At 58.8% G+C, this 86,254-nt stretch carries 69 protein-coding genes, 2 tRNA genes, 1 other RNA gene and 2 pseudogenes (1 of these 74 running past the window's edge); 29 read left to right on the forward strand and 45 right to left on the reverse strand.

Going from position 1 to position 86,254, the window contains the following annotated elements; all coding sequences use genetic code 11:
- From nusA to rlmE, 10 genes are all read right to left on the reverse strand, one after another.
- On the reverse strand, window positions 1-24 hold the beginning of the coding sequence (gene nusA, locus HB680_RS23675) for a transcription termination factor NusA (protein WP_008024459.1). It extends 1,458 nt beyond the left edge of the window; 24 of the gene's 1,482 nt are visible here — the first part of the coding sequence; it begins with the start codon at window positions 22-24; its stop codon lies beyond the left edge, outside the window.
- Window positions 25-71: 47 nt separating this feature from the next.
- Window positions 72-530 (reverse strand): ribosome maturation factor RimP, encoded by a 459-nt coding sequence (rimP, locus tag HB680_RS23680; RefSeq protein WP_149088505.1) that lies wholly within the window; start codon window positions 528-530, stop codon window positions 72-74.
- Window positions 531-668: 138 nt separating this feature from the next.
- A tRNA-Met gene (locus HB680_RS23685) sits at window positions 669-745 on the reverse strand.
- A gap of 96 nt (window positions 746-841) precedes the next feature.
- Window positions 842-927 (reverse strand) — tRNA-Leu (locus tag HB680_RS23690).
- A gap of 22 nt (window positions 928-949) precedes the next feature.
- Entirely contained in the window at window positions 950-1,333 is a 384-nt protein-coding gene (gene secG, locus HB680_RS23695; RefSeq protein ID WP_017336473.1) for a preprotein translocase subunit SecG, read from the reverse strand.
- 4 nt (window positions 1,334-1,337) lie between these two features.
- Window positions 1,338-2,093, reverse strand: a complete 756-nt coding sequence (gene tpiA, locus HB680_RS23700) for a triose-phosphate isomerase (protein WP_213940887.1) — start codon at window positions 2,091-2,093, stop codon at window positions 1,338-1,340.
- A gap of 66 nt (window positions 2,094-2,159) precedes the next feature.
- Window positions 2,160-3,497 (reverse strand): phosphoglucosamine mutase, encoded by a 1,338-nt coding sequence (glmM, locus tag HB680_RS23705; RefSeq protein WP_213940888.1) that lies wholly within the window; start codon window positions 3,495-3,497, stop codon window positions 2,160-2,162.
- Between the two features lie 16 nt (window positions 3,498-3,513).
- Window positions 3,514-4,365, reverse strand: a complete 852-nt coding sequence (gene folP, locus HB680_RS23710) for a dihydropteroate synthase (protein ID WP_213940889.1) — start codon at window positions 4,363-4,365, stop codon at window positions 3,514-3,516.
- A gap of 8 nt (window positions 4,366-4,373) precedes the next feature.
- A complete protein-coding gene (gene ftsH, locus HB680_RS23715) occupies window positions 4,374-6,287 on the reverse strand; it encodes an ATP-dependent zinc metalloprotease FtsH (RefSeq protein ID WP_213940890.1) in 1,914 nt (637 codons plus the stop codon).
- 202 nt (window positions 6,288-6,489) lie between these two features.
- Window positions 6,490-7,119: a 23S rRNA (uridine(2552)-2'-O)-methyltransferase RlmE gene (gene rlmE / locus HB680_RS23720; protein WP_213940891.1), complete on the reverse strand. Its 630-nt coding sequence runs from the start codon at window positions 7,117-7,119 to the stop codon at window positions 6,490-6,492.
- A gap of 105 nt (window positions 7,120-7,224) precedes the next feature.
- On the opposite strand from rlmE, the gene HB680_RS23725 reads away from it, so the two are divergent.
- Entirely contained in the window at window positions 7,225-7,533 is a 309-nt protein-coding gene (locus HB680_RS23725; RefSeq protein ID WP_054050049.1) for a YhbY family RNA-binding protein, read from the forward strand.
- A 9-nt stretch (window positions 7,534-7,542) separates the two neighbouring features.
- Here the strand turns inward: HB680_RS23725 and HB680_RS23730 are convergent, their stop codons facing one another.
- The 8 genes from HB680_RS23730 to grpE all read right to left on the reverse strand — a co-directional run bounded on the left by HB680_RS23730 (window position 7,543) and on the right by grpE (window position 18,007).
- Window positions 7,543-7,947: an MFS transporter gene (locus tag HB680_RS23730; protein WP_213940892.1), complete on the reverse strand. Its 405-nt coding sequence runs from the start codon at window positions 7,945-7,947 to the stop codon at window positions 7,543-7,545.
- A 28-nt stretch (window positions 7,948-7,975) separates the two neighbouring features.
- Entirely contained in the window at window positions 7,976-8,452 is a 477-nt protein-coding gene (gene greA, locus HB680_RS23735; protein WP_054050053.1) for a transcription elongation factor GreA, read from the reverse strand.
- Window positions 8,449-11,670 (reverse strand): carbamoyl-phosphate synthase large subunit, encoded by a 3,222-nt coding sequence (gene carB, locus HB680_RS23740; protein ID WP_213940893.1) that lies wholly within the window; start codon window positions 11,668-11,670, stop codon window positions 8,449-8,451. The genes greA and carB overlap by 4 nt, the downstream gene beginning before the upstream one ends.
- Window positions 11,671-11,788: 118 nt before the next feature.
- Window positions 11,789-12,925: a glutamine-hydrolyzing carbamoyl-phosphate synthase small subunit gene (gene carA / locus HB680_RS23745; protein ID WP_213940894.1), complete on the reverse strand. Its 1,137-nt coding sequence runs from the start codon at window positions 12,923-12,925 to the stop codon at window positions 11,789-11,791.
- Window positions 12,926-13,184: 259 nt separating this feature from the next.
- Complete coding sequence (gene dapB, locus HB680_RS23750; RefSeq protein WP_213940895.1) at window positions 13,185-13,991, reverse strand: 4-hydroxy-tetrahydrodipicolinate reductase; 807 nt, start codon at window positions 13,989-13,991, stop codon at window positions 13,185-13,187.
- A 9-nt stretch (window positions 13,992-14,000) separates the two neighbouring features.
- Window positions 14,001-15,125 carry a molecular chaperone DnaJ gene (gene dnaJ, locus HB680_RS23755; protein WP_007933514.1) on the reverse strand — a complete coding sequence of 375 codons (1,125 nt, stop codon included), beginning with the start codon at window positions 15,123-15,125 and terminating at the stop codon, window positions 14,001-14,003.
- A gap of 296 nt (window positions 15,126-15,421) precedes the next feature.
- Window positions 15,422-17,338: a molecular chaperone DnaK gene (gene dnaK / locus HB680_RS23760; protein ID WP_054050062.1), complete on the reverse strand. Its 1,917-nt coding sequence runs from the start codon at window positions 17,336-17,338 to the stop codon at window positions 15,422-15,424.
- 102 nt (window positions 17,339-17,440) lie between these two features.
- A complete protein-coding gene (grpE, locus tag HB680_RS23765; RefSeq protein ID WP_123516483.1) occupies window positions 17,441-18,007 on the reverse strand; it encodes a nucleotide exchange factor GrpE in 567 nt (188 codons plus the stop codon).
- 241 nt (window positions 18,008-18,248) lie between these two features.
- On the opposite strand from grpE, the gene recN reads away from it, so the two are divergent.
- Complete coding sequence (gene recN, locus HB680_RS23770; protein ID WP_213940896.1) at window positions 18,249-19,922, forward strand: DNA repair protein RecN; 1,674 nt, start codon at window positions 18,249-18,251, stop codon at window positions 19,920-19,922.
- Between the two features lie 75 nt (window positions 19,923-19,997).
- Here the strand turns inward: recN and fur are convergent, their stop codons facing one another.
- Window positions 19,998-20,402: a ferric iron uptake transcriptional regulator gene (gene fur, locus HB680_RS23775; protein ID WP_003197684.1), complete on the reverse strand. Its 405-nt coding sequence runs from the start codon at window positions 20,400-20,402 to the stop codon at window positions 19,998-20,000.
- A gap of 97 nt (window positions 20,403-20,499) precedes the next feature.
- Here fur and HB680_RS23780 point away from each other — a divergent pair, with 97 nt between their 5' ends.
- Entirely contained in the window at window positions 20,500-21,027 is a 528-nt protein-coding gene (locus HB680_RS23780; RefSeq protein WP_054050068.1) for an outer membrane protein assembly factor BamE, read from the forward strand.
- Window positions 21,028-21,088: 61 nt separating this feature from the next.
- Here the strand turns inward: HB680_RS23780 and HB680_RS23785 are convergent, their stop codons facing one another.
- The 3 genes from HB680_RS23785 to HB680_RS23795 are packed head-to-tail and all read right to left on the reverse strand — an operon-like array spanning window position 21,089 to window position 23,241.
- Window positions 21,089-21,403, reverse strand: coding sequence for an RnfH family protein (locus HB680_RS23785; protein ID WP_213940897.1), 315 nt, complete (start codon window positions 21,401-21,403; stop codon window positions 21,089-21,091).
- A complete protein-coding gene (locus tag HB680_RS23790) occupies window positions 21,396-21,830 on the reverse strand; it encodes a type II toxin-antitoxin system RatA family toxin (protein WP_054050071.1) in 435 nt (144 codons plus the stop codon). The genes HB680_RS23785 and HB680_RS23790 overlap by 8 nt, the downstream gene beginning before the upstream one ends.
- Window positions 21,831-21,837: 7 nt before the next feature.
- Window positions 21,838-23,241, reverse strand: coding sequence for a sodium-dependent transporter (locus HB680_RS23795; protein WP_213940898.1), 1,404 nt, complete (start codon window positions 23,239-23,241; stop codon window positions 21,838-21,840).
- A 118-nt stretch (window positions 23,242-23,359) separates the two neighbouring features.
- Here HB680_RS23795 and smpB point away from each other — a divergent pair, with 118 nt between their 5' ends.
- Window positions 23,360-23,842: an SsrA-binding protein SmpB gene (gene smpB, locus HB680_RS23800; RefSeq protein ID WP_008149046.1), complete on the forward strand. Its 483-nt coding sequence runs from the start codon at window positions 23,360-23,362 to the stop codon at window positions 23,840-23,842.
- Window positions 23,843-23,972: 130 nt separating this feature from the next.
- Here the strand turns inward: smpB and HB680_RS23805 are convergent, their stop codons facing one another.
- The gene (locus tag HB680_RS23805; protein ID WP_123516493.1) at window positions 23,973-24,740 is read right to left on the reverse strand and encodes an FCD domain-containing protein; all 768 of its coding nucleotides are present in this window, start codon (window positions 24,738-24,740) and stop codon (window positions 23,973-23,975) included.
- A 261-nt stretch (window positions 24,741-25,001) separates the two neighbouring features.
- On the opposite strand from HB680_RS23805, the gene HB680_RS23810 reads away from it, so the two are divergent.
- From HB680_RS23810 to HB680_RS23855, 10 genes are all read left to right on the forward strand, one after another.
- Window positions 25,002-26,696, forward strand: coding sequence for a lactate permease LctP family transporter (locus tag HB680_RS23810; RefSeq protein ID WP_213940899.1), 1,695 nt, complete (start codon window positions 25,002-25,004; stop codon window positions 26,694-26,696).
- 150 nt (window positions 26,697-26,846) lie between these two features.
- Window positions 26,847-27,671, forward strand: a complete 825-nt coding sequence (locus HB680_RS23815; protein WP_213940900.1) for a (Fe-S)-binding protein — start codon at window positions 26,847-26,849, stop codon at window positions 27,669-27,671.
- Window positions 27,668-29,122 (forward strand): LutB/LldF family L-lactate oxidation iron-sulfur protein, encoded by a 1,455-nt coding sequence (locus HB680_RS23820; RefSeq protein ID WP_213940901.1) that lies wholly within the window; start codon window positions 27,668-27,670, stop codon window positions 29,120-29,122. Before HB680_RS23815 ends, HB680_RS23820 begins: the two co-directional genes overlap by 4 nt.
- Window positions 29,122-29,793: a lactate utilization protein C gene (locus tag HB680_RS23825; protein WP_213940902.1), complete on the forward strand. Its 672-nt coding sequence runs from the start codon at window positions 29,122-29,124 to the stop codon at window positions 29,791-29,793. Before HB680_RS23820 ends, HB680_RS23825 begins: the two co-directional genes overlap by 1 nt.
- Window positions 29,790-32,609 (forward strand): FAD-binding and (Fe-S)-binding domain-containing protein, encoded by a 2,820-nt coding sequence (locus HB680_RS23830; RefSeq protein ID WP_213940903.1) that lies wholly within the window; start codon window positions 29,790-29,792, stop codon window positions 32,607-32,609. Before HB680_RS23825 ends, HB680_RS23830 begins: the two co-directional genes overlap by 4 nt.
- Before the next feature lie 119 nt (window positions 32,610-32,728).
- Window positions 32,729-33,004, forward strand: coding sequence for a hypothetical protein (locus HB680_RS23835; protein ID WP_213940904.1), 276 nt, complete (start codon window positions 32,729-32,731; stop codon window positions 33,002-33,004).
- A gap of 243 nt (window positions 33,005-33,247) precedes the next feature.
- The gene (locus HB680_RS23840) at window positions 33,248-33,499 is read left to right on the forward strand and encodes a hypothetical protein (RefSeq protein WP_123516507.1); all 252 of its coding nucleotides are present in this window, start codon (window positions 33,248-33,250) and stop codon (window positions 33,497-33,499) included.
- Window positions 33,500-33,609: 110 nt separating this feature from the next.
- Window positions 33,610-34,007, forward strand: a transfer-messenger RNA (tmRNA) gene (gene ssrA / locus HB680_RS23845).
- Window positions 34,008-34,139: 132 nt separating this feature from the next.
- Entirely contained in the window at window positions 34,140-34,601 is a 462-nt protein-coding gene (locus tag HB680_RS23850) for an isochorismatase family protein (protein WP_213940905.1), read from the forward strand.
- 155 nt (window positions 34,602-34,756) lie between these two features.
- The gene (locus HB680_RS23855) at window positions 34,757-35,131 is read left to right on the forward strand and encodes a hypothetical protein (protein ID WP_213940906.1); all 375 of its coding nucleotides are present in this window, start codon (window positions 34,757-34,759) and stop codon (window positions 35,129-35,131) included.
- A gap of 66 nt (window positions 35,132-35,197) precedes the next feature.
- On the opposite strand, the pseudogene HB680_RS33135 reads toward HB680_RS23855, so the two are convergent.
- Together HB680_RS33135 and HB680_RS23860 are read right to left on the reverse strand one after the other, a co-directional pair.
- Window positions 35,198-35,459 (reverse strand): annotated as a pseudogene (locus HB680_RS33135) (type II toxin-antitoxin system HipA family toxin); the annotation flags it as partial.
- A 72-nt stretch (window positions 35,460-35,531) separates the two neighbouring features.
- Window positions 35,532-35,636, reverse strand: a pseudogene (locus tag HB680_RS23860) (transcriptional regulator); the annotation flags it as partial.
- A gap of 152 nt (window positions 35,637-35,788) precedes the next feature.
- On the opposite strand from HB680_RS23860, the gene HB680_RS23865 reads away from it, so the two are divergent.
- A complete protein-coding gene (locus HB680_RS23865) occupies window positions 35,789-37,195 on the forward strand; it encodes a DUF2252 domain-containing protein (protein ID WP_213940907.1) in 1,407 nt (468 codons plus the stop codon).
- A 144-nt stretch (window positions 37,196-37,339) separates the two neighbouring features.
- Here the strand turns inward: HB680_RS23865 and HB680_RS23870 are convergent, their stop codons facing one another.
- Entirely contained in the window at window positions 37,340-37,870 is a 531-nt protein-coding gene (locus HB680_RS23870) for a GNAT family N-acetyltransferase (protein WP_213940908.1), read from the reverse strand.
- 173 nt (window positions 37,871-38,043) lie between these two features.
- Between HB680_RS23870 and rimJ the strand changes: the two genes are divergently transcribed.
- Both rimJ and HB680_RS23880 read left to right on the forward strand, forming a co-directional pair.
- Window positions 38,044-38,631, forward strand: a complete 588-nt coding sequence (rimJ, locus tag HB680_RS23875; protein WP_213940909.1) for a ribosomal protein S5-alanine N-acetyltransferase — start codon at window positions 38,044-38,046, stop codon at window positions 38,629-38,631.
- Window positions 38,632-38,715: 84 nt separating this feature from the next.
- The gene (locus tag HB680_RS23880) at window positions 38,716-40,155 is read left to right on the forward strand and encodes a glycosyltransferase family 39 protein (protein WP_213940910.1); all 1,440 of its coding nucleotides are present in this window, start codon (window positions 38,716-38,718) and stop codon (window positions 40,153-40,155) included.
- Window positions 40,156-40,364: 209 nt separating this feature from the next.
- On the opposite strand, the gene HB680_RS23885 is transcribed toward HB680_RS23880, so the two are convergent.
- Both HB680_RS23885 and HB680_RS23890 read right to left on the reverse strand, forming a co-directional pair.
- Complete coding sequence (locus tag HB680_RS23885) at window positions 40,365-41,198, reverse strand: phosphatase PAP2 family protein (RefSeq protein ID WP_213940911.1); 834 nt, start codon at window positions 41,196-41,198, stop codon at window positions 40,365-40,367.
- Between the two features lie 37 nt (window positions 41,199-41,235).
- Window positions 41,236-41,907, reverse strand: a complete 672-nt coding sequence (locus HB680_RS23890) for a histidine phosphatase family protein (RefSeq protein ID WP_213940912.1) — start codon at window positions 41,905-41,907, stop codon at window positions 41,236-41,238.
- 263 nt (window positions 41,908-42,170) lie between these two features.
- On the opposite strand from HB680_RS23890, the gene HB680_RS23895 reads away from it, so the two are divergent.
- From HB680_RS23895 to HB680_RS23915, 5 genes are all read left to right on the forward strand, one after another.
- Window positions 42,171-44,090, forward strand: a complete 1,920-nt coding sequence (locus tag HB680_RS23895) for a methyl-accepting chemotaxis protein (protein ID WP_213940913.1) — start codon at window positions 42,171-42,173, stop codon at window positions 44,088-44,090.
- 207 nt (window positions 44,091-44,297) lie between these two features.
- A complete protein-coding gene (locus HB680_RS23900; RefSeq protein WP_213940914.1) occupies window positions 44,298-47,579 on the forward strand; it encodes a Tc toxin subunit A in 3,282 nt (1,093 codons plus the stop codon).
- A 27-nt stretch (window positions 47,580-47,606) separates the two neighbouring features.
- On the forward strand, window positions 47,607-51,533 hold the full coding sequence (locus tag HB680_RS23905) for a neuraminidase-like domain-containing protein (RefSeq protein WP_213940915.1): 3,927 nt from the start codon (window positions 47,607-47,609) through the stop codon (window positions 51,531-51,533).
- Complete coding sequence (locus tag HB680_RS23910) at window positions 51,530-56,089, forward strand: SpvB/TcaC N-terminal domain-containing protein (RefSeq protein ID WP_213940916.1); 4,560 nt, start codon at window positions 51,530-51,532, stop codon at window positions 56,087-56,089. Before HB680_RS23905 ends, HB680_RS23910 begins: the two co-directional genes overlap by 4 nt.
- Entirely contained in the window at window positions 56,086-58,878 is a 2,793-nt protein-coding gene (locus HB680_RS23915; RefSeq protein ID WP_213940917.1) for an RHS repeat-associated core domain-containing protein, read from the forward strand. Before HB680_RS23910 ends, HB680_RS23915 begins: the two co-directional genes overlap by 4 nt.
- Window positions 58,879-58,908: 30 nt before the next feature.
- On the opposite strand, the gene HB680_RS23920 is transcribed toward HB680_RS23915, so the two are convergent.
- The 4 genes from HB680_RS23920 to HB680_RS23935 form a co-directional block, all read right to left on the reverse strand.
- Window positions 58,909-59,277, reverse strand: a complete 369-nt coding sequence (locus tag HB680_RS23920; RefSeq protein WP_213940918.1) for a glyoxalase superfamily protein — start codon at window positions 59,275-59,277, stop codon at window positions 58,909-58,911.
- A 117-nt stretch (window positions 59,278-59,394) separates the two neighbouring features.
- Window positions 59,395-60,852 carry a D-aminoacylase gene (locus HB680_RS23925; protein ID WP_213940919.1) on the reverse strand — a complete coding sequence of 486 codons (1,458 nt, stop codon included), beginning with the start codon at window positions 60,850-60,852 and terminating at the stop codon, window positions 59,395-59,397.
- A gap of 1 nt (window position 60,853) precedes the next feature.
- Window positions 60,854-61,714 (reverse strand): MurR/RpiR family transcriptional regulator, encoded by an 861-nt coding sequence (locus tag HB680_RS23930; RefSeq protein ID WP_213940920.1) that lies wholly within the window; start codon window positions 61,712-61,714, stop codon window positions 60,854-60,856.
- Window positions 61,715-61,729: 15 nt separating this feature from the next.
- Entirely contained in the window at window positions 61,730-63,079 is a 1,350-nt protein-coding gene (locus HB680_RS23935) for a gluconate:H+ symporter (protein WP_213940921.1), read from the reverse strand.
- Window positions 63,080-63,318: 239 nt separating this feature from the next.
- Between HB680_RS23935 and HB680_RS23940 the strand changes: the two genes are divergently transcribed.
- Window positions 63,319-63,480 carry a hypothetical protein gene (locus tag HB680_RS23940; protein WP_213940922.1) on the forward strand — a complete coding sequence of 54 codons (162 nt, stop codon included), beginning with the start codon at window positions 63,319-63,321 and terminating at the stop codon, window positions 63,478-63,480.
- A gap of 22 nt (window positions 63,481-63,502) precedes the next feature.
- Here HB680_RS23940 and HB680_RS23945 read toward each other — a convergent pair whose 3' ends face one another.
- The 4 genes from HB680_RS23945 to HB680_RS23960 form a co-directional block, all read right to left on the reverse strand.
- Window positions 63,503-64,120 carry a Fic family protein gene (locus HB680_RS23945; RefSeq protein WP_213940923.1) on the reverse strand — a complete coding sequence of 206 codons (618 nt, stop codon included), beginning with the start codon at window positions 64,118-64,120 and terminating at the stop codon, window positions 63,503-63,505.
- Window positions 64,121-64,267: 147 nt separating this feature from the next.
- Window positions 64,268-65,161 (reverse strand): NAD-dependent epimerase/dehydratase family protein, encoded by an 894-nt coding sequence (locus HB680_RS23950; protein WP_213940924.1) that lies wholly within the window; start codon window positions 65,159-65,161, stop codon window positions 64,268-64,270.
- A 103-nt stretch (window positions 65,162-65,264) separates the two neighbouring features.
- Window positions 65,265-66,176, reverse strand: coding sequence for a LysR substrate-binding domain-containing protein (locus tag HB680_RS23955; RefSeq protein ID WP_213940925.1), 912 nt, complete (start codon window positions 66,174-66,176; stop codon window positions 65,265-65,267).
- Window positions 66,177-66,341: 165 nt separating this feature from the next.
- Window positions 66,342-66,932, reverse strand: coding sequence for an NAD(P)H-dependent oxidoreductase (locus HB680_RS23960; protein ID WP_213940926.1), 591 nt, complete (start codon window positions 66,930-66,932; stop codon window positions 66,342-66,344).
- A gap of 161 nt (window positions 66,933-67,093) precedes the next feature.
- Between HB680_RS23960 and HB680_RS23965 the strand changes: the two genes are divergently transcribed.
- Window positions 67,094-67,408: a putative quinol monooxygenase gene (locus HB680_RS23965; RefSeq protein WP_213940927.1), complete on the forward strand. Its 315-nt coding sequence runs from the start codon at window positions 67,094-67,096 to the stop codon at window positions 67,406-67,408.
- On the opposite strand, the gene HB680_RS23970 is transcribed toward HB680_RS23965, so the two are convergent.
- A complete protein-coding gene (locus tag HB680_RS23970; protein WP_213940928.1) occupies window positions 67,398-68,162 on the reverse strand; it encodes a sulfite exporter TauE/SafE family protein in 765 nt (254 codons plus the stop codon). The two genes, HB680_RS23965 and HB680_RS23970, sit on opposite strands and share 11 nt — an antisense overlap.
- Before the next feature lie 208 nt (window positions 68,163-68,370).
- On the opposite strand from HB680_RS23970, the gene HB680_RS23975 reads away from it, so the two are divergent.
- From HB680_RS23975 to HB680_RS23990, 4 genes are all read left to right on the forward strand, one after another.
- Window positions 68,371-69,249, forward strand: a complete 879-nt coding sequence (locus tag HB680_RS23975) for a LysR substrate-binding domain-containing protein (protein WP_213940929.1) — start codon at window positions 68,371-68,373, stop codon at window positions 69,247-69,249.
- A gap of 45 nt (window positions 69,250-69,294) precedes the next feature.
- Window positions 69,295-69,870, forward strand: a complete 576-nt coding sequence (locus HB680_RS23980) for an NAD(P)H-dependent oxidoreductase (RefSeq protein WP_213940930.1) — start codon at window positions 69,295-69,297, stop codon at window positions 69,868-69,870.
- Window positions 69,871-69,918: 48 nt separating this feature from the next.
- Window positions 69,919-70,308 carry a MerR family transcriptional regulator gene (locus HB680_RS23985; protein WP_213940931.1) on the forward strand — a complete coding sequence of 130 codons (390 nt, stop codon included), beginning with the start codon at window positions 69,919-69,921 and terminating at the stop codon, window positions 70,306-70,308.
- A gap of 91 nt (window positions 70,309-70,399) precedes the next feature.
- Window positions 70,400-70,744: a cupin domain-containing protein gene (locus HB680_RS23990; protein ID WP_007946320.1), complete on the forward strand. Its 345-nt coding sequence runs from the start codon at window positions 70,400-70,402 to the stop codon at window positions 70,742-70,744.
- Window positions 70,745-70,903: 159 nt separating this feature from the next.
- Here the strand turns inward: HB680_RS23990 and mmsB are convergent, their stop codons facing one another.
- Together mmsB and HB680_RS24000 are read right to left on the reverse strand one after the other, a co-directional pair.
- On the reverse strand, window positions 70,904-71,791 hold the full coding sequence (gene mmsB, locus HB680_RS23995; protein WP_213940932.1) for a 3-hydroxyisobutyrate dehydrogenase: 888 nt from the start codon (window positions 71,789-71,791) through the stop codon (window positions 70,904-70,906).
- A gap of 10 nt (window positions 71,792-71,801) precedes the next feature.
- Window positions 71,802-73,328 (reverse strand): CoA-acylating methylmalonate-semialdehyde dehydrogenase, encoded by a 1,527-nt coding sequence (locus tag HB680_RS24000; RefSeq protein WP_213940933.1) that lies wholly within the window; start codon window positions 73,326-73,328, stop codon window positions 71,802-71,804.
- Between the two features lie 161 nt (window positions 73,329-73,489).
- On the opposite strand from HB680_RS24000, the gene HB680_RS24005 reads away from it, so the two are divergent.
- Window positions 73,490-74,437: a LysR family transcriptional regulator gene (locus HB680_RS24005; RefSeq protein WP_213940934.1), complete on the forward strand. Its 948-nt coding sequence runs from the start codon at window positions 73,490-73,492 to the stop codon at window positions 74,435-74,437.
- Here HB680_RS24005 and HB680_RS24010 read toward each other — a convergent pair.
- From HB680_RS24010 to recC, 6 genes are all read right to left on the reverse strand, one after another.
- Complete coding sequence (locus HB680_RS24010) at window positions 74,434-74,886, reverse strand: OmpA family protein (protein ID WP_213940942.1); 453 nt, start codon at window positions 74,884-74,886, stop codon at window positions 74,434-74,436. The two genes, HB680_RS24005 and HB680_RS24010, sit on opposite strands and share 4 nt — an antisense overlap.
- A 56-nt stretch (window positions 74,887-74,942) precedes the next feature.
- Complete coding sequence (locus HB680_RS24015) at window positions 74,943-76,211, reverse strand: diguanylate cyclase (RefSeq protein WP_213940935.1); 1,269 nt, start codon at window positions 76,209-76,211, stop codon at window positions 74,943-74,945.
- Window positions 76,208-76,783 (reverse strand): YfiR family protein, encoded by a 576-nt coding sequence (locus tag HB680_RS24020; RefSeq protein WP_213940936.1) that lies wholly within the window; start codon window positions 76,781-76,783, stop codon window positions 76,208-76,210. Before HB680_RS24020 ends, HB680_RS24015 begins: the two co-directional genes overlap by 4 nt.
- Window positions 76,784-76,903: 120 nt before the next feature.
- Window positions 76,904-79,012 (reverse strand): exodeoxyribonuclease V subunit alpha, encoded by a 2,109-nt coding sequence (gene recD, locus HB680_RS24025; RefSeq protein ID WP_213940937.1) that lies wholly within the window; start codon window positions 79,010-79,012, stop codon window positions 76,904-76,906.
- On the reverse strand, window positions 79,009-82,698 hold the full coding sequence (gene recB / locus HB680_RS24030) for an exodeoxyribonuclease V subunit beta (RefSeq protein WP_213940938.1): 3,690 nt from the start codon (window positions 82,696-82,698) through the stop codon (window positions 79,009-79,011). The genes recD and recB overlap by 4 nt, the downstream gene beginning before the upstream one ends.
- Window positions 82,695-86,147 (reverse strand): exodeoxyribonuclease V subunit gamma, encoded by a 3,453-nt coding sequence (gene recC / locus HB680_RS24035; protein ID WP_213940939.1) that lies wholly within the window; start codon window positions 86,145-86,147, stop codon window positions 82,695-82,697. Before recC ends, recB begins: the two co-directional genes overlap by 4 nt.
- Between the last annotated feature and the right edge of the window lie 107 nt (window positions 86,148-86,254).

Raw genomic sequence — 86,254 nt, forward strand, 5'->3', positions numbered from 1 at the left:
AACCAGCAGTACTTCTTTGCTCATCGTACGCCTCGCCTTTCGCAAGCCATTGGATCCGCGGGATCCGCGTCTCAGTCAAAACTGGGAATAATGTTGGCCTTGTCGATCATATCGATCGGCAACAGGAACTCATGGTCTTCTACCTGCACCACGACGTCCTGCTCTTCTACACCGCGCAGAAGGCCCTGAAAGTTGCGTCGGCCTTCGAAAGGCGAGCGCAGCTTGATCTTCACTTGTTCACCGGCAAATTTTGCAAACTGCTCAATAGTGAACAGTGGGCGTTCCATGCCAGGCGAGGAAACTTCAAGGGTGTACTCAACAGTGATCGGATCTTCAACATCCAGGACACCGCTGATCTGGCGGCTGACGATGGCACAATCGTCCACCAACACGCCGCCTTCTTTATCGATATAAACGCGCAACATTGAGTGGCGACCTTGAGCCGAAAACTCAATACCCCAGCATTCATAGCCTAGGGCCACGACCACCGGGGCCAGCAAGGCCTGCAACTCTTCTAGCTTGCTCGACACCTGAACCCCCTCGTGCATGTATGTGCATGCTATGCAAAATAAAAAAATGGGCGAAACGCCCATCCTTGAAACGCCGTCGAACAGCGGCGTTGAAAGTGTCCAGCTAACAAAAAGCCCCTTAAAAGGGGCTCCTTAAACTGGTTGCGGGGGCCGGATTTGAACCGACGACCTTCGGGTTATGAGCCCGACGAGCTACCAGACTGCTCCACCCCGCGACAAAGCTGGGGCGGAAGTATACGACCGATCCCTAACAGGGTCAATGTAACCTTCCACCTACAAGAAAGCCCGCAACAGCGGGCTCTCCTGATAATTGGTACCGAGAAGGGGACTCGAACCCCTACACCCTATGGGCACAACCACCTCAAGGTTGCGTGTCTACCAATTCCACCACCTCGGCAATACTACGTTTGAAACCCTTCTTACTTTTGCTCTTGAGCTGGAGGCACGTCAGTCGCTGGAGTAGCCGACTTTTGCTCTTGAAGCACCGGTACATCATCAGAAGCCGGTTGTTGCTTTGGAACTTCCAACACTGCTGGATTTGGCAAACCTACTTGAGTCAGCTGATGAGCTTTCTCTTTAGCAAAGTAACCTAACCCTAAGCTGGTTATGAAGAAACCTGCGGCAAGTATAGCAGTAAACTTACTAAGAAAGGTAGAGGAACCTTGGCTTCCGAAGACAGTATTTGAAGCACCTGCTCCGAAAGACGCGCCAGCATCCGCACCTTTACCCTGCTGCAGCAATACCAGAGCAACTACGCCCAATGCACCCAGCAGATGAAAAACGACTACGACTGTTTCCAGCATTTTTTCAGTTTCCCGCGGCGCGACAAATCGCACCGAACTCATCTGCATTCAGGGAAGCTCCACCAATGAGCCCCCCATCGATATCCGGCATGCCGAACAGTTCGACCGCATTGGCCGCCTTCACGCTGCCGCCGTATAGAAGCCGCACACCTTGTGCGACCTCAGAATTCTCTGCCGCCAACTGAGCGCGAATGGCTGCGTGCACATCCTGCGCCTGTTGCGGCGAAGCAGTCAGCCCGGTGCCAATGGCCCAGACCGGCTCGTAAGCGATTACTGCCTTTGCAAACACACCAACACCCAGCGCCTCAATGATGCTGCCCAGCTGATGCCCGACAACCTCAAGAGTTTTACCGGCTTCGCGCTGCTCAAGGGTTTCCCCTATGCATAACACCGGAGTTAAGCCACATGCCTGTGCCGCTGCGAACTTGCGAATGAGTGTTTCATCATTCTCGCCGATGAGCTGGCGGCGTTCGGAATGTCCGACGAGCACCAGGGAACAACCCTCATCAGCCAATTGACTCGGTGCAACTTCACCGGTCAATGCACCTTGTTTGGATTCCACCGCAGCGTTCTGCGCGCCGACCTTGATCGACTTGCCTTCCAGACCGTCAATCACTTGACTGACATGCAAGAAGGACGGGAATACCGCCACATCAACACCGCTCGGCAAGGCCAGATTACGCAAGCCCTTGATCAGCTCAGCGACGCTGGCGCGGGTACCGTGCATCTTCCAGTTACCAGCTACCATAGGGCGACGCATGCTGTACCTCGTCGGTCAAAGTGGGCGCAGATGTTACCCAACACAATCATGGCTGGCAAGCCGAATTCAGGCAGAAACTTCAGTAACCAGTTTTGCCAGCTCTTCGGCATAACCCTGAACTTGCGTTTCGTCCTCGCCTTCGACCATGACCCGCACCAGCGGCTCCGTCCCGGACTTGCGCAACAGCACGCGGCCACGACCGGCCATGGCCTGGGTGACACGCTCGCTGGCCTCCTTGACGGCCGGATGATCGAGAGGACTCGCACCACCACCGAAACGGACATTGATCAGCACCTGCGGGCATTTTCGCAGCGCCTGACGGGCCTGAGCCAACCCTTCCGAGCGAGTCTTCAACGCCATCAATACCTGCAACGCGGCAATAATCGCATCACCGGTGGTGGTATGGTTGAAGCAGACGATATGCCCGGAGTTCTCGCCACCGACCAGCCAGTTGCGCTCCAACAAGTCGGCAATCACATAACGGTCACCGACATTGGCGCGCACAAAAGGAATCGCCAGATCCGCCAAGGCCAGCTCCAACCCCAGGTTACTCATCAACGTACCGACAACACCGCCCTGCAACTTGCCGCGCTCATGCAGATCGCGAGCAATGATGAACAGCAACTCGTCACCATCGACAATAGCGCCCGTGTGATCAACCATCAGAACCCGATCGCCATCACCGTCGAAGGCAATGCCCAGGTCGGCATGCTCGGCCAATACGGCGGCTTGCAGTTGGCCCATATGGGTCGAACCGCAATTGTCGTTGATGTTCAGGCCATTCGGCTGAGCCGACAGCACGACAACATCGGCGCCCAACTCACGGAACACGCTAGGCGCCACTTTGTAGACCGCACCATGCGCGCAGTCGATCACGATCTTCAGGCCGGCGAAACTGGTGCCGGTCGGGACGCTGCTTTTGCAGAATTCAATGTAACGACCCGAGGCGTCGTTGATGCGCGACACTTTGCCGATCTTGCTCGACTCAACCACGGTCATCGGGGTATCGAGCAATTCTTCGATCATCAGCTCGACTTCGTCCGGTAGCTTTGTGCCCTTTCCGGAAAAAAACTTGATGCCATTGTCATCGTGAGGATTGTGCGAAGCGCTGATCACGATGCCGGCCTCGGCATGGAACGTCCGAGTCAGATAGGCAATGGCAGGCGTCGGCATCGGCCCCAACAGCATCACATCAGCGCCTGCGGACGTAAGCCCGGCTTCAAGCGCCGATTCGAACATGTATCCGGAGATACGCGTGTCCTTGCCTACCAGCACTTTGCAGGCACCCATTTTGCGGAATGCCATGCCAGCCGCCCAGCCAAGCTTAAGCATGAAGTCCGGAGTGATCGGATATTCGCCGACCCGACCACGAATGCCGTCGGTACCAAAATACTTTTTAGTCATAAGTGCTCCATCATTCTTATTCGGCTGATTCTACTGCGGCGATCATCCGCACCACATCGACTGTTTCGGCCACATCATGGACGCGCAATATACGCGCACCCTTGACCGAGGCCAGCGCTGCGAGCGCCAGACCGCCATACAGACGCTCTCCAACCGGACGACTCAGCGCCTGCCCGATCATGCTCTTTCGCGAAACCCCAACCAACAGGGGCCGCCCCAAGGCATGCAAGGCTTCCATATGTTTAAACAAGCTTAGATTGTGCTGCAGGGTTTTCGCGAAGCCGAAACCCGGATCAAGGATAATCCGCTCAGCCGGGATTCCCACTGACGCACATTGCGCCATGCGCTCGGCGAGAAACTCGCCGACCTCTTTCGTCACGTCGTGATACTGCGGATTGTCCTGCATGTCTCCTGGCTCGCCAAGCATGTGCATCAGGCAAACCGGAAGCCCAGTGGCCGCCGCCGCATCCAGGGCGCCGTCACGCCGCAATGAGCGCACATCATTGATCAGCCCTGCCCCCAGTCGCGCTGTTTCGCGCATGACGGCCGGCGTAGAGGTATCAACAGAAATAATCACATCCAGCTCGCGATTGATGCGCTCGACAATCGGCGCAACACGCTCAAGCTCTTCAAGCGGCGAAACCGCCCTGGCGCCGGGCCGGGTTGATTCACCACCGACATCAATCAGCGTCGCCCCCGCCGCTACCATCGCTTCGGCATGGCGCAAGGCCGCATCGAGCTGGCTGTATCGGCCGCCATCGGAAAAGGAGTCGGGAGTGACATTGAGAATGCCCATGACATGCGTATGGGCCAAATCAAGAACCCGGTTGCCGCAAGGCAACCGGGTCAGGGACTGAACAGAAGTCATTTCAAACCTTAAACGTCAGCAGCCGGACCGCCGATCGGTGTTTCCGGACGCGGATCCTGCGCCACCGGAGGTGTTCCGGAAGTACCGGTACCGCCGCCTGACCAGTCGCGAGGCTCGCGAGGCGTACGACCCGCCATGATGTCATCGATCTGATCGGCATCGATCGTCTCGTACTTCATCAGGGCATCAGCCATGGCGTCGAGCTTGTCGCGGTTGTCGGTAAGAATCTGCTTGGCCGTGCCGTAGCACTGGTCAATGATGCTGCGCACTTCCGAATCGATCAACTTGGCAGTCTCACCAGAGAAGCTTGCACTCTGACCACCACCGCCGCGACCGAGGAATACTTCACCCTCTTCTTCGGCATACATCAACGGACCGAGTTTTTCCGACAAGCCCCACTTGGTCACCATGTTCCGTGCAATCTGGCTGGCACGCATGATGTCGTTCGACGCACCGGTGGTGACGCCGTCGAAGCCAAGGGTCATCTCTTCAGCAATACGGCCGCCATACAACGAGCATATCTGGCTGATCAACGCACGCTTGGACAGGCTGTAGCGATCTTCTTCCGGCAGGAACATGGTCACGCCTAGCGCACGACCGCGGGGAATGATCGACACTTTGTAGACCGGATCATGCTCAGGCACGACACGACCGACGATAGCGTGACCAGCCTCGTGGTAAGCGGTGTTCTGCTTCTCTTTCTCGGACATGACCATCGATTTGCGCTCGGCGCCCATCATGATCTTGTCTTTGGCCAGTTCAAATTCCTTCATTTCGACGATGCGCTTGCCGGTACGGGCAGCGAACAGCGACGCTTCGTTCACCAGGTTGGCGAGGTCGGCACCGGAGAAACCTGGGGTACCACGGGCAATCACGGCCGGAGCGACATCGTCACCCATTGGCACTTTTCGCATGTGGACCTTGAGAATCTGCTCGCGACCACGGATGTCCGGCAGACCGACCACGACCTGACGGTCGAAACGGCCCGGACGCAGCAACGCAGGGTCCAGCACGTCCGGACGGTTGGTCGCGGCGATGACGATAATGCCGTCATTCATTTCAAAGCCGTCCATCTCTACCAGCAACTGGTTGAGAGTCTGCTCACGCTCATCGTGACCGCCGCCCATGCCAGCGCCACGATGGCGACCAACGGCGTCGATTTCATCGATGAAGATGATGCATGGCGCATGTTTCTTGGCTTGTTCGAACATGTCGCGAACACGGCTGGCGCCGACACCCACGAACATCTCGACGAAATCGGAACCGGAGATGGTGAAGAACGGCACCTTGGCTTCACCGGCAATCGCCTTGGCCAGCAAGGTTTTACCGGTACCCGGAGGGCCGACCATCAGCACGCCGCGAGGAATGCGACCGCCCAGGCGCTGGAACTTGCCCGGATCACGCAGGAACTCGACCAGCTCACCCACTTCTTCCTTGGCTTCGTCGCAACCGGCAACATCACCCAGGGTGGTTTTCACCTGATCTTCGGAGAGCAGGCGTGCCTTGCTCTTGCCGAAGCTCATCGGTCCGCCCTTGCCACCGGCACCGCCCTGCATCTGCCGCATGAAGAACATGAAGACGGCGATGATCACCAGGATCGGGAAGCTCGCGACCAGGAGTTGAGTCCAGATGCTTTGCTGCTCAGGCTGCTTGCCTTCGACTACGACGTGGTTATCCACCAGGTCGCCGATCAGACCGTTGTCCTGGATTGCCGGACGGATGGTCTTGAAGCTGTCGCCATCGTTGCGCTTGCCGGTAATCACATAGCCATCTACGGCTACGCGCTCGACCTTGCCATCCTTGACCTGCTGGATGAAGTCGGAATAGTTGAGGGTCTGCGGCTCGTTAGGGCTGGAGAAGTTGTTCATCACTGTCACGAGGACAGCCGCGATGATCAACCACAGGATCAGATTCTTTGCCATATCGTTCAATTAACTACCCTCTGAAGCAAGCTCCGCTGTTGGCGCGCGCTTCGCATGATATTCACCGGCCTAACTTACTACATTACCTGCGGCTCTGGCAGGCGCCGTCTGTAACCCTTTGTGAAACACTTTCTACACATTATTCGCTAATGCTCACGGGGCGAAATACGAAAAACCTATCGACCCGCTGAAAAACCTCGATTTACTCGCTACGGCCGCGGTAGCCCCAAGCCAGCATGTATTGCTCGCGGGAACTGCCACGGGAAGAGTCCGGCTTGATCATCTGGACCTTGTCGAATTTCTGACGAACGTCCTTCACGTAAGCATCAAACCCTTCGCCCTGAAACACCTTGATCACGAAATTACCGCCTGGCTTGAGTATGCGGCCTGCCAGATCAAGAGCCAGCTCACATAGAAACATGGCTTTTGGCATATCCACCTCAGGCGTACCACTCATATTGGGGGCCATATCGGAAATCACAAGGTCCACTTGCGAATTACCGACGGCTTCAAGGATCTGAGCGAGCACTTTGTCCTCGGTGAAGTCACCCTGGATGAAAGTCACGTCCGGAATGCTGTCCATTTCCAGGATGTCCGAGGCGATCAGACGCCCTTGACCACCGATCAGCCGACTAGTGACCTGCGACCAGCCGCCGGGTGCCGCCCCCAGGTCGACAACGCTCATCCCCGGACGGATCAGTTTGTATTTCTCCTGGACCTCCAGAAGCTTGTAACTCGCACGCGAGCGGTAACCATCCTTCTGCGCCTGCTTCACATACGGATCATTGACATGTCTTTGCAGCCACTTAAGGCTTGTCTTGGAACGGGCCACGGGCCACCTCTAAAATAAAACGGGTCGTGATTAACTGGGCGGTCCCGGACTCGCTCGGGTAAACTGGCCGCCGCTTTTTACAAGATCAGACGCAGGGGTCAGATTATGCCGCTCAAACCAGAGCAGAAGAAACAATACAAATCCATTGGCCACCATCTGAAACCAGTTTTGACTGTGGCTGACAACGGTTTGACTGAAGGTGTGTTAGCCGAACTTGAACGCGCGCTGGCGGATCACGAGCTGATTAAAATCAAGCTCAACATCCTCGATCGTGAATCCCGCCTGGCGACCGTTGCAGAAATTTGCAAGGCCGGCAAAGCGGACCTGGTTCAGGTCATCGGCAAGATGGCATTGATTTATCGCAAGAACTTCAGCGTCAACAAGCAGCTGTCGAACGTCCATCGCTTCGCGTGATGACAAGGGTCAAGGGTGTGCTTCGCGCACCCTGCCGCTCCACCCAGGCACCGGTTGCAAGACCAGCACCAGCCCGGAAAACGCCAACACCAGATAGCTGAATGTTTCCCAGCGCACCGCCTGTGGCCAACCAAAGCGCACGATGAAAAACATCGCGCACGCATACAGCGCCATCAACAGCAGTTGCCCGCGAATATCCCGCCATAGACTGGCAAGGCCCTCGGCCTGAACCAGCACCAAAGCCTGAAAAATCACACACGCTGTGGCGAACCCCACCATCAGCGCATTCAACATGCCTTCAACTTCATCGATCAGCAGCGGCGCCAGGCCAATCCTGCCCAGCACCGGCAGCAGACCGATATGCAACAACCACAGGCCGCCCACCCACAACATCTGAGTCAGTTGCCAAAGCATGGCGCCCGCACGGAGCGGGCGCCTTCTTTCAGATGTGGCGGACTTCGACAATCTCGTACTCGATAACGCCGCTAGGCGTTTTGACCGCGACCACATCACCCTCTTCCTTGGCGATCAATGCGCGAGCCAGTGGCGAACCCACCGAAATCTTGCCCAGTTTGAAGTCAGCCTCGTCCTCACCCACGATGTGGTAAGTGACGGTTTCGTCGGTTTCGACGTTGGCGATTTCAACGGTGGTGCCGAAAATCACTTTACCGGTGTGAGGAATGGTCGTGACATCGATGATCACCGCGTTCTGCATGCGGCCTTCGATATCACGGATCCGCGCCTCGACCATACCCTGCTGCTCGCGAGCAGCGTGGTATTCGGCGTTTTCCTTCAGGTCACCCAACTCGCGGGCCGTGCCGATGTCCTGGCTGAGCTTCGGACGGACGACCTTGGTCAGGTGAGCGTGTTCTTCTTCCAGGGCTTTGGCGCCCTGGACGGTCATTGGGTATTTGATCATGCCTTCAATCCTGCGTGTAGGTCCTGCAAGCGGCGCACGGTCTTCTCGGGACCGAACTTCAGCGCTTCGCAGATAGCTTCGCCAGCAGCAATGGTGGTGGTGCAGTAGATCTTGTGCTGCAAGGCATTACGACGAATGGAGTAGGAATCAGCGATCGACTGACGACCTTCGGTGGTGTTGATGATCAGGGTAACTTCGTCATTCTTGATCATGTCGACCACGTGCGGACGACCTTCGGTCACCTTGTTCACACGACGCACTTTCAGGCCTGCGGCCTCGATCAGCTTGGCAGTACCGGCAGTGGCAACCACTTCGAAGCCCAAGTTGATCAGATCACGGGCCACGCCTGCAACCAGTGGCTTGTCATCATCACGTACACTGATAAACGCAGTACCGCCGGTCGGCAGCACTTCGCTGGCACCCATCTGGGCTTTCGCGAAGGCTTCGCCGAAGGTGTCGCCCACGCCCATCACTTCACCGGTGGACTTCATTTCCGGGCCCAGGATCGGGTCCACGCCAGGGAATTTGGCGAATGGGAACACCGCCTCTTTCACGCTGTAGAAGTTCGGAATGATTTCCTTGGTGAAGCCGATTTCTTTCAAGGTTTTACCGGCCATCACGCGAGCCGCGATCATGGCCAGGGAAACGCCGATGCACTTGGACACGAACGGTACGGTCCGGGAAGCGCGCGGGTTGACTTCGATGACGTAGATGTCTTCGCCTTGCAGCGCCAACTGCACGTTCATCAGGCCGACAACGCCCAGTTCCAGGGCCATTTTCTTGACCTGTTCGCGCATCTCGTCCTGGATGTGGCCAGGCAGCGAGTACGGTGGCAGGGAGCACGCGGAGTCACCGGAGTGAACGCCGGCCTGCTCGATGTGTTGCATGATCGCGCCGATCACCACGTCGGTGCCGTCGCAAACTGCATCCACATCCATTTCAATGGCGCAGTTGAGGAAGTGGTCAAGCAGCACCGGGCTGTCGTTGGACACTTTCACCGCGTCACGCAGGTAGCGCTTGAGCTCTTCTTCTTCGTAAACGATTTCCATCGCGCGGCCGCCCAGTACGTAGGACGGACGAACCACCAGCGGGTAACCGATCTTGGCAGCGGCACGAATTGCTTCGTCTTCGCTGCGCACGGTGGCGTTTGGCGGCTGACGCAGGTTCAGGCGCTCAACCATCTGCTGGAAGCGCTCGCGGTCTTCGGCGCGGTCGATAGCGTCAGGGCTGGTGCCGATGATCGGCACGCCGGCTTCTTCCAGGGCACGCGCCAGTTTCAGCGGGGTTTGGCCGCCGTACTGGACGATCACGCCTTTTGGCTTCTCGACGCGGACGATTTCCAGTACGTCTTCCAGGGTCACTGGTTCGAAGTACAGGCGATCAGAGGTGTCGTAGTCAGTGGACACGGTTTCCGGGTTGCAGTTGACCATGATGGTCTCGTAACCGTCGGCGCGCAGTGCCAGTGCCGCGTGTACGCAGCAGTAGTCGAACTCGATGCCTTGGCCGATACGGTTTGGACCGCCGCCGAGGATCATGATCTTGTCACGGCCCGACGGCGCGGCTTCGCACTCTTCCTCGTACGTCGAGTAGAGGTAAGCGGTGTCGGTGGCGAACTCGGCCGCGCAGGTGTCAACGCGCTTGTAGACCGGGAACACTTCGAGCTTGTGACGATGGCGACGCAGGTTTTTCTCGGTCACACCCAGCAGCTTGGCCAGACGCATGTCAGAGAAGCCTTTGCGCTTGAGGCGGAACATCACGTCGCGGTCGATGCTGGCCAGACCCAGGGTCTTGACCTTCTCTTCTTCCTTGATCAGATCTTCGATCTGAACCAGGAACCACGGGTCGATCATGTTCATGCCGAAGATGTCTTCGACCGACAGGCCGGCGCGGAAAGCGTCAGCCACGTACCAGATACGCTCGGCGCCCGGCACGGTCAGTTCGCGCTTGAGCACGCTCATGCTTTCCGGGTTGCTCAGGTCGAGCTTCTCGTCCAGACCGCAAACGCCCACTTCCAGGCCACGAAGGGCTTTCTGCAGGGATTCCTGGAAGGTCCGGCCGATGGCCATGACTTCGCCGACCGACTTCATTTGCGTGGTCAGGCGTGCGTCGGCTTTCGGGAATTTCTCGAAGGCGAAACGTGGCAGCTTGGTGACGACGTAGTCGATGGACGGCTCGAAGGACGCGGGCGTAGCGCCGCCGGTGATTTCGTTCTGCAACTCGTCCAGGGTGTAGCCGATCGCCAACTTGGCAGCGATGCGCGCGATCGGGAAACCAGTGGCTTTCGAGGCCAGTGCCGAAGAGCGGGATACACGCGGGTTCATCTCGATCACGACCATACGGCCAGTGTCCGGGCAGATGCCGAACTGGACGTTGGAGCCGCCGGTTTCCACGCCGATCTCACGCAGTACCGCCAGGGAGGCGTTACGCATGATCTGGTATTCCTTGTCCGTCAGGGTCTGCGCTGGCGCAACAGTGATCGAGTCACCGGTATGCACGCCCATCGGGTCAAAGTTTTCGATGGAGCAGACGATGATGCAGTTGTCCTTCTTATCGCGGACAACCTCCATCTCGTATTCTTTCCAGCCGATCAGGGATTCGTCGATCAGCAGCTCTTTGGTCGGCGACAGGTCGAGACCACGAGCGCAGATTTCTTCGAACTCTTCACGGTTGTAAGCGATACCGCCGCCGGTGCCGCCCATGGTGAAGGACGGACGGATGATGCACGGGAAGCCAAGCTTCTCGAGCACTGCATTGGCCTCTTCCATGCTGTGGGCGATACCCGAGCGCGGGCAGTCCAGGCCGATGGACTTCATCGCCTTGTCGAAGCGCGAACGGTCTTCAGCCTTGTCGATGGTGTCAGCGTTGGCGCCGATCATCTCTACACCAAACTTCTCCAGAACGCCTTCGCGCTCAAGATCCAGTGCGCAGTTCAGAGCGGTCTGACCGCCCATGGTCGGCAGCAGCGCGTCCGGACGCTCTTTCTCGATGATCTTGGCGACGGTCTGCCACTTGATCGGCTCGATGTAGGTGGCGTCGGCCATGTCCGGGTCAGTCATGATGGTCGCTGGGTTAGAGTTCACCAGGATGACGCGATAACCCTCCTCACGCAGGGCTTTACAGGCCTGGGCGCCGGAGTAGTCGAATTCGCAGGCCTGGCCGATCACGATCGGGCCAGCGCCGAGAATCAGGATGCTTTTTATGTCTGTACGTTTTGGCATGGGTTTGTCACTCAAATCCGCAGGTCAGTCGGCAAGCCGTCTTGTTCAATCTGTGAAGCCTTGAGGGGGCCACCGGTGTCGGGACCACCCCCAAGCTTTGCTGCATCAAGGCGAGCGATCAGCGTCGCTTGGCCATTTCATTGATGAAGCGATCGAACAGAGGCGCTACGTCGTTCGGGCCAGGGCTGGCTTCAGGGTGACCCTGGAAGCTGAAGGCGCTCTTATCGGTACGCTCGATCCCTTGCAGGGTGCCGTCGAACAGCGATTTGTGGATCGCTCGGACGTTGGCTGGCAGGGTCGCGTCGTCTACCGCAAAACCGTGGTTCTGGCTGGTGATCATCACAACGCCGGTGTCCAGATCCTGGACCGGGTGGTTCGCACCGTGGTGGCCGTGACCCATTTTCAGGGTCTTGGCGCCGGAGGCCAGGGCCAGCAGTTGGTGACCAAGGCAGATGCCGAATACCGGAATTTCGGTTTCGAGCACGTCCTTGATCGCCTGGATCGCGTAGTCGCAAGGCTCCGGATCGCCCGGGCCGTTGGACAGGAACACGCCGTCCGGCTTAAGCGCCAGGACGTCGGTCGCTGGCGTCTGTGCCGGCACCACGGTCACGCGGCAACCGCGCGCGACCAACATGCGCAGGATGTTCAGCTTGACGCCGTAGTCGTAGGCCACCACGTGGTACGGCAGCTCGGAGGCGTCGATGGTCGCGTGGCTGTCGGTCTTCAAGTCCCAGACAGTCGAGCGCCACTCGTACTTCTCTTTGGTGCTGACGACTTTCGCCAGGTCCATGCCTTTCAGGCCTGGGAAACCCTGGGCGGCGGCGATGGCGGCGGCTTCGGAAATGTTGTCGCCGGCCATGATGCAGCCATTCTGCGCGCCTTTCTCACGCAGGATGCGTGTCAGGCGGCGAGTGTCGATACCGGCGATCGCCACAACGTTGTTGGCTTTCAGGTAATCGGACAGGGACATCGTGTTACGCCAGTTGCTCGCAACCAGTGGCAGGTCACGAATGACCAGGCCGGCGGACCAGACGCGGTCAGACTCGGCATCTTCCGGTGTCGTACCGGTGTTGCCGATGTGCGGGTAAGTCAGGGTAACGATCTGTTGGGCGTAGGAAGGATCGGTAAGGATTTCCTGATAGCCGGTCATGGCGGTGTTGAACACCACCTCTCCAACGGTCTGACCGTCGGCTCCAATGGCTTCGCCGCGAAAAATGCTGCCATCAGCAAGGGCGAGTATGGCTGGCTTAGTCAAGAAGACCTCCCGTAAATAAAGCCTGAAAGGGCGATCGCAGGTTGTAAAAAAGCGGAGTGACGTATGGACACGTCACCCCGCTTCTTCACCGAATTATTCTGCGCGCTTTTAGTGGACACACTAAAGCTGTAGCTTACAGAAAAAGGCATTTTTGGTCTACCGCCAATGAGCCTGAAAGGCTATGGAATGCGACAGGGCGTCGCTTGGCGGAGTAAAACCGGGCTCAAACGCTGGGTTTGAACCCGATTTCGGGCGCATCTTAACGCAGGTCGAGCACGTCTTGCATGTCGTAGAGGCCAGGCTCGCGCCCATCCAGCCACAATGCAGCACGCACCGCGCCCTTGGCGAAGGTCATGCGGCTGGACGCCTTGTGCGTGATCTCCAGTCGCTCACCCTCGCAGGCGAACAGCACGGTGTGATCACCGACCACATCACCACCGCGAACAGTCGCAAAGCCGATGGTTTCGCGTTCGCGAGCTCCGGTATGGCCTTCACGGCCGTAGACCGCCACTTTTTGCAGATCACGATCCAGCGCACTGGCGATCACTTCACCCATGCGCAGCGCCGTGCCTGAAGGCGCGTCGATCTTGTGCCGATGATGCGCCTCGATGATTTCGATATCCGCCTCATCGCCCAACACGCGAGCCGCCATGTCGAGCAGTTTCAATGAAAGGTTTACACCCACGCTGAAATTGGCCGCGAACACGATCGGAATATCCTTGCCCGCCTCGGCCAGCAATTGCTTCTGTGCAGCGTCCAGCCCGGTCGTGCCAATCACCATGGCTTTGCCCGCCTTACGACAGAACACCAGGTTCTTCAGCATCACTTCCGGTAACGTGAAGTCGATCAACACATCGAACTCTTCCGCCACCGCTTCCACATGACCGGACAGCGGAACGCCGATCCGCCCGAGCGAAGCCAGCTCACCGGCATCCACGCCAATCAGCGTGCTGCCAGGGCGCACGATGGCCGCCGTCAGACCGGTGAGCGGCGCGCGTTGCTGCACCGCCTCAACCAGGATCTTGCCCATGCGCCCGGCAGCGCCCATCACCGCAATACGTCGCATGTTCACTCCTTACAAATCGCCGAAGAAGCGCTTCACGCCTTCGAACCAACCAGTGGTTTTTGGCGAATGGCTGTTGTCGTCCGCCAAGGAACTGCGGAACTCTTCGAGCAATTCACGCTGACGACGACCCAGGTTGACCGGGGTTTCCACCGCCACACGACACATCAAGTCGCCAGCACCGCCACCACGCACCGGCGCAACGCCTTTTCCACGAACACGGAACTGCTTGCCGGTCTGAGTCCCTTCCGGGATTTTCAGTTTGACCCGACCATCGAGGGTTGGAATCTCCAGCTCGCCACCCAGCGCCGCGTCGACGAAACTGATCGGCACTTCGCAGAACAGATGCTTGCCGTCGCGCTGGAAGATCGCGTGCTCGCGCACGTTGATCACCACGTACAGGTCGCCGGTAGGCCCACCCTGGGCGCCCGCCTCGCCTTCGCCGGACAGGCGAATGCGGTCACCGGTATCAACACCGGCCGGCACTTTGACGGAAAGGGTTTTGTACTCTTCGACACGACCTTCGCCGTGGCAGGAATCGCACGGGTCGGAAATGATCTTGCCCTGACCATGGCAGCGCGGGCAGGTTTGCTGCACCGAGAAGAAGCCTTGCTGCATGCGAACCTGACCGATACCACCGCACGTTGGGCAGGTGATCGGCGAGGAGCCTTTCTTGGCGCCCGAACCGTCGCATGGCTTACAGTTGACCAGTGTCGGAACACGGATATTCACGGTCGTGCCGCGCACCGCTTCTTCCAGATTCAGCTCCAGGGTGTAACGCAGATCGCTGCCGCGCTGAGCGCCGCCACGAGAACCGCCGCGACCGCCACCGAAGAAGTCACTGAAGACATCACCAAAGATGTCGGAGAAGTTCTGACCGCCAAACCCGGCACCGCCACCACCCATGCTTGGGTCGACACCGGCATGACCATACTGGTCGTACGCCGCGCGCTTGCTCGAATCGGACAGCACTTCGTAGGCCTCGTTGGCCTCCTTGAACATCTCTTCCGACGCTTTGTCGTCTGGATTACGGTCCGGGTGGTGCTTCATCGCCAGGCGACGGTAGGCCTTTTTCAGGTCCGCTTCGCTTGAGCCGCGCTCAACACCCAATACTTCGTAATAGTCACGCTTTGCCATAAGTCTTTGCACTCTTAAGGACGTTCGGCAAATCCCTCCTGAGCTTCGCCAAACTCGTTGAGCCCCAATACAGGCCCGGACCCAACTCACGTCAATTCAACGATCCTGGTCTTTGTTCATTGCGGTACTTGCGGCTCGAAAAGCAGGAGCATTCCCGGCCATACCACCAACATCCGAACGTTGTCGCATGCTGTAAAAATTCGTTAACTCCAGACACGCCAACGCGGGAGCAAGCCCCCGCGCGGCGACATCCTACCAGTCACTGCCCAAAGGCAGTCAACCGGCCGACCAACAACTTACTTGTGGTCTTTGACTTCTTCGAACTCAGCATCAACAACGTCGTCAGCCTTTTCAGCCGATTCGCCTTGCGGTGCAGCACCTTCAGCGGGCTGAGCCTGCTCGGCGTACATTTTCTGAGCCACTGGCGCGGAGACTTTCGACAGCTCTTCAACCTTGGCGTCGATCGCAGCCTTGTCGTCGCCTTTGACAGCGGCTTCCAGGGCAACGACAGCGGCTTCGATTGCAGTCTTCTCTTCAGCACTCACTTTATCGCCAGCATCAGCGACCATTTTGCGCGTCGAGTGAACCAGTGCATCGCCTTGGTTGCGAGCAGCGGCCAGCTCTTCGAACTGACGATCTGCGTCGACGTTGGCTTCAGCATCGCGAATCATCTGCTGAATTTCTTCCTCGGACAGACCGGAGTTGGCCTTGATCACGATCGACTGAGTCTTGCCGGTAGCCTTGTCTTTGGCGCCTACGTGCAGGATGCCGTTGGCGTCGATGTCGAAGGTCACTTCAATTTGTGGCACGCCACGTGGTGCTGGTGGAATCTCGGCCAGGTCGAACTTGCCCAGGGACTTGTTCTGGGCCGCTTGCTTACGCTCACCTTGCAGCACGTGAATGGTCACAGCGCCCTGGTTGTCGTCGGCAGTCGAGAACACTTGCGATTTCTTGGTAGGAATCGTGGTGTTTTTCTCGATCAGCGCAGTCATCACGCCGCCCATGGTTTCGATACCCAGGGTCAGCGGGCTAACGTCGAGCAGCAGAACGTCTTTCACGTCGCCGGCCAATACTGCGCCCTGGATAGCAGCACCCATGGCAACGGCTTCGTCCGGGTTCACGTCTTTGCGCGCTTCTTTACCGAAGAACTCGGTAACCAGCTTCTGAACCAGTGGCATACGGGTCTGACCGCCCACCAGAATCACGTCGTTGATTGCGCCGACGTCGATACCGGAGTCTTTCAGAGCGATGCGGCAAGGTTCGATGGTGCGTTGAACCAGGTCCTCGACCAGCGCTTCGAGCTTGGCGCGGGAAATTTTCACGTTCAAGTGCTTAGGACCGGTCGCGTCTGCAGTGATGTACGGCAGGTTCACGTCGGTCGAATTGCTCGAAGACAGTTCGATCTTGGCTTTTTCAGCGGCTTCTTTCAGGCGCTGCATGGCCAGCGGGTCACCCTTAAGGTTCATGCCGCTTTCTTTCTTGAATTCGTCAACGAGGTAGTCGATCAGACGAATGTCGAAGTCTTCACCGCCCAGGAACGTGTCACCGTTGGTGGCCAACACTTCGAACTGGTGCTCGCCATCGACTTCAGCGATTTCGATCACGGAAACGTCGAAAGTACCGCCACCCAAGTCGTAAACGATCACGGTGTGATCGCCTTTCGCCTTGTCCATACCGTAAGCCAGAGCAGCTGCGGTTGGTTCGTTGATGATACGTTTAACGTCCAGGCCCGCGATGCGGCCGGCGTCTTTGGTTGCCTGGCGCTGGCTGTCGTTGAAGTAGGCCGGAACGGTGATCACCGCTTCGGTCACTGGCTCGCCGAGGTAGTCTTCGGCGGTCTTCTTCATTTTCTTCAGGATTTCAGCCGAGATCTGTGGCGGCGACATTTTTTGGCCGTTCACTTCAACCCACGCGTCGCCGTTGTCAGCCTTGGCGATTTTGTACGGGACCATCTTGATGTCTTTCTGTACGACTTCCTCGTCGAACTTACGACCGATCAAACGCTTCACCGCGTACAGGGTGTTGTGCGGATTGGTCACAGCCTGACGCTTGGCCGACTGGCCAACGAGGATTTCGCCATCGTTGGCATACGCGATGATCGACGGCGTGGTACGCGCGCCTTCAGCGTTTTCAATCACTTTGGCTACGCCGTTTTCCAGCACGGAGACGCAGGAGTTGGTAGTCCCCAGGTCGATACCGATAATTTTGCCCATGTTAACTCTCCCGAAACTTTGGATTTGGTTGCCGCAGCAGTGGTGGCTAACTGCGGTAGCACTTAAACGCTTGACTTCTAAATGGGGGCCTTACGGCTAATTTCAAGCCTGCTCGTCAATCGAAGGCGAAACCGGCGAAGGTGCCTTGCTGACCACAACCATGGCCGGGCGCAGCAAGCGACCGTTGAGCTGGTAACCCTTCTGGAACACCTTGAGCACGCTGTTCGGCTCGACATCGGCGCTTTCTTGCATGGCCATCGCCTGGTGATGAACGGCGTTGAACGGTTCGCCATGCGGATCGATCGCTTCCAGCTGATAACGCTTCAGGGTGTCCTGGAACATTTTCAGGGTCAGCTCGATGCCTTCGCGCATTGGGCGGATGCTTTCGTCGTCCGGGTTGGACAACTCCAGGCCACGCTCCAGGCTGTCGATGATCGGCAGCAGGTCGCCGGCGAATTTTTCCAGCGCAAACTTGTGAGCCTTTTCGACATCCTGCTCGGCGCGACGGCGGACGTTCTGCAGATCAGCCGCTACACGCAAAGCCTGATCATGAGCACCAGCCAATTGCTCTTCGAGCACTTGTACACGAGCCGCCAGCTCATCACCCGAAACCTGGGCAGCCTGATCGGCGTCGAGATTTTGCGTATCCACTGTCTGTTCGTCAGCCATAGAATTTCTCCTTTCAATATCGTCCGCGAGCTCAACTCGCGCTTCTGCCCAGCTATATGGGGCCGCAAAATTCAGCTTCAAGGGGCGCGAAGGGATTAACCCTACAAAAAGAGCAGCATTGTCATTCCTGGATGCGCTAACGATTTCGTCGGATCAAGCAAATCGAGCTAAGGCAGGGCATTGTCAGCCAGAAACAAAACACTGTATAAATAACCAGACCTAAAGCCTGGGAGCGGCCTTTATGCTGGTGCACCTGTCCGTACATAACTACGCCATCGTTGAACATCTCGATCTTGAACTCGATCGCGGGATGAGCGTGATCACAGGGGAAACCGGCGCAGGCAAGTCGATCATGCTCGACGCCCTGGGCCTGACCCTGGGTGATCGCGCCGACAGCGGCGTGGTCCGTCCCGGCGCTGACAAGGCTGATATTCTGGCCACCTTCGACCTGATCGATATCCCCGAAGCCAGTGCCTGGCTGGCCGAGCGCGACCTGGAAAGCGACGGCCCGTGCATCCTGCGCCGGGTGATTACCGCCGAAGGTCGTTCACGGGGCTATATCAACGGCACGCCCTGCCCGCTTGGCGACCTCAAGGCCTTGGGCGAGTTGCTGATCGATATTCACAGCCAGCACGAACACCAATCCCTGCTCAAGACCGATACCCATCGCCGCCTGCTCGACGAATATGCCGGCGCCACGGATCTCGCCCGCCAGGTGCAACTGGCCGCCCAGCGCTGGCGCCAGACTCGCCAGGAGCTGGAACGCCTGTCCAATTCCGGTGACGAACAACGCGCACGCCATCAGCTGCTGAGCTATCAACTCGAAGAGCTGGAAAACCTCGGCCTCGGCGAAAACGAGCTGGAGCAACTGGAGCAGGAACACAAAAACCTGACCAACGCCGAAACCCTGCTCGGCATCTGTCGACAAGTGGTCGAGCAATGCAGCGAAAGTGATTCCGGCAATGTGCTGAACGCCCTGACCGCGAGCCTCAATCGCTTGTCGAGCGTGAATAACTCGATCGGCGCCCTGGGCGAAGCCAGCAGCCTGCTGACTAGTGCGCAGATTCAAGTTGAAGAAGCCGTCGGCGAACTCAACCGATTCCTTGATAATTTCGACGCCGACCCGGCGCGCCTTCAATACCTGGAGGAACGCCTCGATGCGATCTATACCCTGGCGCGCAAACACCGCATCCAGCCCACCGAAGTCGCCGAGATGCAGCAGAAACTGCTGGATGAAATCGAAACCCTGAATGCCAATGACGAATCCATCGAACGCTTGAGCGATGAGCTCGCATCCTATGCCCGTCATTACCAAGAGAAGGCGCGCGACCTGAGCGACCTGCGCCATCAGGCTTCGGGCAGCCTGGCCAGCGCCGTAGAGCAGGAAATCCAGCGCCTGGGCATGCCTGGAGGGCGTTTCACCATTGAATTGCGCCCTAACGCCAGCAATGAACTGCTGCCCAACGGTCTTGAGCAGGTAGAACTGCTGGTCAGCGCCAACCCCGGGCAACCGATGAAAGCCCTGGCAAAAGTGGCGTCGGGCGGCGAGCTGTCACGGATCAGCCTGGCGATCCAGGTCATCACTGCACAGACTTCCCGGGTTCCAACCCTGGTGTTCGACGAAGTGGACGTGGGCATTGGCGGCCCGACTGCCGAGATTGTCGGCCAGTTACTGCGCCGGCTCGGGGAGCGCGGACAAGTGCTGACGGTCACTCACCTGCCGCAAGTGGCAGCCCAGGGTCACCAGCATCTGTTTGTTCACAAGGTGCGGGGCGAGGATGCAACCCACACGGCGGTGTCCAAGCTGAGCAAGAATGATCGTGTCGAAGAAGTTGCGCGCATGCTCGGGGGTATCGATCTCACGAAGGAATCCCTGGCTCACGCGAAGAAAATGGTCATCACCGCCAAAATTTAAGCTCGGCAGAAAGCACGAAGGCGACCCTTGGGTCGCCTTCGCTCGTTTCACGAACATCCTGTTCGTGCGACTTGCTTACTTTTTCTTGCGTACATACAGCACGAGATTGTGATCCACCATCTCGAAACCATACTTATCGACGATCGCCTTCTGAAGACGCTCGATTTCTTCGTCGAAGAACTCGATCACTTCACTGGTTTCGACGTTGACCATGTGGTCGTGATGCTTGCCGTCGTCCAGTTCGAAGACGGCGTGACCGCCGTCGAAGTTGTGTCGCACCACAAGCCCAGCTGCCTCGAACTGAGTCAGTACACGGTAAACCGTGGCCAGACCGACGTCCTCGCCAGCCTCCATCAGCGCCTTGTAAACATCCTCGGCACTCATGTGGCGTTGCTCGGCGGAATCGAGCATTTGAAGAATTTTGACCCGTGGCAGGGTCACTTTGAGGCCGGCTTTGCGTAGTTCGCTATTTTCAACCATGGTCAGCTTTCTCGCGATGCTGCTTCGCAGCTTCTCTTAATGCGGGTATGATCGGCGTTTACGTTGTCCCAGCCAAGATAGTGGAAGTCGCCCACCGATGCAAAACACCAAGCTCTTGCTAACCAGTTTCACCTTCGTGGGACTGCTCGCACTCGCCGGTTGTTCATTCCCCGGGGTTTACAAAATCGACATCCAGCAGGGCAATGTCGTCACGCAGGACATGATAGACCAGTTACGCCCGGGAATGACCCGTCGGCAAGTACGGTTTATCATGGGTAACCCTCTGCTGACCGACACGTTCCATGCCGATCGCTGGGATTACCTGTATAGCCTGCAACCGGGTGGTGGTGAACGCCAACAGGAACGCATAAGCGTAATCTTCAACCCTAATGACCAGCTTGTCAGCCTGTCGGGCGATTTTATGCCTGGCGTGAGCCGCGACGAAGCCATTCTCGGCAAGGAACCCGGCACTACCGTGACCGCTCCGGCAGAAAACACCGAGAAGCCAAAACCCGAAAAACCGGTGAAGCCAGGTTCACTGCTGGACCAGATCCAGAAGGACGTAGACGGTGTAGAAACCGTTCCAGTCCCGAGTCCGGAACCACTGGACACCACGCCGCAATAATTTGCGACGCAATAAAAAACCCGGCATGTCCGGGTTTTTTATTGTCTGGCGGTTGATCAGGTCACTGATTGCGCGCCTTGGCTTCGGCAGCCTTGGCGGCACGCAAGCGGCGAACCTCTTTGGGATCAGCAAGCAGCGGCCGGTAAATCTCGATGCGATCACCCGCCTGAACCACGCGAGTGTCGGGGTCAACAATCACCTTGCCGAAGATCCCGACCGGACAACTGGTCAGATCCAGTTCAGGAAACTCTACCCCTACGCCAGATTCGAGCAACGCCGCCCGAACCGTAGCGCCCGCCGGCACCGCCACTGTCAGCAACACCTGACGATCCACGGCGGCATACACCACCTCAACCTCGATCACCGACTCAGCCATGCATCTGTTTGGCGCGCTGGCAGAACGCATCCACCAGGGTGTTCGCCGCCTGATTGAACAACGGCCCCAGCGTCGCGCGCACGATCGGCCCGGCGTAGTCGAACGACAGGTCCAGGCTGATCTTGCAGGCCTTCTCGCCCAATGGCTTGAACACCCACACGCCATGCAACTGGTTGAATGGGCCTTCTTCGAGATTCATCTCGATCGAATGCCCGGGCACCAACGTGTTACGCGTCACGAAATGCTGGCTCAGTCCGCCCTTGGCCACGCCGACACTGGCACGCATGTGCTCAGGGGAGCTTTCCAGCACTTCGGCAGCGGAGCACCACGGCAGAAACTCCGGGTAACGCGCCACATCGTTGACCAGATCATAGAGGGCTTGCGCCGGGTACGGCAGCAGGGCCGAGCGTTGAATATGTGTCGTCATGTCAGCGTCACTTCCACAGCTGGGCGGCAAACACTACAAGAATGCCGATGGGCGCCACGTAGCGCATCAAGAACAGGGACAGGCCGAACAACATCGGGCTGCGGATCGACAATTCATCGCGAACCGCTTCACGCCCCATGATCCAGCCTGCAAACACCACGAAACACAAACCACCGAGTGGCAGCATGATCCGTGAGGTGAAGAAGTCGATCACACCAAAGAAGTCCAGGCCGCCGGCCGCCCCCCATTGGTAGAGATGGAACATCCCGCCTTCGTTCACGAAAAACTTGGCTTCCTTCCAGATATTGAAGGAAAACACCGTGCCCAAACCGACGAACCAGCAGATAAATGCCAGCCAGAAAGTCACCCAGGCGCGGCTGATTTTGGTGCGCTCAACCAGGTACGCCACCATTGGTTCGAGCAATGAAATCGCCGAACTCCATGCAGCAACCGCCACCAGTACGAAGAACACTACGCCCATCAACTGGCCGAAGGCTACGTTGCCAAAGGCAAAGGGCAGACTGACAAACATCAGGCCAGGGCCTTCGCTCGGGTTCAGGCCCGCGGCGAACACAATCGGAAACAATGCCAGGCCGGCCACCAGCGAAACGAAGGTATCGAGCAGCGCCACGCCGACCACGGTGCCGGAAATCGACGAGTTCTTCGGCATATAAGCGCCGTAGATCATGATCGAACCTACGCCCACGCTCAGGGAGAAGAACGCGTGGCCCATGGCGGGCAGCAAGCCGTCGAGGACTTTTTCGGGGTGGAAGTCGAACATGAAATGCACGCCTTCCATGAAATGGCCGGTCGTCATGCTGTAACCCAGCAGCACAATTACCATCACGAACAGCAGCGGCATCATGATCCGCAGGCTGCGCTCAAGTCCGGCGACCACGCCTTTGGCGATCACCACGGCGGACAACAGCATAAAAATCGTGTGCCAAAGTGTCAGGCGCCAAGGATCGGCGATCACATTGCCGAAATAAGCACCGACCTGATCCGCCGTCACACCCTGGAAGTCGCCACGCCCCATGTCGATGATGTAATCCAGCGACCAACCGCCGACCACACTATAGAAAGACAGGATCAGCAACGCCGTGATCATCCCGGCGAATGCGCCCCAGGACCACTTCCCTGAATGCCCCGCCTCCACTGCCAACACCTTCAAGGCGTTGGCCGGACTTTGACGGGCGCGGCGGCCGATCAGGGTTTCCGCCAGCATGACCGGCACACCGATCAGCGCGATGCAGGCCAAAAACATCAGCACGAACGCACCGCCGCCATAGACGCCGACCATGTACGGGAATTTCCAGATGCTACCCAGCCCCACGGCCGAACCGGTCGCGGCGAGTATGAAGACCCAGCGGCTAGCCCAACTGCCGTGGACAGAAACCTTGTCTGTCGACATCGTTATCACGCCCAAGCGTTCAAAAAAGAGGCCGCATTGTCCGGGATTCAATCAACCTGCTCAAGCACGTAGCGATACCGTAGCCGACTTGCTTGCAACTCCCTATAATGCCGCCCCTATGGCTAAACAGAAGAAACACCCAACAGGGACCATCGCGCAAAATAAAAAGGCGCGACACGATTACTTCATCGAACATAAGTTCGAGGCTGGTCTGGTCCTGGCCGGCTGGGAAGTAAAAAGTCTGCGGGCAAGCAAGCTACAGCTTGTTGACAGTTATGTGCTGCTCAAGGATGGCGAAGCCTGGCTGCTCGGCAGTCACATTACGCCGCTGATGACCGCCAGCACCCACGTCATTGCTGACCCGACCCGCACCCGTAAATTGCTGCTCAACCGCCGCGAGCTGGAAAAGCTGGCAACTGCGGTGCAGCAAAAAGGTTACGCCTGCGTGTGCCTGTCCTGGTATTGGAGCAAGCACATGGTCAAGTGCGAGATCGCTCTGGGCAAGGGCAAGAAGGAATACGACAAGCGTGATACCGAACGCGAACGCGACGCCGGTCGCGAGTTGCAGCGTGCGGTGCGGAACAAGGGCAAGGAAGATTAATTCTCTTTTAGCCTGAGGCCGCCTTCGCGAGCAAGCCCGCTCCCACATTGGATTTGTGACCGACACAAAACAAATGTGGGAGCGGGCTTGCTCGCGAAGGCGATCGTACATTCACCATAGAACTGAATGACTACATCCCCTTGCGCCGCTCCGCCCGAGCCATGCGCTGCACTTCCTGACGCACCTCTTCCAGCACTTCCTGCACATACAAAATGTGTCGACTGGAGACTTCCCGCGCCTGCTCCGCCCGCCCTTCGATAATCGCCAGATACAATTCCCGGTGCTGACTGATCAGCATGTCCCGCGTCTCGGTGCGTTGCTTGTACATCCCGCCAATGTTGGTCACCACGTTGCGCTTGAGCAAATCGAACAGCCCACGAATGGTGTGCAGCAACACGGCGTTATGGCTGGCCTCGGCGATCGCCAGGTGGAATTTCGCATCCGCCGCGCCCTCTTCCACTCGACTCACTTCATCGTGGCGCGTGTAGCAATCCTGCAATTCGTCGAACGCCGCCGTCAGCCGTTCACGATCTACATCAGTGGCGCGCAACGCCGCGTAATAGGCGCAGGACGCTTCCAGGGTATGGCGGAATTCCAGCAGATCACGCTGGGCCTCGGGGTTGCTTTCCAGCAAATGCAGCAGCGGATCACTGAACGTCGAGCCCAGGGAGTCCACCACGTAATTGCCGCCGCCCTGACGACTGACCAGCAAGCCTTTGGCCGCCAACTTCTGAATAGCTTCGCGCAACGAGGGGCGTGACACGCCGAACTGCTCCGCCAACGCGCGCTCGGCCGGCAGACGCTCACCGGACTTCAGCGTGCCCTCGAGAATCATCCCCTCGAGCCGCTCGACAATATCGTCAGACAAACGGCGCTGACGAATCTGATCAAACCCCATAACTCAATTCTCCACGATCCCGGCAGCTCGCCGGGCTCTCTATTCTGGCCTATCGGCGCTATGGCAGCACCTACCAGACGACGCTTGCTCGAACAGATCAGATGCGTTCTGCACCGCTTATTCGACAAAAGTTTTAGGGCGGCAAATTGACACACCGCCTACAAGGCTTTTACCCTAGCCAACAGCGATTGTAAATTGGTATTACCAATTAACCAAGAACGCTGACAGTGCCTGACCAACAACAATTAGGGGCCACCCCATATGCAAACCTGGCAACAGCTCTACAGCCCGCTCGGCAGTCTCGGCGTGTCCGCACTCGCGGCCGTCATCCCCATCGTATTTTTCTTCCTGGCTTTGGCCGTGTTCCGTCTCAAAGGCCACGTGGCCGGCAGCATCACCCTGGCCTTGTCGATTGCCGTAGCGATCTTCGCATTCCAGATGCCCGTGGATATGGCAATCGCCGCGGCCGGGTATGGCTTCGCCTACGGTCTGTGGCCGATTGCCTGGATCATCGTCGCGGCGGTGTTCCTCTACAAACTGACCGTCAAGAGCGGCCAGTTCGAAGTGATCCGCAGCTCCGTGCTGTCGATCACCGATGACCAACGCCTGCAAGTGCTGCTGATCGGCTTCTGCTTCGGCGCGTTCCTGGAAGGTGCCGCCGGTTTCGGTGCGCCGGTAGCGATTACCGCCGCACTGCTTGTAGGACTTGGCTTCAACCCGCTGTACGCCGCTGGCCTGTGCCTGATCGCCAACACCGCGCCCGTCGCGTTCGGCGCCCTGGGGATTCCGATCATCGTTGCCGGGCAAGTCACCGGTATCGACGCGTTCAAGATCGGCGCCATGACCGGCCGCCAACTGCCACTGCTGTCGCTGTTCGTGCCGTTCTGGCTGGTGTTCATGATGGACGGCATGCGCGGTGTTCGGGAAACCTGGCCAGCCGCACTGGTGGCGGGTTTGAGCTTTGCCATCACCCAATACTTCACCTCTAACTTCATCGGCCCTGAGCTGCCAGATATCACCTCAGCACTGGCCAGCCTGATTTCCCTGACCCTGTTCCTGAAAGTCTGGCAGCCAAAACGCGCCGCCGGCCAACACATCGCCGGCGCTGTCTCGGCTTCGGTCGTGACTGCCAGCGTCGGAGGTTTCGGCCAGAAACGCACAACCGTGGCTTCGCCTTACAGCCTGCTGGAAATTTTCAAGGCCTGGTCGCCGTTCCTGATCCTCACCGTACTGGTCACTATCTGGACCCTGAAACCGTTCAAGGCGATGTTTGCCGCTGGCGGCTCGATGTACAGCTGGGTATTCAACTTCGCCATCCCGCACCTGGATCAAATGGTGATCAAGGTCGCGCCGATTGTGACGGTTCCGACCGCGATTCCGGCGGTGTTCAAACTTGATCCGATTTCCGCGACCGGCACGGCGATTTTCTTCTCCGCGCTGATCTCGATGCTGGTGCTGAAGATCAATTTCAAAATTGGTCTTACCACCTTAAAAGAAACCTTCTACGAACTGCGCTGGCCGATTCTGTCCATCGGCATGGTGTTGGCGTTTGCGTTCGTCACCAATTACTCGGGCATGTCATCGACCATGGCTTTGGTGTTGGCGGCAACCGGCGCGGCGTTCCCGTTCTTCTCGCCATTCCTCGGCTGGCTGGGCGTGTTCCTGACCGGTTCCGATACCTCGTCGAACGCACTGTTCAGTTCGCTGCAAGCCACCACTGCGCACCAGATTGGTGTCAGCGATGTGTTGCTGGTGGCGGCAAACACCAGCGGTGGCGTGACCGGCAAGATGATCTCGCCGCAGTCGATCGCCGTGGCCTGCGCCGCGACCGGGCTGGTAGGCAAGGAGTCGGATCTGTTCCGCTTCACCCTCAAGCACAGCCTGTTCTTCGCCACGATTGTCGGGATCATCACCTACGTCCAAGCCTATTGGCTCACCGGCATGTTGGTGCACTAAACCTACGAACAACACGGAAAAAACCGACGCCGGACCACGATTCCGGCGTCAGCTATTCACTACCCGGTCTGTAAGGCTGCTGAAAGCTTGTCGCTCTATATTCAGCAGCCTCAACGGACGGATAACCGGGACCACCCGGAGACACGCCTGATGAGCGAGCTTTTTTACAACGCCGTGCCGAACGCAACCCGCGTCGCCCCGCCACTGCCCCTGCCTCGGCAATACCCCAGCGAAAAACCGTCGAGGGTGTACCTGTTCGGGACCTGCGTGGTGGATTTGTTCTACCCCGAGGCCGGGATGGACGCGATTCACCTGCTGGAACGCGAAGGCATCCGTGTCGACTACCCACAAGGGCAAAGCTGCTGCGGGCAACCGGCCTACACCTCGGGTTACACCGAACAGGCCCGGACCGTGGCGCGCTCGCAACTGGCGCTGTTTGCCGGGGATTATCCGGTGGTGGTGCCGTCGGGTTCTTGCGCGGGGATGTTGCGCGAACACTACGCCGACTTGTTCAAGGACGAGCCGGACACCTTGAAACAGGTGCAAGCCCTCGCAACCCGGACCTACGAGTTGGCGGAGTTCTTGCTGTTTGTTTGCAAGGTGCAACTCAAGGACTGCGGTGAACCGGTGAAAGTGGCGCTGCACACGTCGTGCTCGGCACGCCGTGAGATGAACACTCACCTGCACGGCCGCGAGTTGTTGGCGCAGTTGGGCAACGTGGAACGGGTCGAGCACAGCCACGAAAGTGAATGCTGTGGCTTTGGTGGGACTTTCAGCGTCCGTATGCCAGACATTTCCGGCGCGATGGTGGCTGACAAGACCCGCTCGTTGAAGCAATCCGGCGCGCATCAGGTCTTGAGTGCCGATTGCGGTTGCCTGATGAACATCAACGGCTCGCTGGAAAAACAGAAGGAAGCGTTGCGCGGCCAACACCTGGCCAGTTTCCTTTGGCAGCGTACCGGGGGTGTTCGATGAACGCTTCCGCGATTATTCCTACGGTTACCGTGGAAGAAGACTTTCGGACCCGGGCTCACGAGGCTTTGGCTGACAAGCAACTGCGAAACAACTTTCGCACTGCGATGGATTCACTGATGACAAAACGGGCAGCGTCTTTCAGCGATGCCCATGAAAGAGAACATTTGCGAGCGCTGGGCAATGCTGTCCGCGCCCGTGCGTTATCCAAGTTGCCCGACCTGCTCGAACAACTTGAACAGAACCTGACCCGCAACGGTGTGACAGTGCACTGGGCGGAAACGGTGGACGAGGCCAATGGCATCGTCCTCTCGATCATCCGCGCTCACGAGGGGCGGCAAGTGATCAAGGGCAAATCGATGGTCAGCGAAGAAATGGAGATGAATCATTTCCTCGCTGAACAGGGCATTGAATGCCTGGAATCGGACATGGGCGAGTACATCGTCCAGCTCGACCACGAGAAGCCTTCACACATTATTATGCCGGCGATCCACAAGAATGCCGGTCAGGTCGCGTCCTTGTTCCACGACAAACTTGGCGTGGAGTACACCAAGGACGTTGACCAACTCATTCAGATCGGTCGCAAAGTCTTGCGACAGAAATTCTTCGAAGCGGACATCGGCGTCTCCGGCGTCAACTTCGCCGTGGCCGAAACCGGCACCCTGCTGCTGGTGGAAAACGAAGGCAACGGGCGCATGACCACCACCGTGCCGCCGGTGCACATCGCCGTCACCGGCATCGAAAAAGTCGTCGAAAACCTGCGGGACGTCGTACCGCTGGTGTCGCTGCTGACTCGCTCCGCGTTGGGCCAGCCGATCACCACCTACGTCAACATGATCTCCGGCCCGCGCAAGGAACATGAACTCGACGGCCCCCGGGAGGTGCACCTGGTATTGCTCGACAACGGTCGCAGCCAGGCCTTTGCTGACAGCGAATTGCGCCAGACCCTGAACTGCATTCGCTGCGGCGCCTGTATGAATCATTGCCCGGTCTACACTCGAATCGGCGGTCACGCCTATGGGGAGGTTTACCCTGGGCCTATCGGGAAAATCATCACCCCGCACATGGTCGGCCTGGCGAAAGTCCCGGATCACCCGAGCGCCTCGTCGCTGTGCGGTGCCTGCGGCGAAGTCTGCCCGGTAAAAATTCCGATCCCCGCATTACTGCGACGCCTGCGCGAAGAGAACGTCAAAGCCCCGGACAGCCCGCATCAAGTCATGCGCGGCCAGGGCAGCAAGTACTCGCGCAAGGAACGTTTTATCTGGAACGCCTGGGCGAAACTCAACAGCTCGCCGACGCTCTATCGTTTGTTCGGCTTCTTCGCCACGCGCCTGCGTGCCCTTGCGCCAAGCAATGTCGGCCCATGGACGCAAAACCACAGCGCGCCAAAACCCGCTGCCCGCTCGCTGCATGACATGGCCCGCGAGCATCTGGCCAAACAGGGAGACCGTTGATGAGCGCCAAGCAAAATATCCTCGCCAAACTGCGCAATAGTCTGACCGGAACTACACCGGTGCCTGACGAGTTCGATGTCGAACTGCTGACCAAGCCCTACACCTACGCGGCCGAACAACGCATTCCGCAACTGCGCAAACTGATGGAAGCGGTACACACTGAAATCCACCTCACCTCGGGCGAAGATTGGCCCGGGTTGTTAGCTCAATTGTTGAAGGATCGTCAGTTGCCGAGCTTGTTGATCGCGCCGACGACGCCCCATGGTCAACGTGTCACACAGCACTGGTCGAAAAATCCCGACCTGCCAGCGCTCAAGTCCTACGACCGCCCGGTAGAAGAATGGAAAGCCGAATTGTTTAACGACACCCCGGCCAGCCTGACCACCACACTCGGCGCAATCGCCGCGACGGGCAGTCTGATTCTCTGGCCGACACGGGAAGAACCACGACTGATGAGCCTGGTGCCGCCGGTGCATTTCGCCCTGCTCAAGGCCAGTGAAATCCGCGACAACTTCTATCAGGTGCAGCAGGAATTCGAATGGGCCCAAGGCATGCCGACCAACGCGCTGCTGGTGTCCGGCCCGTCGAAGACCGCCGACATCGAGCAAGTGCTGGCCTACGGCGCCCACGGTCCGAAAGACCTGGTGGTGTTGATCCTGGAGGACCAATGACATTACCTGCGGCTTTCCTGCGTGATGCGCAGCAACTGATTCCTCAGGACCGACGTTTCGACGACCCGCTGTCGACCCTGGCCTTCGGCACCGACGCCAGTTTCTACCGGTTGATTCCGCAACTGGTGATCCGCGTCGAATCGGAGGACGAAGTGGTCGCCCTGCTGAAACTGGCGCAACGGGATCAGGTCCCGGTGACGTTTCGCGCGGCCGGCACCAGTCTTTCCGGGCAAGCCATCAGCGATTCGGTATTGATCGTACTCGGGGACAACTGGAACGGTCGCGAGATTCGCGGCCAAGGCACACAAATCCGCCTGCAACCGGGCGTGATCGGTGCCCAGGCCAACGCGTGGCTGGCACCTTTCGGGCGCAAGATCGGTCCGGACCCGGCTTCGATCAATGCCTGCAAAATCGGCGGCATCGTCGCCAACAATGCCAGCGGCATGTGCTGCGGCACGGCGCAAAACACTTATCACACCCTGGCCGGGATTCGGCTGGTGCTGGCCGATGGCAGTCGCCTCGATACCGAAGATGCGACCAGCGTCGCGGCGTTTCGCCAAAGCCATTGCGAACTGCTGGAGCGCCTGGCGACGTTGGGCCGCGAGACCCGCGCCAATTCCGAATTAGCCGCAAGAATTCGCCACAAATACCGTCTGAAAAATACCACCGGCCTGTCGCTCAATGCCCTGGTGGATTTCGACGAGCCTGTGGATATCTTGAGCCACTTGTTGGTTGGCTCTGAAGGTACGCTCGGGTTCATCAGCGCGGTGACGTACGACACGGTGATTGACCACCCGAACAAGGCCTCGGCGCTGATGGTCTTCCCGGATGTGGAAACCTGCTGTAACGCCGTCACCGTACTGAAAAGCCAACCGGTGTCGGCTGTGGAATTGCTGGACCGTCGCAGCCTGCGCTCGGTACAGGACAAACCCGGCATGCCCGCTTTCGTACAGCAACTGTCGAATAATGCCTGCGCCTTGCTCATCGAATCCCGCGCCGCCTCGCCCACTTTACTGCGCGAACAACTGGCGCAGATCATGACGTCCCTGGCGTCGTTCCCGGTGGATAAGCAAGTCGACTTCACCGAAGATCCGGTGGAAAACGCCCGACTGTGGGCGATCCGCAAGGACACCTTCCCTGCGGTTGGCGCCGTGCGTAAAACCGGCACCACCGTGATCATCGAAGACGTGACTTTCCCGGTGGAACAATTGGCCATCGGCGTGAACCGCTTGATCGAGTTGTTCGACAAACATCACTACGACGAGGCGATCCTTTTCGGCCACGCACTGGAAGGTAATCTGCACTTCGTCTTCACCCAAGGCTTCAATAATCCGGAAGAAGTCGCACGCTACCAGGCGTTCATGGACGACGTGGCGCAGCTCGTGGCCGTGGAATTCGGCGGCTCACTGAAGGCGGAGCACGGCACCGGTCGCAACATGGCGCCCTTCGTCGAGTTGGAGTGGGGTAGCGATGCCTATCAATTGATGTGGCAACTCAAACGCCTGCTCGACCCGAACGGCATTCTTAATCCGGACGTGGTGCTCAGCGACGATCCGCAGATTCACCTCAAGCACCTGAAACCGCTGCCGGCCGCCGACGAGATTGTGGATAAGTGCATCGAGTGCGGTTTCTGCGAGCCGGTTTGTCCGTCGAAAGGCCTGACCCTGAGTCCGCGCCAGCGCATCGTGATCTGGCGTGACATTCAGGCGAAAAAACGCGCCGGCGTCGATACCTCCGAACTCGAAGCCGCTTACGACTATCAAGGCATCGACACCTGCGCCGCCACCGGGCTATGCGCACAACGTTGCCCTGTAGGAATCAACACCGGTGAGCTGGTGAAAAAGCTCCGCAGCCGTAAGGCGACGCACACGAAAACCGCCAATTGGCTGGAAGGAAATTTCGCCACTGCACTGCAAGGTGCGCGCTTCACCCTGCACGTCGCCAATGGTGCGCGGATGCTGTTGGGGGCGCCGCGCCTGGCGAAGTTGTCGGCGACGTTGACGCGGTTGTCCAAAGGCCAGGTCCCGCAATGGACCAACGCCATGCCGCAGCCGGAAAAAGCCATTCGCTTCAGTCCGGTCGTGTCGGACGAACGCCCTCGGGTGGTGTATCTGGCAGCCTGCGTCTCGCGGGCAATGGGCCCGGCGGCGGGGGATAAAGAGCAGATGTCGCTGTACGACAAAACCCGTGGGTTGCTGGAAAAGGCCGGTTACCAAGTCGTGTTTCCGGAGAATCAGGACAACCTCTGCTGCGGTCAGCCGTTCGCCTCCAAGGGCTATGCCGAACAGGCCGAACACAAGCGCCAGGAACTGATTGGCGCGTTGCTGCACGCCAGCCGTGGTGGGCTCGATCCGATCTACTGCGACACCAGCCCTTGTACGTTACGGCTGGTTCAGGACCTCGGCGAAGTGCGCCTCGACCTGTACGACCCGGTGCGTTTTATCCGTACGCATTTGATGGATCGGCTGGATTTCACACCGCAGGAAGCGCCGATCGCCGTGCACGTCACCTGCAGCACTCAGCACTTGGGGGAAAGCCAGGCGTTGATCGATCTGGCGCGCAAATGCAGCAACAACGTGGTCATTCCTGAAGGCATTCACTGCTGTGGATTTGCGGGTGACAAGGGCTTCACCACGCCGGAGTTGAACGCCCACTCGCTGCGCTCGCTCAAGGATGCGGTGCAGCATTGCAGTGAGGGCATTTCCACCAGCCGTACGTGCGAGATCGGCCTGACGCAACACGGTGGAATTGACTACCACGGGCTGGTCTATCTGGTGGATCGGGTGACACGAGCGAGGGCCCAGCAAGAAAAATAGAACCCTGACGAGCCGCCGTAGTCCACAGATTAAGCCCGGCAAATGCAGGGCCTTACCCAAACTCGGCAGCCCGTCCTGATGGCCAGCGATGCCTGGACCCTCAGTTCAAGGAGATACACATGAAACGTTCTGTACTGTTAGGTCTGTTCGTTACTGCCTCGCTGATGGCGTCCACCTCGTTTGCCGCCGAAGACCTCTGTGCGGTCAACTTGAAAACCATCGAAAACGCCAAGGCACAGATCTCTCCGGAGATGACTGAGCAGGTTCAGGCCTCCGTTGAAAAAGCCAAAGCCGATCACGCAATGGGCACCAAAAAAGGCACTGAAGATTGCATCGCCGAAACGACCCAGACGATTCAGGACATTCAGAAGTCCAGTGATGGCGGCAAGCAATAGCACCCGGCAAGGCCAACCTTTGGGATGGCCTGCTTCGCAGACGCTGATGTAACACACAGGCTTGTTGCTCATTTCGATTCACAGAGCAACAGGCCTGTCGTCGTTCCCGATTTTCAAAAACCGAATTACTTCGCCGTGCCGTGGTCTTTTGACTAGGCCCCATGCTTCGTGGCCTGCTTTCAACCTCGGCCGAGCCGCCCGCTCATACGGCAGCACCGAGACCATCAGTACTAGGAGATATCCATGAAACGTACCGCACTCGCTGGTCTGTTCATGTCTGCTGCAATGTTGGCCTCTCCCGTATTCGCTGCGGACAACAACCTGTGTACGAGCAAACTGCAAGAGCTCGAAGCCAAAGTGAACTCGCTGCCAGCGACCTCTCCCAACGCTCCGGAGATCAAAAGATTGCTGGCCAGCGCCAAAGCGTCACAGGCTTCCAAAGATGACAAAAAATGCGCCACCGAGGCCAGCCAGGCATTGTCGATGGCAAACTGAGCAGCGAACCCATGATCACCCGCGGCCAACCTTCGGGTTGGCCTTCTGACGCGTGTTGGCGTACACTGCACACGTCTGTTGCTCACTTTGATACACCGAGCAACAGGCACGGGGCCGTTTAGGATTCGACGCCGGTCGCGAAACTTTAGGTGCATGCCGAGTTGGTAACAGAACTCGTAAATCCACTGTTGCAACTACTTATAGTTGCCAATGACGAAACCTACGGCCAGGAATTCTCTCTCGCTGCGTAAGCAGCTTTAGATCCTGAGCTTCTGGTACCTTCGGGTCCAGCAATCACCAGGGGATGTCTGTAAACCCAAAGTGATTGTCATATAGAACAGAATCGCCGTGCAGTACGTTGTGGACGAAGCGGCTAAAACTTACACAACTCGCCCAAAGCACCCTGCCCTTCGGGTCGCTGAGGGTTAACTTAATAGAAACGGCTACGCATGTAGTACCGACAGCGGAGTACTGGCGGACGGGGGTTCAAATCCCCCCGGCTCCACCAAATACGAAGCAAGACAAAACCCGCCAAGTGCGGGTTTTGTTGCATCTGGGGGATGACGAATCATTCCCCGCCGTGGGAAGCGGGTTTTCCCGCGAGAGGCGCGCCAACCGACATGAATACCCGGAGAAGCCCATGCACCAAGCCCTCCTCATCATCGACGTCCAACCCAGCTTTGCCCCACCGCAATGGCTGGTCGACGGTATTCAGAAATTGATCGGCACGTTCCCCAGCGTCGCCACCGTCGAACGTCACGACGAATCCAAAACCCCCTTCCAGAAACAACTCGGCTGGCACCCGGCGCCGGACGACGACAGCCTGATCCCGGCTGATCGCATCTTCATCAAGCATGGTTATGCGCCATCGCCGGAAACCATCGCGTATCTGAAAAGCCTGAAGGTGGATCGTGTGCTGGTCTGCGGATTACAGACCGAGACTTGCTGCCTGGCGGCGGGGTTTGCGTTGTTTGATGCGGGGCTGCAGCCGACGTTGATTACGGATTTGACGGTGGGGTCATCGCTGGATCGGACGGGTGAGTTAGGGGCACGGCTTTGGGAGCATCATTTCAAGCATACGGTGAGGTCGGCTGAGTTGTAGGCACCACGTCCTAGGACATTTCCCTCAAGTTGTGTCGAACTCCGTGAAGTATCGGGTGACCGTCCGAGCAGATAACCTCCGATTTGTGTTGCAGCCCGGCGAACGGTTTTGACAGGCCGTAAAGCGTGGGACCCCCAACCTTCCGGAGTTCTTCCATGAAAAAACCCCGCCTGACCTTGATCAAAAACCCTAACTTCTCAGGATCGGACGCCCTCGATCTGAAGCAACTTACCGCAGTCGCCGACCACTATCGCAATGCTTGGCTAAGTGACCCGAGACGATCTGACCCAACGCGCACTATCTTCGCCGTTAACCCGGATATCGACGCGCCAACCCTGCTCGCTCATGCGAGCCAAAACCTGGCCTCGCTGAAGTCCGTATCTGCCGACTTCATTGCCCAGCTCGACGGCCCGCAGCGCAGCAAAGCATGGGCGATTCAGCGGTTAATTGTTTTTGCAGAGTTGTTGGTCAATCAAGCGCGGGAAAATATCGGATCACCCGGATCAAAAAATGAGCCAGTGCACCACTGACCGGATGTTGACCGGAAAACCAATGGGAGACCTCATTGAGGTCACCCTTTTTATGGCTGTCGCTGGCTACCCAAAAGTCAAAGCAAAGGGGGCAACTGACTGTTGAATGGCACTCACCACGTCGGGCGCCGGTTCCCTATGTTGGGGATAACGTTCAAGCACCCGCTCAAGCGAAGTAAGCAACCGTTGAATACGTTCCTGGGGGCGTTCAACCTCACAGGTCTGTGCAAACTCCAGCAGCCCTTGGCGCGAGGCAACCATTGATTTGTTACCCGCCAGATCCAGTGCCAGAACATCCTCGGGGATGCATCGTCGAGATAACGGAAAAGGAAATCGTCGCCGCTGGTAAGAATGCTGCCGCTGTTGCCCTCAGGGGTGCTGACTTTGAGAGACGGCATTTTCATTCGAACAAATCCCCAAGCTCTCCAAGCGTCGGCATTGCGGCAGGAATAACGGCAAGCTCACAATCCAGGGCACCGAGAACCCGCGCATAGGCGATCATGCCATCAATCCGCCCCCTTCGATTACTTTCGCGAATCGCGGACCGCGGCAACACACCTACCGCCCAGAACAGTTTTGTCATATTGCACATCACTGAAGTCCCGCCGCCCTTCTACACTCATCACGCCCAGCCCCAAAAACAACAAACGAGCCCCCATGACTACCCTCAAAGACCGTCTCAAACAAGGCAAGGGCGCTCGCAAAACCTGCCCCCGCACCACTCAGTCGGCCTTGGGCAACATCGACCGCGATCCACTGCCGCTGATCAAGGCGTCCAGCGAGGGCCGTATAAAGTCGCTGGTCGAATTGCGCTACGGCCGCATGCTGGTTTCACCGCTCTCCTTCTATCGCGGTAACGCCCTGCTCCAGGCCCACGACTTGGCCGGCACCTCCAGCATGGGCCTGATTTCGCCGATCTGTGGCGACAGTCACCTGATGAACTTCGGCGGTTTCGCCACGCCTGAGCGCAACCTGCTGTTCAGCGTCAACGACTTCGACGAAGCGCATCCGGGGCCGTGGGAATGGGACCTTAAAAGATTGGTGGCGAGTTTTGTGATTGCCGCCCGGGATCTGCGCCACGGGGAAACGATCGAGGAAGAGGTGTGCCGCCAAGTGGTCGCGGCGTATCAGAAAACCATGACCGAATGCGCCGAACAAAGCGCGCTGGAAACCTGGTACGAGTCCATCAGTTACGACGATTTGCTGGAGCAAGCGAGCAAAGCCACTCTGGAACACGTGGAGCGGGCCATCGAGAAAGCCGAGCGTCGCACCCATGCCGAGTTGCTGCCAAAAATCTGCGAGCGTGACGCGAATGGTCGTCTGACGATTCGCGATGACTTGCCGGAAATTTTCCACCTGCACACCACCACGACACTGCTGGATGCCGATGATGACTGGCTGCGTCTCTCGGACTGGAAGCCGCTTTACGACACGTTCATGGGTGATTATCGAGCCACGTTGCAAGCGGATCGTCGTGAGTTGTTGTCGCGGTTCCATGCTCACGATATGGCGTTCAAAGTCGTGGGCGTGGGCAGTGTCGGCACGCGTTGCCTGGTGGCGCTGTTGACCGACGAACAGGAGAACCCGCTGTTCCTGCAGTTCAAGGAAGCGCGACGCTCGGTGCTCGCCGGCTACGTGAAGACCAAGTCGCGGGTGCAGCATAACGGTCAGCGCGTGGTGAACGGCCAACGGCTGATGCAATCGGCCAGCGACCTGTTCCTCGGCTGGACCACCGGGCCCAGTGGTCGCCACTTTTATGTGCGCCAATTGCGCGACATGAAAGTCTCTGCGGAGATAGAGACGTTCGATGCAGAAACCTTCGCCGCCTACGGACGAACCTGTGGCCGTGCACTGGCCCGGGCCCACGCCAAATCCTCAGGACACGCCGCGCAGATCAGCGGCTACATCGGTACAAGCGACGCACTGGCCGATGCACTCTTCAAGTACGCCAAAGGCTACACCCAACAGAACGAGCAAGATTTCGAGCGCTTTCAACAGGCCTGTCGCAAGGGCCGTCTGCGGGCGCGTTCGGAGGCGGATTTTGCGGCGGATCATATGCCGTAAGCAGCGCACGGGCCGGGCGAGCGAAGCAGATGAATTTTTCTTCACCCTATCGCCCCGCGCCAACCGGTACATTGCCCTCGCTCATTCAAGAAACTACGGTTTGCCCGCCCTCCCGCGGGCTTTTTTTTGCCTGGTGAATAGCGCCTACGGGTGTTTCAAGCGATACAGATAAGTGGCCTGAACACCGTGCCGTTCTGTCTGCCGCGCTTGCGCGAACACTCTGATCAACTGGAACCCCGCCGCCACGGCTAAGCGCTGACTGGACACGTTGGCCGAGGATGTCGTCAGATAAAACGTCTGGCCCGACGAGCTTTTGATCAGAGCCTCCAGCGCCCGGCGCATATGCCCTTTGCCCGAATACTCGGTGTTGGCCCAATAGCCCACCACATAACGGTTACGCCCGCGCGGCTTCAGGCCGATACATCCGATGATGACCTGGCCCTCATCGGCAACGATAAAAAACCGCCGCTCACCGATTTCGGTTTCGAACTCCTCGACCGATCGCCACATGAAAGCCCGCGCTTCATCTTCACTGGTATAAGGTTTGGCCCAGGGCAGAAACTCGGCGTGCTGGGTAAAACTGGCGTTCAACGCATGCTGCAACGCGGTGCATAAACCGGGATCGGGCGCCCTCAAGTTCATCAAAGGCAGCTCAGTGGGTAATGAAAACGCCATGTCTTATCCTTAAAACGAGTTTCATTTTGAATAGTTGTGTGGCCATTCAAGGGATCTTATAGAACGACAGGATGGCCTGGGCAGCACCTTTATCGTGACATTGCCGCTGGTGGTTTGAGTTTTTCCGCTGGCCACGCAATGCTTGCGCATCGACCCCGTGACCCGGAGCGCCCATGCCGCTGCTGACCCTGCCCTGTAAACGCCTGACATTGGCCGTACTCGCCCCAGAAGAGGCGGCGCTGGAAAGCGACTTCTATCAGCGCAACCAGCGGCACCTGGCCCGCTGGTCACCGATTCGCCCTGCCGACTACCACAGCCCTGAACGCATCCGCCCGCGTCTCGAAATTCAAGCAAGCGCTTTTAGCGCCGGTCTGGCGGTGCACTTCGCGCTGCTCGCCCCGGACAATGGCCGGATGATCGGCGCGTGCAACTTCAGCGGCATCACCCGCGGGGCGTTCCAGGCCTGTTATCTCGGTTACCACATCGACGAAGCCCATCAAGGCCAAGGCTTGATGCAGGAAGCACTGGAAGCGGGCATCGGCTACATGTTCGACGAGCAGAAACTGCACCGGATCATGGCCAATTACATTCCCGGCAATGAACGCAGCGCGCGGCTGCTGGAACGCCTGGGATTTGAACGTGAAGGCTACGCCAAGGCCTACCTGAGCATCGCCGGGCGCTGGCAGGATCATGTGCTGACGGCATTGATCAATGATCGCTTTGAAACACCGGAACAGCGCTGGTCCAGACCGCTCGCGTAATACTTCGTGTGCCGTTCACAATTTGTTAAGTATTCACCCCGTATGCTCGGGCTTCCCGTTCCCTTGTCCGGTAGCCAGAAGCCTATGTCCCGTGCCGCCCCTTCACTGTTTCTGCTTGCCGCGCTGCTGTTTTTCTTCGCCTTGGGCAATCATCAATTGCAAGGTTCCACCGAAGCCCGGGTCGCCGGGATCGCCATGGAAATGCACCTGGATGACGACTGGGTGACACCGCGTCTGTTCGGCGAACCCTTTCTGGAGAAACCGCCCCTGAGCCTGTGGATTGATGCTGGGGCGATCCGCGCATTTGGCGGGATACCGTGGGCGGTGCGGTTGGCGTCGGCCTTTGCCGGGTTGTTCAGTGTGATGGTGTTGTACGGGATGTTGCGGCGGTTCGGCCGGCCCAAGGCCATTGCCTGGACTGCCGGGATCTTGCTGGCAACCATGGCCAGTTACTGGAGCAATGTGCGCGGCGTCGGAGAAGACGCCTTGCTCGCCCTCGGCGTGACCATGGCACTGTTGGCCTTTTTTCAGGGGCAACGGCATTCCACGGTCGGCAACGGCTTGCTGTTCGTCGTCGGGATTGCCATCGCGACCCTGAGCAAAGGTGTGTTGGGCCTGGCCATGCCAGGCGTGGTGATCTTCGCGTTTCTGTTGGCCGAGAGCCTGATGGACAAACGCCTGAACATCGCCGACTGGCTGCGTCCAGGCCTGCTGACGCTGGTGGGGCTGATCCCGCTGCTGATCTGGCTCGTCGTGCTGTATCAACGCGGCGGAGCGCATGCCGTGGGCGAAGTCCTGCTGACCAACAGCGTTGGTCGTTTCAGCGGTTCCTTCGTCGAAGCCGGGCATTACGAGCCGTTCTACTACTACCTGGCCAAACTGCCGGAAGCCTTCCTGCCCTGGAACATTCTGGTGTACCTGGGGTTGTGGCACTTTCGCAAAAGCCTCATGGCCAATCGTTACTTGCTGTTTTTCAGCCTGTGGATTCTCGCGCAGTTCGTCATGCTGACCCTGGCATCGAGCAAGCGCACGGTGTACCTGATGTCGATGACGCCGGCCGCGGCAGTGATTGCGGCGGAGTATGCGAGCGTTCTGTTCCAGAGGCTGAAGGCCCGTGAAGGTGCCCCGAGCCTGATCGGCCATATCGCCCGGCACCGACAAGGTTTGGCCGCCGGGTTGCTCACGGTTGTGATCGCCAGCTACCTGGCCGCCGCGCAATGGGCTATGCCCCGGGCCGACATCAAGCTGTCCTTCCTGCCGCTGACCGAGCAGATTCAGACGCTGCAGGCCAATGGGCAACAGGTCGCGCTGTTTCAGGCCAATGAACGGGTCGGCGGTGCCAGCGTGTTCTACACCCAGCGCATATTGAAGGGGCTGGACACCGAGGCGCAGTTGCATGCGTTTTTGCGGGCCTCGCCGACCAATGTGGCGGTCATGCTTGGCGACAGCGAACCGGCGGCGCCCTTGAAGGTGCTCAAGACCATGATGGTGGGGCGGCAGGCGTATTACTTCGTGGGGGAGTGAGGACGTGCGGCGTTGATCCGTTACACCGCGTTATCGTTCTTCGCGGGCAAGCCCGCTCCCACATTGATTGTGTGAACACCACATTTCCCCTGTGGGAGCGGGCTTGCTCGCGAAGGCAATCTCCCAGCCGCCACAAGCCCCAAACCAGACAACAAAAAACCCGCCACCCTCAATCAGAGGCTGGCGGGTTTTGTCATTCAGGACAGTACTCAGACGACAGTCTGTGGCTCAACCATCCGACCAATCCGCTCATGCCGCTGCAACACCGGCACCTCCAACCGCGCCCGCCCGTAAAACGCCAGCGCCGTCAGCAAACACGCCAGCCAGACGAAGATCCCGGCCCAGAACGTGTGGGACATGTAGTGCCAACCCTGCAGAACCCGCGTCGTGCCATAAATAAAACCAAGCAACAACGCCCCCCACATCACGGCTTTGGAAAAGCGCCAGCGATAACGGCGTGCCACGAAGTACAACGCAAGCATGGTGAAACCGCCCGAGGCATGCCCACCCGGCCAGCAGCGACCGGCGCCGGCTTCCTTGAACAACTGGAAGTTGTTGTACCACTCCATATGGGCCATTTTCCCGCCATAGAGGGTCGTTTCAATCGGGCAATAGACGCTGGTGTGGGACTTGAGGAAATGGATCACACCGGTGCAAATGGCAAACGCAACCACCACAAACAGAAAATCCCGCTGATGGTCGTTGGCAAACCGCAGCACCGGCGCCGCTTTAGTGCGCTCCAGAAAACCACCGAGCCGCGGGTGTTTTGGCGGGTTGATCAGCGGCCAGACAAACGACAGCATCGCGCCGATCACGGCGATTTCACCGGTCCAGTTCGGAATGATCCGCGCCCACTTGTGGGTGAGTTTTTCAAAGAAGTGGACCTGGTCCAGCGGGAAGCTGTGGCTGACCGGATCAAACAGCAGATTGCTGAATGCGATGTCGATAGTGGTCATGTCGAACATCAGGAATACCGCCGCCGCGCAGGCCAGTGGAATACCGAAGTTCACCCAGTAAAAGCGGTAAGCGGAAGCCGTCTGCATTGTCAGTCCTGAACCAAAGAAATTTGAGCCAAAGAAATTATCGGGTGGTCACCGAGCGCCAGTCAGAGGCTTCGATGTAACCGAGCATGGAAGGCGCTTGCGGGGTTTCGGTGGACACGAACAGCGAGGCGCCATAGCCGAGAGTGTCTGTCGAAACGTTCATGCTTTTTTCCAGCTCCGTCATGCACTCGCTGTGGGTCACCAGAATCAGATTCCTGCCCGGCACTTTGTGCGCCAAAGCGTCGCGCAGCATGCTGCCCTTGCAACTGATCAACCAGTCTTCGCCCACACCCACCGAATTGAACATGTAGCCGGCGGTCTGTGCCGTGCGCATCACCGGGCTGTTGTAGATGTCGGCCTTGGCCAGGCCCAGGTGTTCGAAGTGGGAACCGACGGCCACCGCGACGCCACGGGAGCGATCGGTGATGCCGTCGTTGCCGCTCAGGCAGGCAGCCTTGGAGTGATCACAACGCTCGACGTGGCGCACCAGCACAATCACGTCGCCCTTGGCCCAGCCCGACATCAACGCCCTGGCGCCGGCCACATTGCCATGGGCCAAATCCGGCACGGCGGCGGGCGCCAGCAGCCAGAAGGTCAGTGGAATGACCAACAGCGTCGAGGCGAGCACGACCAATGCGTTGCGATAACGGGCGAAACGGCTCAGATCAATCGAGCGTTTTATCCCGAACAGACTCAGTCTCAATTCCACAAAAAGCCGCCCCGCCGGCATGTCGCACCTGTCATTAGATGCCGCGAGGGTAGAGAGGCGGGCGTCGCCAGCAGGTGAAACCCATGTGAAAAAAAGCTTAAGACTGTGCCACAAACCTTGTTACAGGATCCGTCCGACAAAAAACTTTCAGCTCTCGGGATCGCTGCCGATACAGGTCTGCAACACACCTTGCTGGCACCTAAAAACAACAATCTTCCAGCCAACTGAAGATAAAGAAACACAACGTTCCTGGAGGAATTGTGATGAATAGCTGGTTCGGTAATATCAGCGTGAACCTGAAACTGGGCCTGGGATTCGGCCTGGTCCTGGCACTGACCTGCGTCCTGGCCCTGACCGGCTGGACGAGCCTGGGCGGGTTGATTGACCGCAGCAACTGGATGAGCGATATCACCCAGCTCAACGCCGGCCTGACCAAGCTGCGCGTAGTTCGCCTGCAATACATGCTGACCAACGGCGACGAAACCGCCGCGCAAAACGTACAGACCACCCTCGACAGTTTTGTGGCTCAGCAAACCGCGTTGCTGGGCAGCTTCAAAAACCCTGAAAACGTCAAAATGCTCAAAGAGCAGGCCGCGACCATCGCCGCTTATCAGACGTCCCTGAACAAAATGCGCAGCGCCTACCGCACCGGTAACAGCGCCCGCGACGCCATGGGTGCGAACGCCGAGATCGCCAGCACGCTGATCAACACGATCAACACCCGCGTGCAGGAAATGCCCCTGAGCGACCAGCGTTTCGAACAATTCCAGGCCATCACCGCGGCCAAGGAAGCGTTCATGCTCGCGCGCTACGAAGTGCGCGGCTACACCGCCAGCACCAACGCCGAGACCGAGCAAAAAGCCATCGGCCAACTGGACGCGGCCATCGCCAGCCTGAAGCCGCTGAACGTGCATTTTGCCGATACCCAGCAAGACGCCCTGCGTCAGCTGGACACCGCGCTGACCAACTATCGCAGCGCCTTGATGGCTTACAAAACCGCCAGCACCGAGGCCGTGCAGGCGCGTAAGGAAATGACCGATCAGGGCAACGCCATCGTCGACCTGAGCGACAAGCTGTATCAATTCCAGATCGACCGTCGTGATATCGAAAGCGCCCAGGCCCGCACCATGCAGCTGATCAGCACCTTGCTGGCGTTGCTGGTGGGCGTGATTGCCGCCGTGGTCATCACCCGTCAGATCACCGGCCCGCTGCGCGACACCATGACCGTGGTCGAACGCATCGCCAGCGGCGACCTGACCCAGGACGTCAAAGTCACCCGCCGCGACGAACTCGGTGTGTTGCAGCAAGGTATCGGCCGCATGGGCGTGACCCTGCGCGACTTGATCAGCGGCATCCGCGATGGCGTCACCCAGATTGCCAGCGCCGCCGAAGAGTTGTCGGCCGTGACCGAACAGACCAGCGCCGGGGTCAACAGCCAGAAGATCGAAACCGATCAGGTGGCCACCGCGATGCACGAGATGACCGCCACCGTGCAGGAAGTCGCGCGCAATGCCGAAGAAGCCTCCCAGGCTGCCGCCGCCGCTGACGGCGAAGCCCGCGAAGGCGACAAGGTCGTGAACGAAGCCATCGCCCAGATCGAACGCCTGGCCACCGAAGTGGCGCGTTCCACCGAAGCCATGAGCGTGCTGCAACAGGAAAGCGACAAGATCGGCAGCGTCATGGACGTGATCAAGGCTGTGGCCGAACAGACCAATCTGCTGGCGCTCAACGCCGCCATCGAAGCGGCCCGTGCCGGTGAGGCCGGTCGTGGTTTTGCCGTGGTGGCCGACGAAGTCCGTGGCCTGGCCCAGCGCACGCAGAAATCCACCGAAGAAATCGAAGGCCTGGTGGCCGGTCTGCAGAACGGCACGCAACAAGTGTCGGCGGTGATGAACAACAGCCGCGCCCTGACCGACAGCAGCGTCGCGCTGACCCGCAAGGCGGGCGTGTCGCTGGAAAACATCACCCGCACGGTGTCCAATATCCAGTCGATGAACCAGCAGATCGCCGCTGCCGCCGAAGAGCAAAGCGCCGTGGCCGAAGAGATCAGCCGCAGCATCATCAACGTGCGCGACGTCTCCGAACAAACCGCCGCCGCCAGCGACGAAACCGCTAAATCCAGTGTTGAACTGGCGCGGTTGGGTGGTCAGTTGCAGCAGATGGTCAGTCACTTCCGCGTGTAACCAGGGCTTGGCGCGCCCCCCGTCAGCCATGCGCTGGCGGGGAAGCGGGTCGTCCACAATGTGATATTCGTATCCTACAGCCCGATCCGATTCGCCCTATGCCATATGGCGATATTTCCAGGACTCCACAGCTTGAAGAGCTGACGGCGCACACTGCACTCACTCCGTAATATCGATCGCTCCCCACTTCAAAGGAGTCACTTCGGTATGGACGACTATCCATTACTTCAGGCACTGATCAAGACCCATAGTCCTGATAAAGACGATAAGCTGGAAAAATTCTTCAAGAGGACCCTGGAAGTCACGTCAGTATTCGATATCCTGCGGTTTACCAAGGCCACGCTCCAGGCCAAGCTCCAGTCTGCCCCCCATCCCATCGACGTGGACAAGCTCTACGACGGCGCCCAATGTTTTGCTGCGCAGATCAGCCATCTGTATCGGGAACAGCAACTTTCTTCGGGCAAAGAACAGCATCATTGGCACCCTCCAGGCATTCGTGCCGTAGAGAAAGAAGGTCCCACTTACGCCAACCTGTTCCAGGAGAACTGGGACGAATTCTGTAAAACCGATTCGATCGCCGCCATCGACTCACCTGTGGCTTACCTTCGAGCCCTGTACCTGTTTGCCGGGCAATTGGAAAGCAGCCTATCGACATCCAACGCTGAAACGGCCCACCGAATCCTGCTGAAAAAGCGCCGACCGGATCTGGCGAAGCTATCGATCGACCAGCACACCACCTTTACGCCACAGCCCATGCTCGGAATCGTCAATGACATCCTGAACAACAATATTCAGGAGGCGCTGAAGAGCACCAGCGATCGTGGAAAGTCGACGCACGAGGTGCTAGCGAATCGACGTTTTCCCTTCGCACTTCCCTACGAGATTTTCCACCATCAGTGCCTGTTGGGCCTAAGCGGGGAAAAACCGGGATTGGGTGAATTGAATTATCTCATCAGTGCCCACCTCCCACTCACACAGACTGCCAGTAACCTCTATGGACAGGTATTAGTCGCCGCCCCTGGCGAAGCTCAACAACTGATGTCGGGCTTGGGCCCGCGGCAGCAGGCATTGCTGACAGAGCATACAAGAGCAGAGATTCGGCGCGACGCGGCCTATTGGAAAAATACCTATGGCACCACAGATCATGCCAGCCTGAGTAGCGTATCCACTTTTCTGCAGCGCACAGAACTGACCGCTGAGCAACTCGAGGCCCTACTCTCCCAAGGCAAACACACGCCACGCCGATCCAGCAATCACACAATGGCCATTTACCGTGCAGCCCCGTATGGCGCCCGTTACGTGAACGGTCCCACTTCCATCGACGACACCCGCGCCACCAGCATGGCGTTGCCCCTCAACGGGGAGATCAAAAAAATCGCCCATATGACGGAGCAACGACTCGAGCGCCTGCATCGCATGATCCGCCTGCAACGCTGGCTGGACATTCCTTTTGCCGAGCTGGACACGCTGATCATCAGCGCTTTTGAGTCGCAAGTCCCCAGGAATACAGGCATGCGAATTGAAGCCGGTACCGTACGTGCCCTGGGTGTCTATCGTTATTTGAATCGCCGATACTCGATCAGCGGCGAGGAATTTGCGGCGCTGCTTCATCAGGTCTCCCCCTACGTCATTGGTGGGGACTACTCGTTACTGGACCGGGTATTCAATCCCGCCCAACTGTTCGAAACACCACTTGTTCTCGATGGGCGGCCGTTCTCCTCGGACGATGCCGAGCCGGTCTCGCACACCATATTGCAGCACCTGAGCGCCTGCCTCGGCCTGCCCATGACCGAAGACTCACTGCTGCTGATCGTCAAGAACACGCAGCAATACGCCGGCCCTCTCAAGTGCGACACCGCCACCCTGTCCGCAATTTACCGCCAGGCACGTATCGCCCGAATGCTGGGAATCTCTATTGCTGACATGACAACACTGGCAACTTTGCTGGGTGGCGAGAGTATTGCCCGGTGCCTGGTCGGCTTGAAATCGGAGATTCGCACATTCCGTCTGGTGGCGCGCCGCAAGCAGGACTCAACCGAAAGTGTCGAAGTGGTCGCACGCTTTCGTCTTCCCCCCACAATCGATTCCGACATACCCCCCCAGCTCCTGCAGGGCTCCACACTGAAAATCACGACGTCATGGTTTGCCGCCAAGGACAGTATCAATGAACTGCGCATCCACTTTCCCATGCCGGCCTCGTCCAACGCCAACGCCAACATCAGCATCAGCGTGATCCCGCCCGCGATCACGCATACGGCGCTGGAGGGGCTTCCGATATCAATAGAAAACGGTGAATTCGATGCACTGCTGGAACGTGATAATGCGTTCGTCACCTTGACAACGACGCGGTCCGACAACACTTCCAGCGACATCACCTACTTTGACGTCAGCCTGACACCGATAGCCGATGTACCCAATCTGCCTGATGTGCTGATGCAAATGGATTGGCTCACACGCTGGATCGATGAATCGGTCTACGACATACCCAAGCTGCGACACCTTCTGGATCACACGGGCAGCGAGGATCACCCACAAGGGGATTTACAGCGTCACCTCAGCAAACTGAGCGCCGACAGCCTCCAGTGCGCGGTAACCCCGCGCGAGATAGCCGAGCTTTCGCTCCCCAACACCGTGGCTTGGCGCAGCCTCTTGGCCAAGGAACTGCTCGACGCAAAAGGCCTGGTAAAACACTTCGCGCCCGGCATCGAAAATGATGCCCCCGACAAACTGACGGCCGCACTGGACAAGGTCATCGACACGCTGTCGCTGGCCCCCGATGCCAGCAAGGATCTCAGGCTAAAAGTCGACTGCAAGAAAAAACTCAAGGACATGCTGCAGCTTGCCCATGATCGACAGCTGCACCTGGTCGAAAAGCTGCTGCAGGAAACGTCTCTCTTGCCCATGAACTGCACAAAGGGTGTGCTGTTATGGGCGAATGTTTCAGTTTATGAAATCCTGAGCAGTGCGCTGGACGGTGCCGATTCAACCAGACTCTTCCGAACGCTGCAGCCGGTTCTGCGCCACGCCGAAGCGGCCGTTCAACTTCAACTCAGCAACAGCGCCCTGCAAATGTTTCTGAGCCACCCCGAATGGCTACAAGAGCCCGGTACACGGTTGACACTAACCCTGAGCAGTTTGTACCTGCTGGATCGTTTCAATCATTGCATGACCCTCAGTCAACTCTCTGAGGAAAACCTGCTGGGCTATTTGCAAGTGGCCAATTCGAACGCGACGACGGCCGCCAAAAACAGTTTGCTGGCCAAACTGATGAAATGGACAGCAACTGAAGTCAGCGTGCTGACAACGAAGCTGGCGTACCAACAAGCCCGAACCATGAAGGACGTGGATTGGGTCATGCGCTGCCATACGGCGTGTCAGGCTAGCGGTCTGAGCGCCGCCTCGCTCCTGGCCGCAACGGCCCTCAATAACACGAGTTCGCCTGCCGACTGGAAAAAAGTCGGTGAAGCGGTCATGGCCACCCGTCACTGATGCCCCCCATATGCTCAAGGAATGAACATGTCTGCCACCATTGAAAAACAACTGGGCGAAACCCTGCGTGACGCTCAACTTGCACTTTACCTGTCGGCGATCGTACCGGATGACGAGACGCTGAATTCCCTGGGTCTTGCGGATCACATCAAGACCGCCAATGACCTTTATCACTACTGGCTGCTCGACGTGCTAGTCAGCCAGGACGTGCCCACCAGCCCGGTCGCCTGCGCGACGGCGAGCCTTCAACAGTACATCAACAGCATTCTGGCCAATATGGAGCCGGGGTATCACACCGCGTCCATTCCGAAGGATCAGATCGAGACCTGGCGCACGGTCATGCATCAGTATCCGACCTGGGCCGCCAATCAGCGGCTGCACTATTTTCCCGCGTTCTATCTGGACCCGACGCTTCGTGAGACCAGCACGGAGAGTTTCCGGCAACTGGAAAATGACATTAACCAGAACCAGCTCACCAGCGATCTGGCCCAGACAGCTACATTGGCTTACCTGGCAAAATTCGAAGAAGTCGCCAATCTCAAGACGCTCAACGGCTACATCGACGATCTCGATTTCGCCAATAGCACCTACTACTTCATTGCCAAGTCCCGCACCGCCAGCACCTACTATTGGCGCTCGCTGAACATGGCGATGCGCCCGTTCACAGGAGCCGCCAAATCAACGGAAACATCGGCGCTGCCCAAGTATGACGCGCCAGAGCCACAGGCCTGGTCAGACTGGAAACGCGCCAATCTGCCTATTTCCGACAGTGCGATCGAACACACCATTCGCCCCGTCATTTTCAACAATCGGTTGTACGTGATCTGGGCCGAATGCGTGTTTCAGGACAGGCACACAGTCAGCCAGACAGACAACAACAGCACCAAAACCAACCCCTTGTTTCGGTTGAACCTTTGCTACAAAAAATATGACGACAGTTGGAGCACCCCACAAACCTGCCTGCAGGGTTTCGGCACACACGACAGTTTTCACATGCTGGACCTTGACGAAATCAGACGACACACGCAAACCGTTGCGGTCCATGACCCCAAGCATTCACCCCCATCCCTGCACATTGCCCTCTACGTAAAAAGCGATGAGCCGATAGAAAACCTGACCTGCCCTTTCTGGATTTCGGCGCATATCGACAAGGATGCTACGACGTCATCCCTATTATTTCCCGACGGCGTGTTTACCGATTTAACAAAAAACGCCCTCAATGAAGACGTCCCCGGCTCCAAGAAAGGCCGAGGTAACCAAAAACGCAAAGGCCCACCCAAGCCAACCGATCTTTCAATGATCAATCATGCATTGAGCACCACTGAAAATGGAGTTCTGCAATTTCCAAACAGCTCAGGCACGCTCAAGGCCCCCTGTATAACAATCCGTCAGGACAACGTGTCCGGCACCGTCGAGTTTATTGATTTTTCAACCTCATCCATCAGTGAATCAGACGTTCGCACCGACAGCCGAAGCAGTTTTCCACGCCGACCGATTCGAATGAACATCACCTTTGCCAGGCACCTGATCGAGCGTGCCGAATCGGGGATGGAAACGTTGTTGAGTTGGGGCTCCCAGCAGTTGCAAGAGCCCGCTTTTGTAGAAAATGCCCCAACCGAGAAGATGGATTTCTACGGTGCCTACGGGCGCTACTTCATCGAGTTGTTCCTTTACCTGCCATGGCTGATGGCCCACCGCTTCTGCCTCGAACGCCAGTACGGTGAGGCCGAACGCTGGTTGCACTATCTGTTCAATCCCGGCCGCAAAAAAATCAAGGACCAAAACCCCGACTACTGGAATGCGGTGCCGTTGACCAGCATCGAGACACACGGGCAGCTCACTTATGCCATCCAGAGCCCGCAGGACCCCCATCAGATTGCCCTTAGCCATCCGGTGCACTTTCGCAAAGCCCTGTTCATGCTTTACATCGATATTCTGCTCAATCGCGGCGACACCGCTTACCGCACGCTGACGCCTGACGGGTTGGCACAGGCCAAGCTTTGGTATATCCGAGCCTTGGACCTTCTGGGCCCGCGCCCTGACCTCAAACAAACCGACCTGTGGACCACTGTCACCCTGAAAGCCTTCTGCGAAGAACGCAACACCGTGCTGCGAACGTTTGAAAATAAGCTGGGTAAAGAGGGCAAGCACAAACCTGAGGCAGGTTCTCCCGGCGTTGCTCCCCAAGTGTGTGAACGGCCTTACGCATCCCCACCGTCGGTACATACGATCGATACGCCTCATTTGCATTTGCCATTCAACCCGGTGCTGATTGCTCGCTGGGAAAAGCTCGAAAGCCGTTTGCACAACCTCAGGCACCATCTCGACATGGCCGGAAAACCGCTCAGGCTGCCACTTTTTACCGCCCCCGCGAACCCCGGCGACCTGTCAGGCTCTACTCCTCGGCGCGCAGCCGAACCCGGGATTTACCAACGCCAGGGGACAGAGATTCCTCCTTACCGTTTCAGCGTCCTGCATGCCCACGCCATGAGTGCCGTCGACACGGTAATTCAGTTCGGAGCAACGCTACTGTCGTTTATCGAGCGCAGTGAGCAGGCCAGTTATCAGGAAATCCAGCAACACCATCTGTGGGATATGGCGAACATTGCCGTGGACCTGCAGACCCAGGTGTTGAAAGCCGACCAGAAAAACAAGGAAACCTTGCTTGCCAGCAAAGCTGTCGTCGAAGGACGTGTGGACTACTACAACCAACTGGTCAACGAAGTGATAAACCCGGCCGAAGCTGCAGCCGCCGCGCTGCACCTGACAGGACGCGTTGCCGAAGCCAGCGCCCATGCGGCGCAAGTGGTCGCTCAAGGCTTGAAGGTTGTCCCCAACATCTTTGGCCTGGCGGACGGTGGTCATCGTATCGAAGGGCTGCCTCTGGCTGTCATGGCCGGTGCCCAAGGTGCGGCAGCTGCCGCCCATGGCGCAGGCGAAGCCCTCGAACGGGCCGCGCAATACCGTCGTCGCCACGAGGAGTGGACGTTCATGCGTGATCAGGCAAGGCTCGAAATTGCGCAACTCGATGCGCAGTTGGCGCTTGAAACCGAACGAGAGACCGCCTCCCTGCTCGTCCTGCGACAAACCCGAACAGCACTTGAGCAAGCCAGGACCGTCTACAGCCTGCTCAGCAATCGCTTCACCAACTCCCAGCTTTACCAATGGTTCACCGGCCAAATGTCCGGCTTCTACTATCAGGCGTACGACGCCGCGCTGTCGCTGTGCCAGTTCACCGAACTGTGCTGGCGCTACGAAATGGCCGATCACTCCACTCCGGCGTTCGTCCAGCCCCAGGCCTGGAACAGCACCTATCGCGGACTCGGCCCCGGTGAGCGGATGAAACTGGCCTTGCTGAACATGCAGAACGCTTACCTTCTGGGCAATGAACGCGAGCTGGAAATTCACAAGACCGTGTCACTGCGTCAACTCAAAGACAAGGACAAGAACTCCTCGATCAACAAAAACTGGAGAGACACACCCGGGAGCAGTGAGAACTCCACTGTCAAGGGCTTCAGATCCGATCTGAAAACCGGCTCATGCGAGTTCGAACTGACCCAGGCGATGTTTGACAACGACTATCCAGGCCACTATCTGCGCCGGATCAAAAGTATCAGCATCACCTTGCCAACGACTCTGGGCCCTTATGACGATATCCGCGCCCTCCTCATCCAGACTCGCAGCGAAGTGGTCATGCCAGGTGATAGCGCGCCTTCAATCAAGAGCCTGCTCGCCAACCGGCAGGTCGCCCTTTCGACAGGCCTCGATGACAACGGACTGTTTACCCTGAGCGCTCAGGACGAGCGCTACCAGCCCTTTGAATACACAGGTGCGATCTCCAGATGGAAGCTGGTGTTCCCGAATCCTGCGGCACAGAAAGCGATGCTTGAATCACTCTCCGATGTCATCGTGCATCTGAAGTACACCGCCAGGGCGGATGGGGGCGCGCTGTGAAGGAACACACATCTATCCCTGTCACGCCTCCGGCCCTGCCCAAGGGAGGCGGCGCCATTCAAAGTATCGGCAGTAGTCTGGGTGCCGTCGGTTTCAGCGGTGCAGCCTCCTGCGAGATTGCGTTACCGATCTCACCCGGACGCGGCTACTTTCCGGCGCTGACCCTCAATTACAGCAGTGCCCAAGGCAACGGCGTGTTCGGTCTGGGCTGGGCACTCTCCCTGGGCGCGATCGGCCGCCGCACCAGCCAGGGTGTGCCCGCCTACACCAACGATGATGCGTTCATTGGCCCCGACGCGCAGGTCTGGCTGCCGGAGCGGCATCAGCGAACAGGTGACATCCTTTCAAGCCGAAAGACATTGGGTGACAACTCGACCATTGAACATGAAGTCGTGCGCTACCGGCCCCGCATCGAAACTGCTTTCGACTTGATCGAGCATTGGTCCAGCACGACAGACAAACCTGGCTTTTGGCGGGTCTACGGCGCGGATGGCAGTCAGCACCTGTACGGAAAAAACCCGTCGGCACGCCGTGCCGCCTTCGATGCGCCTTCCAAGGTCGCCGCATGGCTGCTCGAAGAGAGCATGAACGCCCATGGCGAACATATTCTTTATGAGTACAGAGTCGATGAATTTCATGTCGAAGGCGGAGCCGACTACCGCGCACAACGCTACCTGAGCCGCGTGCGCTACGGCAATTTCAACGCAGATTCGCAATTTTACCTGAGCAGAGTCGATGGGCTCAGACAGGCTCAATGGCACTTCGAACTGTGCCTGGATTACGGAGAGCGCAGTACTGCGTTGACAGAGACGCCCGAATATCAAGGCAAACAGACGAGTCCGGAACGCAGCGACCCCTTTTCAGACTTCGCCTACGGGTTTGAACTGGGTACACGCCACTTGTGCCGGCAAGTCCTGATGTTCCACTACTTTCCTGAAGAAGCATCGATGGGCAAAGAGCCGCGCCTGGTTCGCCGTCTGTTGCTCGAATACCGTGAGCACGGTCTCACCTACAACAGCCTGAGCGCCGCTTTCCACCAGGCTTACGGTTCTGACAATCAAGCTGAGACCCTTGCGCCGCTTGAATTCACCTATTCCTCGTTCAAGCTAAAGCCCGACATTCAGCATTACCAACCTTTCGACGCATTGTCCGGGCTTAACAACGCACAACCCTTTCAACTGGTCGACCTGCTGGGCGACGGCATCCCCGGCGTACTGCGTCGAACCGATAAATGCTGGCAGTACCGCCAGCCGTTACGCGCGGCCACGGGCGCGGACCACGTTGCGTATGGCGACTGGGAGGACCTTGCACAAGTACCACCGACAGACAGCAGCCGTAACAGCCGTCAGTTTCTCAGTGATTTCAACGGTGACGGGCGTCTGGATTGGGTGGTGGCTCGGCAGGGCTTCAGTGGTTTCTTCACCTTGAATCACACCGGCAAATGGTCGAACTTCACGCCCCTCAATGCCGTGCCGACGGAGCTCTTCCTGCCCCAGGGCCAGTTGGCCAATTTAATGGGGGCCGGGCTTAATGATCTGGTCATTCTAGGGCCGCGCAGTGTTCGCCTGTACGCCAACAGCAAAGGAAAAGGGTTTGCTCCCGGCGTTCAGATCCCCCACAGGATCGATAACGATGACTTGCCACAGCCAGGCAACTCGCCTGGCGAACTGGTGGCCTTCAGCGATTTGCTGGGTAGCGGGCAACAACATCTCATCCGTATTCGCCATAACGAAGTGACCTGCTGGCCCAACCTGGGTGGCGGGCGCTTCGGCAAGGCGCGAGTTATCGCGGCGCCTCTGGACCTTCCATACGAAGCGTTCGACGCATCGCGTATCCTGCTGGCCGACCTTGACGGCTCAGGCGCTGTCGACCTGATTTATCTGCAGCCGGATTGCGCGCGCATTTACCTGAACAAATGCGGCAACGGCTTCAACGCCGCGATCGAATTGCCATGGCCGGAAGGCCTGCGGTATGACGCGTCCTGCCAGGTGAGCGCCATGGATCTGCAAGGCCTGGGTTGCTCCAGCCTGGTGTTCAGTGCACCGCAGAAAACGACCCGGCATTTTCGCTACGACTTCGTTGACACCAAACCTTATTTGCTCAGTTCAACCAACAACAACATGGGGGCCAGCGCCAGCGTCATTTATCGCAGCTCTGCCCAAGAGTGGCTGGATGAAAAGAGGCTGCTGCTCAAGAACAACAAAACCGCGACCTCACAACTCCCATTTCCGCTACTTGTGGTCAAGCAACAATCACAGTTCGATGAAATAACCGGTAACCGGATAGCACAACGCTTCAGGTATCGCCGGGGTGTCTACGACGGTAGCGAGCGGGAACTACGCGGGTTCGGCCTGCTTGAGCAAAGCGACAGGTACTTCGGCCCGGACGGCAAGGCAAATACTTCCCACACTGAGCCGACACTGATCAAGACCTGGTTTCACACTGGCCAGGAAACGGATCTTGCCGACAATCCGGGTTACAACCTCCGCGACAGGGCGGCCTCTGGTATGGGCGAAACCGTCGTGAAGTGGGGAGAACGCTGGGGCCCGGAAAAACACAAACCAGCCGTCGAATACCTGGTCAAAAACATGGCAGTCCGCCGAAGGGAAGCGGCCAGGGCGCTGACCGGTCGCATCCTGCGAGTTGAAACCTATGGCCCGGGCGATCACCCGAGGGCAAAAAATCCGATTTCAGTAGAACACCATCGATACCTGATAAACGAGCTCAGGGGCCAGGGTGAACACAGTTCCCATTCAATCCTGCACCCCGTGCTACTGGAGAACATTCGATATGAATACGAACGTATCCCCGATGATCCTCGTTGCACGCACACCATCAACTTGGCGTGGGACACCTACGGTTACCTGACCCACAGCGCGACGGCCAGTTATGCTCGTCGAAAAAGGGCAGGCGATGCGCCTCCGTTCACCGCCCCCTGGCAAAACACATGGTGGAGGGACGCCCACGATGATGATCAGCAGTTTTATTACCTGAACGAAACAAAGGCTCAATTCATTCACATCGATACGTCAGGGAGCCGACGGCTTGGCCTGCCGTACTTGCAGCGTACCAATGCGTTGAAGTTGCCCAAGGCGCCTCTGCCCGACGGCCTGGAACCCAGTGCAATCAATTACGAAAACCTGCTCGAACTGAGCGATTCGGCCGCCTGGAAAACCCGTCTTGTCATGACAGGCCTGTCTTTACAGCGCTACAGCAAACCAGGCACGAAGGAAGTATTCACTGATGGTCAGGCCAGCGTCGAAGGATTGATCGATCACCTGGAAACCGCCGAACTCAATGAGGTGGCGTTGAAGGCCTATGACGTACTGGCTTCACGGCCCGGGCAGGCGCCTTTCGAGCGGACAAAAAAACTACAGAACAACGGCTACAGAAAAATGCCCACGGCCTTGCCAGCAGATGCGCATGCCGATCAACAAGACATGCTCTGGTCAGTGCGGCGCCACTTCGCCACTTATAAGGACCTGACTGGTTTCTTCAGGATCAGGACATTCCAGGCAAGCCGAAAGCATGGCACGACAACGCTCACCCATGACCCCTATTACTGCGCGACCAAAACACTCGAACGCCCGGACAACTGCACAACCACGGTCACCCAGATCGATTATCGGACACTTCAACCCATCCAGATCACTGACCCCAACAAGGTCATTCACGAAGCGCTGTACGATGCCTTTGGGCAAGCATTGGCTATCAGTTACCGGAAAATGAATGGGGCCGGGAAAGACATTGGATTCAAGCCGATTACCACCTTTATTCGGCACGCCGACATGCGCCCGTACATCGCCGTTCAAAACCCCGAGCGCGCCTTGCAATACGTAGCCAGCGCCTACTGTTACGACCCGCTCAGCTGGATGGGAAAAATTACGTTCTCAACGGTGCAAGAGCTGGACTGGCGCAATCAAGCCGTCATGCTCGGCGATCTCCTGCCCAGCGGTCACGTACGTGCCAGCGCGCGCATTCGCCTGGCGGTTCCAGATACCAAAAAAACACCCTATGAGCAAAAGCTCCTGACCCTTATTGACAGCATAAAACGTGAACCGGTGCACTACGCGGCATTGCAGGCTGACAGGTTCAACCACGACACGGAAAAACAGATCCGAATCACCGTCATTTACCGGGATGGCTTTGGCCGGCCATTACAAAGCAATCAGAAAGTCGAGTCGGGTGAGGCATGGACGGTCAGTGAAGACGGCACGTTGAAGCAGGAGAATAACGTGTTGCTCGAACGCGACACCCCACTTCGCTGGCGAGTCAGGGAGCGCGTCGAATACAACAATAAAGGCTTGGTGATTCGCACCTACCGTCCTTATTTCAGTGACAGCTTTCGCTACATCAGCGATCAATCCCTGCGCCAGTTCGGCCTTTGTGATCAGTACTTTCATGACCCGCTGGGTCGACTCGTTCGGGTCATCAATGCCAAAGGCGACATGCGTCGAAACACTTACCTCCCGTGGTATTGCATCACCGAAGACGAGAACGATACCCAAACCGGACCGGAACCCGACAACAACACCGCACAAGGAAGTGCACCATGAGCACCGTCATTCATCGGCATACGCCGACCCTGAACGTCGTCGATGGCCGAAACCTGCATATCCGCGAAGTCTCCTACTTGCGCAGTGATCCCCTGGCACAGCCCGAGGCTCGCGTGATTCGCCACTCTCACGATATCAATGGCCAAGTCGTCGCGCACTACTCACACCCTGGCACGCCCCACCACAAACGTGCTGACTCGACGCAAACAAGCAGTTTGTCGGGCACCTTGCTGTTGACCGACAGCACCGATGCGGGCTGGCAGTTGACCTTTTTCGGGGAGTCGGGCCAAGCGCTCGATAAGTGGGACGCCGGTGGCAGCCACTGGCAAACAGACTACGACGAGCAACTGCGCCCATTGGTGATATACGAAGAGCCCGACGGGAACGCAAGCCGGACCGTCGAGCGCTTCACCTTTGCCGACGGCTCAACCGAGCACGCAAAAAACAACCAGTGCGGGCGTCTGATTCGCCACGATGATCCCGCAGGCAAGCTGCTGTTCTCTGCGTATGACCTCACGGGAAACCCCGTCAGCGAAATACGCTGGTTGCTGAAGCAAAGCCATGCGGCAGACTGGCCACAAGAACTCGATAAGCGCGACGATCTGCTTGAAAACGGAGATGGCTATGCCACCACCCGGCAATTCGCACCCACCGGGGAAATCCTTGAACACCGAGATGCCTCAGGCAATACCCGGCGTTCGCGTTTCGATGTTGCCGGGCAACTGAAACAGATCACCCTGCAACTCAATGATGTCAGCGATCAACAGCTGATTCTCGATCAGCTCAAGTACAACGCACAGGGCCAGATCGAATCGCAGACCTTGGGGCGCAACATCCTCACCTCGGCGACCTACACACCTGAAAATGGCCGGATGCAACAACAGAAAACCTCGCGATCGGGAGCTGTCACGCTTCAAGCCTTGCACTATGCCTATGACGCCGTGGGCAATGTGCTGTCGGTCGAGGACCATACCAAACCCGAACAGTACAACACCAACCAGCGGGTCAAACCGATCAGCACGTATGCCTACGACAGCCTTTATCAATTGGTCCAGGCATCGGGCCGTGAAGAACAGGGCGCTGGCATTCGCGCGTCGCTGCCTGACGGCTCGTTGACCCCGGGCGACCGGAGCCGGTTGCTCAACTTCACTCAACGCTACACCTACGACGAACGCGGCAACCTGATCAAGCTGCAACATCAACGGGCGAACAACAACCACACTCACGAGATGTCCATTGCACCGGGCAGCAATCGCGGCCTGTCATGGAAAACCGGCGATCCGCTTCCCGACTTCGCCAATGGCTTCGATGCCAACGGCAACTTGAAAGCCCTGCAAACCGGGCAACCCCTGGAATGGAACGCGCGCAATCAATTGCAACGCGTGACGCTGGTTGAACGTGACGACGGTGATTCGGACACGGAAACCTACCTCTACGATGGCGCGGGTCAGCGTGTTCGTAAACGACAGACCACCCGGCGGCACTCGGTCACCGAAATCAGCGATGTCATCTATTTGCCCGGCCTGGAAATCCGTGAAAGCACTGGAGAAAGACTCGAGGTCATCACCCTCCAGGCCGGAGGATGTAGCGTCAGATACCTGAGTTGGACCAGAGGCCAGCCCAAGTCAGCCAACATGAGCCCATTGCGCTTCAGCTTCAACGACCATCTGGGTTCCAACACCCTCGAAACGGACGTCGACGGCCATCTGATCCGCGAGGAAGGTTATTACCCTTATGGAGGAACGGCCTGGAGGACCGCCCGCTCAGAGCAGGAAGTGAAATACAGCACCCTCCGTTACTCGGGCCAGGAGCGAGACGCCAGCGGAATGTACTATTTTGGAATGCGCTATTACGCGCCCTGGTTGCAACGATGGATCAGCCCTGATCCTGCGGGGACTGTCGACGGGTTGAACCTGTATGGCATGGTCGGTAATAACCCGGTGAGGTTCGTCGATGTCCAGGGCCTGGGCAAGGACGACATCGTCAACGACTTTGCTCTTCAGGGAAGAGAACGATCACAGGCCATCATGAACTTCGCCATGACCCCGCGAACTTATACGGGCTCACAGACGAAACAGCGGGAGAAACGCGAAGCGGATATTCGGCAAAACCCCGATCACAGGTTCAGCAAAGGCTTGCTCAAGGATCATCTGGTGGCCCATTCCTATGCCGTACTGCCGAATCAAAATACAACCTTCATGGACTTCTTCAACCTCACGGCGCCCAAAACAGGTCCCGTTGGATACGAAGGGGTAGACAAGGACTATCAGGGCACAGCCATCAGCCATGAGTTCTACATGGACTATGGCAGCTACAGAATCGCAAACTCCGCCGACTACATGGCAGGCCTGACCGCCCGTTATAGCGATGCCAAAGCGGACCCGATCAGGCCCGTCAGCTTCGCAGAACTGAGAGCCGAACCGACGCTGAGCAGGACGCTGGGGCAGAGTCACGAGCTGCAACCCTACACCCGGGACCTCATCGCAAACCATATCGAGAGCAGCCAGCAGATCATCCCGTTAAGAGCCGGCGGACCCGGGACGCATTCAGAGGTCAGGCTTCTGAACTCGGTCGTCGCAATGTACCCGGGCTCCGCTGAAAGGCTGCTCGGCGATCTGCACCTGTTCACCGACACCTTGACCGTTGGTGCAATCCCGTTGCCTTTTGTAGCCTGCTACAACTGCAGCGGGATCATCCCTGATGAGATCACCATACCGACGCAGCGCGCCGTCAGAGACTATGAAGGGTTCAACACACATGTCCAATGGTTGAGAGGGAGGGAATCCTGACGCGTTGCCCGTCTGACGCGTCAATTCCGCTCAAGCACTAATCGCATTCGTAAACACCAACCGATTCCCGAACGGGTCGGTCACGGTCATGTCCTGACTTCCCCAGGGCATGGCCTGGATCTGAGGTTTGGCAAACATGTATTCCTTGGCAACCAGTTGTTGCTGGAACGCTTCCAGTTCATCGGTTTCGATGCGCAGTGCCGAGCCCGGCGTGGCGTCGCCGTGGTGCTCGGTCAGGTGCAGCACACATTCGCCCCGGGACACTTGCAGGTACAACGGGAAGTTGGCTTCGAAACGGTGTTGCCAGTCAATCTTGAACCCCAGAAAATCGACGTAGAACGCCACTGCTTTGGCTTCATCGAAGATCCGCAGGATCGGGGTGGTTTTGCCGAAGCTCATGGGTTGCTCCCTGACTTAAAAGGCCCAGTGTAGCTGGGCTGGATGTCAGCACTTCGGCTTGGCGATGGCTTTCTTTAATCTCAGAGTGCCATCATTGTGACGTAGCACTCGAAATACTTACTGGAACCCCCCACGCAAATCCCCTTCCCGCGCCAGAAACCGCCCTTCCCTGCGCCCATTCGCCTGGCCATCGACATAGCTCAACACACCGTTGACCCACACCCCGTCAATCCCTTCCGCCGCCCGTTGCGGGTCATGGAAATCTGCCACGTCGCGAATGGTCAGCGGATCAAACAGCACCAGGTCCGCCCAATGTCCTTCACGAATCTCACCGCGCTCTTTCAAGCCAAAGCGCGCCGCCGACAACCCGGTCATCTTGTGTACGGCGGTATGCAGCGGAAAAAGCCCGACGTCACGGCTGAAATGTCCGAGCACCCGCGGGAACGCGCCCCACAAACGTGGATGCGGAAACGGGTCTTCCGGCAAACCGTCGGAGCCGACCATCGACAACGGGTGCGCCAGGATCCGCCGCACATCCGCCTCGTCCATCCCGTAATACACCGCGCCTGCCGGTTGCAGACGGCGGGCGGCGTCGAGCAGCGGCACGCCCCACTCGGCGGCGATATCGATCAAATCGCGACCGCCCAACTCGGGGTGCGGCGTGGACCAGGTGATGGTGATGCGATGGGCATCGGTCACTTGCTTGAGGTCCAGGGTTGAGGAACTCGCCGCGTAGGGATAACAATCGCAGCCCACCGGGTGGGTTTTCGCGGCGTGTTCCAGGGATGCCAACAGCTGCGGACTGCGCCCCCAATTACCGACGCCAGCACATTTCAGGTGGGAAACGATCACCGGGGCTTTGGCATGACGGCCAATCTGGAAGGCCTCATCCATCGCCTCCAGCACCGGTTCGAACTCACTGCGCAAATGAGTGGTGTAGACCGCGCCGAACGCGGTCAGCTCTTCGGTCAGTTGCATGACTTCATCGGTAGACGCCGAGAACGCGCTCGCATATGCCAGGCCTGTGGATAACCCCAACGCGCCGGCCTCAAGGCTTTCACGCAGTTGCTCGCGCATCGCGGAGATTTCTTCGGCGGTGGCGGTGCGAAACAGGTCGTCGAGGTGATTGCTGCGCAACGCGGTGTGGCCGACCAACGCCGCCACGTTCAGCGTGGTGTTCGCCGCTTCGACCGCTGCGCGGTAGTCGCTGAAGCGCGGATAAACAAACGCCGCGCGAGTGCCAAGCAGGTTCATCGGGTCCGGTGGATCGCCGCGCAAACTGACCGGCGAGGCGCTGATCCCACAGTTGCCGACGATCACCGTGGTCACGCCCTGGCTGAGCTTGGGCAACATCTGTGGCTGACGGATGACCACCGTGTCGTCATGGGTGTGCACGTCGATGAAGCCTGGCGCCAGCACCCGGCCGGCGGCATCGATTTCTTCCGTGGCGCTGGCATCGCGCAAGTCGCCAATACGTTCGATGCGGCCATTCAGAATCGCCACATCGGCGGGATAACCGGGGCTGTTGCTGCCATCAATGATGAGGGCGTTGCGGATCAGTGTGTCGTACAGCATGTCAGTCTCCCAGCGGCAAATGATCGTCGCCGCCGCGGTAATCGTCCAGGGCGAGTTTGATCCGCCGCAGACGTTCTTGATTGTCTTCAGGATTGGCCAGGGCCAGTTCGGTGGCCAGCACGTCAATGGCCAGCAGCATGCCGTAGCGCGCCGCCGTGGGTTTGTAGATGAATGAGGTTTCGACGCCTTGCAGCGGCAACAGCACGTCGGCCAATTGCGCCAGCGGCGAGTCGGGCCGAGTGATGGCGAGAATCCGTGCGCCGTAGCTGCGGGCCAGTTCCACCGCTTCGAGCAGCTCGGGGGTGATGCCGGTCAGTGAGCAGGCGACGACGGCGCGGTCGGCATCGAGGCTAGCGGCGGTGACCCGCATCATGACCGGGTCATGGCACACCGCAATCGGGTAACCGAATCGTACCAACCGCACTTGCAGTTCATCACTGCACAAGGTCGAGCAACCGCCCATGCCGAAGGCATGAATCATCCGCGCCTTGCCCAACAGTTTCACGGCATCGGCGAAGCGCGACTCATCGAATGCAGCCAGGTGCTGACGCAAGGTCGATTCGATGTCACCGACAATCTGCCCGTAAAACGCCGACTGTTCAGGCGTACCCGCCGGGTCGAGAAAACGACTGCCGACGCCACTGGCCTGGGCCAGTTGCAGTCGCAGATCGCGCAAGTCCCGACAGCCCACCGTGCGGGCAAAACGTGAGAGCGTGGCGGTGCTGACCTCCGCCCGCAGCGCGAGCTCATCGAGGCTGGCGGCGGAGGCAAATCCTACGTCGTCGAGCATCAGCCGGGCGATACGTCCTTCGCCGGCGCTGAAGGAATCCTGACGGGAACGAATCTGGTAGAGGATGTCCATGGCGGGCGGCTCCGGCTACAGCAGGTAAGAAAGACCCAGGGTCAGACCGAAGGCGACCACCGAGATCAGCGTCTCGAGCACGGTCCAGGTCTTGAAGGTCTGGGCAACCGTCATATTGAAGTATTCCTTGATCAGCCAGAAGCCGCCGTCGTTGACGTGGGAAAAGATAACCGACCCCGCGCCCGTCGCCAGCACCAACAACTCCGGATGCGGATAACCCAGACCGATGGCCACCGGCGCAACGATGCCGGAAGCGGTGGTCATGGCGACAGTGGCGGAACCGGTGGCGACGCGCATCAGGGCGGCGAACAGCCAGCCCATGATCAGCGGCGACAGGTGAAATTCATGGGCCAGGCTGACGATCTGATCGGTGACACCCGCGTCCACCAGGATCCGGTTTAAACCGCCCCCCGCACCCACCAGCAAGGTAATGCTGGCCGTCGGCGCCAAGCACTCATTGGTGAATTTGAGGATCGATTCACGGCTGAAGCCCTGGGCCAGGCCGAGGGTCCAGAAGCTCAGCAGCGTCGCCAGCAGCAAGGCAATCACCGAGTTGCCGATGAACAGCAGGAACTGGTTGAAACCGCTCCCCGGCGTGGAAATCAGATTGGCCCAGCCGCCGATCAGCATCAGCACCACCGGCAGCAGAATCGTCGCCATGGTGATGCCGAAACCCGGCAGGCTATCGCGCGGCTCGCGCTCAAGGAACTGCCGCTCCAACGGGTTATCCGCCGGCAGTTGAATGCGCGGCACGATAAATTTAGCGTACAGCGGACCGGCAATGATCGCGGTCGGGATGCCGATCAAAATCGCGTAGAGCAAGGTCTGCCCCACCGACGCCTGATAGACCTGCACCGCCAGCATCGCCGCCGGGTGCGGCGGCACCAGGGCATGAACCACCGAGAGGCCCGCGACCATGGGCAAACCGACCATCAGAATCGAAACCCCGACTCGCCGCGCCACCGTGAACGCAATCGGCACCAGCAATACAAAACCGACCTCGAAAAACAGCGGCAACCCGACCAGGAACGCGATGCTGACCATCGCCCAGTGCGCGTTTTTCTCGCCAAACCGGTCGATCAACGTGCGCGCGACCTGCTCTGCCCCGCCCGACTCGGCCATCATCTTGCCGAGCATCGTCCCCAGCGCCACCACCAGCGCAATATGCCCCAGCGTCTTGCCCACCCCGGCCTCGTAAGCCCCCACCACCCCCGACGGCGGCATCCCGGCCAGCAGCGCCAGGCCAATGGACACCAGGGTGATCACAATGAACGGATTGAGTCGGTAACGCGCGATCAGAACAATCAGCGCAATGATGGCGATAGCGGCATACACCAGCAGCCAATAGCCGAAGGAAGGCGTCATGCGGTACTCCTCGAAAGGGTCACGTCGAGTGATTTGTGAAACTCATAAATCATTTCGCGGCGTGATTTTCAAACGAGGTGAAACTAATTTTCGTGGAGAGGTAAGGGATGTCGCGCAGAGGTATGGCAGGTCGCAGGTTATGAAAATGAGGGGTGGGGATTTTCATCAGTCCAGTGGTCAGTTTTCAACACCACGATAAGAGCTATACTCGGCACTCGTCCCCAGACCGAGCCACGCTCATGGCACCTGTGCGCCGTAACAGCAAAAAAATGAATTCAGAGACGTTGATTCGTGCGATCGCCAGTTCAACAGCGATCGAGACGGGCCAGAGTGTTGAAGTCATTGAGCGCAAGCTTAAAAACAAAACCAACAAGTTCGCGCATCTCAATCTTGCACCGTAGCGATGGCAGATCGCTGTATCCATCACTCCGATAAGGCCTGCCGAACCCAATGTTCCATAGGCTCGTAGTTGCAGTTCAATCCTTGGTTGATCGCAGCAAAGTAAGCATCCTTGTGCTCCTCCCAAATGCTGTAATCCAAAGGCAAGCGACCGCTCTGAACAGCCATTACATCCGCGAGTAATCTTGATAAGCGCCCGTTGCCTTCACGAAATGGGTGAATCAGGATGAACTCCACGTGGCTCACAGCAATCGCCTTGATCAACTCGTCATCCGTGCAATTGCTGCACGGAGTGAATCTGGCAAGACAGTCCCGTTCAAAATCAACGAGCAATCGAGGAATTTGCGGTGCAGCAGCGAAGAAAAATCCGCCTTTACCCATGTTGACCGAGCGAATGTCTCCAGCCCAAAAATAGAGGTTACCAAGCCATCGCCGATGCCAATCCTTGAGGTCCTGCACAGTCAATTGCCGATCAGGCAGATTTTCAATCAGCACCGACTGATACAACTTCTCGAGCAATACCAATTCGGCGTCGTCCATATCCTCCGGGTCGGTAATACCCAGTTTGTTGCCTAAAACCTGCTCGTCCGAGCCGGGTTCATAGCTACTCTGCGAACCTTCTGCATCATAGCGATTGTTCATTTTTCGTCGTTCCTGACCAGGTTGATGATTAAAGAATCAACCATAGGCCCGAGCGCTGACTTTGATCAATTTCAAAAACTGAAACGGCCGCCCGAAGGCAGCCGCTTGTCAGGCTGGAAACCCAGGCCCGCTTGGTTTAAACGCCAATCACACCATTTCGTTACGAATCCATTCAACCACCGACATGCGCTTCGGCACCCACCCAAGCAACTCCCGCGCATGTTTGCCGCGAACCCGGCTGTTGGAGCCCAAGCCATAGTTAGCCATTTCATAACCCCACTCGGCTTCGGCATCCTTGAGCGGCCAGTCTTGCGGCTTGCCCAGATTCAGCGCTTCGGCCATGGCGGTGGTCATGTCGATAAACGACGATTCACCGCTTTCGACGAAGTAGAACGTGCCCGGTACGTTTTTGGTCAGCGCCAGCAAGTACAGGGCCACCACGTCTTCGATGTGCACGTTGGACCAGATGTTCAGGCCCGTGCCGACGTGGCGGACCACACCGTTTTTGCGTGCTTGTTTCAACAAACGCGGCAACTGCACGCTGTCGCGTTTGACGCCGAGGCTGTTGCCGTAGATCAGGGTGTTGCAGATGACGGCGGAGTTCACCCCGTCCTTCGCGGCGGCGAGGATCAGGTTGTCGATGGCCACGCGGGCAGCCTTGTCGACGGTCGGTTCCGGCAGGTTGTCTTCGTAGTAGATGACATCGCTGGATTTACCGCCCGACGCATCGCCGACGATGCTCGAACCGCTGGTGTGCAGGAACACTTTGTTGGTGCCGCGAAGCGCATTGAGCAAGGCTTCTACTGCGGCGCGATGGTCGCTGCTGGCGGCGTTGATCACGGCGTCGGCGGTGCGGGCCTGATCGGCCAGCAAGGCGCTGTCATCCAGGGTGCCGATCACTGGAGTGATGCCCAGCGCGCTCAGCTCATTGGCTTGTTCGGCGCTGCGCACCAGACCGGTGACGTTATGACCTGCGCGGACCAGGCCCGTGGCGATGGAGCCGCCGATAAAACCGGCAGCGCCGGTAACGAATACGTTCATGGAGAAACTCCCTGCGTTGATAAGTGATGCAACGAGTATCAACGACCGATCCCTGTCGAAAAATCCCCAGTGACCCAATTCACTCTTGCGCAGGGATCACGAATCAGCCCTTGAAATTCGAGTCTGCGTACACCGCCAATTTGCCCTGGATAAAGTCCAGGAAGCACTGGATGCGCAGGGCCAGTTGCGAGTTGCGGTAATACACGGCGTTGATCGGCTGGCGATAGCCGCTGTTGAACTGCGACAGCACCTCCTTCAGGCGCCCGGCGCGGATGTCGTCGTGGGTCATGAAATCCGACAGGCACGCGATGCCCTGGCCTTCCAGCGCCAGGTGACGCACGGTCTCGCCGCTGGAGGCGTTGATCGCCGCGTTGATCGGCCAGCGATCACCGTGCACATGGCGCAGCGGCCACTGGTTGAGGCCTTCGTTCTGGGTGAAGCCGAGCAGCGTGTGATCGTTGAGATCGGCAACGGCGACGGGGGTGCCGTGCTGCTCCAGGTACGCCGGGCTGGCGACGATGTGCAGTGGACTGCAACCCAGGGAGCGCGCGTGCAAGGTCGAGTCCGCCAGCGCGCCGATGCGAATGGCGATGTCGGTGCTTTGTTCCAGCAGGTCAATGATCAAGTCGTTGCTGTTGAGTTCGAGCTGGATATCCGGGTAGAGACGGCGGAACTCATCGATGTACGGCACGATGGCGTGCAGCATGAATGGCGATGCGGCGTTGATCCGCAGACGCCCGGACGGGGTTTGCTGGCGGGAATTGAGACGTTCTTCAAGCTCGTCCATCTGATCGAGAATCCGCTTGGCGTGTTCGAAGAAGTACTTGCCCTCTTCGGTCAGGTCCATGCGTCGGGTGGTGCGGTTGATCAGCGTGGTGTCGAGCTTGGCTTCCAGACGCGACAACGTGCGGCTGACCGCCGACGGCGTTTGCCCGACCTGCTCGGCCGCAGCCGAGATCGACCCGCATTCAATCACGCAGACGAAAATCTGCAATTCATCGGATCTGGCTTTCACGTGGGTCCTCTTTGCGAATCGGCGTGGCATGAATCGCCAAGATCGCAGCCTTCGGCAGCTCCTACAAGGATTGCGTCCCGCAGCACCACCGGATGTACGCGATCCGTAGGAGCTGCCGAAGGCTGCGATCTCTCCCGCCGTTGCGACGGATAGTAGCCGGAAAACTTATACCGACAGCCCAAACACCTCAGTCAAATGCTGCTCATAGCGCTTCACATCGCCTTCGATGTCCGGGCGTTTCATCACGTCCACGCACAAAAAGGTCGGCAAACCGGTCATGCCGAGGAAGGTGTTGGCCTTGTGGAACGGGAAGTACACCGCGTCCACGCCTTTGGCTTCGAAGAAGTCGGTCGGGTCGTCGAAGGCTTGCTGCGGCGCGTTCCAGGTCAGGGACAACATGTATTGCTTGCCCTGCAACAAACCACCGCTGCCGTACTTTTGCGACGCGTCGGAACGGGTACGGCCATCACTGGCGTAGAGGCTGCCGTGGCCTTCGGTGAAGACTTCGTCGATGTACTTCTTCACAGTCCACGGCGCGCCCATCCACCAGCCTGGCATCTGGTAAATGATCACGTCGGCCCAGACAAACTTGGCGACTTCTTCCGCGAGGTCGTAGCCCTCGTCAATGAACGTGGTCTTCACATCCAGACCGCCGCGATCCAGCACGCTGAGTGCGGTGTCGTGCAGGGTGGTGTTGTAGCGGCCATCGGAGTGGGCGAACTTTTTGCCGCCGTTGAGCAAGAGGACTTTTTTCATGAGAGGTCTCGGAAGGTTGGAATTCGATGGCGGCAGACTAGCCATCCGCCTCGCGCGGAATAAGCCTCGATTTCACAAAAAACATTTGACCAAAACGCACGAATAGACAGTCGATTGTTGCCATAGACTTGCGCCGATTCTTAACTTGGAAGGAGATTTCGATGAGTGACGTGCAAGGTTTCATCCTGATGGCCAAGACCCGCCCGGAAAAATCCGAGGCCTTTGAAGCGCTGTTTCGCGCCTATGTCGAACCGAGCCGCGCCGAACCCGGTTGCATTGAATACCACATGCTGCGCGACCAGCAGGACCCGACACTGTTTATCTTCTACGAGATCTGGCAGTCCCAGGCCCACCTGGATGTGCACTCGAATCTGCCGCACATGAAGCAGTTCCGCGATCAGCGCATGGACTACCTGGAGCGGGATTTCGACATCCGCGCCATCGACATGCTCAGCCTGTCGTCGGCTAGCCGCTGATCAGCAAGTGGCCGCCGAGTACGCCCAGGCCAATGAAGAACACCCGTTTGAACAGCACGGCGCTGATCCGCTGACGCAACCATTGCCCCAGCAACATGCCGAGTACCGCCGGGATCAGCGCCAGCAGCGAAGCGCTCAACTCGCCACCAACGAGCGCGCCGCGCCAGAACAGGCCGCCGGCTAGCGCCAGAGTTGAAACGGTGAACGACAGCCCCAGCGCCTGCACCAGTTCATCCTTGTTCAAACCCAGCGCTTGCAAGTACGGCACCGCCGGGATCACGAACACGCCGGTGGCCGAGGTGATGACGCCCGTCAGCACGCCGCAGACCGGTCCGAGCCAACGTTCGGCGCGACTGCCGACGCGTAAGGTCGGCAGAAGCAAACCGCTCAAGGCATACAGCAACAACGCCGCGCCCAATCCCTGCACCACCCAATGCCCACCGGTCATGCCGATCCACACTGTGCCGGCGCCGGTGCCGATGAAAATCGCCAGCAGCATAGGCCACAGGCGTTTGATCAAGCCTTGCAGGTGACCACCGAACGCCAGTTGCCAGACGTTGGTCAGGGTCGCGGGGATGATCAACAGCGCCGCAGCCTGCGACGGCGCCATAGCCAGACCGAGCAGGCCCATGGCAATGGTTGGCAGACCGAGGCCGATCACGCCCTTGATCATGCCGGCCAGCAGGAAGGTGGCGATGACCAGAACGGACAAGGCCAGACCGAGGTTTTGGTAGAACGCGGCGAGTGTATTCATGGGGCTATCCTGCGCCACGGGTGTGGTGTTGAAAATCTGCCATATACTGAGGGTGCCTCTTGTTTGGCGAGAGGCTGAACGACTTTGTCGATGCGACTGACGCGTTCGCGAGCAAGCCCGCTCCCACAAGGGCACCGCGTTTCCCTGTGGGAGCGGGCTTGCTCGCGAAGAGGCCCGTCCAGACAACAACCCTCCAAAGGCTACCCCGATGCACTTCGACCTCACCGACCTGCGTCTCTACCTCAACATCCTCGACACCGGCAACATCACCGCCGGCGCCAGCCGCACGCATCTATCCCTGGCCGCCGCCAGCGCCCGCATCCGCGCCATGGAAGCCTCGCTAGGTATTGAGTTCTTGCAACGCGGTCGCCGGGGTGTCACGCCAACCCCCGCCGGCAAAGCCCTGGCGCAACACGCCCGGGTGCTGCTGCAACAGGCCGAACGCCTGCAACAGGACCTCGCCGATTACGCCAAGGGTGTCAAAGGCCAGGTCCGACTGTTGTGCAACACCACGGCAATCACCGAATACCTGCCGGAGTTGCTCGCGGACTTCCTGCGCAACCACCCCAACCTCGACATAGACTTGCAAGAACTGCCCAGCACCCGCATCACCCACGCCTTGCGCCAGGGCGCGGCGGATCTGGGTATTGTTTCCGACGCCGTGGACACCGGCGATCTACAGACCCAAGCGTTCCGCGACGACCCGCTGGTATTGATCCTGCCCAGTGACCATCCCTTGGCCGACGCAGGCCCAGTCAGTTTCAGCGACACCTTGCACCACGACTATGTAGGACTTGGCGCCAACAGCGCGTTGGCGGTGTATCTGGAGGAACAGGCCCTGCACGCGGGCCTGCGCATGCAAATCCGCATCCGCGCCGACGGTTTCGATGGCGTGATGCGCATGGTCGCCCGAGGCGCCGGGCTGGCCATCGTGCCGTTGGCCGCTGTCGAGCGCAGCCCGGCGCCGTTCAAAAGCATTGCACTCATGGAGCCTTGGGCTAAACGTAAACTATTGCTCTGCGCCCGGGATTTCGCCACATTGCCCGGTTATGCCCAAGCCCTGATGCGCGCCTTGACTCTCCCCTGAGGGGCAGACTTTACCCTTGAGGTTTCATCTTCAGGGACGCAGACGATGGGCAAAAAAATCCTGGTGATTCTCGGTCATCCGTCGAGTAACAGTTTTTGCGGTGCGCTCGCCGAACGCTACGCCCAGTCAGCGTTACGTGCCGGACATGAAGTGCGGCAATTGTTTCTTGGCCAACTGGATTTCGATCCGGTGCTGCGTGAAGGCTATCAACAGGTCCAACCGCTGGAAGCCGACCTGCGCCAGGCTCAGGCCGACATCCTGTGGGCCGAACACCTGACGCTGATTTATCCGATCTGGTGGGGCGGGATTCCGGCGTTGCTCAAGGGCTTTTTTGATCGGGTGTTCCTGCCCGGGTTTGCCTTCAAGTACCGCGAAGGCAAAGCCTTCCCCGACAAACTCCTGCAGGGTCGCAGCGCGCACTTGCTGGTCACTATGGACACGCCACCCTGGTATTACCGCTGGGTCTATCGCATGCCCGGGCTGCATCAGATCCGCAAAACCACCCTGGCCTTTTGCGGTATCGAACCCAAGCGCACACTCACCTTCGGACCGATTCTCGGCTCCAGCGTCCGCCAGCGCGCAGCCTGGTTGCTGCAAGCCCAGGCTATCGCCAGCCGTTGAGTCTGCCGATAATGCGCCAGGCTGTACCACGGCAAAAAGGGACTTTTCATGTACATCGGCCAAGCCGCGCAACGTTCGGGCACCACCGTCAAGAGCATCCGCCATTACGAGTCGATCGGCTTGCTGCCGCCCGCCCAGCGTCAGGGCAACTACCGGGTCTATGACCAGCAAAGCGTCGACCTGCTGATCTTTATCAAATGCGCCCAGCAATTGGGTTTCCGGCTCAAGGAGTTGCAGGTGATCTTCGCCGGGCATCAAGGCACGGCGACGCCGTGGCAACGGGCGCAGCAGGCCATTGCGGCCAAGAAGCAAGAGATCGCCGAGCGAATCGCCGCCCTGTCGCAGCAGCACACGCAATTGATCGAGTTCGAAGCCAGCCTCGAACAGGCCTGGATCGATTGTCCGCTGGAAAACTTAGGGGCGAGTGCGCGTTTCTGAGCAGCTCAATGTCGAGCACAGACAACTGACCGCGAGACGGGCGCTATAGGGTGGCGACTTCAGTTCTTCAGCCTACTTGCCCGGAGTCCACATGACCGCACCTATCACCGTTCTTCGCGACACTCATCCACTGCCGGTGCTCGATGCCTGCAAATGGGAAAAACTCGAAGGCGACCCGCACACCGTCAACCTCAACGCCTACACCAGCGAAGACGGCAGCAAGATCATGGGCACCTGGATCTGCACACCCGGCAAGTGGTACGTGGAATACGTGAAGTGGGAATACTGCGATTTCCGCGAGGGTTACTGCATCATCACCCCTGAGGGCAAAGAGCCGATCCACCTGCGCGCCGGGGATATCTTCGTCATCGAGCCGGGGATGAAAGGCACGTGGGAAGTGGTCGAGACTGTGCGTAAGTATTTCGTGTTTGCCTGATGCAAAAATCCGAGAGACCACCCGACGTGGTCTCTCGGTAAAGATCGATAAGTACATGCAATCTCTGTGGGAGCGGGCTTGCTCGCGAAAGCGGTGGGTCAGTCAACATCAATGTTGAAGTCCCGGCCCTTTCGCGAGCAAGCCCGCTCCCACCGGGTTTTACTGTGGTTTGCGATAGCTATTGATGATCGCCGAGAAGTCCTTCCCACCTTCCCCACGCTGGCTCATCGCCTGATACAACTGCTGCGCCACCGCGCCGAGCACCACCGGTTGGTGCGCCTGACGGGCCGCTTCCGTGGCCAGCCCCAGGTCCTTGAGCATCAGTTCGGCCCCGAAACCGCCGGTGTAACCGCGCGAGGCCGGCGCCGTTTCGACGATGCCCGGCCACGGGTTGTACATTTCCGAACTCCAGCAACGCCCGGTCGAACTGTTGATGATCCCGGCCAGCACGCCCGTGTCGATCCCCAACGCATCGCCCAACGCCATGGCTTCACTGACGCCAACCATAGAGATCGCTAGCAGCAAATTGTTGCAGATCTTGGCGATTTGCCCGGTGCCGACTTCGCCGCAATGGACAATATTGCGGCCCATCTGCGCCAACACCGGTTGCAGGGTGGCGAACAGCTCAGGGGTGGCACCGACCATAAAGGTCAGCGTCCCGGCCGCTGCACCGCCCGTGCCACCGGAAACCGGCGCATCGGCCATGGCCACGCCTTGCTTGGCCGCAGCGGCCGCGACGTCGCGCGCCGTTTGTGGATCAATCGTGCTGCAATCCACCGCCGGCACGCCTTTGCCGATACCGGCGAGCACACCATCCTCACCGAGCCATACGCTGCGCACATGCACCGCTGCCGGCAGCATGGTGATCACCAGCTCCGCACCTTGTGCCGCGTCCCGCGCCGTGGCGCTGATGCTGCCGCCCAGTTGCTCCAGTTCGGCCAGCACGGTTTTGTTCAGGTCGACCAGACGCAGGTCGTGGCCAGCCTTGATCAGGTTGCGCGCCATCGGCGCACCCATGTTGCCGAGACCGATAAAAGCGATTTTCATGTCCGGCTCCTTAACGCAAGTTGATGGTGGTGTTCACACCGTCGTTGACGCTGTCGTCATCGAACCAGCGACTGGTGACAGTCTTGGTCTGAGTGTAGAACTGCACCACTTGCTTGCCATACGGGCCGAGGTCGCCGAGTTTCGAACCACGGGAACCGGTGAAGCTGAAGAACGGGACCGGCACCGGAATCGGGATGTTGATGCCGACTTGGCCGACGTCGATTTCGCTCTGGAATTTACGCGCCGCTGCACCGCTCTGGGTGAACAGGCCCGTGCCGTTGCCGAACGGGTTGGCGTTGACCAGGGCAATCGCCTGATCGAGGGTGTCGACTTCCAGTACCACCAGCACCGGGCCGAAGATTTCCTGGGTGTAGATCTGCATCTCGGTTGTCACGCCAGAGAACAGGGTCGGGCCGACAAAGTTGCCCTTCTCGAAGCCCGGCACGCTGATGTCGCGACCATCCAGTTCCAGCTTGGCGCCTTCCTTGATGCCGCTTTCGATCAGATCGAGAATCCGCGCCTTGGCCTTTTTCGAAATAACCGGACCGACGTCGGTGCCCGCTTCGCTGCCGGCATTAACCTTGAGTTTCTGCGCCAGCGCTTTCAGGTCCGGCAGCCATTGCTTGGCCGCGCCTACCAGCACCACCACTGACGTGGCCATGCAACGCTGACCGGCCGCACCGAAACCGGCGCCGACCAAGGCATTGAGGGTTTGTTCGCGATTGGCATCCGGCAGCACCACGGCGTGGTTCTTGGCGCCCATCATCGATTGCACGCGTTTGCCGTGTTTGCCGGCCAGGTCGTAAACGTGAGTACCGACGGCGGTCGAACCGACGAAGGAAACAGCCTTGATGTCCTTGTGGGTGCAGAGTGCGTCCACCACGTCTTTGCCGCCGTGAACCACGTTAAGCACGCCAGCCGGAACGCCAGCCTCGATCGCCAGTTCCACCAGCAGCATGGTCGACATCGGGTCCTGTTCGGACGGCTTGAGCACGAAAGTGTTGCCGCAGGCGATGGCCATCGGGAACATCCACAGCGGAATCATCGCCGGGAAGTTGAACGGCGTGATGCCGGCGCAAACGCCGATGGGCTGACGCAGCGTGTAAGTGTCAACGCCGCCCGCCACGTTCTCGGCGAATTCGCCCATTTGCAGGGTGCCGATGGAGCACGCGTGCTCGACCACTTCCAGGCCTCGGAAAATATCGCCTTCAGCGTCGGCAATGGTTTTGCCCTGTTCGGCACTCAGCACCACGGCGATGCGTTTGGAGTGTTCACGAATCAACGCCTGAAGCTTGAGCATGATGCGCATCCGCGCACCGATCGGCGTCAGTTTCCAGGTCTGGAAGGCGCGGTGGGCGGCGCTGATGGCGGCATCAACTTCCTGCGCCGTGGCAAACGGAACCTTGGCCAGCACTTGCTGGGTCGCCGGGTTGATGATGTCGTGCCATTCGGTGGTCTGGGACTCGACCCATTCGCCGTCGATCAACAGCTTTACGTTCTGGACAGTGGTGTCGTTTGGCGTGAGCGATGCGTTCATGCTGGTCTCCAATACTTGTTTTTATCTGGAAAGCTATGCGGGGAGCCAAGGCGGATAAGTCGCCTTGAGATGAGGCGTGTGTCGCGAATTGGTTGTCGGACTGTTTTTGGAGTATAGATGTGCAAACTTCTAATAAGAACGCACATAAAAGCCGGTCCAACATGCAAAAAAACATCACGTCTTTAGGTTCACTGAACTGGGATGACCTCAAGTTTTTCCTCGAAGTCGCCCGCACCCGCAAGGCCAGCACCGCGGCCAAGCGCCTGGCGGTGGACTACACCACCGTGTCGCGGCGCATCAGTTCGCTGGAAGCAGCGTTGGGCACGTTGCTGTTCGAAAAATCCCGGACCAGCGGCTTCGTCCTGACCGCCGAAGGCCAGCGTTTGCTGGGTTACGCCGAGTCGATTGAAAGCACGTTGCACATGGCTTGCGAGCAGGTTTCCGGCTCCGGCGTGGCGCTGTCCGGGCACGTGCGCATGGGTTGCACCGAAGGTTTCGGCAGTTTCTTCATCACGCCGCAGCTCAGCCACTTCGTCGATGCCTACCCGGCGATCTCGGTGGACATCCTGCCGCTGCCACACTTCATCAGCCTGTCCAAGCGCGAGGCGGACATCGTCATCGCCCTGGAACGCCCTGAACACGGGCCGTACGTCTGCTGCAAACTCTGCGACTACAAATTGCAGCTCTACGCGACCCAGGATTATCTCGACAAACACCCACCGATCCGCCGCCCGGCCGATTTGGGCAAACATTCATTCATCAGTTATGTCGATGACCTGGCGTTCAGCTCGGAGCTGCTGTACCTGGCGAACGTACTGCCCGGCGCCAGCGCCAACCTGCGCAGCACCAGCGTGATCGCGCAGTTCGTGGCGGCGCAGCAGGGGCGATCGCTGGCGATTTTGCCGTGCTTCCTGGCGGCGCAGGACCCTCGGTTGCTGCCGGTGTTGCCGGCGGAGATCAACATCACCCGGCAGTTCTGGATGTACTGCCGGGAGGACCTGCGCAAGCTCAAGCGGATCACCCTGTTGTGGGATTACATCCGCGAAGTGACCGAGCAGAATCAAAGCCTGTTGATGGGGGAAACCCGGGAGATGCTGTTCGCCGATTAGTCGGCGCTCACCACAATCGACACCCGACGATTCTCGGTACGCCCCGCCGGTGTGTCGTTGGAGGCCACCGGATCTTTGCTTCCGAGCCCTTGCAGCTTGATGTTCTGTTCTTTCATTCCGACTTCGGTCAGCACTTTGCCGACGCTTTTCGCCCGACGCAGTGACAGCTGTTGGTTGTAGGTTTCTTTACCCGAGGCGTCGGTGTGGCCATCGACCCGCACCCGCTCGATCCCGACACCCAGCAACGCCTTGCCGATACGCTGGACGATTTCGGTGCTTTGCGGATTCAGGCTTTCGACGTCACTGCCAAACAGCACCTTACCGGACAGGCCAAAGGCCCAGCCCTCGTCGGTCAACTCGAAGCCCTGTTGCTTGAGCACAGCAATCTGCGCCGGGCTCAGGCCTTTTTGCGGCGCCGTTTGGCACCCAGCCAGCGCGAGTAGCGCCATGAACAGGGTGATGGTGAAAAATCGCAGGGAACGCTGAGGAATTGAGAACACAGAAATTAGCTCCTGGTTTGAACGTGGACGGCCGGGTGCTCCGACCCGGCCGTTTGCTGTGCGCCTCGGGACAGGCGCTTGGCTTGATACATCGCCGCGTCGGCGGCGTTGAGCAGAGCGCCGGGCGTGGCGCCATGATCGGGATAGACGGCAATGCCGATGCTGAGCGAGGTCAACACTGAGGCATTGCCCGGCAACTGAATCGGCATCTCCATGCTGGCAATAATCTTGTCGGCAATCCGCTCGGCGTCTTCGGTCTTGTGCAGCGGCGTCAGCAGCACGGCAAACTCATCGCCGCCCAGGCGCGCCACCAGGTCCTCTTCACGCAACTGCGCACGCACCCGCGTGGCCACCGCCACCAACACCGCATCGCCTGCGGCGTGGCCGAAGTTGTCGTTGATTTCCTTGAATCGGTCGCTGTCGAGAAACAACACCGCCACGCGCTCGTTGAGCTTGTGGGCATTGCGCAACGCGCGAATCAGTCGACCTTCGAAAAATGCCCGGTTCGGCAACCCGGTGAGGCTGTCGTGGCTGGCCTGGTGAGCCAGGGTTTCGTTTTCGCTTTGCAGATGGGTTTGCCAGGATTCGAGTTCATCGAGCAAGGCATTGAAGTCGTTGCCGAGGTTGTCCAGTTCGGCGATGGCGGCGGGCGGCACGCGCTGGTCGAAGGCGCGTTCGCTGCGGGCGGCGTGAGCCACGAATGCCAGGCTGCGCAACGGGCCGGTGATGCCGCGAAGCTGCCGGCGCGCCAGGTATAGCGCGACCCAGGCACTCACCGCAGTGCACAACACAATCCCCATCAGACCGCTGAGCAAAAAGCGCATCAGGCTGCCACCGTGACCGGTGAGCTGAATGCTGCCGATTTCCTGCCCCTGATGGACGATGGGCATGCTGATGGGTTTTTCCAGAAAAGCCTTGGCGATCTGCACTTCAAGATCGGAGAACAACCCGGTTTCCGGGCGCTGCCAGCGAGCGAGCAACGCCCCTTGCTCGTCGAGCACCTGGGCATCGGCGACTTCTTCGGTGGAGGCAATCAGTGCCAGCGCTTCGGTGGCGGCAGCCTTGTCGTTGAACACCACTGCGGCTTCCACGGTGTAGTTGATCGAGCGTGCGATCAGGTGCAGGTTGTGGTCGGCATAGACCCGCAACGCCAGCACCCCGAGCAAGGTCAGCGACACACTGGCCATGGCCACGCCGACCAGCGCGACGATCAAATGGCCGCGACCAATGACCGAGCGCAACGTGGGGCGATTGTCCGATTTGAATAGACTCATGGCGCCGCCGGCTTGCGGCGCGACAGTTGCAACACGCTCGGGTGAATGCGCACGCCACTGCGGGCGACAGAGTCGAGGTTAACCTCGAAGGACACTTGATCATCGCTGACCCGCAGACAGAAAAGGCTGCCGACGGTGCACTGATCACTGCTTTCGCTGATGCTCAACACCGGTTGACCGATTAATGAGGCGAACAAGCGGCTGCGTTCATCGGCGGTCAACTTGCCGATGTAGACCGCATCGCACTCGCCTGCAATCGCCGGATTGTCGGCCAGCAAACGTCGTACGGTGACAGGACGACCGGTGGCTTGAGTGGAACCCTTGACCAAATCGTCGGTGTATTCGGTCGGGCCGACCACGCACAGGCGCAACTGCGCAGGCTCCACGGGCCAACGCGCATAACTGAGAATCCCGAGTACCACTTGAGTGACCGCTTTGGCCCGTTGATCGGCCATGCCGACGGCGGTTTCAGGTTGAGCGGATGCGATTCCGGTCAGCAAACAGAGCAGGCCGACAAGCAATATGCGCTTGCAGCCGATGACGCTCTCTGTCGCCCGGACAGCCAACTTCATGCAGGGATTCTCTTCGATTACAGCGGGATAATGCCGCAACGATAGCACAGCACCGAATCGCCCGCGAGGCTGTAAAACCGGGCGCTCCAGACAGATTTACGTCGTCAACCGATTGGCATATTAAGCGCTAAACTCAATGCCCTCCTCCCACTCCAGCATCAGCCCGCTCAAACGCTTCACTTTGCGTTGCACCGCCTCTTCAAACACCCCGGTACGGGGTTCGATCAGGGTGAACCAGTCCTTGGCCCGGGTGATTCCGGTGTAGATCAACTCCTTGGTCAGTACCGGGTTCAGGGCGTCCGGCAGGATCAACGCCGTATGGGCAAACTCCGAGCCCTGGGATTTATGCACGGTCATCGCGTAGACCGTCTCGACATCGTTGAGCCGGCTCGGCAACACAAAACGCACGCCGCCCTGGCCGTCGTTGCGCGGGAAAGCGACGCGCAGCACGTGTTTCCCCGCTTCGGGGCCGTCGCGCTCCGGCAGTTTGAGCGCGATGCCGATGTCGCCGTTCATCAAGCCCAGGCCATAGTCGTTGCGGGTCATCAGCACTGGTCGGCCTTCGTACCACTGCTGGTCACTGTCGATTAGCCGGGCCTTGAGCAAGGCGTCGGTCACCCGCTGATTGAGACCTTCCACGCCCCACGGCCCTTTACGTACAGCACACAGCAGCTGGAAAGTATCGAAAGCATTCAACACTTGCCGCGCCCATTCGATCCAGCCCTTGTCATCGAGGGGGCTGTCGAGGTGCGGCCGCTGCTTGCGCAGCAGACTCAGGTAATGCCGATAACCTTGTGGCCCGTTGTCATGGCCGTCGAGCAGCAAACGCTCCAGCGCCTTGTCCTGTTCACCTTTGAGAGACAGGGAAAACACATCTTTATAGCTGCGTTCTGCCAAGAGCTTGCGAGCTTCATCGGGGTGTTGTTGATTGACCCAACGGGCCAATTGACCAATACCGCTGCCTTCGCCAAATCGGCGGGAGTGACGCAACATCACCACTTGCTGAGCCAAGGGATGAGTGCCGGCGGTGTCTTCATGCAAGCCACTGGCCTCAAGACTTTCACCGCTGACAGCCTCCAGCCACTGGCGGGTCTGCGGGCTATACCAACCGGCCTCGGCGTCGCGGCACAAATCCCCCAGCACCGCGCCCGCTTCCACGGAGGCCAATTGGTCCTTGTCACCGAGCAGCACCAGACGCGCATGGGCCGGCAACGCATCGAGCAAGTTGGCCATCATTTCCAGGTCGATCATCGACGCTTCATCCACCACCAACACATCCAGAGGCAAGCGATTACCCGCGTGGTGACGGAAGTGCCGGGTGCCGGGCCGACTGCCCAACAAGCGATGCACGGTGGTGACGTCGGAAGGAATCTTGTCCCTGACCGCTTCTGCGACGGTCAGGGTTTGTACTTGCTGACTGATGGATTCCGTCAGTCGCGCGGCAGCCTTGCCGGTGGGCGCGGCCAGACGAATACGCAGCGGTTTGCCGGCCTCCACGGCTGGCGCCTGGAGCAGTGCCAGCAAACGCACCACGGTGGTGGTTTTGCCGGTCCCCGGGCCGCCGGTGACGATACTGAACGCACTGCGGGTGGCCAGGGCACAGGCGAGTTTTTGCCAGTCGATCACCTCGCCAGGCTTGGCGGGGCCGAACAAACCGGTCAAGCGCTGGAGCAAATCTGCTGGTGTGGCTTCATGTTCTGACAGACGCTGACGCAAGGCATTGTCGATGCGCCGTTCGTAAGCCCAATAGCGGCGCAGGTACAGGCGTTTGCCCGACAGCACCAAGGGCCGATGCTGAGCCGCCTCGCGACCATCCACCGCCAGCGCCACCAGACTGCTGGAGGCGAGCACCTTGCACCAGTGAGCGCCGTCCAGCGCTTCGAGCAATTGCGACGGCAGCAACATCGCGCCACTTTGCACATCGCCTTCCGGCGGCAGCGACAGGGCGAAGTCCGGCGCCTTGAGCGTCTCGAACAAATCCAGGCACACATGACCGTGGCCGAGTTGGTGACTGGTCAACGCGGCCGCCAGCAACACCAGTGGATCATCATCGGGTGCGAGTTCATGGAGAAAGGCAACGAACGCCTTGTCCAGCGCCCGCAGCCAACCGCGTTCGACCCAGCGAGTGAGCAGCAGTAAAAGGTCTTCAGCGCGGGTCAACGGTGCCAGGTCGGCCAGGCTTTCCGCCGCCAGTGGCGTGGGCAGCAAATCGGCGAAGGTGCGGCTCATAGCAGTACTCCCTGTTCCCAGGCGGGCTCGGCCTTGGGTCCCGCTTTGCCCTGGAACAGACGATCCAGACGCTCGATCAATTCCCGTGGCGGACGGGCGAAATACACGCCTTGGCTGGCCGCTCGCGTGCCGCGCAGGAACAGGTACAACGCGCCGCCGACATGCCGGTCGTAATCGTAGTCGGGCAACCGGGCCTTGAGCTGGCGATGCAGGGCCAACAGGTACAACACGTATTGCAGGTCATAGCGGTTATCGAGGATCGACTGCTCCATGGCCTGCTCGGTGTAGGCCGCGTCGTCGACGCCGAGCCAGTTGGATTTGTAGTCGGCGACGTAGTAGCGACCGTCGTGCTCGAACGTCAGGTCGATAAAACCCTTGAACATGCCATTGAGCAGCACCGGTTCGGCGGCCACTCGGGCCACGCCGTTGTGGGTGAATTGGCGCACCAGTTCATCGAGCTTGAGCACATCGACCTTGTGACTGGCGAACCAGAACTCCATCTCGACCCGGTACTGGGTCAGTTGCTCAAAGATCACCGGGGGCTGTCCGCCGCCGATGTGCAGCGGTGATTTGAGCAAGTGCTGCAACCAGTCGCTCAACGTGATGATCCAGCCTTCCCAGCCCCGGCGATTGCAGCGCCGGCCAACCGCGTCTTCCACGGCTTTCGGCGTCGCGCTGAAGCCTTCGTCACCGGCCCATTCCAGCAAACCATGAAGAAAGGTGCCGGGGTTCGGGCCACGGGGAAAACGGTGAATGTCCGCGCCGCCGGTAATCACTTCCCTCGGAGCTTCGGGGTCGAGACGTTCATCGTCGAAGAGCTTTTGCGCTTGCGGGCTCTCCGGCGCTTCGTCCGTGCCCCCGCTCATGCTGTCGCCAATGCGCAAGGCGCTGTAGGAGGCAATCCACCAGTTTTCGCTGGCCTTGCGCTTGGGAATCAACGGCGCGAGCAAGGTCGCTTCGTTACGCGGCGGATGGTAGTGCTCGCTGGTTGCCTCAGGCATCTCACCGTAGGTCAGCGCCGGACAATCCTGTTGCAGGTCTTCCAGCCAACGCTTCAGACCGGCGGACTCGGCCAATGCCGCGCCGCCGCCCAACAGATAACCCAATGCCGACAAATGCAGCACCGAGCTGTTGTTATTACCGCGTTTGAGGTCAGTCACGCCAAGCCAGCACGCGTGTTGCGCGCGCGTCAGTGCCACATAGAGCAAACGCAAATCCTCGGCCAGACGTTCGTCATCGGCCAGGGCGATCAACTCGGCAGTCGGTTTCAACGTCACCTGCGCCTTGCCCGTGGCGTCGTGGTAATGCAGCGGCAAACGACTGCCGTCCACCGGTTTCGCCGAGCAGATAAAGGGTAGAAACACCAACGGGTACTCGAGGCCCTTGGACTTGTGAATGGTCACGACCTTGACCAGTTGTTCGTCGCTTTCCAGGCGCAGGATCTGTTCTTCACCCGCCTGGCCGGACAGCGCCAGGTGCTCGGACAAATGGCGGATCAAGGCTTGTTCGCCGTCCAGTTCGGCGGCGGCTTGTTGCAACAGCTCGGACAGGTGCAGCAGATTGGTCAGGACCCGCTCGCCGTCGGTGCGGGTCATCAATGCCTGAGGCAATTGGAAGTCATGCAGCAAACGCCGGAGCATCGGCAGCACGCCCTGCTTGCGCCAGATTTCGCGATAACGACGGAATTGCATGACCCGCGCTTCCCAGGCGAGTTCGTCCTGGTTCAGCCGCTCAAGTTCAGTCAGTGAGAGGTTCAGCGTGATGCAGGCCAATGCGGCGCGTAGTGGACGCTCGACGTCCGGCTCGGCGCAGGCCTTGAGCCAGGTCAGCAGGTCATGCGCTTCCTGGGCGGCGAACACCGAGTCCTTGTCCGACAGATAAACGCTGCGCACACCGCGGGCGGAGAGTTCACCGCGCACAGCCTGGGCTTCTTTGCCGTCGCGCACCAGAATCGCGATGTCCGCCGGCAGCAGGCCTCTGAAGTCCTTGCCGTCCTGTGTGAACCCAGCCCGGCCTTGTTGCCCGCCGTTAAGCAACGCGGTGATTTCACTGGCGCAGGCAGCGGCCAGTTGTTGTCGGTACACCACGCCGGACAGCGGTTGATCGGCGGACAGATGCCAGATGTTCAGCGCTGGCACAGTCTGGCCGTCAACGCTCAGAACTTCTTTGCGACCCTGGGATTCAACGGGCAGGAATGGAACCGGGTTTTCGCCGCTTTTCTCGCGAAAGAGGAACGCTCCGCGCCCGGTTTCACGCGACTCGGCACGCTCAAAAACATGGTTCACCGCGTCGACCATGCCATGGCTGGAACGGAAGTTGGTGCCCAACGTATGCAAGCGGCCGGTGGTGGCCTGACGGGCGCGCAGGTAGGTGTAGATGTCGGCACCGCGAAAGGCGTAGATCGCCTGCTTCGGGTCACCGATCAGGAACAGGCCGCACTCGGGGTTGTTGTCTTCGATGCGATAAATGCTTTCGAAGATGCGGTACTGCACCGGGTCGGTGTCCTGGAATTCGTCGATCAACGCCACCGGGAACTGTTCGCGAATCAGCGTGGCCAGACGCTCGCCACCGTCGGACTGCAAGGCAGCATCGAGGCGCAGCAACATGTCGTCGAAACCCATTTCCGCACGGCGACGTTTTTCCTCTTCGAAGCGCGCACCGACCCACTGAGCGGCGTGTTGCAGCACCGCAGCATCAGGCGTCGGCAAACCATCGAGACTGGCCTTGAGACCAGGCATCGCATCCAGCCCGGGGTGACGGGGCGCTTCGCCTTTCCAGGCTTCGGCCATGCCGTCGGGGGTCAGCCGGGTGAACCCGGTGCCGATGTCCAGTTGTTCCAGGGATTCGTCTTCGGCCCAGGCCTTGATCTTTTCGAACCACGGTTCGAAGTAGCGCGCCTGCATCTTGCGCCCGTCGACGCTTTTGCTCGCCACGCCCTGGTGGCAGAGCAAAAGCAATTCGTCCGCCCATTGGCGCCAGGGCATCTTGAGTTCGAGCAGGGCTGTGCGCCGTTCGTGCAGGCACTCGGCGATGAGTTCGGCGGGGGCTTTTCCTTCGACGCTATCGCGCTCACTGGCGAACAACCCGCGCACTCGTGGCAGCAACGCCGCGGGGCCGCCCCAGTTGCCACGGACCCAGTTCAGCGCATCGCCTTGCATCGGGTAACAAAACAGCCGCCAGTAATCGCGCAGTACCTCGCCAAGCAGATCGCTATGATCGGTTTCCAGGGTCTGGGTGAACAGGCTGCCGCTATCGAAGGCATGCTCGCGCAGCATGCGCTGACACCAACTGTGGATGGTCGAAACGGCCGCCTCGTCCATCCATTGAGCGGCGATATCCAGGCGGTTTGCGCAACCCGACCATTGCTCGGGGAGGAATTGGTCGCGCAAGTCTGCAATCAGGCTATCGGGCGCGGGGATCTCATCCCGGAAAAACCGCGCGGCTTCGGCCAGGCGTGTACGAATGCGTTCGCGCAGCTCTTTGGTGGCAGCATCGGTGAAGGTCACGACGAGGATTTGCGGCGGCAGCAGTTCACGTCCAAAACCACTCGACTCGCCGCCGTGGCCCAGGACCAGACGCAAGTAAAGCGCGGAGATGGTGAAGGTCTTGCCGGTGCCGGCGCTGGCCTCGATCAATTGACTGCCGCGCAGGGGGAATGCCAGGGCCAGCGGTGTCTTCGTGGTCATGAGCGCGCGCCTTCGCTGGTCAGTGAACGCCAAGGAGCGTCGAGCAGTGGCCGGTATAACGCGTCGCACCAATCGGGGAAGGTCTCATCGGCAATTAGGCTGTCGTACTCGGCGAATTGCCGGGCAAGCGCCGGACTTTCACGCCGTTCGCCATCGGTGGTTTGACCGTCGCCTTCGTAGGCCTTGCGAGCGGCAGCTTCAGCTTTGATCGGGTCGGTTTGACTGAGCCAGGCGAAGGCAGTTTTCACCGCGATCGGCAGCGGTTGGCGCATGCCCGTTTGCCAGGCCAGCAGCAGATTACCGAGCGCTTCAAGCGCCGTCTCCTTCGCCAGAGGTTCCAGCAGTAGCGTGTCATCACTGGCGACCAGCGCGGTAGTCATCGACAGGCCGCTGGCGCAGGCAACCAGGTGATTGACCCACGGTCGCGTCAGTCGATGCCACTTGCGGGTCTTGATCGAACCGATGCTGTTGGGAATCGTGGTGATCGACAGCATGCCTCCGTCCGCGCGTTGATGCAGGCCACTGAGCCAGCCTTCAAGACGCAAACCGTGCAGCTCCAGACTCACCGGCAAGGCGCTGGTCAGTGGCGTTGGCCATAACGACAGGAGTTGTTGATAGCGTTGCAACAGATCCGGCAGCGGCTCGATCAGCTCTCGTTGAAGGCATTCGCCGAAACCGGCCATGGGCAGCAGGCCGCTGTTTTGCAGGCGGATGGCCTGAGCTTCCAGCGCCTGATCGGAGTGTTCCAATTGGCTCAGTGCCGCCTCGAGCAAACTGTCGCTGAGGCTGTAGCGTTGCAGCGCGTCGAGGACGAAAGGCTCCTCATCGGCCAAAGGGATTTCGGCCGCTTCAAAGAACACCTTGAGACGCTGGCTGAAGAAATGTCGTACGGGATTGCGCAGGAAATCCTGCAATTGTCCCAGGCCCAGTGGTTCATCCTGAATGTAGGGTTCGAGAATCTCGATATCAGTCGTTTGCTCATTGGACTGATGAAGCACCTGCCATTCGCTGGCGTAGCTGAACAGCGCATCGCCTTCGTGAAAGTAGCGGGCACTGAAGGGTTGCAAGGGGTGTTCTTGCGTCATCGCTTCAAGCAGGTCATCGGCGTCGTCATTCAACCGCCAACCGCTGGCGAGATGATCGCGTAACTGGCCAATCAGCACCGATGCCGGGCGCTCGCTGTTATCACGAATGCTCCGGCCTACCCAGCTGATATAAAGTTGATTGCGTGCCGACAGCAGCGCTTCCAGGAGTAGGTAGCGATCATCCTCGCGGCGGGAGCGATCGCCCGGGCGGTAGTCACTGCCCATCAAGTCGAAGTCCAGCGGTGGTTGCGCGCGAGGGTAATCACCGTCATTCATGCCGAGCAGGCAAACCAGCTTGAACGGGATCGCACGCATGGGCATCAAGGTGCAGAAGTTGACGGCACCGGCGAGGAAGCGCTGGGACAAGCGGCCCTGGTCTAAACCGGCCAGCCACGCCTCGCGCACGACGGTCAGCGGTAATTCGTCCTGCAATCCCACAGATTCACAGGTATCGAGCCACGTTTCACGCAGCTCTTCGAGTTGAGCCAGCAAGTAATCGTCGTGCTCGTTGCTGGCCTTGAAAAACAGCTGAACCAACCCTTGCAACCGCACGCCCCATTGTTTTGGGGGAGCCGGTTGCATGAGCTCCTGGTGCGCGATCTCCAGCGCATCCAACAGTGCAACCAAAGGACCGATAAGCGCGGCATCCAACCCACCGATCTCGTCATAGGGTTCAATGCCTTCGCAGGCATTGGCGCTGCCGACCGCATAACCGAGCAGCATGCGTCGCAGGCCGAAACGCCAACTGTTTTGCTCCAGTTCTTGCGGCAGACCAAGGGCCGCTCGCTGCTCGGCATTCATGCCCCAGCGGATACCGGCACCTTCGATCCAGCGGTGCAAGGTTGGCAGGTCAGGCTCTTCCACGCCGAATCGAGCCCGGAGCGCGGGTACGTCCAATAGATCGAGAATCTCGCTGACCGGGAAGCGACTGTCCGGCAGCTTGAGCAAGTGTTCGACAGCGATCAGCAGTGGATCACGACCGCGCTGGCCCTGATCCGCAAGCGTGAATGGAATAAAGCGTGAGTCATTGCGCTCCAGCTGGCCAAACACTGCGCGGATATGCGGCGCGTAGCTGTCGATATCGGGCACCATCACGATCACGTCGCGCGGTCTTAAATCCGGGTTGGCACTGAAGCGTTCAAGCAATTGATCATGGAGGATTTCCACTTCCCGCTGAGCGCTATGGGCAATGTGAAAACGGATCGATTTATCGTTCTGCAGATCGACGGCAGGCCAATGCTCGCGGGTCTCGCTTAAAGGGCGCAGCTCAAGGATGTCGTCTTGCAACTGATTGAGCATGTTTTGCGGTTGGCTGTCGCTGAACAGGTCGATGCGACCGTCGCGAAAAGCCGCGCGATAGCTGCCGGGATCGTCATAGCTGTCGAGCAGGTTGATGTAGTCCCGCCCCTGCTTGCCCCACGCGGCCAACAACGGATGAGCGTGTTGGTGAAGTGTTTGCGGATCCAGGACGACCGGCATGCCGCTTTTGCGGGCCTGACGTTTGTATTGGTGCCGCAGCAGGTCTTTATCGGCGACGATGTCTGCCCAATGGTGACGACATGGGTTGTGGACGCAGAGCAGGACCTGGCTGAATCGAGCCAGTCCAGCGAGTGCTTCCAGTGCTTGAGCGGGCAGCGAAGAAATGCCGAAAACGATCACTCGGGACGGTAATCCGTCCGGTGCCACGTCGAGACTGTTGATGCGTTCGATAAACCGTTGGTGGACGCCAGCACGGCTTTGCGCCATCCCTTGCTCTCCGACATCCAGCAGCAGCGCACGCCACAGTTCTGCTTGCCAGCAATTGGCCGCGGTCAGGGCCTTGGCTTCGCCTCTGCCGTTGCGTAATTGATGTCGGCCTTCCGCCCAATCCTCAAGCCAATCGGCGCGGTACACCTGATATTGGTCGAACAGATCCGCCAAACGCTCAGACAATTGATAGCGTTTACGTAAATCGGTGTCATGGGTCAGGAAACGCTGCAGGGGTTCGAAATGCGGCTGGTCGATCAACTGCGGCAGCAGGCGCATCAGACGCCAGGTCAACGGGGCTTTATCGAGCAGGGATTTGACCGGGATTTCATCACGGCCCAGGACCATGCGATAGAGCTGCCACATGAAACTGCCCGGCAACTGCACATCGATTGCCGCCGCGATACCGCAGCCACCCATATCATCGTCTTCAGGGTCTTCAGCCAGTGCGAGCTTCAGCCATTGAGCAATACCGTTGCTCTGTACCAAGGCTATTTCATTTTCCAAGGGCGCCAGTGGGTAGTGCCGCATTACGCTGATCACCAGGCTACGCAGTTCATCCAGACTGTTGCTTTGAACCACCATAAAACCAGCATTGAGGGACGCAGCGTCCGGCATAAAGGCTTCCTTGGGAAAATACAAAAGCTAGGGCCGAACCTTAGCACTGTCGGGAGACTGTGACAGCCAGGAGCCGTCTGATCATGCTGTACGAACTTTCCTTCGGA

Origin of the sequence: Pseudomonas sp. dw_612, assembly GCF_018449725.1 — a bacterium.
Classification (GTDB): Bacteria; Pseudomonadota; Gammaproteobacteria; order Pseudomonadales; family Pseudomonadaceae; genus Aquipseudomonas.

Bases quoted from the DNA above. Each gene is read 5' to 3' on its own strand.
- folP (WP_213940889.1), bottom strand. From the start codon at position 4,365: ATGACTTCTGTTCAGTCCCTGACCCGGTTGCCTTGCGGCAACCGGGTT.
- HB680_RS23980 (WP_213940930.1), top strand. From the start codon at position 69,295: ATGGGCAAAAAAATCCTGGTGATTCTCGGTCATCCGTCGAGTAACAGT.
- carB (WP_213940893.1), bottom strand. From the start codon at position 11,670: ATGCCAAAACGTACAGACATAAAAAGCATCCTGATTCTCGGCGCTGGC.
- HB680_RS23945 (WP_213940923.1), bottom strand. From the start codon at position 64,120: ATGAACAATCGCTATGATGCAGAAGGTTCGCAGAGTAGCTATGAACCC.
- recC (WP_213940939.1), bottom strand. From the start codon at position 86,147: ATGCCGGACGCTGCGTCCCTCAATGCTGGTTTTATGGTGGTTCAAAGC.
- HB680_RS23920 (WP_213940918.1), bottom strand. From the start codon at position 59,277: ATGAGCTTCGGCAAAACCACCCCGATCCTGCGGATCTTCGATGAAGCC.
- HB680_RS23880 (WP_213940910.1), top strand. From the start codon at position 38,716: ATGTCCCGTGCCGCCCCTTCACTGTTTCTGCTTGCCGCGCTGCTGTTT.
- HB680_RS23820 (WP_213940901.1), top strand. From the start codon at position 27,668: ATGAACGCTTCCGCGATTATTCCTACGGTTACCGTGGAAGAAGACTTT.
- rimJ (WP_213940909.1), top strand. From the start codon at position 38,044: ATGCCGCTGCTGACCCTGCCCTGTAAACGCCTGACATTGGCCGTACTC.
- glmM (WP_213940888.1), bottom strand. From the start codon at position 3,497: ATGACTAAAAAGTATTTTGGTACCGACGGCATTCGTGGTCGGGTCGGC.
- HB680_RS23960 (WP_213940926.1), bottom strand. From the start codon at position 66,932: ATGAAAAAAGTCCTCTTGCTCAACGGCGGCAAAAAGTTCGCCCACTCC.
- HB680_RS23900 (WP_213940914.1), top strand. From the start codon at position 44,298: ATGGACGACTATCCATTACTTCAGGCACTGATCAAGACCCATAGTCCT.
- HB680_RS23855 (WP_213940906.1), top strand. From the start codon at position 34,757: ATGAAAAAACCCCGCCTGACCTTGATCAAAAACCCTAACTTCTCAGGA.
- HB680_RS23865 (WP_213940907.1), top strand. From the start codon at position 35,789: ATGACTACCCTCAAAGACCGTCTCAAACAAGGCAAGGGCGCTCGCAAA.
- HB680_RS23895 (WP_213940913.1), top strand. From the start codon at position 42,171: ATGAATAGCTGGTTCGGTAATATCAGCGTGAACCTGAAACTGGGCCTG.
- HB680_RS23965 (WP_213940927.1), top strand. From the start codon at position 67,094: ATGAGTGACGTGCAAGGTTTCATCCTGATGGCCAAGACCCGCCCGGAA.
- dnaJ (WP_007933514.1), bottom strand. From the start codon at position 15,125: ATGGCAAAGCGTGACTATTACGAAGTATTGGGTGTTGAGCGCGGCTCA.
- HB680_RS23840 (WP_123516507.1), top strand. From the start codon at position 33,248: ATGAAACGTACCGCACTCGCTGGTCTGTTCATGTCTGCTGCAATGTTG.
- HB680_RS23785 (WP_213940897.1), bottom strand. From the start codon at position 21,403: ATGGCTGAGTCGGTGATCGAGGTTGAGGTGGTGTATGCCGCCGTGGAT.
- HB680_RS23725 (WP_054050049.1), top strand. From the start codon at position 7,225: ATGCCGCTCAAACCAGAGCAGAAGAAACAATACAAATCCATTGGCCAC.
- recN (WP_213940896.1), top strand. From the start codon at position 18,249: ATGCTGGTGCACCTGTCCGTACATAACTACGCCATCGTTGAACATCTC.
- HB680_RS23805 (WP_123516493.1), bottom strand. From the start codon at position 24,740: ATGGGGTTTGATCAGATTCGTCAGCGCCGTTTGTCTGACGATATTGTC.
- fur (WP_003197684.1), bottom strand. From the start codon at position 20,402: ATGGTTGAAAATAGCGAACTACGCAAAGCCGGCCTCAAAGTGACCCTG.
- HB680_RS23915 (WP_213940917.1), top strand. From the start codon at position 56,086: ATGAGCACCGTCATTCATCGGCATACGCCGACCCTGAACGTCGTCGAT.
- HB680_RS23885 (WP_213940911.1), bottom strand. From the start codon at position 41,198: ATGCAGACGGCTTCCGCTTACCGCTTTTACTGGGTGAACTTCGGTATT.
- tpiA (WP_213940887.1), bottom strand. From the start codon at position 2,093: ATGCGTCGCCCTATGGTAGCTGGTAACTGGAAGATGCACGGTACCCGC.
- HB680_RS23935 (WP_213940921.1), bottom strand. From the start codon at position 63,079: ATGACGCCTTCCTTCGGCTATTGGCTGCTGGTGTATGCCGCTATCGCC.
- HB680_RS24020 (WP_213940936.1), bottom strand. From the start codon at position 76,783: ATGAAGTTGGCTGTCCGGGCGACAGAGAGCGTCATCGGCTGCAAGCGC.
- ftsH (WP_213940890.1), bottom strand. From the start codon at position 6,287: ATGGCAAAGAATCTGATCCTGTGGTTGATCATCGCGGCTGTCCTCGTG.
- dnaK (WP_054050062.1), bottom strand. From the start codon at position 17,338: ATGGGCAAAATTATCGGTATCGACCTGGGGACTACCAACTCCTGCGTC.
- dapB (WP_213940895.1), bottom strand. From the start codon at position 13,991: ATGCGACGTATTGCGGTGATGGGCGCTGCCGGGCGCATGGGCAAGATC.
- HB680_RS23810 (WP_213940899.1), top strand. From the start codon at position 25,002: ATGCAAACCTGGCAACAGCTCTACAGCCCGCTCGGCAGTCTCGGCGTG.
- HB680_RS23985 (WP_213940931.1), top strand. From the start codon at position 69,919: ATGTACATCGGCCAAGCCGCGCAACGTTCGGGCACCACCGTCAAGAGC.
- HB680_RS23970 (WP_213940928.1), bottom strand. From the start codon at position 68,162: ATGAATACACTCGCCGCGTTCTACCAAAACCTCGGTCTGGCCTTGTCC.
- HB680_RS23825 (WP_213940902.1), top strand. From the start codon at position 29,122: ATGAGCGCCAAGCAAAATATCCTCGCCAAACTGCGCAATAGTCTGACC.
- HB680_RS23830 (WP_213940903.1), top strand. From the start codon at position 29,790: ATGACATTACCTGCGGCTTTCCTGCGTGATGCGCAGCAACTGATTCCT.
- HB680_RS23990 (WP_007946320.1), top strand. From the start codon at position 70,400: ATGACCGCACCTATCACCGTTCTTCGCGACACTCATCCACTGCCGGTG.
- HB680_RS23780 (WP_054050068.1), top strand. From the start codon at position 20,500: ATGCAAAACACCAAGCTCTTGCTAACCAGTTTCACCTTCGTGGGACTG.
- recD (WP_213940937.1), bottom strand. From the start codon at position 79,012: ATGAGCCGCACCTTCGCCGATTTGCTGCCCACGCCACTGGCGGCGGAA.
- HB680_RS23930 (WP_213940920.1), bottom strand. From the start codon at position 61,714: ATGGACATCCTCTACCAGATTCGTTCCCGTCAGGATTCCTTCAGCGCC.
- HB680_RS23790 (WP_054050071.1), bottom strand. From the start codon at position 21,830: ATGACGACACATATTCAACGCTCGGCCCTGCTGCCGTACCCGGCGCAA.
- HB680_RS24005 (WP_213940934.1), top strand. From the start codon at position 73,490: ATGCAAAAAAACATCACGTCTTTAGGTTCACTGAACTGGGATGACCTC.
- secG (WP_017336473.1), bottom strand. From the start codon at position 1,333: ATGCTGGAAACAGTCGTAGTCGTTTTTCATCTGCTGGGTGCATTGGGC.
- grpE (WP_123516483.1), bottom strand. From the start codon at position 18,007: ATGGCTGACGAACAGACAGTGGATACGCAAAATCTCGACGCCGATCAG.
- HB680_RS24015 (WP_213940935.1), bottom strand. From the start codon at position 76,211: ATGAGTCTATTCAAATCGGACAATCGCCCCACGTTGCGCTCGGTCATT.
- smpB (WP_008149046.1), top strand. From the start codon at position 23,360: ATGGCTAAACAGAAGAAACACCCAACAGGGACCATCGCGCAAAATAAA.
- HB680_RS24000 (WP_213940933.1), bottom strand. From the start codon at position 73,328: ATGAACGCATCGCTCACGCCAAACGACACCACTGTCCAGAACGTAAAG.
- HB680_RS23870 (WP_213940908.1), bottom strand. From the start codon at position 37,870: ATGGCGTTTTCATTACCCACTGAGCTGCCTTTGATGAACTTGAGGGCG.
- HB680_RS23795 (WP_213940898.1), bottom strand. From the start codon at position 23,241: ATGTCGACAGACAAGGTTTCTGTCCACGGCAGTTGGGCTAGCCGCTGG.
- HB680_RS23815 (WP_213940900.1), top strand. From the start codon at position 26,847: ATGAGCGAGCTTTTTTACAACGCCGTGCCGAACGCAACCCGCGTCGCC.
- HB680_RS23925 (WP_213940919.1), bottom strand. From the start codon at position 60,852: ATGCTGTACGACACACTGATCCGCAACGCCCTCATCATTGATGGCAGC.
- HB680_RS23905 (WP_213940915.1), top strand. From the start codon at position 47,607: ATGTCTGCCACCATTGAAAAACAACTGGGCGAAACCCTGCGTGACGCT.
- recB (WP_213940938.1), bottom strand. From the start codon at position 82,698: ATGACCACGAAGACACCGCTGGCCCTGGCATTCCCCCTGCGCGGCAGT.
- HB680_RS23730 (WP_213940892.1), bottom strand. From the start codon at position 7,947: ATGCTTTGGCAACTGACTCAGATGTTGTGGGTGGGCGGCCTGTGGTTG.
- HB680_RS23835 (WP_213940904.1), top strand. From the start codon at position 32,729: ATGAAACGTTCTGTACTGTTAGGTCTGTTCGTTACTGCCTCGCTGATG.
- HB680_RS24010 (WP_213940942.1), bottom strand. From the start codon at position 74,886: ATGGCGCTACTCGCGCTGGCTGGGTGCCAAACGGCGCCGCAAAAAGGC.
- mmsB (WP_213940932.1), bottom strand. From the start codon at position 71,791: ATGAAAATCGCTTTTATCGGTCTCGGCAACATGGGTGCGCCGATGGCG.
- HB680_RS23940 (WP_213940922.1), top strand. From the start codon at position 63,319: ATGGCACCTGTGCGCCGTAACAGCAAAAAAATGAATTCAGAGACGTTG.
- HB680_RS23975 (WP_213940929.1), top strand. From the start codon at position 68,371: ATGCACTTCGACCTCACCGACCTGCGTCTCTACCTCAACATCCTCGAC.
- HB680_RS23850 (WP_213940905.1), top strand. From the start codon at position 34,140: ATGCACCAAGCCCTCCTCATCATCGACGTCCAACCCAGCTTTGCCCCA.
- greA (WP_054050053.1), bottom strand. From the start codon at position 8,452: ATGATCAAATACCCAATGACCGTCCAGGGCGCCAAAGCCCTGGAAGAA.
- HB680_RS23950 (WP_213940924.1), bottom strand. From the start codon at position 65,161: ATGAACGTATTCGTTACCGGCGCTGCCGGTTTTATCGGCGGCTCCATC.